This window comes from Aminobacter aminovorans (genome assembly GCF_900445235.1).
Lineage (GTDB): Bacteria > Pseudomonadota > Alphaproteobacteria > Rhizobiales > Rhizobiaceae > Aminobacter > Aminobacter aminovorans.
The window spans coordinates 4,387,329-4,502,671 of sequence record NZ_UFSM01000001.1 but is presented as its reverse complement, the minus strand read 5'-3'; the positions used below and the strand labels follow the sequence as shown (position 1 = coordinate 4,502,671).

At 64.1% G+C, this 115,343-nt stretch carries 93 protein-coding genes, 2 tRNA genes and 2 pseudogenes (2 of these 97 cut by a window edge); 53 read left to right on the top strand and 44 right to left on the bottom strand.

Features of this window, described 5'->3' with window-relative positions; translation table 11 throughout:
• On the top strand, nucleotides 1-308 hold the 3' portion of the coding sequence (locus DY201_RS22170; RefSeq protein ID WP_115733092.1) for a YqgE/AlgH family protein. 301 nt of this gene lie to the left of the window's left edge; only the last 308 of its 609 coding nucleotides appear in the window; its start codon lies beyond the left edge, outside the window; it ends in the stop codon at nucleotides 306-308.
• Here DY201_RS22170 and DY201_RS22165 read toward each other — a convergent pair.
• Genes DY201_RS22165 through thrC form a run of 4 tightly spaced genes read right to left on the bottom strand, consistent with a single transcriptional unit; the run spans nucleotide 299 to nucleotide 6,509 of the window.
• Entirely contained in the window at nucleotides 299-3,190 is a 2,892-nt protein-coding gene (locus DY201_RS22165; RefSeq protein ID WP_115733091.1) for an EAL domain-containing protein, read from the bottom strand. The genes DY201_RS22170 and DY201_RS22165 overlap by 10 nt on opposite strands.
• Nucleotides 3,191-3,192: 2 nt before the next feature.
• Nucleotides 3,193-3,789, bottom strand: a complete 597-nt coding sequence (locus tag DY201_RS22160; protein WP_115733090.1) for a GNAT family N-acetyltransferase — start codon at nucleotides 3,787-3,789, stop codon at nucleotides 3,193-3,195.
• Between the two features lie 15 nt (nucleotides 3,790-3,804).
• Nucleotides 3,805-5,097, bottom strand: coding sequence for a M16 family metallopeptidase (locus tag DY201_RS22155; protein ID WP_115733089.1), 1,293 nt, complete (start codon nucleotides 5,095-5,097; stop codon nucleotides 3,805-3,807).
• Between the two features lie 14 nt (nucleotides 5,098-5,111).
• Entirely contained in the window at nucleotides 5,112-6,509 is a 1,398-nt protein-coding gene (gene thrC, locus DY201_RS22150) for a threonine synthase (RefSeq protein ID WP_115733088.1), read from the bottom strand.
• Between the two features lie 127 nt (nucleotides 6,510-6,636).
• Between thrC and DY201_RS22145 the strand changes: the two genes are divergently transcribed.
• Entirely contained in the window at nucleotides 6,637-7,233 is a 597-nt protein-coding gene (locus tag DY201_RS22145; protein WP_165915791.1) for a hypothetical protein, read from the top strand.
• A gap of 104 nt (nucleotides 7,234-7,337) precedes the next feature.
• Here the strand turns inward: DY201_RS22145 and DY201_RS22140 are convergent, their stop codons facing one another.
• Entirely contained in the window at nucleotides 7,338-8,033 is a 696-nt protein-coding gene (locus DY201_RS22140) for an FMN-dependent NADH-azoreductase (RefSeq protein ID WP_115733087.1), read from the bottom strand.
• Between the two features lie 140 nt (nucleotides 8,034-8,173).
• Here DY201_RS22140 and DY201_RS22135 point away from each other — a divergent pair, with 140 nt between their 5' ends.
• Nucleotides 8,174-9,055 (top strand): LysR substrate-binding domain-containing protein, encoded by an 882-nt coding sequence (locus DY201_RS22135; RefSeq protein ID WP_115733086.1) that lies wholly within the window; start codon nucleotides 8,174-8,176, stop codon nucleotides 9,053-9,055.
• 15 nt (nucleotides 9,056-9,070) lie between these two features.
• On the opposite strand, the gene DY201_RS22130 is transcribed toward DY201_RS22135, so the two are convergent.
• The gene (locus DY201_RS22130) at nucleotides 9,071-9,652 is read right to left on the bottom strand and encodes a CGNR zinc finger domain-containing protein (RefSeq protein ID WP_115733085.1); all 582 of its coding nucleotides are present in this window, start codon (nucleotides 9,650-9,652) and stop codon (nucleotides 9,071-9,073) included.
• A gap of 83 nt (nucleotides 9,653-9,735) precedes the next feature.
• Between DY201_RS22130 and DY201_RS22125 the strand changes: the two genes are divergently transcribed.
• Nucleotides 9,736-10,647: an alpha/beta fold hydrolase gene (locus DY201_RS22125; protein ID WP_115733084.1), complete on the top strand. Its 912-nt coding sequence runs from the start codon at nucleotides 9,736-9,738 to the stop codon at nucleotides 10,645-10,647.
• On the opposite strand, the gene DY201_RS22120 is transcribed toward DY201_RS22125, so the two are convergent.
• Both DY201_RS22120 and DY201_RS22115 read right to left on the bottom strand, forming a co-directional pair.
• Nucleotides 10,644-11,978 carry a glycosyltransferase family 4 protein gene (locus DY201_RS22120; RefSeq protein WP_115733083.1) on the bottom strand — a complete coding sequence of 445 codons (1,335 nt, stop codon included), beginning with the start codon at nucleotides 11,976-11,978 and terminating at the stop codon, nucleotides 10,644-10,646. The genes DY201_RS22125 and DY201_RS22120 overlap by 4 nt on opposite strands.
• A 16-nt stretch (nucleotides 11,979-11,994) precedes the next feature.
• Entirely contained in the window at nucleotides 11,995-12,684 is a 690-nt protein-coding gene (locus tag DY201_RS22115) for an HAD family hydrolase (protein ID WP_115733082.1), read from the bottom strand.
• Between the two features lie 173 nt (nucleotides 12,685-12,857).
• On the opposite strand from DY201_RS22115, the gene DY201_RS22110 reads away from it, so the two are divergent.
• Nucleotides 12,858-13,991, top strand: coding sequence for a site-specific DNA-methyltransferase (locus tag DY201_RS22110; RefSeq protein ID WP_115733081.1), 1,134 nt, complete (start codon nucleotides 12,858-12,860; stop codon nucleotides 13,989-13,991).
• Between the two features lie 152 nt (nucleotides 13,992-14,143).
• On the opposite strand, the gene DY201_RS22105 is transcribed toward DY201_RS22110, so the two are convergent.
• Both DY201_RS22105 and mutY read right to left on the bottom strand, forming a co-directional pair.
• Nucleotides 14,144-14,755: an HAD family hydrolase gene (locus DY201_RS22105; protein WP_115733080.1), complete on the bottom strand. Its 612-nt coding sequence runs from the start codon at nucleotides 14,753-14,755 to the stop codon at nucleotides 14,144-14,146.
• A 7-nt stretch (nucleotides 14,756-14,762) separates the two neighbouring features.
• Nucleotides 14,763-15,875, bottom strand: a complete 1,113-nt coding sequence (gene mutY / locus DY201_RS22100) for an A/G-specific adenine glycosylase (RefSeq protein WP_115733079.1) — start codon at nucleotides 15,873-15,875, stop codon at nucleotides 14,763-14,765.
• 58 nt (nucleotides 15,876-15,933) lie between these two features.
• Here mutY and DY201_RS22095 point away from each other — a divergent pair, with 58 nt between their 5' ends.
• The 3 genes from DY201_RS22095 to smc all read left to right on the top strand — a co-directional run bounded on the left by DY201_RS22095 (nucleotide 15,934) and on the right by smc (nucleotide 20,837).
• On the top strand, nucleotides 15,934-16,431 hold the full coding sequence (locus tag DY201_RS22095) for a DUF721 domain-containing protein (RefSeq protein ID WP_115733078.1): 498 nt from the start codon (nucleotides 15,934-15,936) through the stop codon (nucleotides 16,429-16,431).
• Nucleotides 16,432-16,574: 143 nt separating this feature from the next.
• Complete coding sequence (locus DY201_RS22090; protein WP_115733077.1) at nucleotides 16,575-17,318, top strand: DsbA family protein; 744 nt, start codon at nucleotides 16,575-16,577, stop codon at nucleotides 17,316-17,318.
• Between the two features lie 60 nt (nucleotides 17,319-17,378).
• Nucleotides 17,379-20,837: a chromosome segregation protein SMC gene (gene smc / locus DY201_RS22085; RefSeq protein WP_115733076.1), complete on the top strand. Its 3,459-nt coding sequence runs from the start codon at nucleotides 17,379-17,381 to the stop codon at nucleotides 20,835-20,837.
• A gap of 72 nt (nucleotides 20,838-20,909) precedes the next feature.
• Here the strand turns inward: smc and DY201_RS22080 are convergent, their stop codons facing one another.
• The gene (locus DY201_RS22080) at nucleotides 20,910-21,671 is read right to left on the bottom strand and encodes a glycosyltransferase family 25 protein (protein ID WP_131922214.1); all 762 of its coding nucleotides are present in this window, start codon (nucleotides 21,669-21,671) and stop codon (nucleotides 20,910-20,912) included.
• A 175-nt stretch (nucleotides 21,672-21,846) separates the two neighbouring features.
• Nucleotides 21,847-22,392 (bottom strand): TetR/AcrR family transcriptional regulator, encoded by a 546-nt coding sequence (locus DY201_RS22075; RefSeq protein WP_115733074.1) that lies wholly within the window; start codon nucleotides 22,390-22,392, stop codon nucleotides 21,847-21,849.
• A 150-nt stretch (nucleotides 22,393-22,542) separates the two neighbouring features.
• On the opposite strand from DY201_RS22075, the gene DY201_RS22070 reads away from it, so the two are divergent.
• From DY201_RS22070 to DY201_RS22050, 5 genes and pseudogenes are all read left to right on the top strand, one after another.
• Nucleotides 22,543-23,736: an efflux RND transporter periplasmic adaptor subunit gene (locus DY201_RS22070; protein WP_115733073.1), complete on the top strand. Its 1,194-nt coding sequence runs from the start codon at nucleotides 22,543-22,545 to the stop codon at nucleotides 23,734-23,736.
• Nucleotides 23,733-24,860, top strand: a pseudogene (locus tag DY201_RS22065) (efflux RND transporter permease subunit); the annotation flags it as partial. The gene DY201_RS22070 and the pseudogene DY201_RS22065, both read left to right, overlap by 4 nt.
• A gap of 8 nt (nucleotides 24,861-24,868) precedes the next feature.
• Nucleotides 24,869-26,968 (top strand): annotated as a pseudogene (nirB, locus tag DY201_RS22060) (nitrite reductase large subunit NirB); the annotation flags it as partial.
• 5 nt (nucleotides 26,969-26,973) lie between these two features.
• Nucleotides 26,974-27,303 (top strand): nitrite reductase small subunit NirD, encoded by a 330-nt coding sequence (gene nirD / locus DY201_RS22055; protein WP_115733927.1) that lies wholly within the window; start codon nucleotides 26,974-26,976, stop codon nucleotides 27,301-27,303.
• Nucleotides 27,304-27,305: 2 nt separating this feature from the next.
• On the top strand, nucleotides 27,306-29,978 hold the full coding sequence (locus tag DY201_RS22050) for a nitrate reductase (protein WP_115733072.1): 2,673 nt from the start codon (nucleotides 27,306-27,308) through the stop codon (nucleotides 29,976-29,978).
• A gap of 52 nt (nucleotides 29,979-30,030) precedes the next feature.
• Here DY201_RS22050 and DY201_RS22045 read toward each other — a convergent pair whose 3' ends face one another.
• Nucleotides 30,031-30,882, bottom strand: a complete 852-nt coding sequence (locus DY201_RS22045) for a MurR/RpiR family transcriptional regulator (protein WP_115733071.1) — start codon at nucleotides 30,880-30,882, stop codon at nucleotides 30,031-30,033.
• 137 nt (nucleotides 30,883-31,019) lie between these two features.
• On the opposite strand from DY201_RS22045, the gene murA reads away from it, so the two are divergent.
• The 9 genes from murA to DY201_RS22000 all read left to right on the top strand — a co-directional run bounded on the left by murA (nucleotide 31,020) and on the right by DY201_RS22000 (nucleotide 41,654).
• Nucleotides 31,020-32,276, top strand: a complete 1,257-nt coding sequence (murA, locus tag DY201_RS22040; RefSeq protein ID WP_115733070.1) for a UDP-N-acetylglucosamine 1-carboxyvinyltransferase — start codon at nucleotides 31,020-31,022, stop codon at nucleotides 32,274-32,276.
• The gene (locus tag DY201_RS22035; protein WP_115733069.1) at nucleotides 32,273-33,172 is read left to right on the top strand and encodes a glucosamine kinase nucleotide-binding domain-containing protein; all 900 of its coding nucleotides are present in this window, start codon (nucleotides 32,273-32,275) and stop codon (nucleotides 33,170-33,172) included. Before murA ends, DY201_RS22035 begins: the two co-directional genes overlap by 4 nt.
• Before the next feature lie 114 nt (nucleotides 33,173-33,286).
• Nucleotides 33,287-34,219, top strand: coding sequence for an N-acetylmuramic acid 6-phosphate etherase (murQ, locus tag DY201_RS22030; protein ID WP_115733068.1), 933 nt, complete (start codon nucleotides 33,287-33,289; stop codon nucleotides 34,217-34,219).
• Nucleotides 34,220-34,285: 66 nt separating this feature from the next.
• The gene (locus DY201_RS22025; RefSeq protein WP_115733067.1) at nucleotides 34,286-35,800 is read left to right on the top strand and encodes an ABC transporter substrate-binding protein; all 1,515 of its coding nucleotides are present in this window, start codon (nucleotides 34,286-34,288) and stop codon (nucleotides 35,798-35,800) included.
• A gap of 152 nt (nucleotides 35,801-35,952) precedes the next feature.
• The gene (locus DY201_RS22020; protein WP_115733066.1) at nucleotides 35,953-36,912 is read left to right on the top strand and encodes an ABC transporter permease; all 960 of its coding nucleotides are present in this window, start codon (nucleotides 35,953-35,955) and stop codon (nucleotides 36,910-36,912) included.
• On the top strand, nucleotides 36,912-37,745 hold the full coding sequence (locus DY201_RS22015; RefSeq protein ID WP_115733065.1) for an ABC transporter permease: 834 nt from the start codon (nucleotides 36,912-36,914) through the stop codon (nucleotides 37,743-37,745). The genes DY201_RS22020 and DY201_RS22015 overlap by 1 nt, the downstream gene beginning before the upstream one ends.
• A gap of 14 nt (nucleotides 37,746-37,759) precedes the next feature.
• A complete protein-coding gene (locus tag DY201_RS22010; RefSeq protein ID WP_115733926.1) occupies nucleotides 37,760-39,508 on the top strand; it encodes an ABC transporter ATP-binding protein in 1,749 nt (582 codons plus the stop codon).
• Between the two features lie 11 nt (nucleotides 39,509-39,519).
• The gene (locus DY201_RS22005) at nucleotides 39,520-40,533 is read left to right on the top strand and encodes a serine hydrolase domain-containing protein (RefSeq protein ID WP_115733064.1); all 1,014 of its coding nucleotides are present in this window, start codon (nucleotides 39,520-39,522) and stop codon (nucleotides 40,531-40,533) included.
• A 2-nt stretch (nucleotides 40,534-40,535) separates the two neighbouring features.
• The gene (locus DY201_RS22000; RefSeq protein WP_115733063.1) at nucleotides 40,536-41,654 is read left to right on the top strand and encodes an anhydro-N-acetylmuramic acid kinase; all 1,119 of its coding nucleotides are present in this window, start codon (nucleotides 40,536-40,538) and stop codon (nucleotides 41,652-41,654) included.
• A 68-nt stretch (nucleotides 41,655-41,722) separates the two neighbouring features.
• On the opposite strand, the gene DY201_RS21995 is transcribed toward DY201_RS22000, so the two are convergent.
• The 11 genes from DY201_RS21995 to DY201_RS21945 all read right to left on the bottom strand — a co-directional run bounded on the left by DY201_RS21995 (nucleotide 41,723) and on the right by DY201_RS21945 (nucleotide 53,631).
• On the bottom strand, nucleotides 41,723-42,154 hold the full coding sequence (locus DY201_RS21995; RefSeq protein ID WP_115733062.1) for a GNAT family N-acetyltransferase: 432 nt from the start codon (nucleotides 42,152-42,154) through the stop codon (nucleotides 41,723-41,725).
• Nucleotides 42,155-42,295: 141 nt separating this feature from the next.
• On the bottom strand, nucleotides 42,296-43,417 hold the full coding sequence (locus DY201_RS21990; RefSeq protein ID WP_115733061.1) for a branched-chain amino acid ABC transporter substrate-binding protein: 1,122 nt from the start codon (nucleotides 43,415-43,417) through the stop codon (nucleotides 42,296-42,298).
• Between the two features lie 133 nt (nucleotides 43,418-43,550).
• Nucleotides 43,551-44,771, bottom strand: coding sequence for an acetyl-CoA C-acyltransferase (locus tag DY201_RS21985; protein ID WP_115733925.1), 1,221 nt, complete (start codon nucleotides 44,769-44,771; stop codon nucleotides 43,551-43,553).
• A 22-nt stretch (nucleotides 44,772-44,793) separates the two neighbouring features.
• A complete protein-coding gene (locus tag DY201_RS21980) occupies nucleotides 44,794-45,561 on the bottom strand; it encodes a 3-hydroxyacyl-CoA dehydrogenase (protein WP_115733060.1) in 768 nt (255 codons plus the stop codon).
• Nucleotides 45,562-45,633: 72 nt separating this feature from the next.
• A complete protein-coding gene (locus DY201_RS21975) occupies nucleotides 45,634-46,719 on the bottom strand; it encodes an AraC family transcriptional regulator (protein ID WP_115733059.1) in 1,086 nt (361 codons plus the stop codon).
• A gap of 16 nt (nucleotides 46,720-46,735) precedes the next feature.
• Nucleotides 46,736-48,361, bottom strand: coding sequence for an AMP-binding protein (locus DY201_RS21970; RefSeq protein WP_115733058.1), 1,626 nt, complete (start codon nucleotides 48,359-48,361; stop codon nucleotides 46,736-46,738).
• Between the two features lie 7 nt (nucleotides 48,362-48,368).
• On the bottom strand, nucleotides 48,369-49,118 hold the full coding sequence (locus DY201_RS21965; protein WP_115733057.1) for an enoyl-CoA hydratase/isomerase family protein: 750 nt from the start codon (nucleotides 49,116-49,118) through the stop codon (nucleotides 48,369-48,371).
• Nucleotides 49,119-49,128: 10 nt separating this feature from the next.
• On the bottom strand, nucleotides 49,129-50,820 hold the full coding sequence (locus tag DY201_RS21960; RefSeq protein ID WP_115733056.1) for a methylmalonyl-CoA mutase family protein: 1,692 nt from the start codon (nucleotides 50,818-50,820) through the stop codon (nucleotides 49,129-49,131).
• Nucleotides 50,817-51,815 (bottom strand): methylmalonyl Co-A mutase-associated GTPase MeaB, encoded by a 999-nt coding sequence (gene meaB, locus DY201_RS21955; protein ID WP_115733055.1) that lies wholly within the window; start codon nucleotides 51,813-51,815, stop codon nucleotides 50,817-50,819. Before meaB ends, DY201_RS21960 begins: the two co-directional genes overlap by 4 nt.
• Nucleotides 51,812-52,270, bottom strand: a complete 459-nt coding sequence (locus tag DY201_RS21950) for a cobalamin B12-binding domain-containing protein (RefSeq protein ID WP_115733924.1) — start codon at nucleotides 52,268-52,270, stop codon at nucleotides 51,812-51,814. The genes meaB and DY201_RS21950 overlap by 4 nt, the downstream gene beginning before the upstream one ends.
• A gap of 23 nt (nucleotides 52,271-52,293) precedes the next feature.
• A complete protein-coding gene (locus DY201_RS21945) occupies nucleotides 52,294-53,631 on the bottom strand; it encodes an aspartate aminotransferase family protein (protein WP_115733054.1) in 1,338 nt (445 codons plus the stop codon).
• Nucleotides 53,632-53,727: 96 nt separating this feature from the next.
• On the opposite strand from DY201_RS21945, the gene DY201_RS21940 reads away from it, so the two are divergent.
• Nucleotides 53,728-54,585 (top strand): LysR family transcriptional regulator, encoded by an 858-nt coding sequence (locus DY201_RS21940; protein WP_115733053.1) that lies wholly within the window; start codon nucleotides 53,728-53,730, stop codon nucleotides 54,583-54,585.
• Nucleotides 54,586-54,677: 92 nt separating this feature from the next.
• On the opposite strand, the gene DY201_RS21935 is transcribed toward DY201_RS21940, so the two are convergent.
• Nucleotides 54,678-54,752: transfer RNA gene (locus DY201_RS21935), tRNA-Gln, on the bottom strand.
• Between the two features lie 237 nt (nucleotides 54,753-54,989).
• Entirely contained in the window at nucleotides 54,990-55,325 is a 336-nt protein-coding gene (locus DY201_RS21930) for a VOC family protein (protein ID WP_115733052.1), read from the bottom strand.
• Nucleotides 55,326-55,531: 206 nt separating this feature from the next.
• Here DY201_RS21930 and ppdK point away from each other — a divergent pair, with 206 nt between their 5' ends.
• A complete protein-coding gene (gene ppdK / locus DY201_RS21925; protein WP_115733051.1) occupies nucleotides 55,532-58,198 on the top strand; it encodes a pyruvate, phosphate dikinase in 2,667 nt (888 codons plus the stop codon).
• 276 nt (nucleotides 58,199-58,474) lie between these two features.
• On the top strand, nucleotides 58,475-59,212 hold the full coding sequence (locus DY201_RS21920) for a polysaccharide deacetylase family protein (protein WP_115733050.1): 738 nt from the start codon (nucleotides 58,475-58,477) through the stop codon (nucleotides 59,210-59,212).
• Between the two features lie 18 nt (nucleotides 59,213-59,230).
• Here DY201_RS21920 and DY201_RS29580 read toward each other — a convergent pair whose 3' ends face one another.
• Nucleotides 59,231-59,968, bottom strand: a complete 738-nt coding sequence (locus tag DY201_RS29580; RefSeq protein ID WP_245432065.1) for a hypothetical protein — start codon at nucleotides 59,966-59,968, stop codon at nucleotides 59,231-59,233.
• 167 nt (nucleotides 59,969-60,135) lie between these two features.
• Between DY201_RS29580 and DY201_RS21910 the strand changes: the two genes are divergently transcribed.
• Together DY201_RS21910 and DY201_RS21905 are read left to right on the top strand one after the other, a co-directional pair.
• On the top strand, nucleotides 60,136-61,773 hold the full coding sequence (locus DY201_RS21910) for a fatty-acid--CoA ligase (protein ID WP_115733049.1): 1,638 nt from the start codon (nucleotides 60,136-60,138) through the stop codon (nucleotides 61,771-61,773).
• A 139-nt stretch (nucleotides 61,774-61,912) separates the two neighbouring features.
• Nucleotides 61,913-62,731, top strand: a complete 819-nt coding sequence (locus DY201_RS21905) for a DUF1499 domain-containing protein (protein ID WP_165915790.1) — start codon at nucleotides 61,913-61,915, stop codon at nucleotides 62,729-62,731.
• Nucleotides 62,732-62,765: 34 nt separating this feature from the next.
• Here DY201_RS21905 and DY201_RS21900 read toward each other — a convergent pair whose 3' ends face one another.
• Entirely contained in the window at nucleotides 62,766-63,671 is a 906-nt protein-coding gene (locus tag DY201_RS21900) for an MBL fold metallo-hydrolase (protein ID WP_115733048.1), read from the bottom strand.
• Between the two features lie 219 nt (nucleotides 63,672-63,890).
• Between DY201_RS21900 and DY201_RS21895 the strand changes: the two genes are divergently transcribed.
• The 5 genes from DY201_RS21895 to cysQ all read left to right on the top strand — a co-directional run bounded on the left by DY201_RS21895 (nucleotide 63,891) and on the right by cysQ (nucleotide 69,659).
• Complete coding sequence (locus tag DY201_RS21895) at nucleotides 63,891-64,484, top strand: biotin transporter BioY (RefSeq protein ID WP_115733047.1); 594 nt, start codon at nucleotides 63,891-63,893, stop codon at nucleotides 64,482-64,484.
• 114 nt (nucleotides 64,485-64,598) lie between these two features.
• Complete coding sequence (locus DY201_RS21890) at nucleotides 64,599-65,606, top strand: NAD-dependent epimerase (RefSeq protein WP_115733046.1); 1,008 nt, start codon at nucleotides 64,599-64,601, stop codon at nucleotides 65,604-65,606.
• A 405-nt stretch (nucleotides 65,607-66,011) separates the two neighbouring features.
• Nucleotides 66,012-66,917, top strand: a complete 906-nt coding sequence (cysD, locus tag DY201_RS21885) for a sulfate adenylyltransferase subunit CysD (protein WP_115733045.1) — start codon at nucleotides 66,012-66,014, stop codon at nucleotides 66,915-66,917.
• Between the two features lie 2 nt (nucleotides 66,918-66,919).
• Complete coding sequence (cysN, locus tag DY201_RS21880; RefSeq protein WP_115733044.1) at nucleotides 66,920-68,857, top strand: sulfate adenylyltransferase subunit CysN; 1,938 nt, start codon at nucleotides 66,920-66,922, stop codon at nucleotides 68,855-68,857.
• Entirely contained in the window at nucleotides 68,808-69,659 is an 852-nt protein-coding gene (cysQ, locus tag DY201_RS21875; RefSeq protein WP_115733043.1) for a 3'(2'),5'-bisphosphate nucleotidase CysQ, read from the top strand. Before cysN ends, cysQ begins: the two co-directional genes overlap by 50 nt.
• 83 nt (nucleotides 69,660-69,742) lie before the next feature.
• Here cysQ and DY201_RS21870 read toward each other — a convergent pair whose 3' ends face one another.
• Genes DY201_RS21870 through DY201_RS21855 form a run of 5 tightly spaced genes read right to left on the bottom strand, consistent with a single transcriptional unit; the run spans nucleotide 69,743 to nucleotide 73,722 of the window.
• Entirely contained in the window at nucleotides 69,743-70,885 is a 1,143-nt protein-coding gene (locus DY201_RS21870; protein ID WP_115733042.1) for a DegT/DnrJ/EryC1/StrS family aminotransferase, read from the bottom strand.
• Nucleotides 70,885-71,142 (bottom strand): hypothetical protein, encoded by a 258-nt coding sequence (locus DY201_RS28800; RefSeq protein ID WP_131922212.1) that lies wholly within the window; start codon nucleotides 71,140-71,142, stop codon nucleotides 70,885-70,887. The genes DY201_RS21870 and DY201_RS28800 overlap by 1 nt, the downstream gene beginning before the upstream one ends.
• Nucleotides 71,121-72,044, bottom strand: a complete 924-nt coding sequence (locus DY201_RS21865; protein WP_115733041.1) for a carbohydrate kinase family protein — start codon at nucleotides 72,042-72,044, stop codon at nucleotides 71,121-71,123. Before DY201_RS21865 ends, DY201_RS28800 begins: the two co-directional genes overlap by 22 nt.
• Complete coding sequence (locus tag DY201_RS21860; protein ID WP_115733040.1) at nucleotides 72,041-72,487, bottom strand: RbsD/FucU family protein; 447 nt, start codon at nucleotides 72,485-72,487, stop codon at nucleotides 72,041-72,043. Before DY201_RS21860 ends, DY201_RS21865 begins: the two co-directional genes overlap by 4 nt.
• 2 nt (nucleotides 72,488-72,489) lie before the next feature.
• Nucleotides 72,490-73,722 (bottom strand): ROK family transcriptional regulator, encoded by a 1,233-nt coding sequence (locus DY201_RS21855; RefSeq protein ID WP_115733039.1) that lies wholly within the window; start codon nucleotides 73,720-73,722, stop codon nucleotides 72,490-72,492.
• A gap of 235 nt (nucleotides 73,723-73,957) precedes the next feature.
• Between DY201_RS21855 and DY201_RS21850 the strand changes: the two genes are divergently transcribed.
• From DY201_RS21850 to DY201_RS21785, 14 genes are all read left to right on the top strand, one after another.
• Nucleotides 73,958-74,989 (top strand): sugar ABC transporter substrate-binding protein, encoded by a 1,032-nt coding sequence (locus DY201_RS21850; RefSeq protein WP_165915789.1) that lies wholly within the window; start codon nucleotides 73,958-73,960, stop codon nucleotides 74,987-74,989.
• A gap of 103 nt (nucleotides 74,990-75,092) precedes the next feature.
• Nucleotides 75,093-76,175, top strand: a complete 1,083-nt coding sequence (locus DY201_RS21845) for an ABC transporter permease (RefSeq protein ID WP_115733038.1) — start codon at nucleotides 75,093-75,095, stop codon at nucleotides 76,173-76,175.
• Nucleotides 76,175-76,957 carry an ATP-binding cassette domain-containing protein gene (locus DY201_RS21840; RefSeq protein WP_115733037.1) on the top strand — a complete coding sequence of 261 codons (783 nt, stop codon included), beginning with the start codon at nucleotides 76,175-76,177 and terminating at the stop codon, nucleotides 76,955-76,957. Before DY201_RS21845 ends, DY201_RS21840 begins: the two co-directional genes overlap by 1 nt.
• Nucleotides 76,958-77,164: 207 nt before the next feature.
• Nucleotides 77,165-79,633, top strand: a complete 2,469-nt coding sequence (locus DY201_RS21835) for a glycogen/starch/alpha-glucan phosphorylase (RefSeq protein WP_115733036.1) — start codon at nucleotides 77,165-77,167, stop codon at nucleotides 79,631-79,633.
• 54 nt (nucleotides 79,634-79,687) lie between these two features.
• Nucleotides 79,688-81,904 (top strand): 1,4-alpha-glucan branching protein GlgB, encoded by a 2,217-nt coding sequence (gene glgB, locus DY201_RS21830; protein ID WP_115733035.1) that lies wholly within the window; start codon nucleotides 79,688-79,690, stop codon nucleotides 81,902-81,904.
• Between the two features lie 14 nt (nucleotides 81,905-81,918).
• Entirely contained in the window at nucleotides 81,919-83,181 is a 1,263-nt protein-coding gene (gene glgC, locus DY201_RS21825) for a glucose-1-phosphate adenylyltransferase (protein ID WP_115733034.1), read from the top strand.
• 3 nt (nucleotides 83,182-83,184) lie between these two features.
• Nucleotides 83,185-84,630, top strand: coding sequence for a glycogen synthase GlgA (gene glgA, locus DY201_RS21820; protein ID WP_115733033.1), 1,446 nt, complete (start codon nucleotides 83,185-83,187; stop codon nucleotides 84,628-84,630).
• The gene (locus DY201_RS21815) at nucleotides 84,631-86,259 is read left to right on the top strand and encodes an alpha-D-glucose phosphate-specific phosphoglucomutase (RefSeq protein WP_115733032.1); all 1,629 of its coding nucleotides are present in this window, start codon (nucleotides 84,631-84,633) and stop codon (nucleotides 86,257-86,259) included.
• 40 nt (nucleotides 86,260-86,299) lie between these two features.
• Nucleotides 86,300-88,321 carry a glycogen debranching protein GlgX gene (glgX, locus tag DY201_RS21810; RefSeq protein WP_115733920.1) on the top strand — a complete coding sequence of 674 codons (2,022 nt, stop codon included), beginning with the start codon at nucleotides 86,300-86,302 and terminating at the stop codon, nucleotides 88,319-88,321.
• The gene (gene bglA, locus DY201_RS21805; RefSeq protein ID WP_115733031.1) at nucleotides 88,318-89,955 is read left to right on the top strand and encodes a beta-galactosidase BglA; all 1,638 of its coding nucleotides are present in this window, start codon (nucleotides 88,318-88,320) and stop codon (nucleotides 89,953-89,955) included. The genes glgX and bglA overlap by 4 nt, the downstream gene beginning before the upstream one ends.
• Nucleotides 89,956-90,143: 188 nt before the next feature.
• Nucleotides 90,144-91,736: a peptide ABC transporter substrate-binding protein gene (locus DY201_RS21800; RefSeq protein WP_115733030.1), complete on the top strand. Its 1,593-nt coding sequence runs from the start codon at nucleotides 90,144-90,146 to the stop codon at nucleotides 91,734-91,736.
• A 282-nt stretch (nucleotides 91,737-92,018) separates the two neighbouring features.
• The gene (locus DY201_RS21795; RefSeq protein WP_115733029.1) at nucleotides 92,019-92,942 is read left to right on the top strand and encodes an ABC transporter permease; all 924 of its coding nucleotides are present in this window, start codon (nucleotides 92,019-92,021) and stop codon (nucleotides 92,940-92,942) included.
• Nucleotides 92,935-94,071, top strand: a complete 1,137-nt coding sequence (locus DY201_RS21790; RefSeq protein ID WP_115733028.1) for an ABC transporter permease — start codon at nucleotides 92,935-92,937, stop codon at nucleotides 94,069-94,071. The genes DY201_RS21795 and DY201_RS21790 overlap by 8 nt, the downstream gene beginning before the upstream one ends.
• Before the next feature lies 1 nt (nucleotide 94,072).
• The gene (locus DY201_RS21785) at nucleotides 94,073-95,689 is read left to right on the top strand and encodes an ABC transporter ATP-binding protein (protein ID WP_115733027.1); all 1,617 of its coding nucleotides are present in this window, start codon (nucleotides 94,073-94,075) and stop codon (nucleotides 95,687-95,689) included.
• A gap of 71 nt (nucleotides 95,690-95,760) precedes the next feature.
• Here the strand turns inward: DY201_RS21785 and DY201_RS21780 are convergent, their stop codons facing one another.
• The 3 genes from DY201_RS21780 to DY201_RS21770 all read right to left on the bottom strand — a co-directional run bounded on the left by DY201_RS21780 (nucleotide 95,761) and on the right by DY201_RS21770 (nucleotide 98,608).
• A complete protein-coding gene (locus DY201_RS21780; protein WP_115733026.1) occupies nucleotides 95,761-97,521 on the bottom strand; it encodes a pilus assembly protein TadG-related protein in 1,761 nt (586 codons plus the stop codon).
• The gene (locus DY201_RS21775) at nucleotides 97,522-98,121 is read right to left on the bottom strand and encodes a TadE/TadG family type IV pilus assembly protein (RefSeq protein ID WP_115733025.1); all 600 of its coding nucleotides are present in this window, start codon (nucleotides 98,119-98,121) and stop codon (nucleotides 97,522-97,524) included.
• Nucleotides 98,122-98,531: 410 nt separating this feature from the next.
• Nucleotides 98,532-98,608: transfer RNA gene (locus tag DY201_RS21770), tRNA-Pro, on the bottom strand.
• 201 nt (nucleotides 98,609-98,809) lie between these two features.
• Between DY201_RS21770 and DY201_RS21765 the strand changes: the two genes are divergently transcribed.
• Nucleotides 98,810-100,330, top strand: a complete 1,521-nt coding sequence (locus DY201_RS21765; RefSeq protein WP_115733024.1) for a phosphomannomutase/phosphoglucomutase — start codon at nucleotides 98,810-98,812, stop codon at nucleotides 100,328-100,330.
• Nucleotides 100,331-100,341: 11 nt separating this feature from the next.
• Entirely contained in the window at nucleotides 100,342-102,582 is a 2,241-nt protein-coding gene (locus DY201_RS21760; RefSeq protein ID WP_115733023.1) for a mannose-1-phosphate guanylyltransferase/mannose-6-phosphate isomerase, read from the top strand.
• A gap of 60 nt (nucleotides 102,583-102,642) precedes the next feature.
• Here DY201_RS21760 and betB read toward each other — a convergent pair whose 3' ends face one another.
• From betB to betI, 5 genes are all read right to left on the bottom strand, one after another.
• Complete coding sequence (gene betB, locus DY201_RS21755; protein ID WP_115733022.1) at nucleotides 102,643-104,106, bottom strand: betaine-aldehyde dehydrogenase; 1,464 nt, start codon at nucleotides 104,104-104,106, stop codon at nucleotides 102,643-102,645.
• Between the two features lie 157 nt (nucleotides 104,107-104,263).
• Nucleotides 104,264-105,916: a choline dehydrogenase gene (gene betA, locus DY201_RS21750; RefSeq protein ID WP_115733021.1), complete on the bottom strand. Its 1,653-nt coding sequence runs from the start codon at nucleotides 105,914-105,916 to the stop codon at nucleotides 104,264-104,266.
• Nucleotides 105,909-106,910 carry a threonine/serine dehydratase family protein gene (locus DY201_RS21745; RefSeq protein ID WP_115733020.1) on the bottom strand — a complete coding sequence of 334 codons (1,002 nt, stop codon included), beginning with the start codon at nucleotides 106,908-106,910 and terminating at the stop codon, nucleotides 105,909-105,911. The genes betA and DY201_RS21745 overlap by 8 nt, the downstream gene beginning before the upstream one ends.
• A complete protein-coding gene (betC, locus tag DY201_RS21740; protein ID WP_115733019.1) occupies nucleotides 106,907-108,433 on the bottom strand; it encodes a choline-sulfatase in 1,527 nt (508 codons plus the stop codon). Before betC ends, DY201_RS21745 begins: the two co-directional genes overlap by 4 nt.
• The gene (gene betI, locus DY201_RS21735) at nucleotides 108,430-109,023 is read right to left on the bottom strand and encodes a transcriptional regulator BetI (protein ID WP_115733018.1); all 594 of its coding nucleotides are present in this window, start codon (nucleotides 109,021-109,023) and stop codon (nucleotides 108,430-108,432) included. Before betI ends, betC begins: the two co-directional genes overlap by 4 nt.
• A gap of 192 nt (nucleotides 109,024-109,215) precedes the next feature.
• Between betI and DY201_RS21730 the strand changes: the two genes are divergently transcribed.
• The 4 genes from DY201_RS21730 to DY201_RS21715 all read left to right on the top strand — a co-directional run bounded on the left by DY201_RS21730 (nucleotide 109,216) and on the right by DY201_RS21715 (nucleotide 112,720).
• A complete protein-coding gene (locus DY201_RS21730) occupies nucleotides 109,216-110,379 on the top strand; it encodes an acetyl-CoA acetyltransferase (protein WP_115733017.1) in 1,164 nt (387 codons plus the stop codon).
• Complete coding sequence (locus DY201_RS21725; RefSeq protein WP_115733016.1) at nucleotides 110,376-111,107, top strand: SDR family NAD(P)-dependent oxidoreductase; 732 nt, start codon at nucleotides 110,376-110,378, stop codon at nucleotides 111,105-111,107. Before DY201_RS21730 ends, DY201_RS21725 begins: the two co-directional genes overlap by 4 nt.
• A 72-nt stretch (nucleotides 111,108-111,179) precedes the next feature.
• Entirely contained in the window at nucleotides 111,180-112,184 is a 1,005-nt protein-coding gene (locus DY201_RS21720) for an asparaginase (protein WP_115733015.1), read from the top strand.
• Between the two features lie 65 nt (nucleotides 112,185-112,249).
• The gene (locus DY201_RS21715; protein ID WP_115733014.1) at nucleotides 112,250-112,720 is read left to right on the top strand and encodes a GreA/GreB family elongation factor; all 471 of its coding nucleotides are present in this window, start codon (nucleotides 112,250-112,252) and stop codon (nucleotides 112,718-112,720) included.
• On the opposite strand, the gene DY201_RS21710 is transcribed toward DY201_RS21715, so the two are convergent.
• Together DY201_RS21710 and DY201_RS21705 are read right to left on the bottom strand one after the other, a co-directional pair.
• A complete protein-coding gene (locus tag DY201_RS21710) occupies nucleotides 112,717-113,106 on the bottom strand; it encodes a type II toxin-antitoxin system death-on-curing family toxin (RefSeq protein WP_115733013.1) in 390 nt (129 codons plus the stop codon). The genes DY201_RS21715 and DY201_RS21710 overlap by 4 nt on opposite strands.
• Nucleotides 113,103-113,324, bottom strand: a complete 222-nt coding sequence (locus DY201_RS21705) for an AbrB/MazE/SpoVT family DNA-binding domain-containing protein (protein WP_115733012.1) — start codon at nucleotides 113,322-113,324, stop codon at nucleotides 113,103-113,105. Before DY201_RS21705 ends, DY201_RS21710 begins: the two co-directional genes overlap by 4 nt.
• A gap of 140 nt (nucleotides 113,325-113,464) precedes the next feature.
• Here DY201_RS21705 and DY201_RS21700 point away from each other — a divergent pair, with 140 nt between their 5' ends.
• Nucleotides 113,465-115,018, top strand: a complete 1,554-nt coding sequence (locus DY201_RS21700) for a helicase HerA-like C-terminal domain-containing protein (RefSeq protein ID WP_115733011.1) — start codon at nucleotides 113,465-113,467, stop codon at nucleotides 115,016-115,018.
• A 78-nt stretch (nucleotides 115,019-115,096) separates the two neighbouring features.
• On the opposite strand, the gene DY201_RS21695 is transcribed toward DY201_RS21700, so the two are convergent.
• Nucleotides 115,097-115,343: the 3' end of a L,D-transpeptidase gene (locus DY201_RS21695; RefSeq protein WP_115733010.1), read on the bottom strand. 494 nt of this gene lie beyond the right edge of the window; the window shows 247 of its 741 coding nt (coding positions 495-741); its start codon lies beyond the right edge, outside the window; the stop codon is at nucleotides 115,097-115,099.

Genomic DNA, 115,343 nt, shown 5'->3' with positions numbered 1-115,343 from the left:
TGCACAGCGACGACTACAAGGTCGAATCCTCGCTGCCTGTCTCGGAAGAGATCTGCCTGACGGCAACCGTCGATATCCTGCGCGCGATTTCCGCCGGGCGCGGGCCGCGCCATGCCTTGATGGCGCTGGGCTATTCAGGCTGGGGTGCCGGCCAGCTCGAAAGCGAGATTGCCGAGAATGGCTGGCTGACCTGCCCGGCGACGTCGGAGCTTCTGTTCGACACCGACATCGACCGCAAATACGACCGCATATTGGCCACGCTCGGCATCGACCTTGCGCGGCTCAGCAGCGCTGCCGGTCACGCCTGAGCAAGCGGATACTGCTCCTTCAGCATCTTCAGTGCCTGATCGCCGGGAACCGGCGCGCCGAACATGAAGCTCTGCACATATTCGCAGCCCATCTGTCGCAGTTCGAGCGCGTCGCTTTCATCGGAGATGCCTTCGGCGACCACCGACAGGCCGAGCTCGTGCGCCATGTTGACCATCGACTTGATCAGCACCGCGCGCTTGGGCGAGGTGTCGTCGACGAAGCTCTTGTCGATCTTGATGGTGTCGAACGGGAAGCGGGTCAGATAGGCGAGCGACGAGTAGCCGGTGCCGAAATCATCGAGCGACAGGCCGATGCCGAGCTGCTTGAGCTTGGTCAGCACGTGGTTGGTCTGCTCTGGATTGTCCATGACCAGAGACTCGGTCAGCTCCAGGCGGAAGCAGCGCGGCTTGAGATTGGCCCGGGCGATGACCGAGCGCACGTCGCTGACGAGGTCGCGCCGGATGAGCTGTCGGCTCGACAGGTTGACCGACACCGAAAGCGGCGCATCGCTGATCTGCTTCTGCCATTCGGCCAGATCTTCGGCGGCGCGCTGCATGGCGAACAGACCGAGCTGGACGATCAGGCCGCAACCTTCGGCAACGGGGATGAAATCACCAGGCGGGATCATGCCGCGACGCGGATGATCCCATCGGAGCAAGGCCTCGAAGCCGGCGACGCTGCCGTCCTCAAGCCGCACGATCGGCTGGTAGGCCAGCGTGAATTCCTTGCGCTCGATGGCGCGGCGCAGGTCCGATTCGAGTTGCAGGCGATCGGTGCCGACGGTCCTGAAGGCCGGACGGAACGGCTCGATGCGGTCACCGCCGAAACGCTTGGCCTGATGCATGGCAAGCTCGGCGTCCTTGACCATGTCCTCGGCCGTCGCCTGGGCGGTGGTCCAGGTGATCAGGCCGACGGAGGCGGTCAGCACGATCTCGCGCTTGGCGAAGGTGATCGGCGCCTTGATCGCCTGCTTGATGGCGTCGGCCACGGCAGCGATGCGCGAGGGATCCTGCTCCGACAACAGCATCAGCGCAAACTGGTCGCCGGCAAAGCGCGACAGCGAGTCCTTGGGCTTGAGCAGGCGGTGCAGACGGCGCGCGATGGTCAGAAGGATGGTGTCGCCGGCCGAGATGCCGAGGCCGTCATTGACCTGCTTGAAGCGGTCGATGTCGATGACGAACACCGACGGCCGCACCTTCTCCTCGGTGCGGGCGATCGAGATGATCGCCTCGAGCCGGTTCATGAACAGTTCGCGGTTGGGCAGGCCGGTCAGGTTGTCGTGCACGGCGTCGTGCAGCAGCCGTTCTTCGGACTTCTTCTGCTCGGTGACGTCGACCATGGTGCCGACGCAGCGGATCACTTCGCCGTCGGAGCCGATCACCGGCCGCGCCTTGAGCGAGAACCAGTGATAATGGCCATCGGCGCCGCGCAGGCGGAAGCTCTGCGAGACACGGCCACGGCGGTGCTCGAGCACCACGTCGAGGGTGGTGCGGAAGGTATCGCGGTCGTCGGAATGCAGCACCGGCAGCCAGTTGCGGGCGGCACCACCCAGGCTGTTGGGCGCAAGGCCGAGCTGGATCGAGACGTCGGGGCGGGTGACGACGCGGTCGCGCAGCACGTCCCAGTCCCAGACGATGTCGCCGGAACCGGAGATGGCCAGCGCCTGCCGCTCCATGTCGCTGAACAGGCCCTGATGGGCGCCGCCGCCGGCGAAGGCGTGCTGCATGACGGTGAAGCCGATCAACAGGATGATCAGGATCAGGCCGCCGCCAAGCGCCGGCTGGACGATGTCGTTGTCGAGCACGCCTGTTATCGCCATCCACGAGCCGCTGAGCCATATCAGCACCATCGCCCAACTGGGCACCAGCATGATGGCGCGGTCGTAGCCGCGGATGCTGAGATAGACGATCAGGCCGAGACCGGTGAGGGCGGTGGCGGCAAAGGAGATGCGGGCGATGCCGGCAGCGACCGCCGGATCGATGATGGCGACACCGGCGATGAGCAGCAGCCCGATGACCCAGACGAAGGCGCCGTAGCTGAAATGGCCGTGCCAGCGATTGAGGTTGAGATAGGCAAACAGGAACACGACGAAGGTGCCGGCAAGCGCCACCTCCGTGCCCGCTCGCCATATCTGCTCGTTGCCGGGCGAAACCTCGATGACCTTGTTGAGGAAGCCGAAGTCGACGCAGATATAGGCGAGCACCGCCCAGGCAAGGGCTGCGGTCGCGGGGAACATCGAGGTTCCCTTGACCACGAACAGGATGGTCAGGAACAGCGCCAGCAGGCCGGCGATGCCGATGACGATACCGCGGAACAGGGTGTAGGAATTGACGGTGTCCTTGTAGGCCTCGGGTTCCCACAGATAGACCTGCGGCAGCTTGGGCGAGGCCAGTTCGGCGATGAAGGTCACCACCGAATTCGGGTTGAGCGTGATCAGGAACACGTCGGCATCGGGGCTTGCCTGGCGGTCGAGCGCGAAGCCTTCGCTCGGCGTGATGGCGGCGATGCGGCTCGAACCGAGGTCGGGCCAGAACAGGCCGGAACCGACGAGACGGAAATGCGGGGCGACGATCAGTCGGTCGATGACCTGGTCGGTGGTGTTGGCAAGCGCGAAGACGGCCCAGTCGCCCGTCGAGCGGCGCTTGTCGTTGGCTTCGACCTCGATGCGGCGCACGATGCCGTCGAGGCCGGGAGCTGTCGAAACCTGGAAGTTCTCGCCCTGATTCCGGTAGATCTCGACGGCGCCGGTGAGGTTCAGCGCGACGTCGTCACGGGAAATCTTGATCGGCTCCACGGCCAGGGCCTGCGACACCGCGCAGACGCTCGCGACAATGGAAACGATGAGCGCAAACAACGGCGCCAGCAGGAAATGCTTCGACAAGTTCAGGCCTTCATGGTGACAGCTTGCGGGTCGTCCGCAATCAGTGCGTAGAGGTAGTGGTCATGCCATTCGCCGTTGATCCTGAGGTAGGATCTTAAAAGTCCTTCGCGCCGGAATCCGGCTTTTTCAAGCACGCGTACGGAGCGTGCGTTGTCGGGGATACAGGCAGCCTCGATCCGGTGCAACCGAAGCGTATCGAAGGCATGCCGCACGACCAGCTTGAGGGCATCGACCATCAGGCCCTGGCCGGCGTAGCGCTCGCCGATCCAGTAGCCGATATGCCCGGTCTGGGCGACGCCGTAGCGGATATTGCCGAGCGTGATGCCGCCGACGAGCTTGCCTGTCGAGTTCTGGTAGATGAAGAAGGCGGCCGCCGTGCCCTGGATGAATTCATCCTGGTAGCGGGCCAAACGAATGCGCCAGGCCGAGCGGTCAAGCTCGTCTGGCGCCCAGCGCGGCTCCCAGGGTTCGAGGAATGAGCGGCTCTCGGCGCGCAGGGCAACCCATTCGTGATAGTCGCGCCAGTTGGGCAGGCGCAGATTGACGCGTTCGCCTCTCAGTGCCGGGGTGTCGCGGCGAAAAAGCGAGAGCGAGAACATGCGTGCAAATGCTGCTCAGACGGCGAGCTTGCGGGCGGTTGCCTGTGCACCCGGCAGCGAGTCCAGGATTGATTCGTAAGGCGCGAGCGTGCCCACGGGGCCGACCGCGGTGATTGTCGGGCGGGTCGAGAACAGGCGCGACGACAGGTCGGTCAAACGCTCGACGGTAAGCGCCGACAGCCGCTCCATCAGCTCTTCCTTGGCGATCGGACGGCCGAACAGCAGGAGCTGGCGCGCGATCTGCGAGGCACGGCTGGAACAGCTCTCGGCCGACATGATCAGGCCGGCGCGATATTGTGCACGGGCGCGGTCCAGCTCTTCGAGCAGGATGCTTTCGCCGGTCCGCTGCAGTTCGTTGATGATGACAGGGATCAGTTCGGCGATATCGCTCTGGCCGGTGGCGGCGTGGATGCCGAAGATGCCGGTGTCGGAAAATCCCCAATGGAAGGCATAGACCGAGTAGCAGAGGCCGCGCTTCTCGCGCACCTCCTGGAACAGGCGCGACGACATTCCGCCGCCGAGGATCATCGACAGCACCTGCGAGGCGTAGAAATCGCGCACATGATAGGCGCGGCCTTCGAAGCCGAGCACGATCTGCGCGTCCATCAGGTCGCGGTCCTCGCGGAAGTCGCCGCCGACATACTGGGCGTATTGCGGAATGGCGCTTTCAGCCTTGGGGCGGAAATTGCCGAGACGCTTTTCGACCTGGCGCACGAACTCATCGTGCTTCACGTCGCCGGCGGCCACCACCACCATGCGCTCTGCGCCATACTGGCGGGTCATGAAGTCGTGCAGATGCGCCGAGGTGAAGGACTGCACCGTCTCGGGCGTGCCGAGGATCGAGCGGCCGATGGTCTGGTGACGGAAGGCCGTTTCGGTGAAACGATCGAAGACGATGTCGTCGGGCGTGTCGTGCGCGGCGCCGATTTCCTGCAGGATGACGTGCTGCTCGCGCTCGAGCTCATTCGGATCGAATTCGGAATCCTGGAGAATGTCGGACAGGATGTCGACGGCAAGCGGAATGTCGTCGGACAGCACGCGGGCGTAGAAGGAGGTCGTCTCGACCGATGTCGCGGCGTTGATCTCGCCGCCGACATTTTCGATCTGCGAGGCGATCTGAAACGCGGTCCGGTTCTTGGTGCCCTTGAAAGCCATGTGCTCGAGCAGGTGGGCCATGCCATGTTCGTCTTCGCGCTCGTTGCGCGCGCCTGACTTGACCCATGTGCCGAGAGCGACTGTCTCTACGCTTGGAAGTGTTTCAGTGGCCACTGTCAGGCCGTTCGACAGACGGCTTACCTCAACACCCATGTTACGCGTACTCCCTAATCCGCCACTCGTGTGCGGCGGCTAATGTAATCTTCCACCATTTTTATCTCTGATGGAAGTACCGTGAACTTTTCCTTACGTTCCATCAGCCCCGACAGCCATTTTGGCAAAGCAGGCTCGATGCCGCTCGCCGCAAGCACCGCGGCGGGGAACTTGGCCGGATGCGCGGTGGCAAGCACGACCATTGGCACATCGCTTTTGGGCAGGCTGGATGCGACATGCACGGCGGTCGCGGTGTGGGGATCGAGCAGGTAGCCGCTCTCGTCGAGTGTCGCGCGAATGGTCGCTGCGGTTTCAGTCATGTCGGCGCGGCCGGCACCGAACTCGCCGCGGATCGCGGCCAGCGCCTGTGCTTCGATGGTGAAGGCGCCCGACTGCTTGAGGCTGGCCATGTAGCGGCGCACGACCGCCGGATCGCGGTTGGAGGCCTCGAACAGCAGGCGCTCGAAGTTGGACGAAACCTGGATGTCCATCGATGGCGAGGTGGTGGCCACCACGCCGGTCTGGCGGTACTCGCCGCTCTTCAGCGTGCGGTCGAGAATGTCGTTGTCGTTGGTGGCGATGACCAACTGGTCGATCGGCAGTCCCATCTTCTTGGCGGCGTAGCCGGCGAAGATGTCGCCGAAATTCCCGGTCGGCACGGTGAACGACACAGGCCTGTCAGGTGCGCCGAGCGAGATGGCCGAGGAGAAGTAATAGACGATCTGGGCCATGATGCGGGCCCAGTTGATCGAGTTCACGCCCGAAAGCTGGACACGGTCGCGGAAGCCGTGGTCGTTGAACATGTCCTTCACCAGGCCCTGGCAGTCGTCGAAGTTTCCTTCGATCGACAGCGCATGCACGTTGGCGGCGTCGGACGTCGTCATCTGGCGCTGCTGCACCGGCGAGACGCGGCCATGCGGGAACAGGATGAAGATGTCGGTGCGTTCGCGCCCGGCAAATGCCTCGATGGCAGCGCCGCCCGTGTCGCCCGAGGTGGCGCCGACGATGGTCGCGCGCTGGCCGCGTTCGCCAAGCACGTGGTCCATCAGCCGCGCCAGCAGTTGCATGGCGACGTCCTTGAAGGCGAGAGTCGGGCCATGAAACAGTTCGAGCACGAAGCTGTTGGCGCCGGTCTGGACCAGCGGGCAGACTGCCTCATGGCGGAACGCCCCGTAGGCTTCGCGAACCAGGCGCTCGAAGACTTCAGGCTTGATCTCGCCGCCGAGGAACGGGGTCAGCAATCTGATCGCCAGATCGGGATAGCTGAGGCCACGCATGGCCCGGATTTCGGCGGCGCTGAAAGTCGGCCATTGCGCCGGGAGATAAAGGCCGCCGTCGCGTGCCAGGCCGGCAAGTACGGCGTCAGAAAATCCGAGCGTGGGCGCTTCCCCACGGGTGCTCACATAGTGCATATCTATCCAATCCAAGGCTATGCGACCTGCTGCCTGTCGGCAGGACGGGAAAACTGCGCTCCGTCAGTCGCATTTTTGCCGCGCGGTTGATATAGAACGACTGCTTTGCGAGAGGGAAGTGCAGTTCATGGTGTTTCGTTTGATCGACGGCCGTTTTCTGGCGGCTTTGGCGACCGCCGGCTTTATGCTCGCCGTCACAGGCTGCCAATCAGGCGGCAGCGGCGGCTTTTTCAGCCCTCCCGCCCCGAAGGATCCCAAGGTAATTGCCGCCGAAGAGGGAAAGATTCTGGCCAGCGAGTTGCTTGCCTACTGCCCCAACATCACCTTGCGTGACGGTACGGCATTCTTCAACAGCTATGCCAAGGGCGGCCAGGACGATCCGGCCAAGCTCGTCCACCAGTCGGCCATCACCGACGTCACCCGCAGCTGCACCCGTGCCGACGGTACCATGACCATCAAGGTCGGCGTCGCCGGCAAGGTCGTTGTCGGTCCCGCCGGCGGCGCCGGTTCGATCACCATGCCGATCCGCGTTGCGGTGACCCGTGGCGAAGAGGTGCTCTACTCCGAGCTGCACAAGAACGCGGTGCAGGTGACCGACCCGTCGACGGCGACGCAATGGGTGTTCACCGTGCCGAACATCACCATCCCCAATCCGACGGCGCGCGACATCATGATCTATGTCGGCTACGACGAAGGTCCGGCCAAGAAGTCCGCAAAGCCGTAAGGCGTAAGCCTGACGACCGCGTCGGCGTAAAAAAGCCTGGAGCGTCCGCGTCCAAATAAGGACGCCGGTCGCGTCAGGCATGCGCTGCGTCAACATCTGCTGCTTCAGGCGGCGTTCCGCCCCTGTCGTTCCCTGACGAGTGTCTCGACAAGCGCGTCGACCTCGGCTTCGGCCTTTTCGATCGACGCCTTTAGCCTGGCGTCGGCGAATTCGTCGAACTCGATTGCCACCGACCTGACGTCGGTGATGCCGACATAGTTGAAGGCGGTCGAGATGCTGGCCTCGACGTGGTTGAGCGCCTCGATCCTGCCGCCCTTGCCATAACCATGGTCGCCACGCGACGACAGGATAACGAGTGTCTTCTTGGCGCTTGCGAGCAACGGCCAGTAGGGATCGCCGGCGCGCGACCGGTCGAAGCCGAAGGTGCGGCCGACCCGCACGATGTTGTCGATCCACGCCTTGAATTGTGCCGGTGGCGCGAAATTGTACATCGGCACGCCGGCAACGATGATGTCGGCCGCAAGCAACTCGTCGATCAAGGAATCGCTTTCGGCAAGCGTCTCGGTCATCCACGGCAGGCGCTGCTCCGGCTTGGTGAACGCGGCGTGGATCCAGTTGCCGGTCACCGGCTGTGGCGGCTGCTGGCCGACGTCGCGATAGACGATGTTTTCATCGCCGCCATATGCAGCGCGCCATGCCCGCGCAAAACGCTCACCCAGGCGCCGGCTGTGCGATCCGAACGGATTCTCAGCTGAAGAATGCGGGCGAGCGCTGGCGTCGATATGCAGGATTTTGGTCATTTCATGGGTTCCCATAAGATAGAATGGTTCATCTGATTGCTCGCGGCGCGTTGACGTGCCGCTTGCGTTCCGTATGAAAATAATGGGTGATATGTTGCGTGGCGAAATCGAATTCGTCATGTAATGGATGAGGTAGGATCATGCGTCGCCAACTGCCTCCGCTTGCGACGCTGCGTGCCTTCGAGGCCGCCGCCCGTCATGCGAGCTTCAAGCAGGCTGCCGAGGAGCTGGGGGTTACGCCAACCGCCATCAGCCACCAGATCAGGCTGCTGGAGGAAACGCTGGCCTTGCGGCTGTTCGATCGCCGCACACGGCAAGTGGTGCTGACGCGCGAGGGGAGGGAGCTCTACCCGGTGCTGCGCGACGGGTTCGATTCTTTCGCCGAGGCGCTCGACCGTGTCTCGGAACGCCGCCGCAGCGTGGTCACGCTGTCGGCCACCACCTCATTCACAGCGCGCTGGCTGGTGCCACGGGTGGCGTCGTTTCGCGAGCGCTATCCAACTGTCGACCTCAGCCTGCATGCGTCGGACGATCCCGTCGATTTTCGCAGCGGTATCGCCGACGCGGCCGTGCGCTATGGCCGTGGGCCTTATCCGGATCTTAGCTCGACCTGGCTGATGGCCAACCGCTTTGCGCCGGTATGCAGTGCCCGCCTTGGCCTGAAGGCGCTGGATGACATGCGCCACGTCACGCTGCTTCATTCACGCTGGAGGCACCCGAACGCCGACACGCCGACGTGGCGGCGCTGGTTCGATGCGGCTGGGGTTGCAGGTGTCGAGGCCGATGCCGGCATCAGCTTCAACGATGACGGTCATGCTGTGCAGGCGGCCGTAGCCGGGCAAGGGGTGGCGCTGCTCAGCCTCGTGCTCGTCGCCGATGACCTGGCGTCGGGCGTGCTGGTCCAGCCGTTCGGGCCGACCATCGACGGCTACGATTTCCACCTCGTCCATCCCAGGACGCCGCGGCTGGAGGTGCGCATGTTGAGCGAGTGGCTGCTCGATGCGCTGTCTCAGGAGCGTTGACTGGCTCAATGACGCTCAGCTGTCTTTGTGGCGCTGGTAGTAGCGCGCCACGCGCATGCGGTTGCCGCAGCGCGCCGCAGCACACCAGCGCCGGCGGCTGCTCGCCGGCAGAAACAGCATGGTGCAATCCTCGGCTTCGCATTTGCGGATGGTGCGGACGCCGGGGTCGGTCAGCACAAACGCCACGGCTTCGGCCAGATGCGCGGCCAGATCGGCGATCACCGAGCCGGTGCGCCTGGTCTCGGCCGCCATTGACGATCCAGCCCACCGAAGTTCGAGATGAACCGGCGCCGCCGAAAGCGTTTGGTTGAGTTCGCGCAGGCTGGCGTCTGACGGCGTCTTGCCATGCCTGACATGATCGACAAGCCGGCTCGCGCATGCGCGAAGCGAGTGAATGGCTGCGAGGTCGGCTTGCGACACCTTCGCCAGGGCGTCGCCGCCGAAATCTCCCAGCCGTTCGGCCTGCAGCGCCACCCACGCCCGCAAGCCGTCAGGCGTCGCCAGATGGTCGATGCTGCCCGTGCCGCTGCGCGCGTGTGTGTTGATCAGGTCCAGCCCGAGCAGCTCGCCGGTGAGAGGGGGGATGTCGGCGTTCATGCTAACTCCAAAAATATCTATTGACACATTAGGTAATTCAACGAGAATTTCTAATGCGTAATTCTATATTGAAGGCATGTGAAATGACAATCCCGGCTTTTCCTCGCGTGGCTCACCGTTATCTCGACGTCGATGGCATCAGCATCTTCTACCGCGAGTCGATCCCGGCCGAGGCCGGCCCGGACGCGCCGGTGCTGCTGTTGCTGCACGGCTTTCCATCGGCCTCGCATCAGTTTCGTCGGCTGATCGACGCCATCGGCAACAGCTACCGTGTCATCGCGCCCGACTACCCCGGATTTGGCCACAGCGACGTGCCGTTGCCGGCAAGCGCCGGCGGCACGTTCGGCTACAGCTTCGATCGTCTCGCCGACACGATGGAAGGCTTCGTCAAAGGATTGGGGCTCGACCGCTTCGTCGCCTATCTCTTCGACTTCGGCGCCCCTGTCGGTTTCCGTCTGGCGACAAGGCACCCCGCATGGATTGTCGGCCTGATTGTTCAGAACGGCAATGCCTATGAACAGGGTCTGTCAGACGGCGCGCGCGATTTCATCGCTTTGCGACCAGACCAGCCCGATGCGGAACAGACGATCCGCGACCTGCTGACGCTTTCCGGCACACGCTTCCAGTATGAAACGGGTCTCGCACATCAGGAGCTGTTGGCGCCGGACGGCTGGACGCTCGATCAGCATTTCCTCGACCAGCCCGGCCGCAAGCAGCCGCAGGTCGACCTGGCGTTCGACTACCATAGCAACGTTGCGCGCTATGGCGAATGGCAGGCCTGGCTGCGGCAGCATCGGCCGCCAACACTGATCCTGTGGGGCAAGGACGATCCGTTCTTTCCGGAACCAGGCGCACACGCCTATCGCGGCGACCTGCCGGATGCAGAGCTGCACCTGTTCGAGACCGGGCACTTCGCGCTTGAGGAGAAATTGCCCGAGATCGTGCCGCTGATCGCCGATTTTGTCGATCGGACCTGGAGCAGTTCCGGCAACTAGCTGGCTTGTTGCAAGCCAAGGAGTTTCGCCAGCCGCGCTGTTGCAGCATCCGCTCCATAGCTGGCGATGCAGCGGTCGCGCAGGAAGGTTGCCTGCTGGTGGAAACCGGCAGGGTTCGAGGCGACCTCGTCCAGCCGCCGGGCCAGTGACGCGACGCTGCGTGGATCGAAGAAGATCGCGAGGTCGCCGGCGATTTCGCGGAAGACCGGCAGGTCGGAGCAGACGACCGGCAGGCCGAACAAAGCGCCTTCGACGATGGGAATGCCGAAGCCTTCGCTGAGGCTTGGAAAGACCAGGGCCGAGGCTGAGTGCAAAAGCTCGGTCTTCTGGTCTTCAGTGACCTGACCCACGAATTGGACGTTCGAGCCGGCATCTGGAAAGCTGCGCGCCGGCACGCTGCCGATGATCACCAGCTCGGCACGGTCGCCCATCTTGGCGAAGGCATCGACAAGAGGGGCGATGTTCTTGCGCGGTTCGTTGGACAGGATCGAGACGAATCTCGGCCGCTCTGGCTTGGGTCCAGTGCTTGCGGTTTGTGACGCCGCCTGAAGATCGGGCCGAATGACGGGCGAGAAGACCGACCAAGGCAGCCTTGCGGCATGGTCGGGAAAGCGGCGGCCAAACTCTTCCCTGGTTGCGGCCGAGACGAAGATCAATTCGGTCGCCCGTTCCAGTGCCGTTCTGAATTTCTGATCGAAGGTGAAGCGGTAGCGCCCCGCAAGTTCGTCGAGCGGGATCAGGTCGTGGATCACCAGCATTACCCGCGCGCCCTTGTCGGTGAGGGGGTGCGCGTAGTGGAATGCGTCCATCAGCACGAAGTCGAAGCCGCGCGCATCGACGATCGGCGGCGGCAAGTTGTAGGACGCCTTCAAGGTGCTGTCGCTGTAGAAGCGGGTGACCGGCATGAAGGCGTCGATCCAGGCCAGGTGAGGTGCGACCTTTTCCATCTCTGGCAATGCTGAGGCGTGCGCAGGGACGAAAGCGCGCGACGGCACTGGGGCGGGCGCTGTACGTGTGCCGCGCTCGCGCAGCGCCTGGACGTATTTTACGTAGAGGTGCTTCCAATGCGGCTTGTGGCGGATCGCGCCATCATATGTGCCCTCGACGAGGAAGCGAACGATATCCGTTGCTGACGAAGCTATCGTTTCCGGTGTCTCGGCAAGCAGCGTCGTTTCGACGCCGAGGCGCTTGCAGCAGGCAAGCAGGCCGGCACTGTAGTTGAGAATACCGCGCGCCGGTGTCGGCGTGCCGACGCTTTCGCTGATCAGCAGCAGCCGCCCAGTCTGGACCGGGCCAGTCTTGATCGGGCCAGTCTTGACGGGGTCATTCATGACGCGGCTGCGTGTCTCAGGCGTGCTCCGACCACATGCTGAGGGCCTGGATCACGCCGCCGAGGTCGGCCCAGCGGCGAATCACCGTCTCGGCACCGGCCTCGGTCAGCATGTCGGCATGGCCGGGATAGCTGTGGGCGCCGCCGGTGAAGCCGATGACGCGCATGCCGGCTGAAACGGCGCCCGAAATGCCGTGCACCGAATCCTCGATGACAAAGGTCCTGGCCGGATCCGCACCGTAGGTGTTTGCGGCGTGCAGGAAGACGTCGGGCGCCGGCTTCGGCTTCTTGCTCGGCGTTTCAAGTGCCGAAAAGATGCGGCCCTTGAACAGCGGCAGGATGCGGGTGCGATCGAGCATCATCTCGATGCGTTCGCTTGTCGAGTTGGAGCAGATGCAGCGCGGCGCGGTGACGCCGGCGACGGCCTCATGGACGCCGTCGATGGCGCGCACGTCCGTCTTCAGCTTGCGGTCGACAAGTTCCTCGGCCTGGCTGATCAGCGAGGCCTGGAAGGGGATGGCCGCCTTCTCCTCGATCTTCAGCATGATGTCCTTGAAGGTCAGGCCGGCATAACTCTCGGCAATCTCTTCCGCGCTGATCTCGAAGCCGGCAGCGGTCAGCAGTTCCGCTTCGACGCGGGCGGCGATGATTTCGGAATCGACGAGCACGCCGTCGCAATCGAATATCACTAGGTCTGGCTGGGTCATGGCAGTCCGGGAAGCTTGGGGCGCAGTCGGGGCGCGGACGGAAAAGTTCAAGGCGCGGCAACTACACCATTCTGGCTCGATCCGCAAATTAGAACGCCCGCTTCATCAATTGTTTACGCTGATCGGTAACCATAACGGCGAGTAAATAGTAACGCGTCATCCCGGGTATCAGAATGTCAGCAGTGCGTCCTCTCGACCAGCTTTCCCGCACGCCCAAGCCGTCCGAATGGCTCGACACCATCATCAAGGGCGACTGCGTGGCGGCGCTCGACAAATTGCCGGCCAACTCCGTCGACGTCATCTTCGCCGACCCGCCCTACAACCTGCAGCTCGACGGCGACCTGCACCGTCCGGACCAGTCGAAGGTTGACGCCGTCGACGATCATTGGGACCAGTTCGAGAGCTTCGCCGCCTACGACGCCTTCACCCGCGCCTGGTTGCTGGCCGCCCGCCGGGTGTTGAAGCCCAACGGCACGATCTGGGTCATCGGCTCCTATCACAACATCTTCCGCGTCGGCGCGACGATGCAGGATCTCGGCTTCTGGATCCTCAACGACGTCGTCTGGCGCAAGACCAATCCGATGCCGAACTTTCGCGGCCGTCGCTTCCAGAACGCCCATGAGACGATGATCTGGGCCTCTCGCGACCAGAAGGGCAAGAACTACACCTTCAACTACGATGCGCTGAAGGCCTCCAACGACGACGTCCAGATGCGCTCGGACTGGCTGTTTCCGATCTGCACCGGCGGCGAGCGCCTGAAGGACGAGGACGGCAACAAACTGCATCCGACGCAGAAGCCGGAAGCGCTTCTGGCACGCATCATGATGGCTTCGACCAAGCCGGGCGATGTGGTGCTCGATCCGTTCTTCGGCTCGGGTACGACGGGTGCAGTTGCCAAGCGTCTTGGCCGCCACTTCGTCGGCATCGAGCGTGAACAGGCCTATATCGACGCCGCCAATGAACGCATCGCTTCGGTGCGTCCGCTCGACGGCCCATCGCTGACGGTCCTGACCGGCAAGCGCGCCGAGCCGCGTGTCGCTTTCGGCAGCCTGCTCGACATGGGCCTGCTGGCGCCGGGGGCAACGCTGTATGATGCGAAGAAGCGATGGGCGGCCAAGGTTCGTGCCGACGGCACGCTGTCGATCGGCGACACCGCCGGTTCGATCCACCGTGTCGGCGCCTCGGTGCAGGGGCTCGACGCCTGCAACGGCTGGACCTTCTGGCACTATGAGCGTGCCGGCGGTCTGACCCAGATCGACGAGCTGCGCCGCATCGTGCGTGTCGGCATGGAAAAGGCAGGTGCCTGAAGTTTCACCCGCGCCGGACTGACCGGCTCGAGCGCGCAGGCATTATTGCTAGCCGCTTCTGGACCTTCAGAGACCGCGTCGCGCCTGCCATAGAGATCGAATTCCGGCAGCCAAATCAGCCAGTCCGGGTTCGCTGATCGGCCGGTTTCCAGTCACCGTCCGATCCCGAGACGCTCGAGGTCCGCCTCGAGCGTTTTCGCATTTGAAAACAGCACCGCCTGCCAGCCGGCGTCGATGGCGGCATTCACGTTCTTCTGGCTGTCATCGATGAACAGTGAAGCCTTCGGGTCGAGGTCGAACGACGCAACATGCAGGTCGTAGATGCGCCGGTCGGGCTTGATCAGGCCGACATCGCCCGAAACCGTCACGCCACGCGGCTTTTCGAGAAACGGGAAGCGCGCCCGTGCCTCGCGGAACGTGTCCGAGGCCCAGTTGGTCAGCATGGTCACGTCGTGGCCGGCGGCGACGAGGCTCTCCATCAGCGCGACGCTGTCTTCATAGTGGTGCGGCACCATTTCGTGCCAATGCTGGCGGAAGGCGCGAATGCTGTTTTCATGCTCGGGAAAGTCGGCGATCAGCAGTGCCTCGGCCTCTTCCCAGCTGCGGCCGCGATCCTGCTCGATGTTCCATTCGCTGGTGCAGACATTGTCGAAGAACCAGCGGCGCTCGACCGGGTCGGGGATGATGCGGCTGAAGGGAAGGTCGGGGTCGTAGTGGATCAGCACCTTGCCGATGTCATAGACGATGTGGCGGATTTCGCTCATGGTTTCGCTAACGTCCTCGTTTCGTTGCGCCCGGTATGGCAGCTTCGATGACTTTTTTCATGACGCTTGGCAAGGCTTCGCCGGAGAGGTCGGAAGCGGCCGACCAGAAGTGTCCCTCGGGCGCTTGGTCCTTGGTAGCATCAGCGCGAAACACGTCGAGATCGAGGGCAAAATGGGTGAAAATGTGGGTGATCGTACCGGCGCGCTGCCACTTCGCGGCAAAGGGCGCGCTGCCTGCGCCGGTGTCGCCGTCGACACGTGCCGTCCAGCCTGTCGTAGGCACCTCGGTCATGCCGCCGAGCAGGCCCTTGCCCGGGCGTTTGCGCAGAAGCACCGCGCCATCGCTTCTGACGGCCACAAACGCCGCGCCGCGCCGCTGCGGGCGCTCGGTCTTGGCCGGCTTGACGGGATAGAGTTCGGGATCGCCTGAAGCGACTGCACTGCAATCCGAGCGCAAAGGGCAGAGCATGCAGCGCGGCCGCCGTGGCGTGCAGATGGTGGCGCCTAGATCCATCATCGCCTGGGCGAAATCGCCCGGTCGCGCCGCAGCCAGCATGCGCTCGACATGGTCGCGTATTTCCACCTTGGCCTGGGGCAGGGGCGTGGCGATGGAAAAGAGACGCGTGACGACACGTTCGACATTGCCGTCGACAACCGCCGCTGGCCGGTTGAAGGCGATGGAGGCGATCGCCGCAGCCGTGTAGGGCCCGATGCCGGGCAAGGCGCGCAGTCCGTCTTCGCTGTCGGGGAAGCGGCCGTTGGGCAAGGCGGCTACCGTTTCAGCGCAGACCTTGAGATTGCGGGCACGTGAATAGTAGCCGAGCCCCGCCCAGGCCTTCATGACGTCTTCGGTCTCGGCGGCAGCCAGTGCGGCAACATCCGGCCACTTCTCGAGAAACGCGCGGAAAAAGGGCTTCACTGCCTCGACGGTTGTCTGCTGCAGCATGATTTCAGAGAGCCAGACCCGATACGGGTCGGGGCGGATGCCGCGCTTCAGGTCGCTTGGTGGGGTGCGCCAAGGCAATTCGCGATGGTGAACATCATACCATTCGAGCAGCAGTGTCGCGATCCTGCCGTCGATATCAGTGGCGAGCTTGCGGCTGTCGGTCGGGGATGCCATTGATGAACTGGACTGCCTTCGGCGTTGCGTGTCGACAGGGGTACTTCTGGAGAACGACATGGCAGGGAAAAGGTGGACGGGCAATCCCGTTCCGGTCAGCGATCTGGCAAACGCCATTCTCGATCCCGTCCTGCGCAAGCGCACGGGCATCTCCGTCGGGCTTGTCCAGTCATGGGAAGAAATCGTCGGTCCCCGCCTTGCCCACAACACACGGCCGGAGAAGATCCAGTGGCCGCGGCGTATGCATGAGGACGATCCGTTCGAGCCTGCCGTGCTGATCGTTGCCTGCTCGGGACCGGCGGCACTTCATCTCCAGCACGAGACCGGCGAGATCATCGGCCGGGTCAATTCCTATCTCGGCTTCAACGCCATAGGTCGCATCCGCATCGTGCAGAAGCCGGTGTCGAACACCGCCGCCAAGCCACGGCCGCGGTTGCGCAAGCTGACCGATGCGGAGCAGGGCAAGCTTACCGGTGCAGTAAGGTTCATCGAGGACGAAGGACTGAAAGCATCGCTTGAAAAGCTGGGCGCGAGCATCATCGGCAGCCGAAAGTAGAAAATGCCTGCTTTCTCGCGCTTTCGTGATTGAAAGTGCGGCAAAATGCGATTGGTTTGGGGACAGCCATGCCTTAATTCGCGCCAACTATCGCTTTCACGTAACCGCACATTGCAAAATCCAACCATCGTCAGGTGATTCGTATGCTTCGTTCGATTTCTCGCAGGACCGCACTTACCGGGCTCGCAGCCGTTTCGGCAGCGGCGCTGCTTTCCGCTTGCAGCGACTCCGGCGAGCAGGCCAACGCAGCGACGCCCAAGCCTGCCGAGCCGGCAACGCCTGCCGCAACCCCGGCTGCCCCGGCGACGCCGGTGCAGGCGGTGAAGGTGCCCGAGGCACAGGGCACGGTCGACATGGCGAAGCTGGTTGAAGCCGGCACACTGCCCGACATGATCATCGGCAAGGCCGATGCGCCCGTCACCATCGTCGAATACGCCTCGATGACCTGCCCGCACTGCGCGCATTTCCACGAGACGACGCTGCCGGCGCTGAAGACCAAGTACATCGATACCGGCAAGGCGCGGCTGATCTATCGCGAGTTCCCCTTCGACCCGCTGGCCGAGGCAGGCTTCATGCTTGCGCGCTGTTCGAAGGACAACTACTTCCCGATGGTCGACGTGCTGTTCAAGCAGCAGCAGAGCTGGGCCGGTTCGCAGAACCCCAAGGACGCGCTGCTGCAGATCTCCAAGCTCGCCGGCTTTACACAGGAGTCGTTCGAGGCCTGCTTGACTGATCAGAAGCTTCTGGACGATATCAGGGCGGTGCGCGCCCGCGGCGAGAACGATTTCAAGGTCGACTCGACGCCGACCTTCTTCATCAACGGGAAAGTCTACAAGGGGGCAATGACGATTGACGAAATGTCGGCGGTTATCGACGGCATGCTCTGATAGGCTCATGGCACCGAGGCAACACGGCTTCGGTGCACCCTTCCGTGCGGACTGGCGCGAATGAAGTTTTCGCGCCTCCGCCTTCTCGGTTTCAAGTCCTTTGTCGAGCCCGGCGAGTTCGTCATCGAACGCGGGCTCACCGGCATCGTCGGGCCGAATGGCTGCGGCAAGTCCAATCTCGTCGAAGCGTTGCGCTGGGTGATGGGCGAAAGCTCGTACAAGAACATGCGCGCCTCCGGCATGGACGACGTCATCTTCTCTGGTTCCGGTACGCGCCCGGCGCGCAACACCGCTGAAGTCACGCTGTTCCTCGACAATACCGACCGCACCGCGCCCCCCTCCTTCAACGACGCCGACGAGTTGCAGGTGTCGCGCCGCATCGAGCGCGAAGCCGGCTCCGTCTACCGCATCAACGGCAAGGAAGCCCGCGCCAAGGACGTGCAACTGCTGTTCGCCGATCAGTCTACCGGCGCGCGCTCGCCGTCGATGGTGGGGCAGGGCCGCATCGGCGAACTGATCCAGGCAAAACCGCAGGCGCGCCGCGCGCTGCTGGAAGAGGCGGCCGGCATTTCCGGCCTGCACACGCGCCGCCATGAAGCCGAGCTTCGCCTGCGCGCTGCCGAACAGAACCTCGAGCGGCTCGACGATGTCGTCGGCGAGCTCGAAAGCCAGATTGAAAGCCTGAAGCGCCAGGCCCGACAGGCATCGCGCTTCAAGAACCTGTCAGCCGACATCCGCAAGGCGGAGGCCACGCTGCTGCATCTGCGCTGGACGCTGGCCAAGGCGCAGGAAGGCGAAGCGCAGTCGGCGCTGGCCACGGCGACCTCGCTCGTCGGCGACCGTGCCGCAGCCCAGATGGCGGCGGCCAGGGACCAGGCCGTAGGCGCCCACAAACTGCCCGAGATGCGTGACGGCGCGGCTGCTGCCGCTGCTACCTTCCAGCGCCTGTCCATTGCACGCTCGCAGCTCGAGGAGGAAGCCGGCCGCATCAATTCGCGCCAGAGCGAACTCGACCGCCGCCTGCAGCAGCTCGATGCCGACATTGCCCGCGAGCAGCGCATGATTGGCGACAACGCCGCGATCCTGGCGCGTCTCGATGCCGAGGAGAAGGCGCTCAACGACGAGAATGCCGGCGCGACCGATCGCGAGACGTATACGCGTGCCGCTTTCGAGGAGGCGATGGCGACATTGGCGCTGACCGAGGCCGAGCTTGGCCGGCTGACCGCCGAACGCGCCGAGGCGGCAGCTGGCCGCACCCAGGCCGAGCGCGCCATGCGCGACGCTGCCGAGCGCCGCGACCGTTTTGCTCGCCAGCTTGCCGAACTGGATCGCGAGGCCAGCGAAATCGCGGCGCGCATTTCGACGCTGGCCGACCCGGCGGAAAAGCAGATGCTGGCCGAGGCAGCACAGGAAGCGCTTGAAGAAGCCGAGTTCGCAGCAACCGAGGCCGAGCGCGCCGTCACCGAGGCACGCCAGACCGAGGCCTCGTCGCGCACGCCGCTGCAGGAGGCCAAGGCCGAGCTGGCGCGGATCGAGACCGAGGCGCGCACCCTGGCCAAGATCATCAACGCCGCGTCTGGCGATCTTTTCCCGGCGGTGCTGGAGCAGATCGGCGTCGAGCGCGGCTTCGAGACGGCGCTGGGTGCTGCCCTTGGTGACGATCTCGAAGCCGCGCTCGACCGGGCCGCACCGGTGCACTGGGGTGACGCCAAGGTGGCTGCGGGCGACCCGAAGCTGCCCGAAGGCGTGCGCAGCCTCGCCGAGGTCGTGCGCGCCCCGCAGCAGCTGGCGCGCCGTCTCGCGCAGATCGGTGTCGTCGACGCCACCGATGCGGCTAGGTTGCAGCCGCAACTTGCGCCCGGCCAGAGGCTGGTGAGCAAGCAGGGCGGGCTGTGGCGCTGGGACGGATTGACCGCAAGCGCCGACGCACCCACCGCCGCGGCACAGCGTCTGGCCCAGAAGAACCGGCTTGCCGAGCTCGATGCCGAAGCTGTCCAGGCGACGCTTTTGGTGCGCGCGGCCGAAGAGGCCTTGGCGCGGGCTGAAAATGCCGTTCGCGAAACCACCGAAGCCGAGCGACAGGCGCGGCAGGCATGGCGCGACGCCCAGCACCGTGTCGGTGCGGCGCGCGACGCCCTGGCTCAGGCGGAAAAGGCCGCCGGCGAGCTGACAAGCCGCCGTGCTGCCCTGGACGAAGCACGCGCGCGTGTCGCCGATGCGCATGAAGAAGCGCAGGCCGGCTATGTCGAAGCCGAGGACATGCTGGGCTCGGCACCCGATCTCGCCGACCTTCAGGCGCGGCTCGAACAGCTTTCCGGCGCCGTCGCGCGCGATCGCTCTGCCGTCGCCGACGCCCGTGCCGTGCATGACGGCCTCAACCGCGAAGCCGAGGCGAGAGCGCGCCGGTTGACGGCGATCGCCGCCGAGCGCCAGAGCTGGGTGCTACGTGCCGAAAGTGCCGCCGAGCAGGTTGAAGCGCTGGCCGAGCGGCGCGAGGAAGCCGCTGCCGAACGCGAATTGCTGGCCGAGGCGCCCGACGAGCTCGACGCGCGTCGCCGGGCGCTGATGTCGCAGCTGACGCAGGCGGAAGCCCTGCGCAAGGAAGCGTCCGACCGTCTCCAGGATGCCGAGAACAAGCAGTCGGTTCTCGACAAGGCCGCAACCGCCGCGATCCAGGGATTGGCCGAAGCGCGTGAAGCGCGGGCGCGCGCCGAGGAGCGCCTGACGGCAGCCGACGAACGCCGTCGCGAGGTCGAGGGGCGCATCCAGGAGGTGCTTGCGACGCCGCCGCACCTGGTGATCCGCCATACCGGCCTGGAGGCGGACGATCCGATGCCCGATCCCGCCGAAGTCGAAAGGTCGCTGGAGCGCCTCAAGATCGAGCGCGAGCGGCTTGGTGCCGTCAACCTGCGTGCCGAAGAAGAGCAGAAGGAGCTATCCGACCGGCTCGAGGCGATCGTCTCAGAGCGCGAGGACATCATCGAGGCGATCCGCAAGCTGCGCCAGGGCATTCAGGGCCTGAACCGCGAAGGTCGTGAACGCCTGCTGGCCGCCTTTGACCTGGTCAACGGCCATTTCAAGCGCCTGTTCACCCATCTGTTCGGTGGCGGCACCGCCGAGCTTCAGCTGATCGAGTCGGAGGACCCGCTCGAAGCCGGTCTCGAAATCCTCGCCCGACCGCCCGGCAAGAAGCCGCAGACGATGACGCTGCTGTCGGGCGGCGAGCAGGCGCTGACGGCGATGGCGCTGATCTTTGCGGTGTTCCTGACCAATCCGGCGCCGATCTGCGTGCTCGACGAGGTCGACGCGCCGCTCGACGACCACAATGTCGAGCGCTTCTGCAACCTGATGGACGAGATGTCGGCATCGACCGAGACGCGCTTCGTCGTCATCACCCACAATCCCATCACCATGGCACGCATGGACCGGCTGTTCGGCGTCACCATGGCGGAGCAGGGGGTAAGTCAGCTGGTTTCGGTCGACCTGCAGGCCGCTGAATCCCTGCGCGAGGCGAGCTGAGCGAAAGACAGCTGTCCGGCAACGTCGCCGAACGTCTGGTGAGGTGCCTGGGACCAGCTGTGCGAGGCGGAGCTACTTGAGCTTGAGGCTGTAGTGCTTGCGGTGGCGCCGATAGTTGATCTGACGCAGCGCAGTCTGCCCGAGCGCCTTGACCGATACGGTCCAATGCCGCTTCAGCTTGACCTCGTTGCGGTCGGCCTCGATCAGGCTGCCGCCGAGCTCGGCACTGACGTCGGTCACGAGGTTGGGCTTGACCGATAGCACCCTGAGCTTGAGCTCCCAGAAGAACTTAATGTCTTCGTCGATCTGGCGGTAGACGGTGGCCCGGCTGAGGAAACTCTCCGCGCCACGCCGGGTGATGAGGTAACCGACCATGCCGGCGGTCGGGCTGCCATGTGAAACGATGGCGATGTCGGCCACCCCAACCGACTCTACGACCGGTCGATCCTGGAAGTCGAACAGCTTGAGAATGTCCCATTCCACAGGCGCCTGCTGCAGTGCCGCTATGCGGGCGGCAAAGGCTGCCGGCTCCAGCAGGCGGAAATCGTCCTCGAGGATGAGAGCCATAGGCGCGTCGGTGTCGAGGAAGGCGCGCATTGCCTTGCGGTGGCTGGCATAGGCGGCCACTTCGGCCGGCGCCAGCGGGCGCTTGGAATGCTTGCGGTTCTGTCTGGCGTCGTAAAGCTGAACGGTTTCAGCGCATTGAGGGGTAAGGCCTTCGACGAACGCGAAGGGCCACGAGAGCGCTGAAAGCTGTGCATGCGCCGACTTGCGCCGGGGCCCAGCTTCGGCATCCACTGTCACGACGAAGGTGACCGGCAACGACGAAGTCATATAGTGGCTCACTTATATGTGTGTACCGCTAAACTACGCTTAACCATTGGGCAACATGGCCAAGCGTCCGAATGCAACGATATTTTGTGCGGTGGTTGAATCTCATAAACTCGGCGCAACGTACAGTAGGAAAATGGCGGGCAGCGCAAAAGCCGTGCGCCGCCAGGTCATCGACCTACGAGCCGGCGGCTTCGGCGAGAAGATACGAAAGCGCCATGTTGCGCTCGTCGTCGTGCAATATGTCCATGTCGAACAGCTTCATGCTGCGTAGCCCTTCAATGACCAGGAACGCCACGACCAGCTTGGCGGCATCCGGCGTTTCCGATTTCAGCCTGTCGAGCAACTGGCGCTTGAAGTCCCTGACAGGATTGAGAAAATCCGGATCTTCGGCAAGTGCCGCGAGCACCCCGGCCGCTGACGGCTGCTTCTGCTCGCACTCTCGCGCCGACAGTTCAATGTAGGCGGTCAGACTATTTTTGGTAGTATCGCCGCGCTTGGCTGCTTCCGCCTCGAGCGCATCCTCGAAGGTTTTGAGATAGTCCTGGACCAGCGCCTGCATGAGCTTGGCCTTGGTCGGGAAATTGTACAGCAGCCCACCCTTCGATACGCCGGCACGCTGGGCCACTGCGTCGAGCGACAGGTTGCCCGGACCGACGATGTCGGCCAATTCGCTGGCTGCGGCGAGGATTTTTTCGCGAGAGCTTGGTCTGTGGCCCGACATTGTGGTGTCTCCTTGGGATCACACTATCGTGGATTGACAATACCGTCCAGACGGTACAGTAAGCCCGGCACTCTTGGGTTTTCCAAGAAACCGGTCCAATGTGCATCACGGCCTCCCGGATGCCGATTCCTTACCGATTGGGGATCTCCTTTGATAAAGCGTCTCATCATCGCTCTCGTACTGCTTGTTGTCATTTGCGGCGGCATCGTCGGATTCAACATCTTCCGCGACAATGCGATCCAGCAGTTCTTCGCCAATATGCCGGTTGCGTCGGTGACGGTGGCGACCGCCAAGGTCGAACCCGCCCCCTGGACGCCAGGCATTGAAACGATCGGCACGGTCAATGCCTCGCAGGGCGTCGACCTGACGGTCGAGCAGGCCGGCATCATCAAGGACATCAATTTCGCCGCCAACCAGCGCGTCAAGCAGGGCGACGTGCTGATCCAGCTCGACGACACCGTCCAGCAGGCGGACCTCGCCGCGTCCAAGACGCAGGCAGCACTCGACCAGCAGTCGCTCGACCGCGCCATCGAGCTGCAGCGCCGCGGCGTCGGCTCGGAAGTGGCGCTCGATGCGGCCCGCGCAACGGCATCGACGTCGGCATCGCAGGTGCAGAAGCTGCAGGCGGTGCTCGACCAGAAGCAGCTGCGCGCCCCGTTTTCCGGCACGATCGGCATTCCCAAGGTCGATGACGGACAGTATCTCGCCCCGGGCACCATCGTTGCCACCCTGCAGGATCTCGACACCATGCGGGCAGACTTTTCCGTTCCGGAGCAGCAGCTTGGCTCGCTGAAGATGGGCCAGCCGGTAGCCTTTGGCGTCACCGCCGACGACATGGCTTTCAAGGGCAGCGTTGTCGGTATCGATCCCAAGGTCGACCCGCAGAGCCGCCTCGTTTCGGTCCGCGCCGAGATCACCAATCCGGAAGGCAAGCTGAGCCCCGGCCAGTTCGTGCGCGTGCGCGTTGAGCTGCCCCGGGAAGACGGCGTGCTGGCCGTGCCGCAGACGGCACTGACCACCAGCCTTTATGGCGACTATGTCTATGTCGTGCGTCCCGCCGAGGCCAAGCCTGACGCTGCCGCAGCCGCTCCGGCAGTTGCCGCACCTGCAGATGCTTCGGCCGCACCTGCCGAAGCGAAGGCTGAACCGGCGCTCACGGTCAGCCAGGTCTTCGTCAAGGTCGGCCGCCGTTCGGAAGGCCGCGTCGAGATCATCGAGGGCGTCAAGGCCGGTGATGAGCTGGTCATCGCAGGCCAGAACAGGCTGACCAACGGCACCCATGTCAAGGTCGACAACACGGTTTCGCCGGTAACCTCTGCTGACGCCAAGGCGGCCGCAAAATGAGTTTCTCTGACATCTTCATCCGCCGCCCCGTCCTTTCGACGGTGGTTGCCCTCATGATCCTGCTCCTGGGCTTCCAGGGGCTGTTCAACCTGTCGGTGCGTCAGTATCCCAAGGTGGAGGAGACGGTGATCACGATCACCACCGTCTATCCCGGCGCCAGCGCTGACCTGATCCAGGGCTTCATCACGGCACCTATCGCCGCCGCCGTGGCGACGACCGAAAACATCGACTATGTGACCTCGCAAAGCCGGCCGTCGTCGAGCACGGTGACGGTGCAGATGGAGCTCGGCTCCAATCCCGACACGGCTTTGACCGAGGTGATGTCCAAGGTCCAGCAGGTGCGCGGCCAGTTGCCGTCCGACGCCAAGGACCCGACCATCGTCAAGGGCACGGGGCAGCAGTTCGCCATCATGTATCTGGCGATGCAGAACCCGAACATGAGCTCGGAGGAGCTTACCGAATATATTCAGCGCGTCATCCGTCCACGCATGTCGACGATCGAGGGCGTTGCCGAGGTTCAGGTTCTGGGTGCCGCCAACTATTCGATGCGTGTCTGGGTCGACCCGGTGAAGCTCGCCGCGCGTGGCCTGACCGCAGCCGAAGTGCTGCAGGCCATCAACAAGTCCAACTTCCTTTCGGCGCCGGGCAAGACCAAGAACGAATACGTCGCTTATTCGATCACCATGAAGTCGACGCTGCAGACGCCGGAAGCATTTGGCGAACTGCCGCTCAAGTCTGACAACGGCAACGTCGTCAGGCTGCGCGATGTCGCACATGTCGAGCTCGCCGCCGAAAGCACCGACACCGTCGTCAACTTCAACGGTGAACCGGGCACCTTCATCGGCATCTTCCCGACGCCGTCGGCCAATCCGCTCAACACGGCAGCCGCGGTCATCAACGAACTGCCGGCGATCAGTGCCAGCCTGCCGCAGGGCATGACCATCACCATGGTCTACGACTCGACCGAGACGATCAGCGCCTCGATCGAAGAGGTGTTCAAAACCATCGCCGAAGCGGTGGCCATCGTTATCGTCGTCATCCTGCTGTTCCTCGGTTCGTTCCGCTCTGTGCTGATGCCCGTGGTGACGATCCCGCTGTCGCTGATCGGGGTCTGTTTCATCCTGTTGATGAACCGGGCAAAGATTTGCCCGGCGTGCTGACCTACCGCGACCTCGACGACGTCAATGCCATGCTGCTCGCGGCCCAGTCACGCGCCAGGGCGGTGGTGATCGGCGGCGGACTGCTCGGCCTCGAGGCCGCGGCGGGGCTCAAGGAGCAGAGCATGGATGTGACGGTGCTGCACGTCATGCCGACGCTGATGGAACGCCAGCTCGATCCTGCCGCCGGCTACCTCCTGCAGAAGGCGGTCGAGGCGCGCGGCATCAAGGTGATGACCAAGGCCAACACCAAGGCCATCGTCGGCAATGGCAAGGTCGAGGGCGTGGAACTCGCCGACGGCACCATCATCCCGGCGACGCTGGTGGTGATGGCGGTCGGCATCCGGCCCAATGCTTCGATCGCCAGGGATGCCGGCATCGAAACCAATCGCGGCATAACAGTCGACCACGGCATGCGCACCTCCGATCCCGACATCCTGGCGCTTGGCGAATGCGCCGAGGTCGGCGGCCAGATCTACGGGCTCGTCGCGCCGCTCTACGAGATGGCGCGCGTCGCAGCCAGCCATCTTGCCGGCGACAACACTGCCCGCTTCGTCCACTCGGACACGCCGACCAAGCTCAAGGTCACCGGCATCGACCTCTATTCGCTCGGCGACTTTGCCGATGGCGACGACCGCGAGGAGATCGTGCTGCGCGATGCCGCAGCCGGCATCTACAAGCGCCTGGTGCTCAAGGACAATCGTGTCATCGGCACGGTGCTCTATGGCGAAACGGGTGACGGCGCCTGGTTCAACGACCTCAAGAAGAAGCAGACCGACATCTCGGAGATGCGCGACACGCTGATCTTCGGCCAGACCTATCAGGGAGGATCGCCGCTGGACCCTATGGCGGCCGTTGCGGCACTGGCGGATGATGCGGAAATCTGTGGCTGCAACGGCGTCTGCAAGGGCAAGATAACAGGTACCATCGCCGCGAAGGGGCTGACCTCGCTCGACGATGTGCGGGCCCACACCAAGGCGTCCGCTTCCTGCGGCTCCTGCACCGGGCTTGTCGAGCAACTGATGTCGCTGACTTTGGGCGATAGCTACAATCCCACAGCCGTGCAACCCATGTGCAAGTGCACCGAGCTCGGCCATGACGACGTGCGCCGCCTGATCAAGGCCAAGGGGCTGAAGACGATCCCCGAGGTCATGCAGGAGCTGCATTGGAAGACCTCTTGCGGCTGCGCCAAGTGCCGGCCGGCGCTCAACTACTACCTCGTCTGCGACTGGCCGGACGAATATGCCGACGACTACCAGTCGCGTTTTATCAACGAGCGTGTCCACGCCAACATCCAGAAGGACGGCACCTATTCGGTGGTGCCGCGCATGTGGGGCGGGGTGACCAATGCGAATGAGCTGCGCGCCATCGCCGATGTCGTCGACAAGTTCGAGATCCCGCTGGTCAAGGTCACGGGCGGCCAGCGCATCGACATGCTGGGCATCCGCAAGGAGGACCTGCCTGCAGTCTGGTCCGATCTCGGCAAGGCCGGTTTCGTCTCTGGCCACGCCTATGCCAAGGGCCTGCGCACGGTGAAGACCTGCGTCGGCTCCGACTGGTGCCGTTTCGGCACCCAGGACTCGACTGGACTCGGTATCCGCATCGAGAAGTTCATGTGGGGCTCGTGGACGCCGGCCAAGCTCAAGATGGGGGTGTCCGGCTGCCCGCGCAACTGCGCCGAGGCGACCTGCAAGGACATCGGCATCATCTGCGTCGACAGCGGTTTCGAGATCCATTTCGCCGGTGCCGCCGGCCTCGACATCAAGGGCACCGAGGTGCTCGGCCTGGTGAAATCGGAGGACGAGGCGCTCGAGGTGATCGTCGCGCTGACGCAGATGTATCGCGAGCAGGGCCGCTATCTCGAGCGCATCTACAAATGGGCAAAGCGCGTTGGGGTTGCAGAGATCAAGCGCCAGATCCTCGACGATGCCGAGAGGCGCGCGGCCTATTACGAGCGCTTCGTCTTCAGCCAGAAATTCGCTCAGGTCGACCCATGGTCGGAGCGCGTCTCCGGCAAGGACAAGCACGAGTTCCGCCCGATGGCCTCGGTCGGCTTTGCGGAGGCAGCGGAATGAGCGAGATGGACTGGATCGCAATCGGGACAATCGCCGACATACCGTTGCGCGGCGCGCGCTGCGTCGACACACCCCAGGGCAAGATCGGCGTGTTCCGCACCGCCGAAGACCAGGTCTTCGCCATCGAGGACCATTGCCCGCACAAGGGCGGGCCGCTGAGCCAGGGCATCGTCCATGACGCCTCGGTGACCTGCCCGCTGCACAACTGGGTGTTTTCGCTGGAAACCGGTAAGGCGCAAGGCGCCGACGAAGGCTCGGTCAGGACCATTCCGCTCAAGGTCGAGCACGGGCGGCTGTTCATCGCGCTCGAGCTTCGCGCATCGAAGGCTGCCTGACCATGATGGATGCACGCGAGGTGAGGACCACCTGTCCCTATTGCGGGGTGGGTTGCGGCGTGCAGGCGCGGGTCGCTGCGGACGGCACGACGTCCGTGCGCGGCGACCCCGGCCATCCCGCCAATGCCGGCAAGCTTTGTTCCAAGGGGTCGGCGCTCGGCGAGACGCTCGGCCTCGACGGGCGGGTGCTCTATCCCGAGATCGGCGGCCGCAGCACCTCCTGGGACGCGGCGCTCGATCTGGTGGCAAGTCGCTTCTCCGACACCATCGCCCGGCATGGACCGGATGCGGTCGCCTTCTATGTCTCGGGGCAATTGCTGACCGAGGACTATTACGTCGCCAACAAGCTGATGAAGGGATTCATCGGCTCGGCCAACATCGACACCAATTCGCGGCTGTGCATGGCTTCCAGCGTCGCCGGCCACAAGCGCGCCTTCGGCGAAGACATCGTGCCCGGCGTCTACGCGGATTTAGAACAGGCCGACCTTGTCGTGCTGGTCGGTTCCAACACCGCCTGGTGCCATCCGATCCTCTACCAGCGCCTGCTCGCTGCGCGGACCGAGCGTGAAATCAGGATCGTCGTCATCGATCCGCGCCGCACGGCCACCGCTGCCGAATGCGACCTGCACCTACAGCTCAGGCCAGGCACCGACGTGGCGCTGTTCAATGGCCTGCTGGCGCATCTCGCCGGCAGCGACGCCATTGACCGGGCCTATGTCGGCGCCCATACGTCCGGCTTCGATGCGGCGGTCAGCCTCGCTTGCGCCGACGCGCCGACGCCCCGGCGTGTCGCCGAAAGCTGCGATCTCGACACGGCCGATGTTGCCGCCTTCTACGACTGGTTCGCGGCGACGGAGCGCACCGTCACCGTCTACAGCCAGGGCGTCAATCAGTCGGCCCATGGCACCGACAAGGTCAATGCCATCCTCAACGGCCACCTCGCGACGGGGCGCATCGGCAGGCCGGGCATGGGGCCGTTTTCGGTCACCGGCCAGCCCAACGCCATGGGCGGCCGGGAGGTCGGCGGCCTTGCCAACCAGCTTGCCGCGCACATGGGTTTCGACGATCCCCAGGCTCCGGACCGGGTTGGCCGCTTCTGGCGCACGCCTGATATCGCCCGCAAGCCGGGCCTCAAGGCCGTCGACATGTTCGAGGCGGCAAGCGACGGGCGCATCAAGGCGCTCTGGGTGATGGGCACCAACCCGGCCGTCAGCATGCCGGATGCCGGCAAGGTGCGCGCTGCCCTGAAGGCCTGTGAATTCGTCGTCGTCTCGGACGTCACCCGCACCGACACCAGCCAGTTCGCCGACGTGCTGCTGCCTGCCGCGGCCTGGGGCGAGAAGGACGGCACGGTGACCAATTCCGAGCGCCTGATATCGCGCCAGAAATCGTTCCTGCCGATGCCGGGCGACGTCCGCCCGGACTGGTGGATCGTGTCGCAGGCCGCCCGGCGCATGGGCTTTGCCGAAGCCTTCGACTACGCCAGCCCGGCGGCGATCTTTCGCGAGCATGCGGCACTTTCTGCCTTCGAGAATGACGGCGCCCGCCTGTTCGACATTGGCGGCCTCGCCGGCATCGAGGACAGCGACTATGACACGCTCGCGCCGCTGCATTGGCCATTTCGCGCCGGTGCTTCAGCCGGGGTCCAGCGGTTGCTGGGTGATGGATGCTTTCCCACCGCCGATGGGCGCGGACGTTTCGTCGCCGTCCGCCAGGAAGGCGCGGCACTGCCGGTCGACGCCGCTTTTCCGCTTGTCCTCAACACTGGCCGGCTGCGCGACCAGTGGCACACAATGACCCGGACGGGCAGGGTGCCGCGCCTGATGGCCAATGCGCCGGAGCCGGTGATCGAGCTGAACGCGGCCGACGCCGCTAGGCTCGGGATCGCCGACGGCGATCTTGTCCGCATCGAAAGCCGCTTTGGCGGTGGCCGGGCCAAGGCAGTCGCCAGCGGCAGCCAGCGGCGGGGCGAGGCCTTCCTGCCGATGCACTGGAGCGGGCGCTTTGCCGCCAACGCCGCCGCCGGATCGCTGTCGGCGCCGGTCACCGACCCATTTTCCGGCCAGCCGGAACTCAAGCATGTCCCGGTACGGATCGCCCGCGAGCCGGTCGCCTGGGCCGGCGTGCTGATGACCCGCCGCGACATCAGGCCGACGGGCTTTGTCCATTGGAGCCGCGCGGCGGTGGCAGGCGGCTGGGTCTATGAACTTTCCGGCACCGAACCGCCCGAACAGGGCATCCTGCTCGCCCGCCGGCTGGTCGACGTCGTGCCGGCCGACCAGTTGCTCGAATACACCGACCGACGGAGCTCGACCTTTCGCGCTGCTGCGACCGACGGCGAGGGTAGGCTCGCCGAGGCGCTGCTGGTCGCGCCGCACGGTCACCTGCCCCAACGCGACTGGCTGTTGTCGCTGCTCGCCTCGGTCGAGCCGCTGACGGCACTCGATCGCCGCGCGCTGCTGTCGGGGCGCGCGCCGGTGCCGGTGCCGTCAGTCGGTCGCATCGTCTGCTCCTGCTTCAATGTCGGGGTGAACCAGCTCACCGCCGCGATATCAGGCGGCAGCGCCAGCCTCGACGACATCGGCAAGGTGCTGAAGGCCGGCACCAATTGCGGCTCCTGCCGGTCGGAGATCAGGACGATGCTCGAGGCATCACGGCTGATGGCGGCGGAGTGAACCCTCAGGGCTGGGCGGAGAGGCGGACGTCGTGGAGCGCGCCGATGTCGGTCTATCGGACCTTGAGCGCCGCCACGGCGGCCTCGCTGCGATGGATGTGGTCGTTCGCATCGGCCTGGCGCTGGACAAGCAGGATGAACAGCAGGTCGGTCAGGGCCAACTGCGCGTCGCGGGCGGTGATCGACGACGAGCGGACATTATCCTCGTCGCTGACCGAGTGAAGCACGACATCTGCAATCGCGCTCAGCGGATTGTCCCTGAGCGAGGAGATGACGACGACGGCAGCACCGCGCTGCTTGGCGAGTTCGGCGATGCGGACCGTCTCGATGCTGGTGCCCGAATGCGAGAATGCCAGCAGCACGTCACGCGATCCCAGCGACGCTGCGCTGGCGAGCTGCACATGGCTGTCGCTGTCGTGCAGCACGTTGCGCCCGAGCTTCATCAGCTTGATGGCGAAGTCGCGCGCGACGAGCGATGAGGCGCTGACGCCGGCGAGGTGGATGCGATCGGCCCGGTCGAGCAGGTCGAGAACCCGCCCGACGGTCTGTTCGCTGTTGACCGACATCGTCTGCTGCATCGCCGCAAGCTTGCCGGCCACCAGCTTCTGCTGCACGGCGACATAACCGTCGGCGCGGTCGATGCTGCCATGGACCATGCCGGGCGGTGCCTGCCATTGCTGGGCCTTGGCCTCGCTGACCGCGAGCTTCAGCTGCTGGTAGCTGGCATAGCCGAGCTTCTGCGCGAATTTCACCACGCTGGACTGGCTGCGCCCCGTCTGTTCGCCCAGCGCCACCGACGACAGGCGCAGCATTTCGTCTGGATTGTCGACGATGAACTGGCCGATCTGCCGGTCGGCCGGCGCCATGGTGTCGAGCGTCGCAATGATTTTCGTGAGAACCGACATGAAGCTCCTCGGGGCTCTCTCATCCAGCTGATGTTAAGGAATAGAATATTCCAGGCAAGGTTGACAGAGAAGAATATTGCGATCAACTCTCTTGTCAGTTCGGCCGGTGCGATCGGCTGCTGAACGGATTCTTTGATATGGACAAGTTGCGCATCGTCGGCGGGCAAAGGCTGCAGGGCGCGGTCGCCATTTCAGGCGCCAAGAATGCGGCCTTGCCGCAGATCGCGGCCTCGCTGCTTAGCCCGGAACCGCTCCACCTGACGAACCTGCCTGCGGTGAGCGACGTCGAGAACATGCTCGGCGTCATCACCCAGCATGGCGCCGAAATCAGCCGCCAGGGCCGCTCCGTCCATGTCGACGCGAGCAAGGCCTCGTCGCGGGAAACCAGCTACGACACGGTGCGCAAGATGCGCGCCACTGTGCTGGTGCTGGGGCCGCTGCTTGCCCGTTTCGGCAGGGCCGAGGTGTCGCTGCCCGGCGGCTGCGCCATCGGCGCACGGCCCGTCGACATGCACATCAAGGCGCTCGGCCAGTTGGGCGCCGACATCGGCATTCGCGGCGGCTCGATCGTTGCCGCCGCGCCGCAGGGGCTGACTGGCGCACGCATCGTGCTCGGCTCGCCTTCGGTGGGCGCGACGGAGACGGCGATGATGGCGGCAACTGCGGCACGGGGCGAGACCGAGATCGTCAACGCCGCCCGTGAGCCCGAAGTGATGGACCTCGCCGCCTGCCTCGGCGCCATGGGCGCAAACATCGAAGGGGCAGGCACGCACCGCATTCTCGTCCAGGGCGGCACGTCCTGGCGCGCGGCCAGCCATCACACCATCCCCGACCGTATCGAGGCGGGAACCTATGCGATTGCCGCAGCGATTACAGGCGGCCAGCTCGAGCTGACCAATGCGCGGCTCGAGCATATGGCATCGGTCGTGCAGGTGCTGGAGGCGGCGGGTGTCAGCGTCTGGCCGGGCGACCGCGGGCTGATCGTGTCGCGCGAAGGTCCGTTGACGGCGGTCGATGTCACCACGGAGCCATATCCGGGCTTTCCGACCGATCTCCAGGCCCAGTTCATGGCGTTGATGTGCTGCGCGCCGGGCGCGTCGCTGTTGCGCGAGACGGTGTTCGAGAACCGCTTCATGCATGTGCCCGAACTGGCTCGCCTCGGCGCCAACATCACCTTGCAGGGCACGACGGCGCTGGTACGCGGTGGCACCCCGCTGCGCGGGGCGCAGGTCATGGCCACCGATCTCCGGGCGTCGGTGTCGCTGGTGCTCGCAGCCCTGGTCGCCGAGGGCGAGAGCATCGTCAATCGCGTCTACCACCTCGACCGGGGCTATGAGAGCCTCGATCGCAAGCTCCAGATGTGCGGAGCGACAATCGAGCGGCTACCCGGATGAGCTCGGTCGCGACCCCCCGTTTCTATCTCGGCGTCGATGGCGGCGGCACCGGTTGCCGCGCCCGCATCGTCGACGAGGCCGGCGACGTGCTTGGCCAGGGCCTCTCCGGTCCGGCGACGACGCGGCTCGGCATCGATATCGCCTGGGCGTCGATCGCCCGCGCCTATGGCGCGGCGGTCGAGGAGGCCGGCTTCGGCGCTGCGGAACTGGCGCGCACCTTTGCCGGCATCGGCCTTGCCGGCATTGGCCGCAAGGGGGCGCTGGAGGCGCTGCTGGCGCTGGAACACCCCTTCGCCACCATCGGCTTCACCAGCGACGGCATGGGTGCCTGCCTTGGCGCCCATTCGGGCAAGGACGGCGCCATCGTCATTGCCGGCACCGGTTCGATCGGGCTGGGTTTCGTCGAGGGACGGGACCTCAGGGTCGGCGGCTACGGCTTTCCGATCTCGGATGAGGGCAGTGGCGCCGATCTCGGCCTGAAGGTGGTGCAACTCGCACTCCGCGCCAATGACGGCCGGCATGATCGCTCGGCCCTTCTCAGCGAGGTCATGCAGCGCTTCCACAACGATCCGATGGAAGCTGTGGCCTGGATGGACCGGGCAACCGCCACCGACTACGCAGCACTTGCGCCCACCGTCATGCGCCATGCCGACCAGGGGGACGCCGCCGGACGCCGCATCGTGCAGGCGGCGGCAGAGCAGATCGACACCATCGTGCGCACCCTGTTCGACAAGGGCGCGCCGCGCGTCACCCTGCTCGGCGGTCTGGCCAGCCCGCTGGAACCCTGGCTTGCGCCCGATGTTCGCCGTCGCCTCAAACCGGCGGATGGCGACGCCGTATCGGGGGCGATCATCCTGGCCCGACAGCTCGACCGGACCTTCATTGCCAAGGAATAATCCATTCCAAAATTTGTTGACAATAGGAATATGTCATTCTAGAAAGTTAATGAAAGCCTAGGAGAACCGGCTCCGGAGGCTCTTGCATTTTGAGAACCGGGCAGGTGGCGACAAGTGTCAGAACAAGCCTTGATTTCGGAACTGGGGCGATTGGTTTCCGAGGAGCGCAACCCGCGCACCATGGACATCGACCTCTTGCCGACCATCGACGTCCTCAGGAAAATCAACGACGAAGACAAGCTTGTCGCCCATGCGGTCGAGAATGTGATTTCAGAGATCGCCGCTGCCGTTGACCGCACCATCGCAGCCTTCCGGCAGGGCGGGCGCCTGATCTATATGGGCGCCGGCACCAGCGGCCGCATCGGCGTGCTCGATGCCTCCGAGTGTCCGCCGACTTTCAGCGTGCCTGCGACCATGGTGGTCGGCCTCATTGCCGGCGGCTACAGCGCGCTGCTGAAGGCAACCGAAGGGGCCGAGGACAGCCAGACCAAGGGCGCCGAGGCGCTGGCCGACATCGAACTGACATCCAAGGACGTCGTCGTCGGGATCGCGGCGAGCGGCCGCACGCCCTATGTCATTGGCGGCCTGAATTATGCAAAGAAAGTCGGCGCCACCGCGGTGGCTTTGTCCTGCAACCCGCAGTCGGCGATCGCTGAAATCGCCGACATCGCCATTTCGCCCGTTGTCGGCCCCGAGGCGCTGACCGGTTCGACGCGGATGAAATCGGGAACGGCCGAAAAGCTGGTGCTCAACATGCTGACCACCGCCAGCATGATCGGCATCGGCAAGACCTATGAAAACCTGATGGTCGACCTGAAGGCCTCGAACAAGAAGCTCGTGGCGCGTGCCGCCCGCATCGTCATGCAGGCAGCCGAATGCACGCTGGAAGAGGCGCAAACTGCGCTCGCCCAGACCGACAACGACGTGAAGCTGGCAATCCTCATCGTCATGACGGGGATGGAGCCTGCCGCGGCGCGATCAGCGCTGGACGATTCCAAAGGCTTCTTGCGGCAAGCAATCCAGGATGCGAAGCAGGCATCCATGTGATCCGGGCAACTGAGTGATCCGGGCGGCCATTCCAGCCGCCGGCGAAAGAGTAACAGGGAGGATGAAATGACTAGCAAGTTCAGATATTTCCTTGGCGCGACGACGGCCGTGATGATCGGTCTTTCGGCCGTCGCCGGCCATGCCGATGCAGCGAACCTGCGCATGGCCTGGGCGCAGGACGCCACCGGCCTCGACCCGCACAAGCAGACCGCGTTTTCGTCGCTGCGCCTGCTCGAGTTGATCTATGAGCCGCTCGTGCGCCTCGACGCCGATCTCAAGATCATCCCCGGCATCGCGACGTCCTGGGAATTCGCGGACGACGGCAAGCAACTGACCTTCAAGCTCGACCCCAAGGCCAAGTTCCAGAACGGTGCAGCCGTGACCTCGGCCGACGTCAAGGCATCGTTCGAGCGTATCCTCGACGAGAAGACCGGTGCCGCCAACCGCGCCAACTATCTCTCCATCGAGAGCATCGAGGCGACCGATGCAGGCACCGTCGTGTTCAAGCTGAAGCAGCCCGACGCGCCGATCCTGACCGCCATGACCGACACCAATTCGTCGATCGTCCCGGCAAGCGAGATCGCGGCCGGCAGCATAGGCACGAAGGCTGTCGGCTCGGGTCCGTTCAAGCTTGAGAAGTGGGATCCCAACTCCAAGGCCGCACTTGTTTCCAACAAGGACTGGGCCGGCGGTGCGACCGGCGTCGACGGCATCGAGATCAGCGTATTGCCCGACGAAACCGCGATCCTCGCTGCCATGCGCACCGGCCAGATCGACTTCGCACTGCTCAACGATCCGCTGATTGCGACGCTGGTGCCCAACGAGCCGAAGCTCCAGCTCAACCGTGCGCCTCTGCTCGCCTACCACGTGCTGCAGCTCAACCCGGCGCGCAAGCCGATGAACGAGCTTGCCGTGCGCCAGGCGATCTCCTGCGCCGTCGACCGCAAGGCGGTGCTCGACACGGCATCCCTCGGCGAAGGCCAGGTGACCGGGCCGATTACCGCACCATTCTTCGCTTCCGATCCGAATTCGCTGTTCTGCTACAAGCAGGACGTCGAGAAGGCGAAGAAGCTGATGGCAGATGCCGGTTTTGCCGATGGCTTCAGCGCCACCGTGATCGCTGCCACCGGCGAGCCGCCGACGGCTGCCGCCGAGGCCCAGGTGCTGCAGTCGCAGCTGGCCGAGATCGGCGTCAAGCTCGACATCAAGATGATGGAGCTCAACGTCTATGTCGACACCTGGCTGAAGGGCGACTTCGACATGGCGGTGGCGCTGAATGGCGGCCGTCCCGACCCCTACACCATGTACAACCGCTACTGGACCAAGAACGGCAACCTGCAGAAGGTTTCCAACTTCGCCGACGACACGCTCGACAAGCTGCTGCAGGACGGCCGCGCCGAGACCGATCCGGAAAAGCGCAAGGCAATCTTCGCCGAGTTCGACAAGCAGCTTGCCGAAAAGGCGCCGTGGATCTGGCTCTACACCGGCTATGGCTACACCGCCCAGCAGAAGAACGTGCAAGGCTTCGTGCCGATGCCGACCGGCTCGCTGGTCAGCCTCGGCAAGGTCACCATCCAGTAGCAGCAGGCGTTTTGGGCGGCGGGCATCTCCCTGTCGCCGCCCAAAGGCGGTCGCCGTTGAGCCGATGGCGACCGCCCTTGAATCCCGATCGGCCTTTGCCGGTTTAGCCCGGGAACCGCAACGGCTCCCCAACTCCAGATGGTCCTTACGCCATGAGTTACGTGATACGTCGCCTGCGGGCCTTCCCCCTGGTGCTGATCGGCGTCTCGATCATCGTCTTCATCGCCATCCGGCTGGTGCCGGGCGATTCCATCACCGCCATGCTGGGCACCGAGGCCGGACTTCTGACGCCGCAGCAGCGGGATTCGCTGGCCATCTATTTCGGCATCGACCAACCTTGGCCGGTCCAGTACTGGCGCTGGTTCACCGGCCTGTTCAGCGGCGATCTCGGCATATCGGTGACCTATGGCAAGCCGGTGCTATCGGTCATCCTCGAACGCTTTCCGCTGACGCTTGAACTGGCGCTTCTGGCCATGCTGATCGCGCTGTCGATCGGCGTGCCGGCCGGCGTCTTCGCTGCCACCCGCAACGAACGTCCCGCCGATCTCGGCGTCCGCATCGCCGCCATGATCGGCCAGTCGACGCCGAGCTTCGTCGTCGGCCTCGTCATCATCTACATCCTGTCGGCCGGCTTCGGCGTGCTGCCGACAATGGGGGCGTTCACTCCGTTCTGGCAGGACCCGTTGCAGAATCTCGGCCAGATGATCCTGCCGGCGATCACGCTCGGCTGTGCCTTTGCGTCTTCGGTCACCCGCGTCACCCGCTCGGCGATGCTCGACGTGTTGAGCGACGACTATGTCCGCACCGCGCGCAGCAAGGGCGCTTCCGAGCGCAGCGTCATCTGGCGCCATGCCTTGCCCAACGCGCTGGTGCCGGTCGTCACGCTGAGCGGCATCGAGTTCGGCTATCTGCTCGGCGGCGCCGTCATCGTCGAACAGATCTATGCGCTGCCCGGCCTCGGCCGCATGGTGCTCGAAGCCATCCTGCAGCGCGACTATGCGCTGGTGCAGGGGGCCGTGCTGTTCATTGCCCTCAACTTCATGATCGTCAATCTGCTCGTCGACCTGGCTTATGCCGCGCTCGACCCCCGTATTCGCCTGGAGGGCCGTTGATGCGTGTCGTGAAGGCCATATTTTCGCATCCCAGCGGCCGTATCGGCGGCGCCATCGTGCTGGTCTACCTGGTCGTCGCCTTGGCTGGCGCTGCGGGCCTGACTCCGCACTACCCGCTGATGCAGTACCGCATCGACCGCCTGCATGCGCCGACGTCGTCCTACTGGATGGGCACAGACCTGTTCGGCCGCGACGTGATGAGCCGCCTGATGAAGGGCATCGGCCAGTCCTTCACCGTGGCGTTCTTCTCCGTCGCACTTGCGACGCTCGCCGGCACCGTGCTGGGCCTCACCGCCGCCTGGTCCGGCGGCCGCTGGGACACGCTGCTGATGCGCTTCATGGACGTGCTGCTGGCCTTCCCGGCGATCCTTCTGGCGCTGCTGATCGTCACCATCATCGGCCCCGGCACCTGGACCAGCGTCGCTGCCATCAGCATCGTCTACACGCCGATCTTCACCCGTGTCGTGCGCGGCCCGGCGCTGTCGCTCAAGGCCCGCGATTTCGTCGATGCCGCCCGCACCTTCGGCTCGAGCCGCACCTATATCCTGACCCGGCACCTGCTGCTCAACCTGGTGGCGCCGCTCACCGTGCAGGTCACGCTGGCGCTGGCCTGGGCGCTGCTGACCGAGGCCGGCCTGAGCTTCCTCGGCCTCGGCACCCAGCCGCCGGCCTCGTCGCTCGGCCTGATGCTGAGCGATGCACGCAACCTGATGGAGCAGGCGCCGTGGCTGCTGGCCTTCCCGGCCGTTGCCATCATGCTATCGATCCTTGGCTTCAACCTTCTGGGCGATGCGCTGCGCGACATCCTCGACCCCAAGACGAGGAGGGCGTGACGATGGCATCGGAAATGAAGCCGATCCTTTCGGTCCGCGATCTGCATGTCAGCTTCGGCCCGGCGGACAGCGCCAAGGAAGTCGTGCATGGCGTGAGCTTCGACCTCGGCGTCGGCGAGGTGCTGGCGATCGTCGGCGAGAGCGGCTCGGGCAAGTCGGTCACCGCACTGTCGAGCAACCGCCTGATCGACTATGCCGGCGGCCGCATCACCAGCGGCAAGATCGAACTGCTGCGTGCCGACGGCAGCGTGCTTGACGTCACCAGCGCCGGCAAGCAGCAGCTGACCGGCATTCGCGGCGCCGAGATCGGCGTGATCTTCCAGGAGCCGATGACCTCGCTCAATCCGGTGCTGACCATCGGTGCCCAGATTGAGGAATCGTTCCGCCTGCATCGTGGCCTGACCGGCGCGCAGGCACGCACGGCTGCGCGCGACGCACTCGAGCGGGTGCGTATTCCCGATGCCGAACGGCGGCTCAAGGCGACGCCGAACGAACTGTCGGGCGGCATGCTTCAGCGTGTGATGATCGCCATGGCGCTCGCCTGCAATCCACGCCTTTTGATCGCCGACGAGCCGACGACCGCTCTCGACGTCACAGTCCAGGCGCAGATCATGGCACTGCTGGCCGAGCTCAAGCGCGAAACCGGCATGTCGATGATCTTCATCAGCCACGACATCGGCCTCGTCGCCGGCATCGCCGACCGTGTGGTGGTGATGCAGGACGGCAGGGTCGTCGAGCAGGGCGAGCTGAGCCAGATCCTCGACGAGCCGCAGCACCCCTACACCCAGCATCTGCTGCATGCGGTGCCGCACTTCTCCAGTGGCGTGGCTGTGAGAACCGACGGAGCGCGCGCGGCAGCGCCGCTGCCCAGGCCGAAGCTCGAGGTCGACGATCTCGTCGTGCGCTATCCGCTGAAGGGCGGCTGGTTCAGCAAGTCGGTAGGCGCGGTGCATGCCGTCGACGGCGTCGCCTTCGACCTGATGCCGGGCGAAACGCTGGCGATCGTCGGCGAAAGCGGCTCGGGCAAGTCGACCACGGCACGCGCCGTACTCGGCCTCGTCTCTCCGACGCGCGGGGCGTTTTCGGTGGAAGCCCAGGCGGCGCGACCTGGTCAGAGCCGGCTGCCGGTGCAGATGGTGTTCCAGAACCCCTATGCCTCGCTCAATCCGCGTCTCAATGTCGAGCAACTCCTGGCCGAGCCGGTAATCGCCACCGGCGCGCCCATCGACGTCAAGGTTCGCGACAGGATGGCAGCGCTGCTCAAACGCGTCGGCCTGCCCGAGGACAGCCTTGCCCGTTATCCGCACCAGTTCTCCGGCGGCCAGCGCCAGCGCCTGTGCATTGCGCGCGCGCTGATGCTCAATCCGTCGGTCGTGGTGCTCGACGAGGCGGTATCGGCGCTCGACGTCTCGGTCCAGGCCCGCGTGCTCGAGCTGTTGGTCGACCTACAGCACGAATACGGTCTCGCTTATCTGTTCATCTCGCACGACATGGCAGTGGTCGAGCGCATCGCGCATCGTGTCGCGGTGATGTATGCCGGGCAGATCGTCGAGATCGGCGATGCGAAATCGGTGCTGTCCGACCCTCAGCACCCCTACACCAGGAAGCTGATCGCTGCCGTGCCCACCATCGACCGCCGCAAGCAGCATTTCGAGATCGACACCCGCCAGGTGCCGTCGCTGGTGCGCCCGGTCGGCTACGAGCCGCCTGCCGCGACATGGATGCAATACGGCGCAGATCACAAGGTCCGCGCCGAGGCCTGAGGAAAGCGAACATGGCCAGCCACGACATCGCCAAGCGTTTCGAGCGTGCATTTGTCCCGCTCGAACGGGCCGTCGCCGCTGGTCGGATTCCCGGCGGCGTATTTGCCATCGTCGACAAGGACGGCCAGCGGTTCTCCCGCGCCATCGGCCATGCGCAGCGCGTGCCGTCCGAGCGCCCGATGCAGCAGGAGACCTGGTTCGACCTGGCGTCGTTGACCAAGGTCATCTTTACCACGCCGCGCATCCTGGCGCTGGCCGAGGCGGGCACCATCGAGCTCGACGCGCCGTTGACGACGGTCCTGCCTGATCTGCGCCAGTACGAAGCCGACGCCTGGGAGCGGCAGGTCACCTTCCGGCAGTGTCTCGGCCACCAGACGCCGTTCCCGGCAGTCGAGCCGATCTACAGCTATGGCCGCGATCCGGATCTGCTGCGGACCTTCATCCTGCAGCGCCAATGGCGAAAGCTCGATGCGCCTGTCTACTCCGACATCAACTTCATCCTGCTCGGCTTTGCCATGGAGCGCCTGTCGGGCACATGGATCCGCGGCATGGACGCCGGCAAGGGCTTTGCCTTTTCGGCCGATCCGGAACAGGCGGCAGCGACCGAGGACTGCACCTGGCGTCACCGGGTGCTGTCAGGCGAGGTCCATGACGACAATTGCGCAGCACTGCAGGGCGCCGGGCATGCCGGACTGTTCGGCACGGCCGCCTCGGTTCTGGCTTTCGCGCACGGCCTGCTCGACGGCAGCGGCGCTTCTGCCGACACGATCGCGCTGATGCGCACGCCGCTTTCGGACAAGCGCACGCATGGTTGGGAGCATGCCTATGCCGGCTGGTCCGGCGGCGACCGCTGCAGCCCAGGCACGATCGGCCATACCGGATTTACCGGCACGGGCCTTTGGATCGATTTCGACGCCGGCCGCGCCTGGACGCTGCTCACCAACCGTATCCACCCGACGCGTCATTTCGACAGCGGCATAACAGAGCTGCGCCGCCAGGTCGGCGACATCATGACAGGAGCTTGAACATGCAACCCATCTGGTCGGTCGGGCTGATGACCGGAACCGTGCTCGACGGCAACATCGACGTCGCACTGCTCAAGACCGACGGCGAGCGCATCGAGGCCTTCGGTCCCTACGCGCTCGTGCCTTACGAGGCCTCCGTCCGGCCGATGCTGGAGCAGGCGCAGGCCGAAGCCCGGGTCTGGAACTTCGAGGGGCCGGAGCCTGCGATCTTCGCCAGCGCCGAAGAAGCCCTGACCCGCGCCCAGTCGGCTGCCGTGCGCCAGGTCGTCGAGGGCGCCGGCATGGCGATGAGCGACATCGGCGTCATCGGCTTCCATGGCCAGACCGTGCTGCATCGCGGCCCGCAGAAGGGCGGCCTGCCGGGCGAGACGCGCCAGCTCGGCGATGGCGCGCTGATGCAGTCGCTCCTCGGCACCAAGGTGGTCTATGATTTCCGCACTGCCGACATCCGTGCCGGCGGGCAGGGCGCGCCGCTGGCCGCCGCCTACCACGCCGCACTTCTTGGCACGGCAGGTGCAAGCGGCGACAGCGCCATCCTCAATCTCGGCGGCGTCGGCAACGTCACCTGGTGGGACGGCAAGTCCGACCTCGTCGCCTTCGACACCGGCCCGGCCAACGCGCCGATCAACGACTTCGTCAAGGCGCGGGGGCTGGGCGAGATGGACCGGGGCGGGGCGCTCGCCGCCGCCGGCAGCGTCGACGAGGCGAGGCTCGCGCGCCTGCTCGAACACCCCTATCTCACTGCTGCCTATCCCAAGTCGCTCGACCGCTTCGATTTCACCGCAGGGATGGCCGACGGGCTGAGCAACGCGGACGGTGCCGCCACCCTGACCGCCTTCAGCGCGTCCTGCGTCGGCAAGGCGCTCGACCTCCTGCCGCAGCGGCCGAACAAGCTGTTTGTCTCGGGCGGCGGCCGCCACAACCCGACCTTCATGGCGATGCTGCGCGAGCACGCCGGCGTCGATGCCGTCTCTGCCGACACGATCGGCTGGCGCGGCGATGCGGTGGAAGCCGAGTGCTTTGCCTTCCTCGCCGTACGTGTCCTGCGCGGCATGCCGATCAGTTTTCCGAGCACGACAGGTGTGCCTCAGCCGATGACCGGCGGCCGCATCGCCGGCTGACCGGTTGCAGGCTGCGACCTGCAAGGCAGCCAGTCCATCGACGGGGCGGCAAGCAAGTTGCCGCCGGTTCAGGCCGCCGGCTGGAGCGGCTTGGACAGGAAGGTCCGCGTGCGCCCCTTGGGGAAATCTGCCAGCTCGCCGAAGGGCTTGTAGCCCTGGCGCTGATAGACCTTCAGCGCCGTCGGGTTGAAGGTGTCGATATAGGCCCCGTGGCAGCCGCGCCGGGTGGCCTCGTCCTCGGCCGCCTCGAGCATGCGTGACGCCATGTTCTGGCCGCGCAGGCTGTCGTCGACCCAAAGCCACTGTATGTAGAGCCAGCCCCAGGCGGTGTAGCCCGAGATTCCGCCAAGGAGTTTTTCGGTTTCGTCGCGGACGGCAACGATCAGCGCTTGCTTTTCTGCCGGGCCGACATCCCCTGAATTGAAGGTGGCGAGGCGTTCGCCGCTGATGTCGAGCTCGTCGGAAGACGGCTTATCGAGGACGGTGATCGTGTGGTTCATTTCGGGGACCCGGTGGCGGATCCTTCTAGCAGGAAAATTCGGCCGCGCCGCATCGATTGGCCCCTGACAGGCACATAATCCTGTGCGCCAGTGCCGGCGGGATGCCCGACCCCGTGGGGCCGGGCATCCCTCCCTCAGACGCTACTGCTTCTGGGCATAGGTCGGCTTGCCGTCGTCGCCTCGCTTCCATTCATAGATGACGTAGTCGGGACGGGTGATGTCGCCCTTGGCGTCGTAGCCGATGTCGCCGATCGCCGTCGTCCAGGGACCGTTCGCTCTCATCGTCTCGGCGACCTTCTGGGCGTCGTCGGCCGCGCCCGTCTTGGTTATGGCGGCGGCGATGATCTGGACCGCGGCATAGGAGTACAGCGTATAGGCCTCAGGCTCGAAACCCTTGGCGCGGAAATTCTCGACGAGATCCTTTGCCGCCGGATTCTTGCGCGGATCGGGCGAGAAGGTGTTGAGCGTGCCGACCACGGCGTCGCCGGCGATCGAAGCGAGCTCGTTCGACACCATGCCGTCGCCCGAGAACAGGATGGCCTTCAGGCCCTGGTCGGCCGACTGGCGCATGATCAGGCCGGCCTCGGTGTGCAGGCCGCCGAAATAGATCAGGCTGACGCCGGCCTGCTTCAGCTTGCCGATGAGGGCCGAGAAATCCTTGTCGCCGATATTGATGCCTTCATACAGCACCTCGTTGATGCCGTTGCCGTTGAGCACCGCCTTGGCGACGTCGACAAGCCCCTGGCCATAAGGGCTCTTGTCGTGGATCATCGCGATCTTGGCGTCCTTGAAATTGGCGGCGATGTAGTCGCCGGCGACCTTGCCTTGCTGATCGTCGCGGCCGCAGGTGCGGAAGGTGTTCCACAGGCCGCGCTCGGTATATTGCGGGTTGGTCGAAGCCGGCGAGATCTCGAGCACGCCATTTTCGGCATAGACCTCGGAGGCCGGGATCGACACGCCCGAATTGAAGTGGCCGACGACATATTTGACGCCGTCGGCGACGAATTTGTTGGCCACCGAAATGCCCTGCTTGGGGTCGGAGACGTCGTCGCCGACCTGGATCCTGATCTGCTCGCCGAGCACGCCGCCGGCGGCGTTGATGTCGGCGGCCGCCTGTTCGGCACCCTTCTGGAACTGCGCGCCGAAGGCGGCGTTGGGTCCGGTGATCGGGCCGGCGACGCCGATGACGATGTCGGCCCAGGCCGTGCCGCCAAAGGCGACCAGCGCGGTCAAGGCAACTGCTGACAACAGCGATTTTTTCATGTGGAGACTCCCATTGGCATTGTGGGCGTTGCGTGATGCCTTGCCGCGATGCCCACGTTTCGCGCAAGGCTGACCGTTCCGGACCCGCCGCCGATGTTCCCTTGTTGAACGGCGGCCTTCGCCTTGCGGTCGTCTAGGACATCAGCTCCACAGCCATCGCGGTCGCCTCGCCGCCGCCGATGCAGACCGAAGCGATGCCGCGCCGCAGCCCGTGCTGGCGCAGCGCCGCTACAAGCGTGACGAGGATGCGCGCCCCCGAGGCGCCGATCGGATGGCCGAGCGCGCAGGCGCCGCCATGGACGTTGACCTTGTCGCGCGGCAGGTCGAGCTCGACCATCGCGACCATCGCGACCATCGCGACCATCGCGACCATCGCGACCATCGGCACCACGGCGAAGGCCTCGTTGATCTCGAAAAGATCGACGTCCTCGAGACGCCAGCCGATCTTCTCGCCAAGCTTGCGCATGGCGCCGACCGGCGCCGAGGTGAAGAGATGCGGCGCTTGGGCATGGGTGACGTGCCCGCGAATTGTTGCGAGAGGGGCGAGGCCGGCTCTGTCCGCCGCCGAGCGGCGCATCAGCGCGAGAGCCGCGGCACCATCCGAGATCGACGAGGAATTGGCCGCCGTCACCGTGCCGCCGTCGCGGAAGGCCGGCTTCAGCAGGGCGATCCTGTCGGGGCGGGCCTTTTCGGGCGGCTCGTCGTCGCCGACCAGCCGTTCTGCCTTGCCGTCCGGTGTCGTGACCGGGACGATCTCGTCACGAAAACGCCCATCGGCCGCGGCCTGGCGTGCCCTGTCGAGCGACTGCAGGGCGAAGCTGTCCTGCGCATCGCGCGTGAAGCCGTAGGCCTCGGCACAGTCCTCGGCGAACGTGCCCATCAGGCGCCCCTTGTCATAGGCGTCCTCGAGCCCGTCGAGATACATGTGGTCGACGAGGCGATGATGGCCGATGCGGTAGCCGGAGCGGGCGCGGTCGAGCAGGTAAGGCGCGTTCGACATGCTTTCCATGCCGCCGGCGACGATCGTCCTGGCCGATCCAGCGGCGATGAGGTCATGCGCCAGCATTGCCGACATCATGCCGGAGCCGCACATCTTGTTGACCGTGGTGGCGCCGACATCGAGCGGCAGCCCGGCCGCAAGCGCTGCCTGGCGTGCCGGCGCCTGGCCCTGGCCGGCGGCCAGGACGCAGCCCATCAGCACCTTGTCGACGCGGCCGAACCCCGACCGTTCGAGGGTGGCGCGGATGGTCGCGGCGCCGAGCTGTGCGGCGGGGACCTCCTTCAGGCTTCCCTGGAAGGCGCCAAGAGGCGTCCTCGCTGCCCCTGCTATGACCACCGGATCATGACTGTTCACCCAGCCTTCCTCCTCAAAGTGCTTAGCGCGGCGCCATGCGCAGCGCGCCGTCGAGGCGGATGACCTCGCCATTCAGCATGGTGTTCTGGCAGATGTGCCGGACCAGCCCGGCATATTCGGCGGGGCGGCCGAGGCGCGGCGGGAACGGTACGCTGGCGCCGAGCGCGTCCCGCACCTCCTGCGGCATCGCTGCCATCATCGGCGTCTCGAATATGCCCGGCGCGATGGTGACGACGCGCACGCCGTGGCGGGCCAGTTCGCGGGCGACGGGCAAGGTCAGCGCGACGACGCCGCCCTTCGACGCGGCATAGGCGGCCTGGCCGATCTGGCCGTCGAAAGCGGCGATCGAGGCGGTGTTGACGATGATGCCGCGCTCGCCATCGGCGTTGGCGTCGCCCTTCACCATCACGCCGGCTGCCAGCCGCAACATGTTGAAGGTGCCCAAGAGATTGACGGCGACGGTCCGGGCGAAGCTGTCGAGGCCATGCGGCGCGTCGCGGCCGATGACCCGTTCGCCCGGTGCGATGCCGGCGCAGTTGACCAGCCCGTGGATGCCGCCGAACATCTCCTCGGCATGTCTCACCGCGGCGAGGCCGTCGGCTTCGCTGGTGACGTCGGCGCGATGAAATCGCGCCTTGCTGCCCAGGCCCGCGACGGTCTTCTCTCCGGCGGCCGTGTTCATGTCGATGGCGAGCACGCTGGCACCTTCGTCGGCAAGCATTCGCGCAACCGCCGCGCCCAGCCCCGAGCCTGCTCCGGTCACCAGAAAAACCTTGTCCTTGATCTGCATTGCTCGGCCCGGATGCGTTGTTCTCCCGGGCATGTTGCTACGAAGCAAGAGGACCGGCGATGACCGCCGCGCTCAGATTTGGTGATCGATTTTGCAATGTTTGCCGGTCGCCGCACCCTGCGCGTAGGGCGCGTGCGGGCTCGAGGCTGGACCGTCCTCTGTGTCGGCGATGACGATGGCCTCCCGGCGAAACGATGCCGGGCTCTTGCCTGTCCATTTGTGGAAGGCGCGATGGAAGGCACTCGGTTCGGAAAAGCCGATGTCGGCGGCCACGTCGGCGACCGTCCGTCCGCCGCTCAACAGCGCTTCCATGGCCAAGGCGCGACGCATCTCGTCCTTGATCGAACGATAGGTCTGGCCTTCCTGCTGCAGCCGGCGGCGCAAGGTCGGCTCCTGTATGCGCATGCCGGTGGCGAGGTTGCCGAGGCTCGGCCAGGCCGAAGGAACCAGGCCATGCAGGCGTCCGCGTATGCCAGCGGAAAGCCCATCGTCATGGCGATAGCGCACCAATATGTTGGCCGGTGCCTGGCGCAGGAATTCGCGCAGGGCGCTGCTGTCGCGGATGACGGGCAGCTTGAGGAAATCGGCGTCGAAGACCAGCCGCGTCTCGGGCTGGTCGAAGCGCACCGGGGCGCCGAAGAACAGGCGATAGTCGGTTCCGGTCGGCGGCGCGCTGCATTTGAAATCGACCCAGCGGATCGGCAGGCGCCGGCCGACGAGCCAGCAGTTCAGGCCGTGCACGATGATCCAGAAGGTACGGTAGGCAAAGGCCGAGCGCAGCGGGCCGGCATCGCGCAGGGTGACCTCCGCCAGTCCGTCCCGGATGATCAGTTCGCCATGCGGATCGTCGAGCACGACACGCAGGAAGCGCAGGCTGCGCCGCAGCGCATGCTCGAGCGTCGTTGTCGTCAGCACCGCATGGCACAAAAGGGCAAAGCTGCCCGAGCGCATCGGCCGCGCGCCTTCGCCGAAGAACTCGTCGTCCATGGCCTCGGCCACCGCCCGCCAGAGCGCGCCATACTGTCGCGCCGAGATCGGTTCCGAGATGATGGGCGGCAGCCCCAGCTGCGCCAGCAGAGGCGCTATGGGAACGTCGTGGCGGCGCAGGCATTCGAGCGTATCGTCGACGAAACAGGGGGCGACCATCCGACGTTCCACCGCATCTGCTCCCGCGCTAACGCTCACCCCGGTCGAAAGTGGCAGGCCCCACGCCGCGCTGGCGCAAGGTGTTCCGCGCCACCTTCTCCGTCGGCGTTCGCGGCAACGGCGTGTCGGTGATCTCGATGTAGCGCGGCACCATGTGACGGGGCGCGAGCTCCCTGAAATGGTCGAGCAGGTCGGCCGCCTCCACGGTCGAGCCGGCCCGCCGCAGGGCCACGACCATGATGTCCTCTTCGGTGAATTCGGAGGGAATCCCGAAAGCAGCACTTTCCAGAATGTCGGGATGCTTCTCGGCGACCGTCTCGACCTCATAGGCGGAGATGTTTTCGCCGCGGCGGCGGATCGCCTCGTTCAGCCGATGCTTGAAATAGAGCCAGCCGTCCTTGTCCATATAGCCGGCGTCGCCCGAGTGGTACCAGAGGTTCCGGAGCGTCTGCACCGTCTTGGCCTCGGCGCGGTAATAGCCCGAGAACATGCTCCAGCTCTTAGTCGGGCGCGAGACGATCTCGCCTATGCTGCCGGGCGGCAGCGGCCTGTCGGCCTCGTCGACGATCGCCACCTGCCAGTCCGGATGCGGCCGGCCGCAGGACCCGGGACGGGTCTCGTCCACCGTATCCAGGGTGACGAAGCTGGTTTCGGTCTGGCCGTAGCCGGTGACGAGCCGCATGTCGAAGCGGCGTTCGAAGGCCTCCCGGTCCGGCACCATCGGAATGCACTGGCACACCCGGACCGGATTGTTGCGGTCGTTGTCCGATGGCGCGGCACGCATCAGGATGACGGCCATCGCACCGAGCAGATTGGTCGCGGTTGCGCCGCTGGAGCGAAGCTGGTCCCAGAACCTCGAGGCCCTGAAGCTTTCGACCAGCGTCGTTTTCGTGCCGTATATCAAAGGCAGCAGCACGCCGAACATCTGGGCATCGGTGTGAAACAAAGGCAGGGCCGAGAAGTAGCTGTCGCCGCTGGTGTAGCCGAGGTTGGCCGCCATAGCCGCCGCCCAGGCATAACAATGATGGTGCGACATCAATGCCCCCTTGGCCGGGCCTGTCGTGCCGGAGGTGTAGAGGATCGCCATCGGGTCGGCGTAGTGGACGTCGACGAGGTCGAAACCCAGCTGCTGTACCATGCAGTCGTCGAAGGCGACGATGCGGTCGATCCTGATGCCCGCCGCCCGCGCCTCAGTGGGGTCGGTGCCGACGAGGATCAGCGTCCGCAGGCTGGGCAGGCTGTCCTGCACCTTGGCGAGCTCCGCCAGCGCGCCGGCATCGGTCACCAGCACCTCGGCGCCTGAATTGTTCAGGTTGTGGCAGAGCAGGTCGCCTTTCAGGCCGGGATTGGTCGGCACCTCGATCGCCCCCAGGCTCGATGTCGCGAACCACAACGCGACGAGCTCGAAGCAGTTGGGCAGCAGCATCGCCACGCGGTCCGACCTCTTGACGCCCAGTTGGCGCAGGCCGCGCGCCAGCCGGCTCGACACCAGCAGCATCTCCTCGAAGCTTGCGCTGCGCCCGCAGACGTCGATGAACGGCTTGCTGCCGAAGCGCTCGGCTTGGCGCAGCAGGATCCGCGGCAGCACCCGGTTCTCCAACTCGTCGTCGCTTTTGCCGGGGATGTAGGCGGGAGATGAGACGCTTGGTGTCATGGCGCATTCAGAACCTTTTTGCCCGGGCCTGCGCTTCGGCGGAGAGAAAGCCGCTGACCGTGGCCTTGGTCTCGAGCGCCATGGCGGCGGCGAGCGAGGAGTGGAAACCTTCGTTGATGGCGTGCTTGATGTCGGCGACCGCCTCTTCGGGCCGGGCGGCGATCGCCAGCGCCAGCGTTCTTGCCGCCTCGAGCAGCTCGGTCTCGGCAACCAGCTTCCAAGCGATGCCGACCTCGACCGCCTTGGCGGCATCGTGACGTTCGCCGAGGATCATCAATTCCTTGGCGATCTGCGGCCCGACCTGCTTGGTCAGAAGTGCCGTCACCCCGCCTGTCACGAACAGGCCGTAGCCGACTTCGGGGAAGAACCAGCGCGTGGTGTCGGCAAACAGCCGGAAGTCGCAATTGACCACCCATTCCAGCGCGCCGCCGACGCACCAGCCATGCACCGCGGCAATGACGATCTTGCGCGACTGCATGATCTGCAGCGTGATCTCCTGGATGGACTCGACCCAGGCCTGCGTCGCCGCCTCGGAAGTGGTCTGCGCGTCGAGATCTTTCAGGTCGTCGCCGGAGCAGAAGGCGCGGCCTTCGCCGTGCAGGATGACGACGCGGGTGGCAGCCCTCGTCTCGGCCGCTGCCAGCGCTGCCGAGAGCTCATTGACGAGATCGCCATTCATGGCGTTGAGCCGTTCCGGCCGGTTCAGCCTGATCCAGCTGATGGCGCCGTCGTCCGTCGAAATGACTGTTCTGGTCATGATGGGGTCCTCATACGATCATCGGCTCGGCGTAGGAGCCCCAGACGTCCCTCAGCGCGCTGCAGATCTCGCCGAGTGTTGCACGCGCCTTCACCAGCTCTATCGTCTTGGGCAGCAGGTTGATGTCGTCTGACAGGGCCTGTTCGGCGAGTTCGCCGAGCAACTGCTTGACCCGCCCGTTGTCCCTGTCGGTCCGCACCGCGTTGAGGCGGTCGATCTGCAGCTGGGTGCACTGGTCGTCATAAGGATGGATGTGGACCTCGGCGGAACCGCTGGTTTCGTCGACATGCCGGTTGACGCCGACCGAGACCTTTTCGCCGCTGTCGATCTTCTTGAAGGTTGCGTAGGCGGAGTCGGCCAGCTTCTGCTGGAACCAGCCTTCCTCGACCAGCCTGATGGCGCCGCCCCGCTCCTTGACCTCGTCCAGCACCTTCCAGATTTCGTTCTCCATGTCGCGCGTCAGGCGCTCGACGAAATAGGAGCCGCCGAGCGGATCGATCACCGACGTCACGTTGATCTCGTCGCGGATGATCTGCTGGGTCCGGATCGCCAGCTTCATCGCCTCCTCGGTCGGGATGGCGAAGGCCTCGTCGAGGCCGTTGGTGTGCATGCTCTGGCAGCCGCCGAGCACCGCGCCCAGGGCCTGGATCGCCGTGCGCATCAGGTTGTTGTGGTGCTCGACCTTGGTCAGGCTCATCGCCGCCGTCTGCACATGCACCCTGAGGCGCATCGATTCCGGCTTCTGGGCGTGGAACTGCTCGGACATGATCTTGGCGTAGACCCGCCGGGCCGCCCTGAACTTGCAGATCTGTTCGAAGAAATCCTGGTGGCTGATGAAGAAGAACGACAGCCTGGGCGCGAAGTCGTCGATGTCCATGCCGGCGGCGATGACCTCCTCGCAATAGGCGATGGTGAAGGCCATGATGAAGGCGATCTCCTGCAGCGCGTTGCCGCCGACATCGGAGAGATGGTAGCCGCTGAGGCTGATCGGATTGAGCTTCGGCGTCGTCGTGGCGCTGTGCATGATCAGGTCGCGCAGCAGCCTGACGGCGGGCTGCACCGGGTAAATCCATTCCTTCTGGGCGACATATTCCTTCAGCGGATCGGCCTGCAGCGTGCCGGTCAGCTTGGTTAGGTCGTAGCCGCGCTTTTCCGCCACCGCGACGAACATGGCGTAGATCACCCAGGCCGAGGGATTGATGGTCAGCGACACCGAGATCTTTTCGAGGTCGATGCCGTCGAAGAGGCGGTCGACGTCGTCGACCGTGTCGATCGCCACGCCGACGCGCCCGACCTCGCCGAAGGCCATCGGATCGTCCGAATCGAGACCGAGCAGCGTCGGCAGGTCGAAGTCGGTCGACAGCCCGGTCTGGCCGGTCTGGATCATGTATTTGTAGCGCTGGTTGGTCGCCTCGGGATTGCCGAAGCCGGCGACCTGCCGGATGGTCCAGGGGCGGCCGCGATACATCGTCGGATAGGCGCCGCGGGTGAAGGGATAGGCGCCCGGAAATCCGAGATCGCTGGCCGGGATGCCGGCGACGTCGGCGGCGGTGTAGATCCGCTTCAGCGGAATGCCGCATTCCGTCTCATAGGCCGCCTTTTCCTCGGGCCTGCCCTTCAGCGCCGCCGCGAGTTCGTTGGCTTCCCACGCGGCCTGCTTTTCCCTGATGTCCTCGATCGCCTCGGCTGAGAACAGATTCATGCCAGCACCTCATTGTCCCAACCCAGCAAAAGGCAGGCGGCGGCGGCCGGATCCATGGTCCGGCTCACCACCGCCTGAACGTGGGCCTCGAGTTCGCCTGTGTCGCGTTTGAACCTGTCCTGGAAAAGCTGCCTGGCGGTACCCAGTATCCGCATCCTGCCGATGCTGCGCTCGCGCTCGTGCAACTCGCCGCTGTCCCTGAGATGGTCCCAATGCCTTGATATGGCGTCCTTAAGCTCCTCGACCCGTTCGCCCGACAGCGAACTGACCGGCAGCACAGGCGTCTGCCAGCCCGATCCGGGTCTTGCAGGTCCGAGGCTCATCATGCCGCGCAGTGCCGCGACCGTTGCCGATGCGTCGGGCCTGTCGCTCTTGCTGACGGCGTGGATGTCGGCAATTTCGAGGATGCCGGCCTTGATCGCCTGGATGTCGTCGCCAAGCCCCGGTGCCGACAGCACCACGATGGTATGCGCGGCAGTGACCACTTCGACCTCGTCCTGTCCGACGCCGACGGTTTCGATGATGATCGGCGAATAGCCGGCGGCATCGAGCACATCGACGGCCTGAAGCGTCGCGCGGGCCAGGCCGCCGAGATGTCCGCGCGTCGCCATGCTGCGGACGAAGGCCTGGCAGGATTGCGCCGCCTCGCTCATCCGCACCCGGTCGCCGAGGATGGCGCCGCCGGAAAACGGGCTGCTCGGATCGACGGCAACCACGCCGACCTTGTGCCCGTCTGCGGCAAAGGCCTTGATCAGGGCGGCGACCAGCGTCGACTTGCCGGCGCCGGGAACGCCGGTGATGCCCAGCACATGGGCCTTGCCGGTGTGCCTGTAGATCTCGGCCAGGGCGTCGGCTGCTTCGGCATATCCTGCTTCAGCCCGGGAGATCATCCGGGCGACGGCCAGGACGCTGCCCTTGAGCACCTCGGGCACGAGTGCTGCCGAAGGCACATAGGCCGTTCGCCGGGCGGGCCGGGATGAGGCAAGCGCCGTCATTTCAGGCCACGTTCGGCGATCAGCTTCCTGATCGTCGTGACGATCAGGTCGCCCCTGGCTTCCTGCGGCACGATGGCGTCGACGCCGCTTTCCGACAGAGCGGCGTAGTCATGCTCTGGAATGACGCCGCCGGCGACGACGAAAATATGCTCGGCCTGCTTTTCCCGGAGGCAACGGCCGAGTTCCTGGAACAAAGGCAGGTGCGAGCCCGACAGCAGGCTGACGCCGATGACGTCGACGTCTTCCTGGATGGCGGCATTGACCACGTCCTTGGGCGATTTGTAGAGGCCGGTGTAGACGACCTCCATGCCGGCGTCGCGCAGGATCCGGGCGACCACCTTGGCACCCCGGTCATGGCCGTCCAGGCCGAGCTTGGCGACAAGCACCCGGATGGCGCCGGGCGCGTTGACGTCGATCTCCGCCCGGGCGGCGTCGCCCTGGCTGATGCTGTTCATGTCGGTCATGTCTGGAGTGCCTTTCACTCTGCGGCGATGCTGGAGCCGCTTGCACCAGCGGCCAGCCCGGCTTCGATCGAGTCGGAAATGATGCCGAGGCCGAGGTCGAGTTCGGCCTCCGAGATCGTCAGGGGAGGGGCGATGCGGAACACGCCGCCCATGCCGGGCAGCTTGACGATGTTCATGCTGAGCCCGCGGCTGAACGCCTCGGCCGCGATCCGCGCGCCGAGCTCGTGGTCGGGCTCCCTGTCCGCGCCGTTCCTGACGATCTCGACGCCGAGCATCAGGCCGCGGCCGCGCACGTCGCCGACACATTCATGGCGCTGCTTGAGCTGTGACAGGCCGTCCAAGAGTTTTGCGCCGAGATAGCGGGCCCGTTCGACGAGCTTCTCTTCCTCGACCACGTCGAGCACGGTGAGGCCGACGGTCGCCGGCAACGGGTCGGAGACATGGGTGGTGTAGAACAGGAAGCCCTTGGCATAGGCTGCCTCCTCGATCTCCGCCGTCGTCATCACAGCCGAAAGCGGCAGGCCGGCGCCGATGGTCTTGGACAGGGTCAAAATGTCGGGGGTGACGCCGTCGCGCTGGAAGGCAAACATCGTCCCGGTGCGGCCGATGCCGGTCTGCGCCTCGTCGAGGATCAGCAGCATGCCGCGCTCGTGGCATTTCTGCTTGAGCGCGGCGAGATAACCCTCGGGCAGTTCCAGCATGCCGCCGCTCGACAGGATCGGCTCGGCGACGAAGGCCGCCAGGCTCCCCGTCGACTGGCTGTCCACCAGGGTGAAGGCGTCATCGAGTTCGCTGCGCCAGTCGAGGCTGCCGTCGGCATGCCGGAAGCGCGGGCGAAAACTGTTCGGCGCCGGTATGGCGATCGACCCGACGGCCGCAGGCCCATATCCCTTGCGGCCGGCGCTGTAGGTCGCCGAGGCGGCGACGCCGGTCATGCCGTGCCAGCTCTTGGAGAAGGCGACGATCTCGTGCTTGCCGGTGACCAGCTTGGCCATGCGGATGGCGGCTTCGTTCGATTCGGCGCCTGTCGACAGCAGAAGCGCCCTGTCGAGGCCGGGCGCCAACCCGGCCAGGCGCTCGGCGAGCTCGACGACCGGGCGCGAGAGCATGCCGCTGAACAGATGCGCGACCTTTTCGACCTGCCGGCTGACCGTCGACACGATCCTGGGATGGGCATGGCCGAGCAGGGCGCTCATCTGGCCGGAGGTGAAGTCGAGGATCGGCCGGTCGTCGGCGTCATAGACGAACGAGCCGGCGGCACGCTCGATGATCGCCGGCTCGAAGCTGCCGCCATAACGGATGAGGTGCTTCCTCGCCGAAGCCCAAAACGCCTGATCCCGGTTGTTCGACATGTCTCACCCCTTTGATGATGCTCGGTCGAACGATAGGGATTGGCCCTTGTGCAGTAAAATTGATAATATTAGGATTCAGATATAAGGAGATTTGATATGCAAGCGCCGCTCGACCTCAGGTTGGTGACGACCTTCGTCCGTGCCGCGCAGCTGGGCACGCTGAGCGCCACCGCCGTGCAGGTCGGGCGAACCCAGTCGGCGGTGACGATGCAGATCCAGCGGCTGGAAGAGGTGCTCGGCCAGAGCCTGTTTCACCGCCGGGGCAGCGGCGTCAGCCTGACGGCCAGCGGCGCCCGTTTCCTTAGCTATGCCGAACGCATCCTCAAGCTGCAGGACGATGCGGTGTCGGCCCTTTCGGACAAGGGCCTGCACGGCTCGATCATCTTCGGCAGCCCGGAGGACTATCTCATCGCCTTCTTCCCGGCGATCCTGAAGACCTTCGGCAGCCTCTATCCCGATGTCGAGATCAAGGTCGTCTCGGCGCCGACGGTCGAATTGCGCGGGCTGCTGCACCAGCGCCAGCTCGACCTGGCGCTGGTCTCGACGCCGAATGCAAGCGATTCCCCCGATGTCGTTCGCCCCGAGCCGCTGGTCTGGGTCGGCAGCCGGCCGACGCTGGAGCAGCATGAATTCGGCGACGTCATCCCGATGGCGCTGCCGGCCTCCAACGCCATGGACCACCGCGCCGCCTGCGATGCCATGGCCCATGCCGGGCTGCGCTACAAGATCTCCTATGCCAGCAACAGCCTGGCCGGCCTGATCGCGGTTGCCCGCTCGGGCCTGGCGATCAGCGTCATGACCAAGGAAGCGGTGCCGTCCGACCTGCACATCCTCAACGCGCCTTTGCCGCCGCTTTCAAGCCTCGGCATGCTGATCGCCTATGGCGACACCGAACGTTCGCCGGCGGTCGAGGCGTTCGCCAACCACATCAGGCAGGTTCTGCCGACGCTGTGAGGTGCAGCTTTGTTGAGGATGCGACTGCCGCGCGCACGAGGCCGGTCGGCAACCTTGCGAATTGAGGTGATTTCGAGCGATTTGCGAAATTGTGGCTGGGGCGCCAGGATTCGAACCTGGGAATGTCGGTACCAAAAACCGATGCCTTACCGCTTGGCGACGCCCCAACACGCTTCGGCAGCAAAAGCAAGCCGCAGCGAGTCAATCGACAGCCGCCTTATATGCAGCGCGCGGCAAAAGCACAATCGCGCCTTTGCCGCTTTTCCGCATCATCTTGCGGCAGGTCGCATGGCATTTGAGCCGGTCGCATGGGGCTCGATCCAACCCAATCGTACGCGCCGATGCGCGTCGAATGATGGTGAGCCTATGCAATCAGGCTCCGATCGAGAGGCTTTCTCAGCCTGTCATTCACCCCAGACGGCGAGCTCGTTTCCGGCCGGATCGACGAAATGGAATCGCCGGCCGCCGGGGAAGGAGAAGATCGGCTTGACGATGGTGCCGCCGGCCTCTTCGACCGCAGCCAGGCTGTCTTCCAGGGCTTCGGAATAGAGTACAGGCAGTGGTTTTGCCGGGACTTCGGCCTGGAAACCGCCGTCGAGGCCTTCCGCGAAGGCTGAATAATCGGGGCCGTAGTCGGTGAAGGTCCAGCCGAAAGCCGAGCTGTAGAAGGATTTCACATGGTCGAGCGTGCCGCCAACCGCCGCCATTTCGATGTAGTCGAGCTTGCCGGTCTTGCGCATGGTCGTCTCCGATATCTGTTCTTGATATGTTCTATATGAGGCAAGGGGTGGCCGCAAGGCTGCCGTGGTGGTGGTCCATTAATCGATTGTAGGACATTCCGTGGCGGAACAGTGCCTTGCCTTTCGCAGAGCAGCATCCTATCGCTCCCCGCAGAAGCAGGCGGCGGCCACCGTCCAGCTCCACACTCAGTCGGCGAGGAGAAGGCATGACCAAGTGGGTTTACAGTTTTGGCGACGGTGCAGCGGAGGGACGGTCCAGCGACCGCGACCTGCTCGGCGGCAAGGGGGCGAATCTCGCCGAGATGTGCAGTCTCGGCCTGCCGGTACCGCCCGGTTTCACCATCACCACGGCAGCCTGCAACTGGTTTTATGCCAATGGCCGCGCCTATCCGGCGACGCTCGAAGCCGACGTCCGTGCCGCCCTCGACCATGTCGGCGCGATCACCGGCCGCCGTTTCGGCGACCCTGAAAAGCTGCTGCTCGTCTCGGTGCGTTCAGGCGCTCGCGCCTCGATGCCGGGCATGATGGACACCGTGCTCAATCTCGGCCTCAACGATGTCACCGTCGAGGCGCTGGCTATCGACGCCGGCGACGCACGTTTTGCCTATGACAGCTACCGCCGCTTCATCACCATGTATTCCGACGTGGTGCTGGGCCTCGATCATGAAGTCTTCGAGGAACTGCTCGAAGACGAAAAGGGCCGTCTCGGCTATGAACTCGACACCGAGTTCACCGCGCCGCAGTGGCAGGACGTCATCAAGCTCTACAAGGCCAAGGTCGAGGAAGAGCTTGGCCGCGCCTTCCCGCAGGATCCGCATGAGCAGCTTTGGGGCGCCATCGGCGCCGTGTTCCAGAGCTGGATGAACCACCGCGCCATCACCTATCGCCGCCTGCACGACATTCCGGAGAGCTGGGGCACGGCGGTCAACGTCCAGGCCATGGTGTTCGGCAACATGGGCGAGACATCGGCGACCGGTGTCGCCTTCACGCGCAACCCCTCGACCGGTGAGAAGATGCTTTATGGCGAGTTCCTGGTGAATGCGCAGGGCGAGGACGTCGTTGCCGGCATCCGCACGCCGCAGAACATCACCGAAGCCGCGCGCATTGCAGCCGGCTCCGACAAGCCCTCGCTGCAGAAGCTGATGCCGGAGGCGTTCAACACCTTCGTTGCGATTTCCAATCGCCTCGAACAGCATTACCGCGACATGCAGGACCTCGAATTCACCATCGAGCGCGGCAAGCTGTGGATGCTGCAGACCCGCTCGGGCAAGCGTACCGCCAAGGCGGCGCTCAAGATCGCGGCCGAGATGGCCGGCGAAGGGCTGATATCAAGGGACGAAGCGATCTGCCGCATCGATCCGTCGGCGCTCGATCAACTGCTTCACCCGACCATCGACCCCAAGGCGCAGCGCGAAGTCATCGCCGTCGGCCTGCCGGCATCGCCGGGTGCCGCCACCGGCGAGATCGTGTTCTCGTCCGACGAGGCCGAAGAGCTGAAGTCGGCAGGGCGCAAGGTCATCCTGGTGCGCATCGAAACCAGCCCCGAGGACATCCACGGCATGCATGCCTCGGAAGGCATCCTGACGACGCGCGGCGGCATGACCAGCCACGCGGCGGTGGTTGCCCGCGGCATGGGAAAGCCCTGTGTTTCTGGTGCCGGCTCGCTGCGCGTCGACTATCGCGCCGGCACCCTGATCGCCATGGGCCACACCTTCCGCAAAGGCGACATCATCACCATCGACGGCTCCAACGGCCAGGTGCTGAAGGGCTCGGTGCCGATGCTGCAGCCGGAACTGTCGGGCGATTTCGCGGCCATCATGGAGTGGGCCGATGCGGCGCGCCGCATGAAGGTGCGCACCAATGCCGAAACGCCGGCCGATGCGCGCATGGCGCGCTCCTTCGGCGCGGAGGGCATCGGCCTTTGCCGCACCGAACACATGTTCTTCGACGGCGACCGCATCGTTGCCATGCGCGAGATGATCCTCGCCGACACCGAGAAGGACAGGCGCACGGCACTTGCCAAGCTTTTGCCGATGCAGCGTTCGGATTTCATCGAGCTGTTCGAGATCATGGCCGGCCTGCCGGTGACGATCCGCCTGCTCGACCCGCCGCTGCACGAGTTCCTCCCCAAGACCGAGGAAGAGATCGCCGAGGTCGCGGCTGCGATGAACGTCTCGGCCGACAAGCTGCGCCAGCGCACCGAAGCGCTGCACGAGTTCAACCCGATGCTCGGCCATCGGGGCTGCCGTCTCGCCGTCTCCTATCCGGAGATTGCCGAGATGCAGGCGCGCGCCATCTTCGAGGCGGCTATCGAGGCCGGCAAGAAGACCGGCAGCCCGGTCGTGCCCGAGATCATGGTGCCGCTGGTCGGCCTGATGAAGGAGCTCGATTACGTCAAGGCGCGGATCGACCAGGTCGCGCAGAGCGTGATGCAGGAAACCGGCGTGAATATCGATTATCTCGTCGGCACGATGATCGAGCTGCCGCGCGCGGCAATTCGCGCCCATGTCATTGCCGAGGCGGCGGAGTTCTTCTCCTTCGGCACCAACGACCTGACGCAGACGACCTTCGGCATCTCGCGTGACGATGCCGCGTCCTTCCTCGAGACCTATCGCCAGAAGGGCATCATCGAGCAGGACCCGTTCGTCTCGCTCGACGTCGACGGCGTTGGCGAACTGGTGAAGATCGCTGCCGAAAAGGGCAGGGCGACGCGACCGGAGATCAAGCTCGGCATCTGCGGCGAGCATGGCGGCGACCCGGCCTCGATCCACTTCTGCGAAAGCGTCGGGCTGGACTATGTCTCCTGCTCGCCGTTCCGCGTGCCGATCGCCAGGCTTGCCGCCGCGCAGTCGGCGGTCAAGGCGCAGCGCTAAGTCGCTCCAAGGTAACTCAATCGGTCATACCCATTGCAAACTGGGTATGACCGATCGCATCAGCTGACCTCGGTTGGCAGGCGCCGATTTCGAATCGCCACTTTCGTGATGGCTGATAGCTTTTCGCTACTTGGTTCCGTTGCTCGGCAGCAACGCCTGCAGGGCATCGTCTCCGCCGCGTCCGGCACCTCAGCCAAATGGCCTTCACGGTCATCATCGCGCCAAGATTCAAGTGCCAGTGGCCGCGGTTCCAGACTGCAATTCCCGGAAATTCGCATGCGCATGCTCGGCAGGTTTTTGATTGGCGTCGGTTTCGCGGCGCTGATGGGGTCTTCAGCTTCGGCCGCACTTCTCGAACCGCGGTTGCACCTCAGGCCTTCCGCCGAAGCTACGCCCCGCGTGGCGCTGACGCTGGATGCCTGCGGCGGCAAGACCGACGCCCGCATCCTCTCGGCACTCGTCGACAACAAGATACCGGCGACGATCTTCGTCACCGGCAAGTGGTTGAAGCGCAACGCCGAGGCGCTCGCCGTCATGCGGGCGCATCCCGAGTTGTTCGAGCTGGAGAATCACGGCGCCGAGCACGTTCCGGCGGTCGACACGCCGCGCAGCATCTATGGACTGAAAAGCGCCGGCAGCACCGAGGCCGTGCAGGCCGAGGTCGTGGCCGGCGCGCTGGCCCTGACCGAGCGCGGCGGGCCGGCGCCGAAATGGTTCCGCGGCGCCACCGCGCAATACAGCAAGTCATCGATCGCACTGATCCGCAGTCTTGGCTTCAGGATTGCCGGCTATTCGATCAATGGCGACGGCGGCTCGCTGCTTGGCGCACGCGAGACCGAGCGCCGCGTTTCCTCAGCCAAGGATGGCGACGTCATCATCGCCCACATCAACCAGCCGACCCACGCTGCGGGCGGCGGGCTGGTCAAGGGTTTGCTGGCCCTTAAGGCGAGGGGTTACGCCTTTGTGCGACTGGACGATGTCGAGGATGACGGCACCGACGACACCACGAACTGATCCCGCCGTGTCGCGGCTTCAGGCCGCGGCGCGGAAGGCCTCGACCACGCCGACATAGGCTTCGGCAAGTTTTGCCAAAGGGCTGTTGCTGCGGCTGGCCGACTCGACCTTGAGCTTGCCGCCGGTGACAGGCAGCGAGAGCAGCAGGAACTGGCGCCTGGCACCGTCGCCGATCGATGCCGCGGCGACATGCCTGTCCTCGCCGGCCTCGTCGAGACGCATCTTGAACAGCAGGATGCCGCCGACGGCCTCGAGCGCATCGTCGACCATGTGGGCGAATTCCGATTCCGACACGCTGCCTGGAGCGATCGAGGGGGCGGCGATGGTCGCCGGTCCGGCGTCCTCAGGCGCTTGCGCGGTCAGCTCCTCGAGGCCAAGTACGACGGGCGCAGCTTCCTCGGCGGCCGGCGCTTCCGCCTCAACTTCGGCTTCGGCTGATGTTTCCGCCACACGCACAGGCGCTTCCGCAGCCTCGGGAACAACGGCAGCTTCGGTGGACAGCTCCTCCGCCGAAAGCTCGACATCGGCCGCAGCTTCCGCGACCGATTCAGATGCGGCCTCGACGATTTCTGTCTCGGCAACGGAAACCTGGGCGGCGGAAACGTTGGCAGCCTCGTCGCCGGCCGAGATCTTCTCGGCTGCGATCACGTCCTGCTCGACCGTTTCGGCAACATTGTCCAGTTGAGCTTCCGGTTCCTGTGATGGCGCTTCATGCTGCGGCAGGCTTTCGTCCTCCGCGCGGGGATGCGTATCCATGTGATCCCTCACAATATCTTACCAATCCCGCCAGCCGGTAACAAAGGTTAACCGGGACCGTGGCCGCAATATGGCCGCTGGCTTTGCCGGCTTGGCTTTCCCATGGTCAGGCTGGACAATCCGGCTATTGCGCCCAGAATGGCCAGACAAGATCTGGGAGGATCCACATGCTCGGACTGATGCAGGAGTGGCCGCTGCTGTGCCACAAGATCATTGACCACGCCGCACGGCAGCATCCGGACCGGGAGATCGTGTCGCGATCGATCGAGGGGCCGATTGTCCGCACCAATTTTGCCGAACTGCGCACGCGCTCGCTCAAGGTGGCGCAACGGCTGGAGCGCGACGGCTACAAGCTCGGCGACCGTATCGCCACCCTGGCATGGAACTCGGCGCGGCATATGGAGGCCTGGTACGGCACCATGGGCATGGGTGCCGTCTATCACACGCTCAATCCGCGGCTTTTCCCCGAGCAGCTCGTCTGGATCATGAACCACGCCCAGGACCAGGCGCTGTTCGTTGACCTGACCTTCATGCCGCTGGTCGAAAAGATCGCGCCGATGGTGCCGTCGCTCAAGCGCATCGTCGTCCTGACCGATGCCGCCCATCTGCCGCCGACGGCGCTGCCTGATGTCGTCGCCTATGAAGAGTGGCTGGCCGAAGCCGATGGCGACTTTGTCTGGAAGGCGCTCGACGAACATGCGGCGGCCGGCATGTGCTACACCTCGGGCACGACGGGCGATCCCAAGGGCGTCGTCTACAGCCACCGCTCCAACGTGCTGCATGCGATGATCGCTGTGATGCCTGACGCCATGGGCATTTCGGTGCGCGACGTCGTCCTGCCGGTGGTGCCGATGTTCCATGCCAATGCCTGGGGGCTGGCCCAGAGCGTGCCGATGGTCGGCGCCAAGCTGGTCATGCCCGGCGGCAAAATGGATGGCGCGTCGATCTACGAGTTGCTCGACAGCGAACGCGTCACCTTCACCGCGGCCGTGCCGACCGTCTGGCTGATGCTGCTTCAGCACCTGGAGGAAACCGGCAAGAAGCTGCCGCATCTCAACAAGGTGGTGATCGGCGGGTCGGCCTGCCCACGCATGGTGACGCAGAAGTTCGAACGCAACTACGGCGTCGAGGTCATTCACGCCTGGGGCATGACGGAAATGTCGCCGCTCGGCACGCTGTGCACCATCAAGCCCGAATATGACGAGCTCGAGGGCGACGACAGGCTGAACATCCAGCAGAAGCAGGGCTACACGCCCTTCGGCGTCGAGATGAAGATCACCGACGACGACAACAACGAGCTGCCCTGGGATGGCAAGACCTTCGGCCGGCTGAAGGTGCGCGGCCCAGCGGTATCCGGCGCCTATTTCGGTGGCGCCAGTGCCGAGCAGTTCGATGCCGACGCCTGGTTCGACACCGGCGACGTCGCCCATATCGATGAACATGGCTACATGCAGATTACCGACCGCTCCAAGGACGTGATCAAGTCGGGTGGCGAGTGGATTTCCTCGATCGAGCTCGAAAACCTGGCGGTGGGACATCCTGACGTTCAGGAGGCGGCGGTGATCGGGGTCAGGCACTCGCGCTGGGAAGAGCGTCCGCTGATGGTGATCGTGCGCAAGCAGGGCAAGGAGCCGGAAAAAACCGACATACTGGCGTTCCTTGACGGCAAGGTCGCCAAGTGGTGGATGCCCGACGACGTCGCTTTCGTCGACGAGATCCCCCATACGGCGACCGGCAAGATCCTGAAGACGGCGCTGCGCGAGACGTTCAGGGACTACCGCCTGCCGACGGACACAGCAGTGTAGGCAAGTTCATGTGCGGGAAGGGGGCACGAGCCGCCTTTCCGCTTCAACCGGAGCCGGAAACCCTCTAGTTTGCCCTGGCAGCGACCGCTGCCGTGGGGACGGCAATGCTGCCATATATGCTGGTGGGTAACGGGGTTCCATGGCTGAGTTCCAGACGAGATATCATGAGGTGCGCACCACGCGTTCGGCAGGGCTTTCGCGGGGCATGTCGTCGTTTGCGGCGGTGCTGCTGATAACAGTGGTTCTTGGCCATCGCCGCGGCCTGGTCGACACCACTGCTTTCTTCTGGGTGCTCGGCATCGTCGCCCTGCTCGCCGCTTTCGCGTTGCTGTTGTCCGGCTTTGCCTTTTCGCGGCTGTGGAAATTCGGCGACCGCGGCGGGCACGACCTGACCTTCGGTGCCCTGCTGGGGTTGGCGGTGCTCGCCCCGTTCGGCTTCGTCGCCTATCAGATCGCCACCTTGCCGATGCTGCGCGACATCTCGACCGATGTCGAAGATCCGCCGGCGCTGACGGCGGCGGCCTCGCTCAGAACGTCAGCCATGAACAGGCTCGAGATCCCGACCGCAGGCGAGCGCACCCTGCAGGCCCAGTCCTATCCTCTGGTCGCCGGGCGTCGCTACGACCTGTCGCTGGACCAGGTGCTGCAGAGTGTTTCGGCCGTGCTCGCCCGCCAGGGCTGGGAAATCGTCGTGCCGCCGCCGGCCGCCGACAAGGCCGCCGGCGAAGTCGACATCGAAGCGGTGGCGCGGACCTTCATCCTCGCCTTGCCCTCCGACGTTGCCATCCGGCTGGTGGATGACGGCGATTCGACATTCGTCGACATGCGTTCGGCCTCCCGCTACGGGCGGCACGACCTCGGCGAAAACGCCGGGCGGATTACCGGTTTCCTGGCCGAACTCGATCAGGAAATCGCCAGCCAGGCCGGAACCGCGACCACAGCGACGCCCGAGCAATAGTCTGGCCCGATCGTTTCATCTGACCAGATGTTGTTCAGGCTGGGGAATAGACGCTGTCGATCGCCGGGGCTTCGTTGCTGATCGCCTGGCCGCGGCCGACAAGATCCTCGAGATGGGCGAGCACGGAAAGCCCGGCCGCGCCGTAGAGGCTGGGGTCGGTGTTGCGATAGATCGCGCGCACGATATCGGGGATTGAGCTGTCGCCTGCAGCGAGGCGTTCAAGGATTGCCGCCTCGCGCATCTGGCGGTGGGTTTTCAGGCCGCGTACGAATGCCTGTGGCGAAACGACCGGGCCGCCATGGCCGGGCAGATAGGTGCTGTCGTTGCGTTCGATGAGTTTGTCGAGCGATGCCATGTAATCCGACATGGCTCCGTCTGGCGGCGCCACGATCGAGGTCGACCAGGCCATGACGTGGTCGGCCGAAAACAGGATGCCGCTGCCTTCAAGGGCGAACGCGGCGTGATTCGCCGCATGTCCCGGGGTCAGCACCGTCCGCATGCGCCAGCCGTCGCCGTCGACCACCGCGCCGTCGGCGACGACAAGGTCGGGGACGAAGTCGGTATCGCTGCTGGCATCGAGCGGTGCGACTTCGCCGATGCGCAGTGGCCGTGCCGAGCGATGCGGCCCTTCGGCGACGGTTACGGCACCGGTCAGCGTCTTCAGCCGTGCCGCCAGCGGCGAGTGGTCCCGATGTGTGTGGCTGACGAAAATATGGCTGACGGGACGGCCGGCAATGGCGCGAAGCAGCGCTTCGAGATGCGCGTCGTCGTTTGGCCCGGGATCGAGCACCGCCAGGGTGTCGGTGCCGATGATGTAGCTGTTGGTGCCATGGAAGGTGAAGGCGCTTGGATTGTTGGCGGTGAGCCGCATGACGCCGTCGGCGACAGCGACTGTCTGGCCGTAGGCAGGGTCGAAGCGTGTGTCGAAATCGAGAGACATGGCCAGCCGATATCTGTGAGTTCGCGATGCCCTGGGCAAATTCGTTTGCCGCTTAGCATGGAAGACAATATAGGGAAAACCATGACTACAGCCCCGGGCGTCCAGGCGCAAAGGGCGCTGTAGAGTTTTAGATCGGTGCATGATCCCTAGCGAAAATCGATTTCGATTTTCGGGGGCATGCAAAGCGGGCCTCGGCGCGCATACCACAAGGGGATTTACATGGCCGCTGCATCCAGTTCCACCGCGCTCATCTCGGCGGCATTGCCCGAAAAGGGTGCGACTCGCCTGGCGACCCAGCTGTTGCTGGCCGTTGCAGGCTCGCTGCTGCTTATCGCTTCGGCCAAGACCAAGGTCGTGCTCGGACCGGTCGACATGTCGCTGCAGACGCTGGCCGTGCTCGGCATCGGCGCGGCCTATGGCCTGCGCCTCGGCGTGGCGACGCTGCTGCTCTACATGGCGCAGGGCGCGATGGGCTATCCGGTGTTCCAGAGCACGCCCGAAAAGGGCATCGGCCTTGCTTATATGCTGGGATCGACCGGCGGCTACCTGCTCGGCTTCGTTGCCATGGCGGCAATCGTCGGCTGGGCTGTCGACCGCGGCTGGGGCCGCAGCATCGTCAAGATGCTCGGCGCGATGCTCGTCGCCGAGGTCGTCATGATGGCGCTTGGTTTCTCCTGGCTCTCGCTGCTGATCGGCGCGGAAAAATCCTGGCAGTTTGGCGTCGCGCCGTTCATCGTGCCCGACCTGATCAAGGTGGCGCTGGCTGCCGCAGCCGTTCCGGCGATCTGGGCGCTGCTGCCCAAGAAGGCCTGATCGCCTCAATCCGGCAATGGATTTGCCGAGCGGAAGATTTGCTTGGCAATGGATTAATGGGCGCCCCGGCCTTAGAAAGGCCGGGGCGTTTTGCATTTGAAGAGCAGTGATTTCATGACCGTTCTCGTCACCGGCACCGCCGGCTTCATCGGCTTCCACGTCGCCCGGCGCCTTCTGGCCGATGGCCACGAGGTCGTCGGCTTCGACAGCGTCACCGATTACTACGACACGTCGCTGAAGGCGGCGCGTCTGAAACTGCTCGCCGAACATGACGATTTCCGCTTCATCCGGGCCGATCTGGCCGACGCGACGGCGGTGAAGTCCGCTTTCGAGTGCCGACCCGAGATCGTCATCAATCTCGCGGCACAGGCCGGTGTGCGTTACTCGCTCGACAATCCGCAAGCCTATGTCGATGCCAATGTCACCGGCTTTCTGAACATCCTGGAAAACTGCCGGGCAACGAAGCCGAAACACCTGATCTACGCTTCGTCGAGTTCGGTCTATGGCGGCAACAGGAAGCAGCCCTATTCGCCGCGCGACGGCGTCGACCACCCGGTCAGCCTCTACGCCGCCACCAAGAAGGCCAATGAACTGATGGCGCATGCCTACAGCCATCTGTTCGGCGTGCCGGCAACGGGCCTGCGCTTCTTCACCGTCTATGGGCCATGGGGCCGGCCCGACATGGCCTATTACAAGTTCACCCGCGCCATCTTCGCCGGCGACACCATCGACATCTACAACAATGGCGATATGTACCGCGACTTCACCTATATCGACGACATCGTCGAGGGCGTCGTGCGACTGATCGACCTGCCGCCCAGGGCAGACCCGGACTATGACATCGCCGCCGGCGGCGCATCGGGAAGCTGGGCGCCGCATCGGGTCATGAATATCGGCAACCGCCGCAAGGAACATCTGATGGAGATGATCCGCATTCTCGAACGCGCGACGGGCCGCGAAGCGGTGAAGAACTTCATGCCGCTGCAGCCGGGCGACGTGCTCAGCACCTGGGCCGATGTCAGCGACCTCGAAGCGCTGATCGGCGAACTCCCGCACACGCCGATCGAGGAAGGGCTTGTCCGCTTCGTCGACTGGTACGGCAGATATTACCGCGTCCAGTAAAGGGCGACTCACCCATAAGATGTATTTCCGAAGGCGCCGGAGCGGCTGCCGCCGCCAGGCACGTAGCCCGCTCCAGCACCGGTCGTCGGCATTGTCCAGGCTAGAGCCCCGTGGAAGAGCTCGGAAAAGCTGACTCCACCCACGCATCAAGCCGACCGGAGAGGCTGCTTTCAGTCGGGTGATCGGCGTGCCTGTCCGAGGACAAATTTCGCGCCAAAATCAGCTGCTCGACTGCGCCAGGGAATTGCATTCCAGAAGATGTGGAACGCGGGCAAAATCTGACCGTCGTGGCCGTGGTTTTTGGTCGTGGGCTGCTTGCGACACAGCTAATTTGTGCGAAACTGCAGTCAATCGGTCGTTTCGGCACCAAACCGCGGCCATGGAACGATTTCCGAAGGCTTTTTTATGCTTGCCAGACTGACTCACCTGGACCGTCTCGAGGCGGAGGCGATCCACATTTTCCGTGAGGTCGCTGCCACTTTCACCAAGCCCGTGATGCTCTATTCCGTGGGCAAGGACTCGTCGGTCCTGCTGCATCTGGCGATGAAGGCCTTCTACCCCGCCAAGCCGCCATTCCCGTTCCTCCATGTCGACACGACATGGAAATTCCGCGAGATGATCGAGTTTCGCGACAGCATGGCGCGCGAGCTCGGCTTCGACCTGCTGGTTCATGTCAATCCGGACGGCGTCCGCGACAACATCAATCCGTTCGATCACGGCTCGAATACCCATACTCATGTGATGAAGACGGTGGGCCTGCGCCAGGCACTCGACAAATACGGCTTCGACGCAGCCTTCGGCGGGGCCCGTCGCGACGAGGAGAAGTCGCGCGCCAAGGAGCGCATCTTCTCCTTCCGCAATGCCCAGCATGCCTGGGACCCGAAGAACCAGCGCCCGGAAATGTGGAAGATCTTCAACACCCGTGTGGCCCAGGGTGAATCGATCCGCGTCTTCCCGCTCTCCAATTGGACCGAGCTCGATATCTGGCAGTACATCCTTCAGGAAAACATCCCGATCGTGCCGCTCTATTTCGCCAAGCATCGGCCGGTGGTCGAGCGCGACGGCATGCTGATCCTGCGCGATGACGACCGCATGAAGCTGCGCCCGGGCGAGGTGGTGGAAAACAAGCTCGTGCGCTTCCGCACGCTGGGCTGCTACCCGCTGACCGGTGCCATCGAATCCGACGCCGACAGCCTCGAGGGTATCGTCAGCGAGATGCTGACCGCCCGCACCTCCGAGCGACAGGGACGCCTCATCGACCGCGACGAAGCCGGCTCGATGGAAAAGAAGAAGCGCGAAGGGTATTTCTGAGAATGCGCCACGCCATGGCCACCAAGATCGAGGCCGCCGAGAGCGTCCGCGAATATCTCGCCGGCCAGGAGCAGAAGTCGCTCCTGCGATTCCTGACCTGCGGCTCGGTCGATGACGGCAAGTCGACGCTGATCGGCCGACTTCTGTCCGACACCAAGCAGATCTTCGAGGACCAGCTCGCAGCGCTTGAGCGCGATTCGCGCAAGCACGGCACGACAGGCGAGGACGTCGATTTCGCGCTGCTTGTCGACGGGCTGGAAGCCGAGCGCGAGCAAGGCATCACCATCGACGTCGCCTACCGTTTCTTCGCCACGCCGAAGCGCAAGTTCATCGTCGCCGACACGCCCGGCCATGAGCAGTATACCCGCAACATGGCGACCGGCGCCTCGACTGCCGACCTCGCCATCGTTCTCGTCGACGCGCGCCAGGGTGTGTTGCGCCAGACGCGCCGGCATTCCATCATCGCCTCGCTGCTCGGCATCAGGAACATCGTCGTTGCGATCAACAAGATCGACCTCGTCGGCTTCGACCAGAGCGTTTTCGACCGCATATCCGCTGAATATGCGAGTTTTGCCGAAAGCCTCGGCTTCAAATCGATCGTGGCGATCCCGATGTCGGCGCGCTTCGGCGACAACGTCACGCGGCGTTCCGACAAGATGGGCTGGTACGCCGGCCCGACCCTGATCGAGCATCTGGAAACGGTCGTCGTCGAGGAAGAGGCGACCGACCGTCCGTTCCGCTTTCCCGTGCAATATGTGAACCGGCCCAATCTCGATTTCCGTGGCTTTGCCGGGACGATTGCCTCCGGATCGATCTCGCAGGGCGACGAGATCGTCGTTGCCAAGTCTGGCAAGCCGTCGACAGTCAAGCGTATCGTCGCTCATGGCGGTGACCTGCGCAGCGCTGTTGCCGGCCAGGCCATCACCATCGTGCTCGAAGACGAGGTCGAGGTGTCGCGCGGCAACCTGCTGGTTTCGCCCGATGCTCAACCTGATGTCGCCGACCAGTTCGCCGCCAATGTCGTCTGGTTCGACGAGCAGGCGCTACTGCCCGGGCGTTCCTACATCCTGCGCACTGAGACCGATCAGGCGAGTGCTACAGTCACCGAGCTGAAGTACCGCATCAACGTCAACGACTTCGCCCATGAAGCGGCGAAGTCGCTCGAGATGAACGAAGTCGGCGTCTGCAACATCTCGACCCAGTCGCCGGTCGCCTTCGACAGTTTCTCTGAAAACCGCACCACCGGTGCCTTCATCCTGATCGACCGGATCAGCAACGCAACCGTCGGTGCCGGGATGATCCTGCACCCGCTGCGGCGGTCGGAAAACATTCACTGGCAGTCGCTCGACGTGACCCGACATGCCCGCGCCGACCTCAAGAACCAGCGCCCGGCGGTGCTGTGGTTCACCGGCCTGTCCGGGTCGGGCAAGTCGACGGTTGCCAACATGCTGGAAAAGAAGCTGCACGCGGCCGGCCGTCACACCTACGTCCTCGACGGCGACAATGTTCGTCACGGTCTCAACCGCGACCTCGGCTTCACCGACGAGGATCGTGTCGAAAACATTCGCCGCGTTGCCGAAGTCGCCAAGCTGATGGCCGATGCGGGCCTGATCGTCATCGTCTCGTTCATCTCGCCGTTCCGCGCCGAGCGCCGTATGGCGCGCGAATTGATGGGGCAGGGCGAGTTCGTCGAGGTCTTTGTCGATACGCCGTTCGAGGAATGTGCCAAGCGTGACCCGAAGGGGCTTTATGCCCGTGCGCTTGCCGGCGCGATAAAGAATTTCACCGGTGTCGATTCGCCCTATGAAACGCCGGAGAATCCTGAGATTCATCTCCAGACACTCGGCAAGACCCCTGAAGAGATGGTCGAGACCGTCGAGAACTGGCTGAATGAGCGAGACCTTGCAGAGCATCAATACGACGACGGTGGCGGCATCTGACGAAGCCATACTGACGCTGTTCGAACGCCTGGCCGTCGAGGCCGGGCAGGCGATCATGGAAGTCTACAATTCCGAGATCACGGTGACGGACAAGGCGGACGCCTCGCCCGTCACGCAAGCCGACAGGGCCGCCGAAAAGATCATCCTCGAAGGCTTGCGTGCGGCCTTTCCCGACGTGCCTTGCGTTGCCGAGGAAGAGACTTCGGAGGGTGTCGTTGCGCCGGATCTCGGTCGCGCATTCTTCGTTGTCGACCCGCTCGATGGCACCAAGGAGTTCGTCAAGCGGCGCACAGACTTCACCGTCAACATTGCGCTTGTCCGCGACGGCGCTCCTGAGATCGGTGTTGTCTATGCGCCATGCACCGGGCGGTTTTTTGCCGGGCGCCCCGGCAAGGCCGAGGCGTTCGAAATCGTCGACGGCTTAGCCGCCGGCCGCCGCCAGATTCATGTGCGCGAAGGCCGCGAGCCACTGACCATCGTCGCCAGCCGTTCGCACCTGACCCCAGAAACGGAAACCTTCATCAAGCGCGTGCATGCCGCCGAGATCGTCTCGGTCGGCTCGTCGCTGAAGTTCTGCCTGTTGGCATCCGGCGAGGCCGACCTCTATCCGCGCTTCGGCAGGACGATGGAGTGGGATACGGCGGCGGGCGATGCGGTGTTGCGCGCCGCAGGCGGCACCACGCATACGCTGGACGGTGCGCCGCTGGCCTATGGCAAGCGCAACCAGACCAATGATGCCGATTTCGCCAATCCGCATTTCGTCTCGAGCGGCCGGATCATCGACCCGGCCTTCATGTTCTGACTTGCCCGGCCTTCATGTTCTGACTTGCCCGGCCTTCATGTTCTGACTTGCCCGGCCTTCATGTTCTGACTTGAAAGTGCTGCCTACTTGGCCGCGATCTTGGCCGAGTTGGAGCCGACATAATTGCGGATCGTCGAGATGATCCGGTCCTGATCGGCTTCGCTGAGGTAAGGATGCATCGGCAGGCACAGGATGGTGCCGGGCACGGCATCGGATACCGGCAGGCCGCCCGGCGTGCGCGGGTAGTGGCTGTAGGCCACCTGCACATGCAGCGGCTTCACATAATAGATGACAGACGGAATGCCTTGTTCCTGCAGGTGCTTCTTCAGCCCGTCGCGGTCGGCGGTTTCGATGGCATATTGTGCCCATGCCGAGCGGCCGCCGGAGGGCGCACGCGAGGCCTTCACCACATCGCCGAGGCCGTCTGCATAACGCCTGGCGACGCGCGCACGCGCCTCCATCTCGTCTTCCAGGATCGCCAGCTTCTCGATCAGGATGGCCGCCTGCAGCGTGTCGAGGCGCGAGTTCAAGCCGACATGGATGTTGTCGTACTGGGTTTCGCCCTTGCCGTGGAAGGCGAAGGAACGGAGCTTGGCGGCAAACTCGTCGTCATTGGTAAACATCGCACCGCCGTCGCCATAGCAGCCGAGCGGCTTGGCCGGGTAGAAGCTGGTGGCGCCAACATGGCCATAGGCGCCGCACATCTTGCCGTCCTGCGAGCCGCCGATCGACTGGGCGGCGTCTTCGATGACGAGCAGGTTCTCACGCTTGGCGATGGCGTCGATGGCCGCATAGTCGGCGGCGATGCCGAACAGGTCGACCGGGATGATCGCCTTTGGCTTCAGGCGGCCTTCGGCCTTGATCATGGCGATCGCAGCTTCGAGGCTCTCGATGGAGATGTTGTAGGTGTCCGGCTCGATGTCGACGAACACCGGCTCGGCCTTGGCAAGGGCCACAACTTCAGCCGTGGCAGCAAAGGTGAAGCTCGGAACGAACACCGCATCGCCAGGGCCGATGCCGGAGGCCAGCAGCGGCAGCAGCAGCGCGTCGGTGCCGTTGGCGCAGGCAACCACATGCTTGACGCCGACATATTTGGCGAGCTGGTTTTCGAATTCGGTGACTTCCGGACCGAGGATGTAGCGTCCTTCGTCGACAACCTTGTCGATGGCCGCCTTCAGACGGTCGCGGATTCGTTCGCGCTGCGCGCCGAGATCGATGAACTGCATTATTGCCCCAAAAACCCAATCGTTTCGTCGCGCCGCTGATAGCAGAGTTGGGGGGGCCGAAAAAGCCGAGCACCCTGCGGCATGCAAGGCGCGGCTGCACTTCCTGTTACTTTCGGTTGCAGCAATTCCGCGCCGAAAATGGCGGAAAACAGCGGTTTTCCGGGCTGGTGCGTCGAAGCCGGCTTGGCGATGCGAAACATAAAGTGATCGGTGAAGTCGCCGGAAAACGCCCAATTCAGGCCAGTTCGCGCCGCCATGGCGGGTTTGCGCCGGCGCGCGACACGGTCACGGCGGCGGCCCGCGCACCAAGCGACAGGGCTGATTCAATGGCCGAGGCCGAGAGTTCGGAGATGGCAGCCTTGGTCAACACGTTCTGTTCGTGCAGCGAGGCAAGCACGCCCGCATTGAAGGTGTCGCCGGCGCCGACCGTGTCGACCACTGTCACTTTTTCTGGCGTCACGGAGATAGTGTGCCGGGCGCTGTAGGCGGTGGCGCCCTTGCTGCCCTTGGTGATGATCACCAGTTTCGGGCCCTTGCCCAGCCAGTCAGCCGCAATCTCGTCATGGCTGCCTGTTTCGCCGAACCAGGCCAGGTCCTCGTCCGAAAGCTTGACGATGTCGGCCATGGCGAGCATGCGGCGCATACGTCCAAGGTGAGCCTGCTTGTCTTGGATGAAACCCGGCCGGATGTTGGGGTCGAACATCATCACCCGGCGCTGGTGCTCTCGCTTCATCAGTGCCTCGTAGGCCGAACCGCATGGCTCGGGAATGAGGCTGATCGCGCCGAACAGCATGGCATCGATGTCGTCGCCAAGGCTGGGCAAATCGGCCTCGGTCAGCATGCGGCCGGCGGTGTTCTCGTCATAGAAGGTGTAGGTGGCGTGGCCGTTGTCGAGCCGGACGAAGGCCAGCGTCGTTGGCCTGCCCGACAGATTGGCATGTCGTGAGCCGACATTGCTCGCCGCCAGCACGTCGCGGACCTGCTGGCCGAACAGGTCGGACGAAACGCCTGAGAAGAACTCGGTTGGCACACCGAGGCGCCCGAGCGCGATCGCCGAATTGAAGATCGCGCCGCCGGCATAGGGCGCAAAGGCAGGTTCGCCGTCAGGACTTTGCCGTGGCAGCATGTCGATGAGCGCTTCGCCGCAGCACAGGATCATGGCTTGCCGATTCCCTCTGGATAGATGACGCCCTTGCGGACGATGACATTGGCGTAGAGCCTGGGCTCACTGGTGGCAATGATGGTGTGGGCGGCCTTGACGCGACTGTAGAAGGCATCGCCGGCCAGCGGCACAACGGCGAAGCCCGGCGCGCGATGGGCGCAGACCTGGTCGATTTCGCCATGTACGGGGTCGGACAGCGCCGGGTCGCCCTTGACCGAGGAGCGGAAGATCGCCTGCGGCACGAAATCGTCGACCGGCAGCACCTGCAGCACGGCGTCGAGCACCGGGATCAGGTCGAGCCCGTCGGCGCGGATAACGCGGCGGCCATGCTCGAGCGCGGGATAATTGCCGTCGACCATGGCGATCTCGTCGCCATGGCCCATCGCCCGCAAGGTGAACAGCAGGTCCGGCCCGAGCAGAGAAGGGATGTTGATGAGCACGGTCAGACCCCTCGCGACGGTGCGGTCGAGCCGATCAGGAAGCGCTCGGACAGCGGCAGGCTGGCGCCGCCCATGGCGCGCGCATGGATGCCGACGGTGCCCTCGCGGACGGATGGGATGCGCAGGCCCTCGACGTCGATCTTGCCGATCGCCGATTGCACTGCCTGCACCAGGCGGGCGCGGATCGACGGCGGCATCCAGCCGTCGATGACCGCACTTTCGAAATCGATGACGGATGCCGACGCCACGATGGCGTAGGCGAGCGCGTCAGACGCGGTCGAAATCCAGTTGTCGAGGTCAGGCTGGTTGTCGAGGTCGTGCCATTCCTCGGGCGAGGTCCAGAGGTAGGAAGCTTCGATGCCCTTGGCGTTCAGCGACTTTTCGAGCACGGCGATGGAGGCGACGTCGATGAGCTGGGTAGGTCTGCCGCCCGGTCCCGGCACCGGCATCGAGCCGAGCGCGCCGGCATTTCCGGTAGGTCCGCTGTAGAGCCTGCCGTTGAGCACCACGCCGCCGCCGGCAAAGGCGCCGATGTAGAAATAGACGAAGTCGCGAAGCGAGCCGATGTCGCCGAACACCAGTTCGGCGCCGCAGGCCGAGGTGGCGTCGTTCTGCAGATAGACGGGAAAGGAAAACAGCGCCTGGAGGTCGCTGCGGATGTCGCGATTGCGCCACGCGTCCATGATCTCGGGCGGGGCGCCTGCCGTGTCGACCCAGTTCCAGAGTTCGAACGGCATAGCCACGCCGAGGCCGGCAATGCGCTTGTCCTGCCCGCGCGTCAGGCCGGCGCGCATCTGGGCGATGCCCGATCTTACGAATTCGATGGTGTCGCGCGGCGTCGGGTAGCCATAGGAGTTCTGCAGCATCGCCCGCGTCTTGCCGAGAAAATCGATGAGCACGAGTTCGGCGCTGCGCCGGCCGACCTTGAGGCCAATGAAGAAGGCGCCCTCCGGGTTCAGGGCCATGGGAATGGAGGGCTGGCCGATCTTGCCGCGGATCGGCTCCTGACGCAGCAAAAGCCCCTCGACCTCAAGTTCACGCATGATCACCGAGACAGTCTGCGCCGACAGGCCAGTCATCCGTGCGATGTCGGATTTGGCCAGGGCGCCGCTCTGCCGCACCAGCGACAGCACCAGCCGCTCGTTGTGATCGCGCATGCCGCTCTGGTTGGTGCCGCGCAGTTGCTGGCTTTCCCCAGCCTCTGGCGAGCCGTGCCTTGAACTTCCGGCCTCCACCGGCTTCCTCCCGTCATTTCAGCGGTTTTCTCTGAAGATCCGCAATTTTCTTTTGGGACAGAATGCGGGTCGACTGCAATCCTGTCAATAATAAATAAGAGTGATTTAATTATTGACAGTCGGCGCCGATTGGTGTTTCGTCAGGGCCGGATACTCGACTGGGAAGAGTGCATGAGTATCTGGAACGACACCCGCTGACCGGGGTCGCATGGTTTGGTTTTGGGAGGAGTACCCGATGAAATTTTCAGTTCTGAAGACGACTGTCTTTGGTGCGGCGGTTGCCGCGCTTGCAAGCATTGCAGCACCTGCATCGGCCGCCGATGTAGGCGCATGCCTGATCACGAAGACCGACACCAATCCCTTCTTCGTCAAGATGAAGGAAGGCGCGACGGCGAAGGCGACTGAGCTCGGCGTCACGCTGAAGAGCTATGCCGGCAAGATCGACGGCGACAGCGAAAGCCAGGTCGCGGCGATCGAGACCTGCATCGCCGACGGCGCCAAGGGCATCCTGATCACGGCTTCCGACACCAAGGGCATCGTGCCGGCGGTCAAGAAGGCGCGCGACGCCGGCATCCTGGTCATAGCCCTCGACACCCCGCTCGAGCCGGCCGATTCGGCCGACGCCACCTTCGCCACCGACAATTTGCTTGCCGGCAAGTTGATCGGCCAGTGGGCTGCGGCGACCCTCGGCGACAAGGCCAAGGACGCCAAGATTGCCTTCCTCGACCTGACCCCGTCGCAGCCGACGGTCGACGTGCTGCGCGACCAGGGCTTCATGATGGGCTTTGGCATCGACGTGAAGGACGCCAACAAGATCGGCGACGAAGACGATGCCCGCATCGTCGGCCATGACGTCACCAATGGCAACGAAGAAGGCGGCCGCAAGGCGATGGAGAACCTGCTCCAGAAGGATCCGGGCATCACCGTCGTCCACACCATCAACGAGCCTGCCGCCGCCGGTGCCTATGAGGCACTCAAGGCAGTCGGCATGGAAAAGAACGTGCTGATCGTTTCCGTCGACGGCGGCTGCCCGGGCGTCAAGAATGTCCAGGACGGCGTCATCGGCGCAACTTCGCAGCAATACCCGCTGATGATGGCGGCACTCGGCATCGAGGCGATCAAGAAGTTCGCCGATAGCGGCGAGAAGCCCAAGCCGACGGAAGGCAAGGACTTCTTCGACACGGGCGTTTCGCTGGTGACCGACAAGCCGGCCACGGGTGTGGAATCGATCGACGTCAAGACCGGCCTGGAAAAGTGCTGGGGTTGATCTGACCGCCTGAAGGCGTGACACTTCCTTGCAGACGAAGGGCGACCCCTTGGTCGCCCTTCCTACAAGGGGGATGTGAAATCCCTGATGGGAGGAATTCGACATGACTGACGCTTCGGCAGATGCCAGGCGGCCGCAGGAGTTCGAGAAGGTTCTCTCGGGCAGCGACACCTCGGTGGCCAGCTTCGACACGCATACCCGGTCGCCAATCGAAAAGGTCCAGCATTTCCTGCATTCCAACCCGGCCGCAGTCCCGCTGATCGTGCTTATTGCCTCGGTCGCGCTCTTCGGCGTGATCATTGGCGGCAAGTTCTTCTCGGCCTTCTCGATGACGCTGATCCTGCAGCAGGTGGCTATCACCGGTATCATCGGCGCTGCCCAGACCCTGGTCATCCTGACCGCCGGCATCGATCTTTCCGTCGGCGCCATCATGGTGCTGTCGTCGGTGGTGATGGGGCAGTTCACTTTCCGCTACGGCTTGCCGCCTTCGCTGGCGATCCTGTGCGGCTTCGCCGTCGGCGCTCTCTGCGGCTGGCTGAATGGTGTGCTTGTCTCCTACATGAAGCTGCCGCCGTTCATCGTCACGCTCGGCACCTGGCAGATCGTGCTGGCGACGAATTTCCTCTATTCGGCCAACGAGACGATCCGTTCCCAGGATATCGAGGCGCAGGCGCCGATTCTGAAGTTCTTCGGTGAGAACTTCCGCCTCGGCAATGCGGTGTTCACCTATGGCGTCGTCGCCATGGTGCTGCTGGTGGCGGTCCTGTGGTACATTTTGAACCACACCGCCTGGGGCCGGCATGTCTACGCCATCGGTGACGATCCCGAGGCGGCCCAGCTTTCGGGCGTGCGCGTCAGCAGGGTTCTTATCTCTGTCTACGTCATCTCGGGCCTGATCTGCGCTCTCGGCGGCTGGATGCTCATCGGCCGTATCGGCTCGGTGTCGCCGACGGCAGGCCAGTTCGCCAACATCGAATCCATCACCGCGGTGGTGATTGGCGGCATCTCGCTGTTCGGCGGCCGTGGCTCGATCCTCGGCATGCTGTTCGGCGCGCTGATCGTCGGCGTGTTCCAGCTTGGCCTCCGCCTCATCGGCACCGATCCGCAGTGGACCTATCTGCTGATCGGCACCCTCATCATCATCGCGGTCGCAATCGACCAGTGGATCAGAAAGGTTGCAGGCTGATGGCTACCGAACCTCTTCTCACCGCGCGCGGTCTGGTCAAGCGATATGGCCGCGTCACCGCCCTCGATCAGGCCGATTTCGACCTCTATCCCGGCGAAATCCTTGCCGTGATCGGCGACAACGGCGCCGGCAAGTCGTCGCTCATCAAGGCGATTTCGGGAGCCATCACCCCTGACGAAGGCGAAATCCGCCTCGAAGGCAAGGTGGTGAACTTCAAGGCGCCGATGGAGGCGCGCGACGCCGGCATCGAGACTGTCTACCAGAACCTCGCTCTGTCGCCGGCGCTGTCGATCGCCGACAACATGTTCCTCGGCCGCGAAATCCGGAAGCCCGGCATCATGGGCAACTGGTTCCGCATGCTCGACCGGGGCGCAATGGAGAGGCGGGCGCGCGATAAGCTGACCGAACTTGGCCTGATGACCATCCAGAACATCGGCCAGGCTGTCGAAACGCTGTCCGGCGGCCAGCGCCAGGGTGTGGCGGTGGCGCGTGCCGCGGCCTTCGGCTCCAAGGTCGTGATCATGGACGAGCCGACGGCGGCACTCGGCGTCAAGGAAAGCAGGCGCGTGCTCGAACTGATACTCGACGTGAAGCGGCGTGGCCTGCCCATCGTGCTGATCTCGCACAACATGCCGCATGTCTTTGAGGTCGCCGACCGGATCCATATCCATCGCCTCGGTCGCAGGCTGACGGTCATCGATCCGAAGGAATACACGATGTCGGATGCCGTGGCGTTCATGACCGGAGCCAAGGCGCCGCCGGAGGCTGCAATCGCTGCCTGACCGACCGGCCACAACCCGGGGTCTCTGCGTCGCAAGATCCCGGGGTCTCTGCGTCGCAAGATCCCCGGGGTCTCCGCTTCGCGAGATATTGACGCGGAGATTTAAATCGATTGAGATCGCATTTGGATTGGCTAACATGAGTATGGGAGGACTGGTGTCGGCAAGGGAGGTAAGTGAACGGTGGCCGAACAACATGCGAGAGGCGAGATGACCCGCGCAGTGACCCCGAAAATCCCCAAGCCACCCCTTGGCGACACGAGCCCCGAGGCACTGGCTGCCGAAATCCTGAGTGCGCTGAAGTACCGGCTCGGCAAGGACGCCACGGTAGCCACTGACTATGATTGGCTGACCGCATCGATCAAGGTGGTGCGCGACCGCATCGTCGACGAGTGGATCTCCTCGACCAAGGAGGCCTACGACCAGAGCGCGAAGCGGGTTTATTACCTCTCGCTGGAGTTCCTGATCGGCCGCCTGATGCGCGATGCCTTCTCCAATCTCGGCCTGATGGACGCGATGCGCGAAGCGCTTGCCTCGCTCGGCGTCGAGTTCGATATCATCGCCAAGCTGGAGCCTGATGCAGCACTCGGCAATGGCGGTCTCGGCCGGCTCGCCGCCTGCTTCATGGAAAGCATGGCGACCGTCGACATTCCGGCCCATGGCTACGGCATCCGCTATGCCAACGGCATGTTCCGCCAGGAAATCCATGACGGCTGGCAGGTCGAACTACCCGAAACCTGGCTCGAACACGGCAATCCCTGGGAATTCGAGCGCCGCGAGCGCGCTTTCGAGGTCGGCTTCGGCGGTTCCGTCGAATCCGTCACTGCGCCGGATGGCCGGCTTGAACGGCATGTCTGGAAGCCCACCGACCGCGTCCTGGCCGTTGCCTACGACACCCCGGTGGTCGGCTGGCGCGGCGCGCGCGTCAACACGCTGCGGCTGTGGTCGGGCATGCCGCTCGACCCGATCCTGCTCGACAAGTTCAATGCCGGCGACCACATCGGTGCGCTTGCCGAAAGCAACAAGGCCGACGCGCTGTCACGCGTGCTTTATCCCGCGGACTCGCACAAGGCCGGCCAGGAACTGCGGCTGCGGCAGGAATACTTCTTCTCGACCGCCTCGCTGCAGGACATCCTGCAGCGCCACATCAGCAAATATGGCGACCTGATGTCGTTGCCCGACAAGGCGGCGATCCATCTCAACGACACCCATCCCGCTGTCGCCGTACCTGAACTGATGCGCCTGCTGATGGACGTCCATGGCATGGACTTCGACACGTCCTGGGACATCACCAAGCGCACCTTTGCCTACACCAACCACACGCTTCTGCCGGAGGCGCTCGAAAGCTGGCCGGTGCCACTGTTCGAGCGGCTGCTGCCGCGCCACATGCAGATCGTCTATGCGATCAATGCCGAGGTTCTTCTTGAAGCGCGGGCGACTGGCCGCTTCAGCGGCGAGCAGATCAGCCGCATTTCGCTGATCCAGGAGAACGGCGAGCGCCGCGTTCGCATGGGCAATCTTGCCTTTGCCGGTTCGCACAGCGTCAACGGCGTCTCGGCGCTGCATACCGAGCTGATGAAGGAAACGGTATTTTCCGACCTGCACAGCCTCTATCCCGACCGCATCAACAACAAGACCAACGGCATCACGCCGCGGCGCTGGCTGATCCAGTGCAATCCTGGTTTGACCGGCCTGGCGCGCGAAGCCATCGGCGACCACTTCCTCGACGACATCGAGGCGATCCGCGAGCTCGACGGTTTTGCCGGCGATGCCGCGTTCCGCGACAAATTCGCTGCGGTCAAGCGCGCCAACAAGGTGCGGCTGTCGAACCTCGTGGCCGAGCGGATGGGCATCAAGGTCGATCCGTCGGCGCTATTCGACATCCAGATCAAGCGCATCCACGAATACAAGCGCCAGCTTCTGAACATCATCGAGGCGGTGGCGCTCTACGACCAGATCCGCTCGCACCCGGAACGCGAATGGATGCCGCGGGTGAAGTTCTTTGGCGGCAAGGCGGCACCGAGCTACCACAACGCCAAGCTGATCATCAAACTGGCCAATGACGTCGCCAGGGTGATCAACAGCGATCCCTCCGTGCGCGGGCTGCTCAAGGTCGTCTTCATTCCGAACTACAATGTCAGCGCGGCCGAGATCCTGATGCCGGCGGCCGACCTTTCGGAGCAGATCTCGACGGCGGGCATGGAGGCGTCCGGTACGGGCAACATGAAGTTCGCGCTCAACGGCGCGTTGACCATCGGTACGCTCGATGGCGCCAATGTCGAGATCAAGGAGCATGTCGGCGACGATAACATCTTCATCTTCGGCCTGACCACCGAGGAGGTCGCCGAGCGCCGCAACAGCGGCTACCAGCCGGCTGCGGTGATCGACGGTTCGCCCGAGCTCAAGCAGGCGGTCGCTGCGATTTCATCCGGCGTGTTCTCGCCCGACGACCCCGCGCGTTACCGCGAGCTGATGGACGGGCTCTACCAGCACGACTGGTTCATGGTCGCTGCCGACTTCGATTCTTATGCCGCTGCCCAGCGCCAGGTCGACAATATCTGGCGCGACAGCCCGGACTGGTACGCGCGCGCCATTCGCAACGTTGCGCGTGTCGGCTGGTTCTCGTCCGACCGCACCATCCGCCAATATGCCAAAGAAATCTGGAACGTACCGGCCTGATGTGATTGCATGAACTGACCTCGCCGAAAAAACCCTGGGAGGGGACACCAAAACATGCTGAAGCCCGGCGCGGCCGCCGAAACGAAACCGGAGCTCGACAGAGCCACGGAAGGCGATATCGAGGCGATCGTCAACGGCACCCATGGCGACCCGTTCGCGGTGCTGGGGCTCCAGCAGTCGAGCAAGGGGCTTCTCGCCCGTTGCTTCGTGCCGCATGCCGAAACCGTCACCGCCCACACGCTGGAGGGCAAGGCGTGCGGCGAGCTTCCCCGCCGCAACGATGCCGGCTTCTTCGAAGGCAAGCTGTCGATCCGCAAGCGCCAGCCGCTGCGCTATCTCGCGAAAAATGCCGGCGGCGAATGGTGGGTGACGGATGCCTACAGCTTCGGCCCGGTGCTCGGGCCGATGGACGACTACTTCATTGGGGAAGGCTCGCATCTCCGGCTGTTCGACAAGCTGGGCGCACATCTGATTTCGCATGAGGGCGCCGACGGCGTTCATTTCGCGGTCTGGGCACCGAACGCGCATCGGGTTTCGGTGGTCGGCGACTTCAACGACTGGGACGGCCGCCGTCATCCGATGCGGCTGCGCCAGGACACCGGAATCTGGGAGATCTTCGTTCCCGACATCGGTCCGGGCCGGCCCTACAAGTTCGAACTGATCGGGGCCCGCGGTGTCAGGTTGCCGCTTAAGGCCGACCCCTACGCCATCCGTTCCGAGCTGCGGCCTGCCACTGCGTCGGTGACCGACATACCGCCCGCGCATGAATGGGGCGACGACAAGCACCGCGCGCATTGGCGTGCGTCCGACCATCGGCGCGAGCCGATCAGCATCTATGAGGTGCATGCCGGCTCGTGGCAGCGCCGCGACGACGGCAGCTTCCTGTCGTGGGACGAGATGGCCGATCGGCTGATCCCGTATGCCGTCGAGACAGGCTTTACCCATATCGAGTTTATGCCGATCTCAGAGCATCCCTATGACCCGTCCTGGGGCTACCAGACGACGGGGCTCTATGCGCCGTCCGCCCGTTTCGGCGAACCCGAGGGCTTTGCCCGCTTCGTCGACGGCGCCCATCGTGCCGGCATCGGCGTCATCCTCGACTGGGTGCCGGCGCATTTCCCCGTCGATGAGCATGGGCTGGCGCATTTCGACGGCACAGCGCTCTACGAACATGCCGATCCGCGCCAGGGTTTCCATCCCGACTGGAACACGGCGATCTACAATTTCGGCCGGCGCGAGGTGGTGTCGTTCCTCGTCAACAACGCCCTGTTCTGGGCGGAGAAATACCATGTCGACGGCCTGCGCGTGGATGCGGTCGCCTCAATGCTCTATCTCGACTATTCGCGCAATCAAGGCGAGTGGATCCCCAACGAGTTCGGTGGCCGCGAGAACCTGGAGTCGGTGCGTTTCCTGCAGAAGATGAATGCTGCCGTCTACGGCGCGCATCCCGGTGTGATGACGATCGCCGAGGAATCGACATCCTGGCCCAAGGTGTCGCAGCCGGTGCATGAAGGCGGGCTCGGCTTCGGCTTCAAATGGAACATGGGCTTCATGCACGACACGCTGGAGTACCTCGCCAAGGAGCCGGTGCACCGCAAGCATCACCACAACGAAATCACCTTCGGGCTGCTCTACGCCTTCAGCGAGAATTTCGTCCTGCCGTTGTCCCATGACGAGGTCGTGCATGGCAAAGGCACCCTGCTCAACAAGATGGCGGGTGACGACTGGCAGAAGTTCGCGACGCTGCGCGCCTACTACGCCTTCATGTGGGGTTATCCCGGCAAGAAGCTGCTGTTCATGGGCCAGGAGTTCGCCCAGCGCGCGGAGTGGAGCGAGGCAAGGGCGCTCGACTGGAACCTGCTCGACTCCGCCCCGCATCGCGGTGTCTGGCAGCTGGTGCGCGATCTCAACTACCTCTACCGCTCGCGCCCGGCGCTGCACGCCCGCGACTGCGAGCCCGAAGGCTTCGAATGGCTGATTGTCGACGACGCGGCGAACTCGGTCTTTGCCTGGCTGCGCAAGGCACCTGATGGCGCGCCGATCGCCGTCATCTCCAGCTTCACCCCGGTTCTGCGCGACGGATATCGCGTGCCGCTGCCAAAGGCAGGCAAGTGGCGGGAAATCTTCAACTCCGACGCGCTGGACTATGGCGGGTCGGGCAAGGGCAACAACGGCATGGTCACCGCGCAACCGACGGATGGAGGAGGGGCAGCGGCTGTGCTGCTTCTGCCGCCGCTGGCGACGATCATGCTTGAGTTTGTGGCGGACTGAGCAGGGAGGATGGCATGGAACTGAAGAGAAACCAGCCGCTGGCGCGCGATGCCATGGCCTATGTGCTTGCCGGCGGGCGCGGCAGCCGGCTCAAGGAACTGACCGACCGGCGCGCCAAGCCCGCAGTCTATTTCGGCGGCAAGACCCGCATCATCGATTTTGCGCTGTCGAATGCCCTGAACTCGGGCATTCGCCGCCTCGGCGTCGCCACTCAGTACAAGGCGCATTCGCTGATCCGCCACCTGCAACGCGGCTGGAACTTCCTCAGGCCCGAGCGCAACGAGAGCTTCGACATCCTGCCGGCGAGCCAGCGCGTCTCCGAGACGCAGTGGTATGAAGGCACTGCCGACGCGGTCTACCAGAACATCGACATCATCGAGGCTTACGGCCCGGAATACATGGTCATCCTGGCCGGCGATCACATCTACAAGATGGACTATGAGCTGATGCTGCGCCAGCACGTCGACGCCGGCGCGGATGTCACCGTCGGCTGCCTCGAGGTGCCACGCATGGAGGCGACGGGCTTCGGCGTGATGCATGTCGACAAGAAGGACAGCATCATTTCCTTCATCGAAAAGCCGGCCGATCCGCCTGGCATTCCCGACAAGCCGGACTATGCGCTGGCCTCGATGGGCATCTATGTCTTCAAGACCAAGTTCCTGATGGAGCAGTTGCGCCGCGACGCCAACGAGCCGGAATCGAGCCGCGACTTTGGCAAGGACATCATTCCCTACATCGTCCAGCACGGCAAAGCCGTGGCGCATCGTTTCGCCAAGTCCTGCGTGCGCTCGAGCATGGAAGGCGAGGCCTACTGGCGCGATGTCGGTACCGTCGACGCCTATTGGGAAGCCAATATCGACCTGACCGACATCACGCCCGAACTCGACCTCTACGACCGCGACTGGCCGATCTGGACCTATTCGGAACTGACCCCGCCGGCCAAATTCGTCCATGACGAGGACGGCCGGCGCGGATCCGCCATTTCCTCACTGGTCTCGGGCGACTGCATCGTCTCGGGCGCCTCGCTCAAGCGCAGCCTGATCTTCACCGGCGCGCGCATCAATTCCTATTCGACCCTCGAGGACGTGGTGATGCTGCCGGCATGCTATGTCGGCCGCAACGCGCGGCTCAAACGAGTTGTCATAGATCATGGTGTACGGATACCCGAGGGACTGGTTGTCGGTGAGGATCCGGTGCTGGACGCCAAGCGTTTCCGCGTCTCGGAGAAAGGCATCTGCCTGATCACCCAGGACATGATCAACAGGCTGGAGTTGTAACTGGTGCAGGTGCTTTCGGTCACGCCCGAGATTTTCCCGCTGATCAAGACCGGAGGGCTGGCCGACGTCACCGGCGCGCTGCCGGGGGCGCTCGCAGGACTTGGCGTTGCCACCCGCAGCCTGGTGCCTGGCTATCCCGTGGTGATGAACGCGCTGAAGAAGAAAAAGGCGGTGCATCAGTACGCCGGATTGCAAGGCGGCAAGGCAGCGCTCCATGCCGCCGAGATCGCTGGCCTCGATATGCTGGTGCTCGACGCGCCGCACCTGTTCGACCGGCCCGGTGGTCCCTATGGCGACGCCGCCGGAGCGGACTGGCAGGACAACTGGCGGCGCTTTGCAGCACTCGGCCGTGTCGGCGCCGATATCGCTGCCGGTGTGGTCAAGGGCTACAGGCCTGACGTCGTGCACGCCCATGACTGGCAGTCGGCGATGACGCTGGCCTACATGCGTTATGGCGAGGCGGCGAAAGTGCCGTCGGTGATGACCGTGCACAACCTGGCCTTCCAGGGGCAGTTCGGCGTCGGCATCTTTGCCGGTCTTGGCCTGCCGCAACAGGCGATGGCGCTCGACGGCGTCGAGTATTATGGCGGCGTCGGCTTCCTCAAGGCTGGCCTGCAGGCGGCATGGGCGATCACCACCGTCAGCCCGACCTACGCCCAGGAAATCCGGACCCCGGCCTTCGGCATGGGACTCGACGGGCTCATCAACCTGCGTTCGCCCGATCTCCACGGCATCGTCAACGGCATCGACGACGACATCTGGAACCCGGAGAACGACAAGCATCTTGCGGCTGTTTACACGGCGAAGAACCTGAAAGGGCGCAAGGCCAACAAGCGGGCGATCGAAGAGCGCATGACGCTCGATCGCGATGACGGTCCGATCTATTGCGTCGTCAGCCGCCTGACTTGGCAGAAGGGCATCGACATTCTGGCGTCGATCATCGATCCGGTGATCGCCTCCGGTGCGCGACTGGCTATCCTGGGTTCGGGCGATGCCGGGCTTGAAGGCGCGCTTCTGGCTGCCGCCGCACGCCATCGCGGCCGCGTTGGCGTCGTCATCGGTTACGACGAGGGGCTGTCGCACCTGTTGCAGGGCGGCGCCGATGGCATCCTGATCCCGTCGCGCTTCGAGCCGTGCGGCCTCACCCAGCTTTACGGCCTGCGCTACGGCTGCGTGCCGATCGTCGCGCGCACCGGCGGACTGGCGGATACCGTCATCGATGCCAACGAGGCGGCTGTTGCGGCCGGCGTTGCCACCGGCTTCCAGTTCACGCCCGAAGACGCAGGCGCCTTCCACCACGCCATCCTGAGGGCCAATGCACTGCATGCCGAGGCAGCAACATGGGCGGCAATCCAGAAGCAGGGCATGAAGTCGGATGTCTCATGGGGCCGGAGCGCCCAGAAATATGCCGCACTTTACCGCATGCTTCTCTCGAAAAGGGATGCCTGAATGATTCGTACTGTCGCCACCACGCCCTACAACGACCAGAAACCCGGCACTTCGGGCCTGCGCAAGAAGGTGCCGGTCTTCCAGCAGCCGAACTATGCCGAGAACTTCATCCAGTCGGTGTTCGATTCGCTCGAAGGCTTCGCCGGCAAGACGCTGGTGGTCGGCGGCGACGGCCGCTTCTACAATCGCGAGGTGATCCAGAAGGTCATCGCCATGGCGGTCGCCAATGGCTTCGGCCGCGTGGTGGTGGGGCAGGGCGGCATCCTGTCGACGCCGGCGGCCTCCAACCTGATCCGCAAGCGCAAGGCCTTTGGCGGGCTGATCCTGTCGGCCAGTCACAACCCCGGCGGCCCGCACGAGGATTTCGGCATCAAGTACAATGCCGAAAACGGCGGTCCAGCACCGGAAAAGATGACCGACGCGATCTATGCCCGCAGCAAGGTCATCCCGGCCTACAGAACCGCCGACATCGGTGCGGTCGATCTCGACAAGCTTGGCACATTCGAAGTCGGCGGCATGAAGGTCGAGGTCGTCGATCCGGTCGCCGATTATGCCGAGCTGATGGAAACGCTGTTCGATTTCGACGCGTTGCGCGCGCTGTTCAAGTCCGGCTTCCGCATGCGCTTCGATGCCATGCACGCTGTAACAGGACCTTATGCCAAGGAAATACTTGAGCGTCGCCTTGGTGCCGCGGATGGCACGGCGCGCAACTTCGTGCCGCTGGAGGATTTCGGCGGTCACCACCCCGACCCGAACCTCGTTCACGCCAAGCATCTCTATGACGAGATGATGGGACCGAACGCCCCTGATTTTGGTGCCGCCTCCGACGGCGACGGCGACCGCAACCTGATCATCGGTCGCGGCATCTTCATCACGCCTTCCGATTCGCTGGCGATGTTGGCCGCCAATGCGCATCTCGCGCCCGGCTACAAAGCCGGCCTCAAGGGCATCGCGCGCTCGATGCCGACCAGCGGTGCCGCCGACCGTGTTGCCGAGAAGCTCGGCGTCAGCATCTACGAGACGCCGACCGGCTGGAAGTTCTTTGGCAATCTGCTCGACGCCGGCATGGCGACGATCTGCGGCGAGGAGAGTGCCGGCACCGGTTCCGACCACGTTCGTGAGAAGGACGGTCTGTGGGCGGTGCTGCTGTGGCTCAACATTCTTGCCGTGCGCGGCGAGAGCGCCAAGGACATCGTTGCCAAGCATTGGGCGACCTATGGCCAGAACTATTATTCACGCCACGACTATGAAGAGGTCGAGACCGACAAGGCCAATGCACTGGTCGACGAACTGCGCCGCAAGCTGGCGTCGCTGCCGGGAACCAGCGTTCAGGGCATGAAGATCGCCAGTGCCGACGACTTTGCCTACAACGATCCGGTCGATGGCTCGGTGAGCAAGAACCAGGGCATCCGCGTGCTGTTCGAGGGCGGCTCGCGTGTCGTCTTCCGTCTGTCGGGCACGGGCACATCGGGCGCCACCCTGCGCGTCTATATCGAGCGCTACGAACCCGATCCGGCGCGGCACGGGCAGGACACGCAGGCAGCGCTTGCCGACCTGATCAAGGCCGCCGACGACATTGCCGGCATCAGGAGCCATACCGGCCGCGACAAGCCGAGCGTGATTACGTGAGATGGTTGAAGGCGGCTACTGGCCGCACTGTCGCCGCTCGATGACCCAGGATCGCAGCACACCACCTCTTGGCGCGACTGTAACCGATGACGGCATCCGTTTTGCCGTCTGGTCCGGTGCTGCCGAACGTATCTGGGTGTCGGTTTTCGATGCCGACGGCAAGGCGGAGACCGCACGGCTGGAAATGCCGCGCCGTAAAGACGGCGTCTTTGCGTTGGAAGTCACCGGACTGTCCGAAGGAACGCGCTACGGCTTTCGTGCCGATGGGTCATATGCGCCCGACGATGGCTTGTGGTTCGATCCCGACAAGCTGCTGGTCGATCCATACGCGCGAAGGCTTGACCGGCCCTACCGCTATGATGGCCGGCTTGCGTCGCCAAGGGGGCAGGGCGGCGACAGCGCCGGGCTGATGCCCAAGGCGGTGGCCGAGACGCTGCCAATCGTGCCGCACGCAGCACCGGCGTTCAGGCCGGGCGGCCTGATCTACGAAGTGCCGGTGCGCGCCTTCACCATGCGGCATCCCGATGTACCCAAGCGCCTGCGCGGCACGATCCGGGCACTCGCCGAGCCCGCAATCATCGCACATCTGCTGAAGATGGGCGTGTCGGCGGTCGAGTTGATGCCGGTAACGGCGACGATGGACGAGCGCCACTTGCCGCGCCTCGGCCTCACCAATGCCTGGGGCTACAATCCCGTGACCTTCATGGCGCTCGACCCGCGCCTGGCGCCTGGCGGCATGGCCGACCTCAGCGAGACGACGGCGGCGCTGCATGCCGCCGGCATCGGCGTCATCCTCGATCTGGTCTTCAACCACACCGCCGAAAGCGATGAATTCGGACCGACACTTTCGCTGCGCGGTCTCGACAATGGCGCCTATTATCGCCCGGCGGTCGACGATCCCGGCCGCTATGCAAATGACACGGGAACCGGCAATACGCTTGCCTGCGATCACCCGGTTGCGCGGGAACTGGTCCTCGACAGCTTGCGGCATTTCATCGTCCATGCCGGCATCGACGGGTTCCGCTTCGATCTCGCGCCGGTGCTTGGGCGGGTCGATGGCGAATTCCGTACTGACGCGCCCTTGTTGCGGGCGATGCGGCAGGACCCTGTCATCGGCGACCGTGTCTTGATCGCCGAACCCTGGGATATCGGCCACAACGGCTATCGGCTCGGTGGCTTTCCCCAGGAGTTTCTCGAATGGAACGACCGTTACCGCGACGATGTCAGGCGTTTCTGGCGCGGCGATCGCGGTATAGTGGGCGCGCTGGCGACACGGCTAGCGGGATCGTCCGACAGCTTTGGCGGCGGCGCGCAAACGCGGACCGTGAACTTCATCGCTGCCCATGACGGCATGACGGTCGCCGATCTCGTGCGCTACGAGCGCAAGCACAACGAGGCCAATGGCGAACACAATCACGACGGCCACAACGAAAACTTCTCGTGGAACAACGGCGTCGAGGGCGAGAGCGGCGATCCTGAGATCGTTGCCGAGCGCAATCGCGACATCCGCGCCTTGCTGGCGACGCTGTTTGCCTCGCGCGGCGCCATCATGCTGACGGCGGGCGACGAGTTTGGGCGGAGCCAGCGCGGCAACAACAACGCCTACGCCCAGGACAACGAGCTGACCTGGCTCGACTGGGCCGAGCGTGACGTTGCCTTGGAAGACTTTGTTGCTGAACTTGGCAGGTTGAGGCGACAGGTGCCTGCGCTGGCGCAAGTGGATTTTCTGAGAGGTTCGGCTTTTGATGGCGCGCAGGTTGCAGACGTCGAATGGCTGACCGAGGCCGGCCGAGCCATGGGCGATGCCAACTGGCATGAACCCGACCGCCACCGCCTGACCCTGGTGCTGGGCAATGGCGCCGCAGAGGGTGGGCGGCTTGCCGTGATGATCAATGGCGCGCGGCGCGATCTGAATTTTGCCCTGCCGGCGCGCCCGGCTTTCGAATGGCGACAGGCGATGAACGGCTCGCATCGGGCGGCTGGCCGCTTTGCCGTGCCGGCGCGCAGCGTTTCATTTGCGATTGAACGGCCCGCGGCCGACAGCCAAGGAGATCAGCCATGACGCAGCAAGCTGGACCTGGTGCCGACTGGTGGCGCGGGTGCGTCATCTATCAGGTCTATCCGCGCTCGTTCCAGGACAGCACCGGCGACGGCAGCGGCGATCTTGCCGGCATTGTCAGGCGGCTGCCGCATATTGCGTCGCTGGGTGTGGACGCGGTGTGGCTGTCGCCCTTCTTCAAGTCGCCGATGGCCGACATGGGCTACGACGTGTCGGACTACTGCGCCGTCGATCCGATGTTCGGCACCCTTGCCGACTTCGACGCGATGATATCGGAGGCACACCGGCTCGGACTGAAGATCATCATCGACCAGGTGCTGTCGCACTCTTCCGACAAGCATCCCTGGTTTGTCGAAAGCCGGGCCAGCCGCGACAATCCCAAGGCCGACTGGTATGTCTGGGCGCAGCCCAAGCCTGACGGCACCGCGCCGAACAACTGGCTGTCGATCTTCGGCGGTCCGGGCTGGGAGTGGGATTCGACGCGCAGGCAATATTACCAGCACAATTTCCTCGCCTCGCAGCCGGATCTCAACTTCCACAATCCGGCGGTGCAGGACGCGCTCCTGGAAACTGTGCGCTTCTGGCTCGATCGCGGCGTCGATGGCTTCCGCCTCGACACGGTGAACTTCTACGTTCACGACAAGTGGCTGCGCGACAACCCGGCCTTGCCGAAGAGCATTGCCGGCGAGAACGAGGAAGCCAATCCTTACGAGTACCAGGATCATCTGTTCGACAAGACGCGGCCGGAAAACATCGCCTTTCTCGAGCGGTTTCGTGCGCTGCTCGACGAATATGGCAATCGCAGTTCGGTGGGCGAGGTCGGCGATGGCGAGCGCTCGCTGCAGACGGTGGCGGCCTACACGTCGGGCGGCGACAAGCTGCATATGTGCTACACGTTCGACCTGCTTGGCCCGAAATTCTCCGCCGCTCACGTCCACAAATGCATCGCCGATTTCGAGGCGGCAGTGACGGACGGGTGGGTCTGCTGGGCATTCTCCAACCACGACGTGATCCGCCATGTGACACGCTGGACGAGGCCCGGCGGCGACCCGGAAGCGGTGGCCAAGTTCTCCATTGCCTTGCTTGCCTGTCTGCGCGGTTCGATCTGCATCTACCAGGGCGAGGAGCTTGGCCTGGAGGAGGCCGAAATCGCCTTCGAAGACCTCCGCGACCCCTACGGCATCCGCTTCTGGCCGGGCTACAAGGGCCGCGACGGCTGCCGCACGCCGATGGTGTGGGAGGCCCAGGCCGAGCAGGGTGGTTTCTCCGACGGCAAGCCCTGGCTGCCGATTTCAGCCGCCCATCGCGCGCTCGCGGTCGACCGCCAGCAGCGCGACGCGGAATCAGTTCTGTGTCGTTACAGGGCGGTTCTTGAGGCCCGCAGGATGCTTCCGGCACTTATCCACGGCTCGATCATGCTGCTCGAAACCGAGGGCGATGTGCTTGCTTTCGTGCGTGAGGAGGGGGCCGAACGGCTGCTCTGCGTCTTCAACTTTTCCGAGAAAGCCGCCTCATTGCCAGTTCCGGCAAGGTTTGGTGGCTTGAGCCCGCTGCCGTTTCCGGGAGCTTTGGGCGAACTCGAAAAAGACCGTATCACCTTGTCTCCGCTCGATTACTTTATCGGGCGCTTTGTTTGAACTCGCTCAAGTTGACTTTAGGTGAGCACGAGTCGTGTTGAAAATAAAAATTGTCGTGTCTAGTGTCAGCCACCGCTGGCGGTAGGGAGCTGCCGGCTCGCTCAACGAAACCGGAAACATCCGGCATTCGGGCGCTAACCAGGCGAGGCCGTGTTTACGGGGAACACGCCTATTTGGGAGAAGTACACATGCTGAAGAACATGCTGAAAGCGACAGTGTTCGCTACGACGCTTGCGCTGTCTGCTGGAGCGTTGTCCGTTCCGGCCTTTGCGGAGGTCGTCTACAACCGTGGTGCGGCCGCTGATCCGGAATCGCTTGATCCGCACAAGACCTCAACCACCTATGAAGCGAACCTGATGCGTGACCTGTTCCAGGGTCTTGTCATGCAGGATGCCAAGGCGGAGCTCATCCCCGGTGCGGCCGAAAGCTGGACCGTGTCCGACGACGGCAAGACCTACACCTTCAAGATGCGTGCTGGCGCCACCTGGTCGGACGGCAGCCCCGTAACCGCCGAAGATTTCGTCTACTCCTGGCATCGTCTGCAGGATCCGGCCACAGCCGCCGAATATGCCTCCATGCTTTATCCGGTTGTCGGCGCCGAGGAATTCAACACCGGTAAAGGCAAAGCCGAAGGCATGGGCATCAAAGCGGTCGATGCCAACACACTTGAAGTCACGCTGAAGAACCCGACGCCTTATTTCCTCGAGATGCTGTCGCACCAGGCGACCTATCCCGTCAACAAAGCCAACGTCGAAAAGTTTGGCGCTGACTGGCTGAAACCCGGCAACATGGTATCCAACGGCGCCTACACACTTTCCGAGTTCGTGCCGAACGATCACATCACCCTGGTCAAGAACCCGAAGTTCTATGACGCTGCCAATGTGAAGATCGACAAGGTCAACTACATTCCGAACGAAGACCGTTCGGCGGCGATGAAGCGTTATGAAGCCGGCGAACTCGATAGCTACGAGGATATCCCGACCGAACAGCTAGCCGATCTGAAGGCCAAGTTCGGCAATGAGATCCATGTCGCGCCTTATCTCGGCACCTATTATTACGCGGTCAAGACCGACAAGGCGCCGTGGGACAACGTGAAGCTGCGTAACGCGATCTCCGAAGCGATCGACCGCGACTTCCTGGCGGAGAAGGTCTGGGGCAACTCTATGTCCCCGGGTTATTCGATGGTGCCGCCCGGCATCGAAGGCTACAAATCGTCGATGGCTGCCTTTGCCGAAAAGTCTCAGATCGACCGCGAGGACGAGGCCCGGAAGGTTCTTGAAGAACTCGGCTACACCCCGGAAAAGCCGCTGAAGATGGAAATCCGGTACAACACTTCGGAGAACCACAAGAACACCGCCGTCGTGATCCAAGAGCAGCTCAAGCCGCTCGGCGTCGAGGTGACGCTGGTCAATACCGACACCAAAACGCACTACGGGCACCTTGAGCAGAAGGGCGACTATGACGTGGCCCGTGCCGGGTGGATTGCCGATTACAAAGATCCCGAGACTTTCCTCGGCATCAGCCGCAAGGCGTCCGGCAACAACCACTCGCTCTTCAACAATGCGGACTACGAGAAGTTGATGGACGAGGCTGCGGCAGCAGGTGGCGATCCTGCCAAGCGCATGGAACTGCTCTCGCAGGCCGAAAAGGTGCTGGTCGACAACGTCGGCAACATCCCGCTGCTCTACTACAACTTCAAATACGTCGTGTCGCCGAAGTTGGCCGGCTACGAAGACAACGTTATGGACGTTCATCCGACGCGCTTCATCAGCAAGCAGTAAGCCAATGCCACCGTCGCCCCGCGAAATGCGGGGCGACCCTGGCGGCGGCTTGGAGCCTGGAAGCACAATGCGTGGACCGGCGGTACTTCAGCCATATGCGGAGACAGGTAGCAATCGTTTGCCCTTGTCCGCTCTGATGAGCCCGCCACAAGTTCCCTTCGACAATGCGTTCGCCTTAACTGCCCGGTCTCGTGATTTGAGACCGGGCAGTTCGGGCGGCTGCGTCATCGACAGTGTTTCCTGCCTCGCCACCGCTGCTTTCGCAAAGGCGGAAAACGGACCATGTTCATATATGTCATTCGACGGCTGCTGACGGCGATACCGACGCTCTTTGTCATCGTAACGATGGCCTTCTTCCTGATCCGCATCGCACCGGGAGGGCCATTCAACCAGGAGCGCGGGCTCAGTCCGGAAATCCGCGCCAATCTGGAGCGGCAGTTTGGCCTCGGCGATCCGCTATGGCTCCAATACTGGAACTACCTCAAGAACCTTTTGCACGGTGATTTCGGGCCAAGCTATGTAATGCCCAATTTCACAGTGGCCGAACGCTTTGCCGCTGGCCTCCCGATTTCGATCCAGCTCGGCTTTTCCGCCCTGCTTCTCGCCATTCTGGTCGGGGGAACGCTTGGCATCATCGCCGCGCTCAACCAGAACAAGGGAGCTGACTATGCGGTCATCGCCACGGCGACCGCCGGCAGCACCATCCCAACGTTCGTTATCGCGCCGCTGATCCAGCTCGTCTTCGGCCTGGCCTGGAAGCTGCTGCCGATCGGCGGCTGGGGTGACGGTGCATTGATCAACAAGATCGGCCCGGTTCTAACGCTCGCTTTGCCACAGATGGCCATCGTGGCGCGCCTGATGCGCGGCTCGATGATCGAATCGCTGCGCTCGCACCATATCCGCACGGCCCGCGCCATGGGCCTGTCCAACTGGTCGGTGGTGGTTAAACATGCGCTGCGCGGCGCCATTTTGCCGATCGTCTCCTATGCCGGACCGGCCGCCGCCGCCCTGATGACCGGCTCGATCATCGTCGAGACCATTTTCGCCATACCCGGCGTAGGCCGCGAGTTCGTCCAGGCGGCGCTCAACCGGGACTACACGGTGGTCATGGGCACGGTGGTGCTGATCGCGGTGTTTACTATCCTGTTCAACCTGATCGTCGACGTGCTCTACGCCTTTGTCGACCCGAGGGTGCGTTATGACTGATGTTACCGCAAGTTCCCCTCCAGCAGCATCCAACGCCGTTGTCGGACGTTCACTGTTTGGCGACGCCTGGTTGCGGCTCAAGGCCAACAGGGCCGCGATGTTCAGCCTGTTCTACCTCGGAGCCATGGCCCTGGTGTGTATCGTCGGGCCGTTCTTCTCGCCGCATGTCTATTCGACGATCTATCCCGATTACGTGCGTATGCCTCCGAGCCTCTCGCCCTATCCGGACGCCGGTTCGATCGAGAAATCTCTCGACGATGTCCTGAAGCGTATGCGGGTGGACAAGAAAGAATGGAAGGAGGAGGGCGGCCGGGTCTTTGTCACGGTTACCTCTCCAAAGGAGATTGATGAGCGCAACACGCGCTACATCGACCGCTCCGACACGTTCGACGACGCCAAGGTTGAGAGCAAGACCGCGGACGGCAAGGAGGCGGTGTTTTCCGCCGCCGTAAAGCAGCAATACTTCCTGTTCGGCACCGACAATGTTGGCCGCGATCTGTTTACTCGTACATTGGTGGCAGGGCGCATATCGCTCGCTATCGGCCTGCTTGCTGGTTTTGTGGCGGTCGTCATTGGTGTCGTCTACGGCGCCACCGCCGGCTTCATGGGCGGCAAGACCGACGAGGTAATGATGCGCATCGTCGATGTGCTCTATTCACTTCCCTTCATCTTCTTCGTCATCATGCTGGTCGTCTTCTTCGGACGAAACTTCGTGTTGATGTTCCTGGCGGTGGGGGCGGTGCTGTGGCTCGACATGGCGCGCATCGTGCGTGGACAGGCCTTGTCGATCCGCCGGCAGGAATATGTCCAGGCGGCGGAAGCGCTCGGTGTCAGGTCGGCTGGCATCGTGCAGCGCCACGTCATCCCCAACCTGCTGGGGCCGGTGGTCATCTACATGACCCTGCTGGTGCCGCAGGTGATCCTGCTCGAAAGCTTCCTGTCGTTTCTAGGCCTCGGCGTGCAGGAGCCGATGACCAGTTGGGGTGTGCTGATTTCCACCGGAGCGGCCAACATCGGTACTGCCAACTGGCTGCTGTTGTTCCCGGCCTTCTTCCTGGTCTCGACGCTGTTTGCGCTGAATTTCATCGGCGACGGCCTGCGTGACGCTCTCGATCCGAAGGACAGGTGAGATGGCTGGAGAAACGATCCTTTCGGTCAAGGACCTGCGCGTGCGCTTCCGCACGCTCGACGGCATGGTGGAAGCGGTGAAGGGCATCAACCTTCACGTCGATGCCGGCGAGACTGTTGCCGTGGTCGGTGAATCCGGCTCCGGCAAGAGCCAGACGATGATGGCGGCGATGAGCCTGCTGGCATCCAACGGCGAGGCTACCGGCGTCGTCGATTACCGTGGCACGAACCTGCTGACACTCGGCAAATCGGAACTCAACAAGGTCCGCGGCCGCAAGATCAGCATGATCTTCCAGGAGCCGATGACCTCGCTCGATCCGCTCTACACCATCGGCAACCAGCTGATGGAGCCGATCCGCAAACATCGCGGGTTGAGTGGTGCGGAGGCGCGCGCCGAAGCGCTCAGGCTGCTCGAACTGGTCAAGATTCCCGATCCCGAGCGGCGCCTGAAGTCCTACCCGCACGAAATGTCGGGCGGCCAGCGCCAGCGTGTGATGATCGCCATGGCGCTGGCCAACGATCCCGACATCCTGATCGCCGACGAGCCGACCACAGCACTCGACGTGACGATCCAGGCGCAGATCCTGATGCTGCTTGCGGAACTTCAGCGCAAGCTCGGCATGGCGATCGTCTTCATCACCCATGACCTCGGCATCGTCCGGCGCTTTGCCGACCGTGTCTATGTCATGCGCTACGGCGAAGTGGTGGAGGAGGGCAAGGCCGACGAACTGTTCGCCAACCCGCAGCACGACTACACCAAGATGCTGCTGGCGGCGGAGCCGACCGGTCGCAAGTCGCCACCTGCCGACAACGCGCCGATCCTGCTGGAAGGGCGCAATGTCGAGGTTGAGTTCAAGATCGGTGGTGGTTTCCTTGCAGGCCCGCCGATGCTGCTGCGCGCGGTCGACCGCATTTCGGTGATGCTCAAGCAACGTCAGACGATCGGCATCGTCGGCGAATCCGGTTCAGGCAAGTCGACGCTTGGCCGTGCCTTGCTCCGGCTCCTGCCCAGCCAGGGCATGATCCGCTTTGGCGACAAGGATCTGTCAAAGGCCGATCGCGCCGAGATGCGTCCGCTGCGCCGGGAGCTTCAGCTGGTGTTCCAGGATCCTTTCGGCTCCTTGTCGCCGCGCATGACGGTCGGCCAGATCATCACTGAAGGCCTGCTCGTGCACGAACCGTCGCTCTCGACCAAGGAACGAGACAAGCGGGCGGTCGAAGCGCTGCTGGAGGTCGGCCTCTCGCCCGAAACGCGCAACCGTTATCCGCACGAGTTCTCCGGCGGCCAGCGCCAGCGTATCGCAATAGCGCGGGCAATGATCCTCAAGCCCAAGGTCGTCGTGCTCGACGAGCCGACCTCGGCGCTCGACCGGTCGGTGCAAAAGCAGATCGTCGAGTTGTTGCGCAAGCTGCAGGCCGACCACGATCTTTCATATCTGTTCATCAGTCACGATCTGGCGGTGGTGCGCGCCATGTCGGACTACATCATCGTGATGAAGCAGGGAAAGATCGTCGAGGAGGGACCAACCGAGGAGATTTTCGGCGCGCCTCGTGAAGCCTATACCAAGACCTTGATGGCAGCGGCGATCGACGAAACCAAGTTCCGCCAATCGGCCTGACGGTCTCGGCTACGGACTGCTGGTAAAATGATGGCGGGCCCGGAGATATCAGTCTCCGGGCCCGTTCGCTTTCAGAGCACGAGAACGGAACGGCCGCAGTTGACGCCGTGAACACGGACATCGGCTTCGCCGACCTTCACGCCCACCAGCGCAAGAACGTTGTAAAGCAGTCCGTCGATGGGCGCCGTCACCCCTGACAGCAGCCCGATGATGGCGGATTTGACCGCGGCGTCGGTCGGCACGAACAGCCCGAGGCCAAGACCCAGCACCTTGAGATCGATGTCGAGCGTCAGTCCGCTCAACAGCGAGGCGGTCAGCGACTGCGTCAGGTTGCGTGTCGAGACCGACTTGATGGTGCGGGCGTCGATGTCGCTCTTGTTGAAGGTGAGGTTCGACGGTGTCATGTTGCCGATCCGCACATTGGCGGCGCCCTTGACATCGACAGTCAGCACGTTGAGGCCAACCGGGTTGAGTTTTACCAGTTGCGCCGGCTGTACAACCGGTCTTTTGGTGAAGACCTTGAGTTCCGCCGGGTTGATGTCTCCAAGCCAGATCTCCGCCACTCCTGGCTGGGCAGCAACGGTGACGATTGCGCTTGCCGGCTTGCCGGTGGGGCAGGAGACGCTTTTGAGCTCGGCCTCGGCATATGCCAGTTCGACATAGAGCGGCACGCGCACCGATCCGCCCAGCACGCTGTCGACCAGTCCACCGGAGCCGCCGACGGTGACGACGAGTTGCAGCCTGGTCTGTGCCGTGCGTACGATCTTGCCCGGTTCGCCCACCGCAAACCAGCTGTATCCTTGCGGTGGTTCGCCTATGGCAACGTTCAGCTTGACGCCAAGCAGGCCCGGCACGCCGGCACCGAGATCGACGGCGACCTGGTTGTTGCCGTTGGCGATCGCGGCTGCAGCGCTTATCAGCTCCATGATGCCGACATCGGCATCCAGCCCAGCGGCGCCACGGCCCGTCGCCAGTTTGCCGATCGCGCCGAGGTCGATGTAGTTCTTGAGCGGCACCTTGAGCGAGCCCGGGATGCGAGAACCCAGGAGTTTGTTCAGGGCAATGTCGGCGTCCCTGTCCTTGTTGACCGTTGCCAGGGCCGACAGGATCTGCCCGACTGTCGCTTCGGCCTCGATAACCTCGTTATACGTGCCCGCCGTCAGGTTCAGCCCGGTCTTCAGGGCGTCGATGAACTGCAGCGCGTTGACGTCGACGCCCAGCAGCGCATTGTAGTCCATGACATTGAGCGACAGGGTCGTGCCCAGCAGGCCGCCGAGGACACTGTTGAGCAGGCCGCCATTGAGGCTGGCAAGCCTGGAGCCTACGGAGAAGGCGGCCTCGGCCGGCGCCGTGGCGACTGCGCTGGTGACAATCTTGCGCTCGCCCATCAGCGCATTGGCGAAGTAGGTCGTGCCGTCCTTCGTGTAGGTCACGCGCACGGCATTCGGTGGGGTGGCGCCGACGACGAAGCGCGTGGCGGCTGAGACATTGGGGTCAGCGGCATAGCGGCCTTTTTCGACACGTACGCGCTGATAGCCGACTGCGAGCGTTTGAGGCGTGGAGCCGTCAACCAGGACGACATTGTTCTGCTTGTTGTTGTTGAAGACCTTCAGTACCGCTGCGTCGGCCTTGGCGATGTTGGCCGCCGCATAGATCGCCGCCAGGTCGGTGACCGACTGAGCCTCGCGACGCTCGACATAAAGCGAGCCTTCGTCGACGGCCAGGGCCGCCGCAGCCAGGCCGATCGGCAACGACAGGGCAAACATCGTTGCCATGTTGCCTTTTTTCGAGCTGCGGAACTCAACCAGTCTGCTGAGAATTGCTTTGAACATTCAGATGCCCCCCACCCGAATTGTCGAACTGCGTTTGATGGTCTGCTCCGGCATCGGCAGCATAGGAAGCAGGTTCCAGATCGGAAGCTGACGAGCGTCGTAGCTCACAGAGACAACGAATTGTTCGCTGTCATTGACGTTGTCTTTGGCGTCGACCGTCAGTTTTGATTTGTCGATGAGGACGTAGCCGTCGCCGTTGAGATCGATGTATCTCTGCGCGAGCGTCTTGCGCTCGGCTTCGTTGAGCCCGCCGATGGCAGTGCGGGCTGCATCGGCTGCCATCTGCTGGACGGAATGCAGGGCGCCGAAGTAGATCCCGTAGGCAATCATCCCGAAAACAAGAAGGATGAAGATCGGTGCGACAATTGCAAACTCTATTGCCGAAGTACCGGATTTCGACTGAAGGAATTTGCTGTCAGGCGGTCGTCCGCGAAGCAGGTTCCTTTGCCATCTGTCCAGCCCAACCCGTTCGGTATGCGGCCTCGAACCGTCTGCTCCGAGCTTGCAGTGCTGTCGGCACGAGCGCCATGCCTCAGACGTCCTGCGTGCCGTTAGCTCCCTGAAATATTGTTTGTACACAAAGTAATTATGCCCAGTCATATGCCACCTGTTTGGCTTTTGCCAAGATCTTCGGCCTCGATGATCAGAGATAAGCAAGATCAAGGACAGAGTGAGCGCAGAAGATTATCGATTTGCTAATATGGCGCTTCGCGGTGACGAATGATCAAGAATGGTTCAATGCCGATACCAAAATCTGCTTAAAACAATCAACAATTCGTATGAGGTGCGGCATGAATTGTCAGACATCACGCGTAGATGACGCGTGTCCATCTTCTTGCAGCAGGTAGTGTGCAACTCTTGATTGCCGTCTTGTGAATAGTACGCGCTGGTCTTGGAAATCTTGCCAGCGTCAGTCGAGAATTCTGGCGCAGTGCTGCCAGGAGTTGCAAGCACGCGAAAAGCCGGTCTCTGGCGCTTCGGTCTAAGGAATTGTGATTTCGGGATTTTTCTGGTCGGAGTGGCAGGATTCGAACCTGCGACCCCATCGTCCCGAACGATGTGCGCTACCAGGCTGCGCTACACTCCGTGACCAGTGGGCGGGCTTATAGCCGCCGGTTCGGGTTCCTGCAAGCGCCAAAGGTTCGACTGGCGCAATTTTTCGCAAGTGAGTAATCTTGTTGTGCTTTTAAGCCTTTTTGCTGCCGTGGCGGGAGGGGACAGTGCCCCGATCTTGCGGTATTCGATCGCGAACAGAATCTATGCGCAGCCATGGCGCCGGAGTGCAGACGTGAATTTCAAGCCAGTCGCCCAAGCATCTCCCAACACGTTCGAATTCGAGACGCTCCCACTGGTCAAGCCGACCGGTTTTCGTGAGTACGACGCGCGCTGGTGGTTTGGCCATCCGAGCTCGGCAAAGGAGCCGGAACTCAACCTTATCGGCGTCCAGGCTTTGGGCATGGGCATCGGCACGTTGATCCGGCGTCTCGGCGCGGGACCTGACATCGTCGTCGGCCACGATTTCCGCTCCTACTCGATGTCGATCAAGCTGGCGCTGGTGGCGGGGCTTCTGGCGGCGGGCGCCCGCGTCAAGGACATCGGCCTTGCGCTTTCGCCGATGGCCTACTTGGCCCAGTTCGCACTCGACACGCCGTCTGTGGCCATGGTCACCGCTTCGCATAACGAGAACGGCTGGACCGGCGTGAAAATGGGAGCGCAGCGGCCACTGACCTTCGGGCCGGACGAAATGTCGGCGCTGAAGGAGGTCGTGCTCAATGGCGATTTCGACCTGATCGGTGGCGGCACATACGAGTTCGTGCCCCATTTCCGCAAGACCTATATCGACGACCTCGTTGCCGGCAAACACGTCACGCGCAAGCTGCGCGTCGTCGCCGCCTGCGGCAACGGCACGGCAGGGGCCTTTGCGCCGGAAGCGCTGGAGCGCATCGGCTGCGAGGTCATCCCGCTCGACATCGAGCTCGACCATTCGTTCCCGCGCTACAACCCCAACCCCGAGGACATGCAGATGCTGCATGCGATCAGGGACAAGGTGCTGGAAACAGGCGCCGATGTCGGACTCGGCTTCGATGGCGATGGTGACCGTTGCGGCGTGGTCGACAATGAGGGCAACGAGATCTTCGCCGACAAGGTCGGTGTCATGCTCGCGCGCGACATTTCAGGCCTGTACCCGAATTCCACCTTTGTCGTCGACGTGAAGTCGACGGGCCTATTCAACACCGACAAGGTGCTGGCCGCCAATGGCGCCAAGACCGACTACTGGAAAACAGGCCACTCCTATCTCAAGCGCCGCGTCGCCGAATTGGGCGCGATCGCCGGCTTCGAAAAGTCGGGCCACTTCTTCTTCAACCCGCCGATCGGCCGCGGCTACGACGATGGCATCGTCACGGCGATCGCCGTTTGCCAGATGCTCGACCGCAGCCCCGGTAAGTCGATGGCCGATCTCTACCGCGACCTGCCGCTGACTTACGGCACGCCGACCATGTCGCCGCATTGCGACGACGAGTTGAAATATGGCGTCGTCGACAAGGTCGTCGCAGATTTCGAGGCGATGAAGCGCAATGGCGAAACCTTCGCCGGGCAGAGGATCGTCGACTTGGTGACCGTCAACGGCGTGCGTGTCGTTGCCGAGGACGGGACCTGGGGGCTCGTTCGTGCCTCCTCCAACAAGCCGGAACTGGTCGTGGTGGTGGAAAGCCCGGTGTCGTCCGAGCGTCGGCGTGAGATGTTCGAGGCGGTTGACGCTGTGTTGAGGCGCAATCCGTCCGTCGGCGCCTACAACCAGACCTTCTGAGGGGAGTGGGCATGGCCGAGAGGATCGTCAGTTTTGTCATGAGCGGAGGCGTCGGCTCCCGGCTCTGGCCGCTGTCCCGCGAGGACAACCCCAAGCAGTTCCACGATCTGTCGGGCGATGGCTCGATGCTGGTCAAGACGCTGAAGCGGCTTGCCGCGCGCGACGACGGCGAAACCCCGATCTATTTGATCGCATCGGAGCGCCATGCCGAACGGGTGCGGGCCGATCTCGCAGCGATCGATCTTGCCGGCGGCGGCGCAATCTTCGAGCCGACGGGCCGCAACACGGCGGCAGCCGTTGCAATCGCGGCGTTGCAGACGATCAAGGCCTATGGCGACGGCATCGTGCTGGTGGTGCCTTCGGACCACGAAATCTCGACCCAGCGCCAGTTCTGGGACACGGTCGAGCGGGGTGTCCCTGCGGCCAATGCCGGGCGCCTTGTCGTCTTCGGCATAAAGCCGGCGACGCCGGAGACCGGCTACGGCTACATCGAGGTTGGTGGCGAAGCTGGCGACGTCGCAGACGTAACCCGCTTTGTCGAAAAGCCGGATCTGGCGACCGCCGAAGCCTATCTCGCTGCCGGCAACTTCTTCTGGAACGCCGGCATCTTCCTGTTCAAGGCGAGCGCCATGCGCGACGCCTTCCTCAAGCACCAGCCCGAGATCTGGCAGAAGGCCGAAGCAGCCTTTCAGGCACAGACCAGCGATCTATCCGGCGTCTACATGCCGCTGGATCTCTATCAGGACATTCCCTCCAACTCGATCGACTATGCCATCATGGAGCGCACCAGCGGCATCGCCATGGTGCCGGCGAGTTTCCGTTGGAACGACCTGGGGTCTTGGCAGTCGCTGCTCGATGTCAGTCCCTCCGACAAGAACGGCAATGTCATTGTCGGCGATGTCGTCGCCATCGATTGCGAGAACTCCTACCTGCGCGGCGAAGGGCGCCTGCTTTCGGCAATCGGCCTCAAGGACGTCGCCATCGTCTCGACGTCCGACGCGACCTTCGTTGCGCCTGTCAGTCACAGCCAGAACGTCAAGAAGATCGTCGAGCAGCTCGAGAAGAGCGGTCGGCTGGAGACGAAGTTCACGCCGGCGCATGGCCGTGTGCTCGCCAATGGCGCCTGGCGAAGGCGGGTGCAGCACTGGCTGATGGAAGAGACGCTGCCGCTGTGGTCGACTTCAGGCGTCGACGAGCAGTTCGGCGGTTTTCACGAGGCGCTCGGCTTCGATGCGCGGCCTTTGGCCAAGCCAAAGCGCATGCGCACCATGGCGCGGCAGGTTTACGCCTTCTCCGTCGCCAAGCAGCGTGGCTGGGACGGCAGGGCCGATCAGCTCATCGATCACGGCATACGCTTCATGGCCGACAAGGGTCGTACCGAACGCGGCGGCTGGGTGCGGACGCTGAACCCTGACGGCAGCGTCCAGGACCCGGTTGAAGACGCCTACGACCACGCCTGCGTTCTGCTGGCGCTGGCCCATGCCCATCGTTCGGGCAACGCCGAGGCGCTGGGGCTGGCCACCGAAACATTCGCCTTCCTCGACAAGCACCTCGAGGACGAGCGCATGACCGGTTTCATGGAAAGCCCTGACGGCGAGGGCGTGCGTCGGTCCAACCCGCATATGCATCTGCTGGAGGCGTTTCTCGCCTGGCACGCGGTGACGGGCGACCGCGCCTATCTCAGGCGGGCAGCGCGCATCATCGATCTGTTCCGCAGCCATTTCTTCGACGTCGACAGCTGGACGCTGGGTGAGTTCTTCGACCGCGACTGGCATCCTGCATCGGGCGAAAAGGGCCAGTGGACCGAGCCCGGCCATCATTTCGAATGGGCATCGCTGCTGGTCGATTTCGCCGACAAGAGCGGCCAGAAGGATCTGGTTGCCTTCGGCCGCAAGCTCTATGCCTCGGCGGTTGCCAACGGCCTCAACCGCGCGACGGGGCTCGCTTATGGAGCAGTGTCACGGCAGGGCCTGCCGCTCGACAACATCTCGCGCAGCTGGCCGCAGACCGAAGCGATCAAGGCGGCCGTCGCGCTCGACGGTACCGGCGGCCCCGACCTCAAGCCGGAGATCGAAGCGCGTGTCGGACGCCTGTTTCGCTGGCATATCGACCCCGCGCCGCAGGGACTGTGGATCGACCAGATCGACGAGCGCGGCCGCTCGCTGGCCAAGGAAGTGCCGGCCAGCATCTTCTACCATCTGGTGACCGCACTGACGCAATATCTCGACAAGACCGAGGATGTCGCGCACTGACTCCGAACCAACAAAAAAGCCGGCCAATTGGCCGGCTTTTGCTTCTCAGGAGATGCCCGTTCAGTACGGGCTCGCGACGTCGCCTGTCTCGACATAGACAGTCTTCAGCTGCGAATAGTGCGACAGGGCGGCGAGCGAGTTCTCGCGGCCGATGCCCGATTGCTTGGCGCCGCCGAAGGGGATTTCGACCGGCGTCAGATTGTAGGCGTTGATCCAGCAGGTGCCGGCCTTGAGCTCGCCGATGACGCGATGGCCGCGCATGATATCCTTGGTGAACACGCCGGCGGCGAGGCCGAACTCGGTGTCGTTGGCCCGGGTGATCACCTCTTCTTCGCTGTCGAAGGACAGCACGCTCATGACAGGGCCGAAGATCTCCTCGCGGGCGATGCGCATGGTGTCGGTGACGCCAGTGAACACGGTCGGCTCGACGAAGTTGCCACCCTCGAAACCTTGCAGCGACGGCACCCCGCCACCGCAGCGGAGCTCGGCGCCCTCGCGCTGGCCGACGGCGATGTAATCAAGAACCTTGTCGTGCTGGGCCTTGCTGACCAGTGGGCCCATCTGTGTTTCAGGGTCGAGCGGGTCGCCGATGCGGATCGACTTGGTACGTTCGACCAGACGCTCGACGAAGCGGTCGTGCAGGCCCTTCTGGACAAACACGCGGGTGCCGTTGGAGCAGACCTGACCGGTCGAGTAGAAATTGCCGAGCATGGCACCGCCAACGGCGTTTTCGAGATCGGCGTCGTCGAAGACGATGATCGGCGACTTGCCGCCGAGTTCCATCGTCGCGTGCTTCATGTGCGAGCCGGCGAGCGACAGCACCTTCTTGCCCGTCGGCACCGAACCGGTGAGCGAGATCTTGTCGACGATGGGATGGGCGGCAAGTGCTGCGCCAACATCGCCATAACCCTGGACGACGTTGAACAAGCCATCGGGGAGGCCGGCCTCGGTGTAGATCTCGGCCAGCGCCAGCGCCGACAGCGGGGTGTTCTCGGACGGCTTGAACACCATGGCGTTGCCCATGGCGAGCGCCGGGGCCGACTTCCAGCCGGCGATCTGGATCGGATAGTTCCAGGCGCCGATGCCGACGCAGACGCCGAGCGCCTCGCGCTTGGTGTAGGCGAAGGGGCCGCCGAGATCGACATAGTCGCCGTTGAAGGCAGCGACCGCACCGGCGAAGTACTCAAGACAATCGGCGGCTGAGGCTGCGTCGGCCACCAGCGTCTCCTGTATCGCCTTGCCGGTGTCGAGCGTCTCGATGCGCGACAGTTCCTCGTTGCGGGCACGCAGTATGTCGGCGGCACGGCGCAGGATCCGGCCACGCTCGACCGGCTTCAGCCGCGCCCAGGCCGGCTGCGCCTCGCGCGCCGCTTCGACCGCCAGCTCGACGATGTTGGGCGTCGCCGACCGCAACTCGGCGATGGTCTCGCCGGTTGCCGGATAGATGACCGGGATCGCTGCCCCGCGCTCGTCGTCGATGTAGCGGCCGTTGACATAGTGCGAAGCTTTGGGCTGGGCGCGCATGCGTTTGCTCCAGTTGTAGTTTCGATGGTCCGGACGAGTTGGCCGGATGATGCTCTAGCGCATCGGCCTGAAAATCGGAATCGATTTTCGGAAAACACGATGCGCAGGTTCATTGAGTTAGAGCGTCCCTCGTGCGTCCATTCCGACGCACGACGCTCTATCTGTCGGAGACCTGCCAGCGCGGATTGATCCACGGCTCCTGGTTCGACGGCGCGAGCGGTGTCCGCCCCAATATGTGGTCGGACGCCTTTTCACCGGTCATGATCGACGGGCCGTTGAGGTTGCCGTTGGTGACGCGCGGGAAGATCGAGGAGTCGGCGACGCGCAGGCCGTCGACGCCGATCACCCGGCACTCCGGATCGACAACGCTGGTCGGATCGTCGGCACGGCCCATGCGGCAGGTGCCGCAGGGATGGTAGGCGCTTTCGGAATGCTCGCGGATGAAGGCGTCGAGCTGTTCGTCGGATTGCACATGGCTGCCGGGCGAAATCTCGCTGCCGCGGAACGGATCGAAGGCGGACTGGCTGAAGATCTCGCGGGTCAAGCGGATGCAGTGGCGGAAGTCTTCCCAATCGTCGGGATGCGACATGTAGTTGAAACGGATCTCCGGCTTGTCCCACGGGTCGCCGGAGCGAAGGGTGATCGCGCCGCGCGACTTCGACCGCATCGGACCGACATGGGCCTGGAAGCCGTGCGACTTCGCCGCCGCCTTGCCGTCGTAGCGAACGGCTGCCGGCAGGAAGTGGAACTGGATGTCGGGATAGTCGACGCCTGATTTCGAGCGCACGAAGGCTGCGGCCTCGAAATGGTTGGTCGCGCCGAGGCCGGTCTTGAACAGCAGCCACTCCGCGCCGATCAGCGCCTTGGAGAACGGGTTGAAGACCGAGTGCAGGGTGATCGGCTGGGTCGATTCCTGCTGGATGTAGAGCTCCATGTGGTCCTGGAGATTCTGGCCGACGCCGCGCCTGTCGGCGACGACTGATATGCCGTGCTTCTTCAGGTGCTCGGCCGGGCCGATGCCCGACAGCATCAACAGCTTCGGCGAATTGATCGACGAGGCTGAGACGATCACCTCACGTCGTGCCTTAACGACCTGGATCTTCCCGCGAGCTTCGATCTCGACACCGGTCGCACGTTGATTCTCGATCACTACGCGGCGCGCGAAGCCATTGACGATGCGAACATTTCCGCGTTTCAGCGCCGGCCTGAGATAGGCGTTGGCGACCGACCAGCGGCGCCCGCCATGGATCGTCTGCTCCATGGCGCCAAAGCCTTCCTGCTTAGACCCGTTATAGTCTTCGGTCAGCTCGAAACCGGCCTGCCTGCCGGCGTCGACGAATGCCTGGTAGAGCGGGTTCTTGCGCGGGCCGCGCTGCACGTTGAGCGGACCCGATGTGCCGCGCCAGCCTTCCTCGCCGCCGTTCGAATGCTCCATGCGCTTGAAGTAGGGCAGCACGTCGGCATAACCCCAGCCGGTGGCGCCCTGCTCGGCCCAATGGTCGAAATCATGCGCATGGCCGCGGACATAGACCATGCCGTTGATCGAGGACGAGCCGCCGAGTACTTTGCCGCGCGGGGTGGCGAGAACACGGCCGCCGAGATGCGGTTCGGGCTCGCTGGAAAAGCCCCAGTCGTAGCGGCTCATGTTGAGCGGGATCGACAGCGCCGACGGCATCTGGATCAGCGGCCCGAAATCGGTGCCGCCATATTCGATGACGATGACGGAGTGCTTGCCGTCCCCCGACAGGCGGTAGGCCATGGCCGAGCCGGCGGAGCCGGAGCCGACGATTACGAAATCTGCTTCAAGCATTGTTCACATGAACCAAAAAGTCGGCGAGCGAGACGTTGCCGCCGGTTGCGACGACGAGCACGGTCTTGCCGGCCACGTCGACCTTTCCTCCCAGAAGTGCCGCCAGCGACGAGGCGCCCGATGGCTCGAGCACGAGCTTCAGCCGCTCGAAGGCCGTGGTCATCGCGCGGCGGACGGATGCGTCGTCGACGGTCAGCGCGCGAACATTGGTGGTCGTGATGGCGGCAAAGGGCGCTTCGCCCGGCCGGCGCGCCATCAGCCCGTCGCAGATCGATTTCTCCGCCAGCGGCACGGCAGATAGCGTGCCATTGGCAAGCGACGCGCCCAGGCCGTTGAAGCCTTCGGGCTCCACGGCAAACACTTCGGTCGACGGCGAAAGGTGATGGAAGGCCAAAGCCACGCCGCCGATCAGCCCGCCGCCGCCGACGGGGCAGAGCACGATGTCGGCCGTAACACCCTTTGACGCCAGTTGGTCGAGCGCTTCGAGGCCGGCGCCGGCCTGGCCGGCGACGATCTCGGGATCGTCGAACGGGTGGAGCAGGACCAGCCCTTCGGTCTCGGAGATCTCGCGCGCCTTGGCGGCAGCGACCTCTTCGCGGGCGCGGTCGCCATGGTCGGTGAGGACGACGCGCGCGCCATAGCCCTTGGTCGCCTCGCGCTTGGCGGCGGGCGCGTCGATGGGCATGACGATGGTGACGGGAATGCCGAGCGACTGGCCGGCCGCGGCGAGACCCTGGGCGAAGTTGCCTGATGAGAAGGCGACCACGCCGCGTTTGGCTTCATGCGATGAAAGCTGTTTCAGCCGCCAATAGGCGCCGCGTGCCTTGAACGAGCCGGACCATTGCAGCGACTCTGCCTTGACGAACACACGCGCTGCACCGGTCTCACGGGCGAGCACGGCGGATTCGAGCAGCGGCGTGAGTTGCGTCGCCTGCGACGTCTCGGCATAGGCCTCGCGCAGCCGGTCGAGGCCTGGAACAAGAGTGGTCATCATTCGCCTCTCGGGAAACGCTTGCGCTCTTCGAGCACGTTGAGATCCATGTGGTTGCGCATGTAGCGCTCGGACGCTTTTTGCAGCGGCTGGAAATCCCACGGGTAGTAGGCGCCGTTGCGCAGGGCGGGATAGATGACCCAGCGGCGGGCCTGGCTTTCGCGCACGGCAGCGTCGAAGCCGGCCATGTCCCAGCGGGCGCGGACCCTGGCCATGAAGCTGACGACCAGGTCGGCGTGAGCAGGGTCCGTGGCGAGGTTGCGGAGCTCGCGGGGATCCGATTCCAGATCAAACAGTTGTGGCGGATCGATCTCGCAGTGGACGAACTTGAAGCGGCCGTCGCGGATGGCGACAAGCGGCGCATAGGAGCCTTCGGCGGCGTATTCCATGAGCACCGGGGCAGAGCGTTGTTCACCACGCGCCAGCGGCAGCAGCGACTGGCCGTCGGTCCAGGGCGCGATATCAGAGAGGTCGATACCGGCGAGGTCGCACAGCGTCGGCAGCACATCGAGATTGGAGGTCGGCGCCTCGATCAGGCCCGCCGACAGGGCCTTGCCCGCGACCATCAGGGGGACGCGCGCCGAGCCCTCGTAGAAGCACATCTTGAACCACAGGCCACGCTCGCCGAGCATATCGCCATGGTCGGAACAGAACAGGATGACCGTGTCGTCGAGCATGCGCGTGCGTTCGAGCACCGACAGCAGCTCGCCGAGCTTGTCGTCGATGTAGGAGATGTTGGCGAAGTAGCCGCGACGCGATCGGCGCACCTGCTCGGGCGTGATGTCGAAACTGGCATAGTCGCTGGCGAGATACAGGCGCTGCGAATGCGGGTCCTGCCGTTCGGCCGAAATGAAGCCGACTTCGGGGTCGAGTGCAGGGCAGTCGTCGTAGAGGTCCCAATACTGGCGGCGCGCCACATAGGGGTCGTGCGGGTGGGTGAATGAGACGGTCAGGCACCAGGACCGGCGGTCGGCCTGATCGGAGACACGGGCGAAGTCGTAGAGCTTCTGGCCTGCCAGGAAGGCGACCTCGTCGTCATACTCCATCTGGTTGCTGATCTCGGCCGTCCCTGCGCCGGTGACAGAGCCGAGGTTGTGGTACCACCAGTCGATGCGTTCGCCGGGCTTGCGGTAGTCGGGCGTCCAGCCGAAATCGGCCGGATAGATGTCGGTCGTAAGCCGCTCCTCGAAACCATGCATCTGGTCCGGCCCGACGAAGTGCATCTTGCCCGACAATACGGTGTGGTAGCCGGCGGCGCGCAGGTGATGCGCGAAGGTCGGAACCGACGAGGTGAACTCGGCGGCGTTGTCATAGACGCCGGTACGCGATGGCAACTGCCCGGACATGAAGGCGGCCCGCCCCGGCGCGCAGAGCGGCGACGCCGTGTAGTTGTTCTTGAACCGGGCCGAGCGTGCGGCCAGCGCCTTGAGATGCGGGGCGTGCAGGAAGTCGGCCGGGCCGTCGGGGAAAAACGTGCCGGCCAATTGGTCGACCATGACGATGAGGATGTTGGGCTTCCCGGTCATCGTGCAGGTCCCGTCTGCGAGAGTTTGGACTCGAGATAATCCTCGACCAGCGCGATGGCCGAGGCAGCATTGGGGATGCCGTCGCGCAACGCCCGGCGAATGTAGAGCCCGTCGATCAGCGCGGCTGTCGCTTCGGCGACGCGCCCGGCCTCAGGATGCGGCAGCAACTGCGTCAGGCCGCTCATCAGGTTCGAATGCAGGCGATGGGCGTAGACGCGCAGCAGGCGACGCAGCGCCGGTGACTTCTGCGCCTCGACATAAAAGGCGAGCCAGGCAGCGATCGTTTCCGATCGGAACTGCTTGTCGGAGAAGTTGACCGAGATGACGGCCGAGACCCGGGCGCGGGCTGTCTCTGACTGACGCAGTGCCGTGGTCGTGTCGATCAGCAGCTCGGACAGAAGGTGCCGCATGGTGGCGGCGAGCAGTTCGTCCTTGGCACCGAAATAATGATGGGCCAGCGCGGATGAGACGCCGGCGCGGCCGGCGATCTCCGACATCGTCACGTCGAGCGTGCCGTGCTCGCCGATCGCAGAGATCGTCGCGTCGATCAGCGCCTTGCGGCGCAGCGGCTCCATTCCGACCTTGGGCATTCAACCAACCTCCGAGGCTCAGATTATTTTTAATTGACTCATCAATCAATAAAAACTCCGCCGCCTGATACCCCATTTCCGACGTCGAAACGACATTGAAACCCGCCGAGATTTGTTCAATATTGAACTTAATGGGGGCGTTGGATTCACCCCTGAAATGGCGCAACATGCGCCCTGCGATTGGAGGCATTGATGACCGCATGCATCGTGGGCTGGGCGCATTCGCGCTTCGGCAAGCTTGAAGGCGAAACGCTGGAAAGCCTGATCACCAAGGTTGCGCGCGACGCGCTCGAGCATGCCGGCATAGGGCCGGACGACGTCGATGAGATCGTGCTCGGCCATTTCAATGCCGGCTTCTCCGCCCAGGATTTCACCGCAAGCCTCGTCCTGCAGGCCGACGACCGTCTGCGCTTCAAGCCGGCGACACGGGTCGAAAACGCCTGCGCCACGGGATCGGCAGCGGTGCGGCAAGGCATCCGCGCCGTAAACGGCGGGTCGCGGATCGTGCTCGTGGTCGGCGCCGAGCAGATGACGACGACGCCCGGGCCCGAAATCGGCAAGAACCTGCTCAAGGCATCCTATCTGCCCGAGGACGGGGACACCCCGGCAGGCTTCGCCGGCGTGTTCGGCAAGATCGCCCAGGCCTATTTCCAGCGCTATGGCGACCAGTCGGACGCATTGGCGATGATTGCTGCCAAGAACCACAAGAATGGCGTCGACAATCCCTATGCCCAGATGCGCAAGGATTTCGGCTTCGACTTCTGCCGCCAGGAGAGCGAGAAGAACCCGTTTGTCGCTGGACCGCTCAAGCGCACCGACTGCTCGCTGGTTTCGGATGGGGCTGCGGCACTCGTCCTGACCGACAGCACCACCGCATTGCGCATGCGCCGCGCCGTTGCCTTCCGTGCCAACGAGCATGTGCAGGACTTCCTGCCGATGTCGAAGCGCGACATCCTGCAGTTCGAAGGCTGCGAGGTGGCCTGGAACAAGGCGCTGAAGCAGGCCGGCGTTTCGCTCGACGACCTGTCCTTCGTCGAGACCCATGACTGCTTCACCATCGCCGAGCTGATCGAATATGAGGCCATGGGCCTTGCGCCGCGCGGCGAGGGTGCCCGTATCGCCATGGAAGGCATCACCGCCAAGGACGGGCGCCTGCCGGTCAATCCCTCCGGCGGCCTCAAGTCGAAAGGGCACCCCATCGGTGCGACCGGCGTGTCGATGCACGTTCTGACCGCCATGCAGCTCGCCGGCGAGGCCGGCGGCATCCAGGTCAAGGATGCCAAGCTCGGCGGCATCTTCAACATGGGTGGTGCCGCGGTCGCCAACTACGTGTCGATCCTGGATCGCATCAGATGAGGCATTCGGCCGTTGTCATCGGCGGTGCGTCGGGCATCGGCCTTGCGGTGGCCGAGCGCCTGGTTGCCGATGGCTGGCCGGTGGCAATGATCGATGGCGATGCGGCGGCCCTTGCCGCTGCAGCAGACGCCATCGACAATGACGATGTCGTCTTCATCGAGGCCGATCCGACCGACGAGGACAATGTCGCCGAAGCGTTCGACCAGGTGGTCGACAGCCTCGGCCTCGTCGGCGGACTGGTCGCGGTGGCCAGCTTCGACCGTTGTGCAAGTGCCGAGGATACCAGCGCTGAAATGTTGCGCGAAGCGCTCGACATCAATCTGGTCGGGCCGTTCATCGCGGCCCATGCCGCGCTCGAACGGATGGGGGCTTCCTTGTCCATCGTCAATGTCGGCTCGGTCGCCGGCCTGCGCGCGCATCGCGGCAGGCTCGCCATCGCCGCCTCGCAGGCCGGGCTGAAATTGATGTCGGAAGTGCTGGCGCTGGAGGTCGGCAATCGCGGCGTTCGGGTCAATGCCGTCGCTGCCGGGCCTACCGAGATCGAGGCGGATGGCAATGGCGGCGGGCTTGCGCCACGCCTGATGCCGCAGGGGCGTTATGCCGAGCCCGAGGAGATCGCCGCCGCTGTCGCCTTCCTGCTTTCCCCGGAAGCGAGTTATGTCAACGGTCATACTCTTGCGGTGGATGGCGGATTCCTCGCCGCCGCGCTATCGGGTGACAGGGCATGATGCTGCACGGCTTGTTGGCAAGCAGCATGCCCCTGCAAAAATCATCCGCAAGCGCATGAAGGCTCGTTGAAAATGGCAAATCCGGTTCTTGTCGAGGTGCTGCGCGGCGACCTCGTTGAAAGCGTGCATCGCGGCGCGGTCGCTGTCGTCGACGGCGATGGCAAGCAGGTCTGGGCCACAGGCGACACGCAGCAACAGGTGTTCCCACGCTCGGCGGTCAAGGCGATCCAGGCGCTGCCTTTCGTCGAAAGCGGCACGGCCGATGCGTATGGCTTCGGCGACCGTGAACTCGCGCTGGCCTGCTCCTCGCATTCAGGCGAGGTCGCTCATGCAGAGCTTGCCAACGCCATGCTCGCCAGGGCAGGCCTCGAGGCCGACGCGCTCGAATGTGGCGCGCATTGGCCTTCCAACCACGGCGCCACGATTGCGCTGGCGCGCAGTGGCGGATCGCCAAGCGCGCTGCACAACAATTGCTCGGGCAAGCATTCGGCCTTCGTCTGCACCTGCCGCCATCTCGGCATTGCGCATCAGGGCTATGTCAGGCCCGAGCATCGTTTTCAGGAAATGGTCCGGGAGACGATGGAAGCGGTGACAGGGGCCCGGCACGACGAGGCCAATCGCGGCATCGATGGCTGTTCGATCCCGACTTTTGCCGTACCGCTGCAAAACCTTGCTTTGGGGTTCGCGCGCATGGTCACCGGCAATGGCCTCGGCACCGAAAGGGCACAGGCGGCGCGCCGATTGATGTCGGCCTGCATGACTGAACCTTTTCTGGTGGCTGGAACCGACAGGGCCGATACGGAGTTGATGCAGACTGCACCCGGACGCATCTTCGTCAAGGTTGGCGCCGAAGGCGTGTTTTGCGCGGCCGTTCCCGAGCTTGGGCTCGGCATCGCGTTGAAATGCGACGATGGCGCGGGCAGGGCGGCCGAGGTCATGATCGCGGCGGTCCTTGCCAGGCTTTTGGCACGTGACGAAGCTCTGTCGGGTCGCATGATCAAGGCTGCCAATCCTGTGCTCAAAAACTGGAACGGCATCGAAGTTGCGTCGCTTCGGCCCACTGCTGCATTCGGCTGAGGGCGCAATGAGCGGGTCAGCCTGGCTGGCTTGTTATCCATGCAGCGAACACCTAGGTTCGGTTGATGAGCAGAGCTTTTACCCGCGAAGACGATAGCGAAAACGTAATCGCCGACATTGGCGAGCGGCCGGTCAGCGCGTCGCGAAACCTGGTCACCGAGCAGGGTTTCGCCCATATCGAAACCCTGCTCGCCAGCCTGCGCGAAGATCTGGCAAAGGCCGAGGCCGATGCCGACCGCGAGCGCATTGCGACGGTGTCGCGCGACCTGCGCTATTGGCAGTCGCGCCGCGAGACAGCAGAGGTTTCCGTTCCCGAACCTGACAGCACGGTCGTTCGCTTCGGCATGAAGGTTGTCATCGAGGATGACAAGGGCAAGCGCAACGTCTGGCAGATCGTCGGCGAAGACGAGGCTGACGCCGCCAAGGGTCGCATCTCGCATGCCTCGCCGATGGCGGTTGCATTGTTCGGCAAGTCCGTTGGCGACCTCGCCTCGGTCAACGGCCATGAATGGGAAATCGTCGAACTGGGCAGCTAGGTTTCGACCGGAACAGTGTGGTCGCGGAAGAAGGCAGCCGCACCGGCTTCATCGATTTCGCCAGCCGCGACACCCATCACGAACAGATAGAGCGCGCCATCGTCGGTGGTGAGGTCGTAGCCGTTCACTGCCAGAAACGTACCTGCCGCCACGATCGCCGTCCGCTTGTTGCCATCGACGAAGGGATGGTTGCGTGCGAGTCCGAACAGGTAAGCGGCGGCCAGGTCCGTGATCGTAGGATCGCCATAGGCAGCCTTGTTTTCAGCACGGCCAACCGCCGACTCCAACGCATTTTCATCGCGAAGCCCTTGCGCGCCGCCATGCCGCCGGAGCTGTTCTGCATGCATCGCCTCGACGACGCGCCGGTTCAGAAATTGCGGGCTCATTCGGCGAGTTTCTGAAGCGCCACCTTGTATCTGTCCATGAACTTGCCGGCCGCTTCCATCTGCCGCTCGAATACGTCGTCTGTGGGTTTGAGGGCGAGGCCATCCTTGGATTCGACAATCTCAAGCGTGTCTCCGGCCTTGAGATTGTGCCGTTCAAGCAATTCCTTGGGCAGGATGATGCCTTCCGAGTTTCCGATCTTGCGCACCGTCACGTTCATGGCAATGTCTCCATGTTATAACTTGCGTATAACATGCTGATACGCGGGAACCAAGCCATTGTGGCTCGCGAGGACGGCCACTATACCTTGCAGGTGGCCGCAGCTGCGGTCGGAAAATAGCATTGCCGGAGACAACGCCCATGGCGCAGGACGACAGCATTTTCATTGGTGCCAGCCGCAAGCCGGACGATAGCTATCAACGACCCGAAGAGTTGCTGTTGAAATACGGCAATCGCCACGGCCTGGTTACCGGCGCGACCGGCACCGGCAAGACAGTGACGCTGCAAATCCTTGCCGAAGGCTTCTCGAATGCCGGCGTTCCGGTGTTCTGCGCCGACATCAAGGGCGACCTGTCGGGCATCTCGATGATCGGCGAGGCCAAGGATTTTCTCACTGCACGCGCTGAGGCGATCAAGCTCGACCCATATGAGTTCCAGGAATTCCCAGTCATCTTCTGGGACCTGTTCGGCGAACAGGGGCACCCCATCCGCGCTACCATTTCCGAAATGGGCCCGCTGCTGCTGTCGCGGCTGATGAACCTGACGGAGGCGCAGGAAGGCGTGCTCAACATCGCTTTCCGCATTGCCGACGAGGAAGGCCTGCTGCTGCTCGACATGAAGGACCTGCAGTCGCTGCTGGCCAACATCGCCGATCGCGCCGACGAAATCGGTACCCGCTACGGCAATATCACCAAGCCTTCGGTCGGCGCGATCCAGCGTTCGCTGCTGGTGCTCGAGCAGCAGGGCGGCAACCACTTCTTCGGTGAGCCGGCGCTGAAGATCGCCGACATCATGCGTACGACGCGTGATGGCCGCGGCGCGATTAACGTGCTTGCCGCCGACAAGCTGATGATGAACCCGCGGCTCTACGCGACCTTCCTGCTCTGGCTGCTGTCGGAACTGTTCGAGGTGCTGCCCGAGGTCGGCGATCCAGACAAGCCGAAGCTGGTGTTCTTCTTCGACGAAGCGCACCTGTTGTTCGACGAGGCGCCGAAGATCGTCGTCGACCGCGTCGAGCAGGTCGTTCGCCTGATCCGTTCGAAGGGCGTCGGTGTCTATTTCGTCACCCAGAACCCGCTCGACGTCCCCGAAGCCGTGCTGGCCCAGCTCGGCAACCGTGTCCAGCATGCGCTGCGCGCCTACACGCCGCGCGAGCAGAAGGCGGTGAAGACGGCTGCCGATACCTTCCGTCCGAACCCTGACTTCAATTGCGCCACCGCGATCACCCAGCTCGGCACCGGCGAGGCACTGGTGTCGACGCTCGAGGCCAAGGGTGTGCCATCGATGGTTCAGCGGACGTTGATCCGGCCGCCGGCATCGCGGCTCGGGCCGATCACGCCGCAGGAGCGACAGAAGCTGATCAATGAGAGCCCGGTCGCCGGTCAGTACGACGAGACTGTCGACCGCGAATCGGCTTTTGAAATGCTGCAGAAGAAGGCGCTCGAGGCGCAAAAGGCCCAGGAGGAAGCGCAGCAGGCGAATACCGGCGGTGGCAGCGGCTGGACCATTCCGGGCTTCGGCAACGACGCACCCGCGCCCAGTGGCCGCAACACCGGCAATGCACCGCGGCCGCGGACCTCGAACCGCCAGACGGTGACGGAAGCGGCGCTGAAGTCGGTGGTGCGCTCTGTCGGCTCGTCGGTTGGCCGGGCGCTGGTGCGCGGCATTCTCGGCAGCCTCAAGAAGGGCTTCTAAGCCAGCCAGTCTCCCAACGGACCAAAGCAAAACGGCGCGTCGGGGACGCGCCGTTTTCGTTGGTGAGCCAGCCTGAGGTCAGGCCATGCCGAGGCCGTTGGTGACCAGGATCGGCGTCTTGGAAGGCACGCGATCGTAGAGATCCATGATGTCCTGGTTCATCAGGCGAACGCAGCCCGACGACACCGACTTGCCGATCGTCCACCACTCAGGCGAACCATGGACGCGGTAGAGCGTGTCCTCGTTGTTCTGGAAGATGTAGAGCGCCCGGGCGCCGAGCGGATTGTTCAGGCCAGGCGCCATGCCGCCGTTGCGGACGCTGTAC

Bases quoted from the DNA above. Each gene is read 5' to 3' on its own strand.
- DY201_RS22160 (WP_115733090.1), bottom strand. From the start codon at position 3,789: ATGTTCTCGCTCTCGCTTTTTCGCCGCGACACCCCGGCACTGAGAGGC.
- DY201_RS22155 (WP_115733089.1), bottom strand. From the start codon at position 5,097: ATGGGTGTTGAGGTAAGCCGTCTGTCGAACGGCCTGACAGTGGCCACT.
- thrC (WP_115733088.1), bottom strand. From the start codon at position 6,509: ATGCACTATGTGAGCACCCGTGGGGAAGCGCCCACGCTCGGATTTTCT.
- DY201_RS22145 (WP_165915791.1), top strand. From the start codon at position 6,637: ATGGTGTTTCGTTTGATCGACGGCCGTTTTCTGGCGGCTTTGGCGACC.
- DY201_RS22140 (WP_115733087.1), bottom strand. From the start codon at position 8,033: ATGACCAAAATCCTGCATATCGACGCCAGCGCTCGCCCGCATTCTTCA.
- DY201_RS22135 (WP_115733086.1), top strand. From the start codon at position 8,174: ATGCGTCGCCAACTGCCTCCGCTTGCGACGCTGCGTGCCTTCGAGGCC.
- DY201_RS22130 (WP_115733085.1), bottom strand. From the start codon at position 9,652: ATGAACGCCGACATCCCCCCTCTCACCGGCGAGCTGCTCGGGCTGGAC.
- DY201_RS22125 (WP_115733084.1), top strand. From the start codon at position 9,736: ATGACAATCCCGGCTTTTCCTCGCGTGGCTCACCGTTATCTCGACGTC.
- DY201_RS22120 (WP_115733083.1), bottom strand. From the start codon at position 11,978: ATGAATGACCCCGTCAAGACTGGCCCGATCAAGACTGGCCCGGTCCAG.
- DY201_RS22115 (WP_115733082.1), bottom strand. From the start codon at position 12,684: ATGACCCAGCCAGACCTAGTGATATTCGATTGCGACGGCGTGCTCGTC.
- DY201_RS22110 (WP_115733081.1), top strand. From the start codon at position 12,858: ATGTCAGCAGTGCGTCCTCTCGACCAGCTTTCCCGCACGCCCAAGCCG.
- DY201_RS22105 (WP_115733080.1), bottom strand. From the start codon at position 14,755: ATGAGCGAAATCCGCCACATCGTCTATGACATCGGCAAGGTGCTGATC.
- mutY (WP_115733079.1), bottom strand. From the start codon at position 15,875: ATGGCATCCCCGACCGACAGCCGCAAGCTCGCCACTGATATCGACGGC.
- DY201_RS22095 (WP_115733078.1), top strand. From the start codon at position 15,934: ATGGCAGGGAAAAGGTGGACGGGCAATCCCGTTCCGGTCAGCGATCTG.
- DY201_RS22090 (WP_115733077.1), top strand. From the start codon at position 16,575: ATGCTTCGTTCGATTTCTCGCAGGACCGCACTTACCGGGCTCGCAGCC.
- smc (WP_115733076.1), top strand. From the start codon at position 17,379: ATGAAGTTTTCGCGCCTCCGCCTTCTCGGTTTCAAGTCCTTTGTCGAG.
- DY201_RS22080 (WP_131922214.1), bottom strand. From the start codon at position 21,671: ATGACTTCGTCGTTGCCGGTCACCTTCGTCGTGACAGTGGATGCCGAA.
- DY201_RS22075 (WP_115733074.1), bottom strand. From the start codon at position 22,392: ATGTCGGGCCACAGACCAAGCTCTCGCGAAAAAATCCTCGCCGCAGCC.
- nirD (WP_115733927.1), top strand. From the start codon at position 26,974: ATGGACTGGATCGCAATCGGGACAATCGCCGACATACCGTTGCGCGGC.
- DY201_RS22050 (WP_115733072.1), top strand. From the start codon at position 27,306: ATGATGGATGCACGCGAGGTGAGGACCACCTGTCCCTATTGCGGGGTG.
- DY201_RS22045 (WP_115733071.1), bottom strand. From the start codon at position 30,882: ATGTCGGTTCTCACGAAAATCATTGCGACGCTCGACACCATGGCGCCG.
- murA (WP_115733070.1), top strand. From the start codon at position 31,020: ATGGACAAGTTGCGCATCGTCGGCGGGCAAAGGCTGCAGGGCGCGGTC.
- DY201_RS22035 (WP_115733069.1), top strand. From the start codon at position 32,273: ATGAGCTCGGTCGCGACCCCCCGTTTCTATCTCGGCGTCGATGGCGGC.
- DY201_RS22025 (WP_115733067.1), top strand. From the start codon at position 34,286: ATGACTAGCAAGTTCAGATATTTCCTTGGCGCGACGACGGCCGTGATG.
- DY201_RS22020 (WP_115733066.1), top strand. From the start codon at position 35,953: ATGAGTTACGTGATACGTCGCCTGCGGGCCTTCCCCCTGGTGCTGATC.
- DY201_RS22015 (WP_115733065.1), top strand. From the start codon at position 36,912: ATGCGTGTCGTGAAGGCCATATTTTCGCATCCCAGCGGCCGTATCGGC.
- DY201_RS22010 (WP_115733926.1), top strand. From the start codon at position 37,760: ATGAAGCCGATCCTTTCGGTCCGCGATCTGCATGTCAGCTTCGGCCCG.
- DY201_RS22005 (WP_115733064.1), top strand. From the start codon at position 39,520: ATGGCCAGCCACGACATCGCCAAGCGTTTCGAGCGTGCATTTGTCCCG.
- DY201_RS22000 (WP_115733063.1), top strand. From the start codon at position 40,536: ATGCAACCCATCTGGTCGGTCGGGCTGATGACCGGAACCGTGCTCGAC.
- DY201_RS21995 (WP_115733062.1), bottom strand. From the start codon at position 42,154: ATGAACCACACGATCACCGTCCTCGATAAGCCGTCTTCCGACGAGCTC.
- DY201_RS21990 (WP_115733061.1), bottom strand. From the start codon at position 43,417: ATGAAAAAATCGCTGTTGTCAGCAGTTGCCTTGACCGCGCTGGTCGCC.
- DY201_RS21980 (WP_115733060.1), bottom strand. From the start codon at position 45,561: ATGCAGATCAAGGACAAGGTTTTTCTGGTGACCGGAGCAGGCTCGGGG.
- DY201_RS21970 (WP_115733058.1), bottom strand. From the start codon at position 48,361: ATGACACCAAGCGTCTCATCTCCCGCCTACATCCCCGGCAAAAGCGAC.
- DY201_RS21965 (WP_115733057.1), bottom strand. From the start codon at position 49,118: ATGACCAGAACAGTCATTTCGACGGACGACGGCGCCATCAGCTGGATC.
- DY201_RS21960 (WP_115733056.1), bottom strand. From the start codon at position 50,820: ATGAATCTGTTCTCAGCCGAGGCGATCGAGGACATCAGGGAAAAGCAG.
- meaB (WP_115733055.1), bottom strand. From the start codon at position 51,815: ATGACGGCGCTTGCCTCATCCCGGCCCGCCCGGCGAACGGCCTATGTG.
- DY201_RS21950 (WP_115733924.1), bottom strand. From the start codon at position 52,270: ATGAACAGCATCAGCCAGGGCGACGCCGCCCGGGCGGAGATCGACGTC.
- DY201_RS21945 (WP_115733054.1), bottom strand. From the start codon at position 53,631: ATGTCGAACAACCGGGATCAGGCGTTTTGGGCTTCGGCGAGGAAGCAC.
- DY201_RS21940 (WP_115733053.1), top strand. From the start codon at position 53,728: ATGCAAGCGCCGCTCGACCTCAGGTTGGTGACGACCTTCGTCCGTGCC.
- DY201_RS21930 (WP_115733052.1), bottom strand. From the start codon at position 55,325: ATGCGCAAGACCGGCAAGCTCGACTACATCGAAATGGCGGCGGTTGGC.
- ppdK (WP_115733051.1), top strand. From the start codon at position 55,532: ATGACCAAGTGGGTTTACAGTTTTGGCGACGGTGCAGCGGAGGGACGG.
- DY201_RS21920 (WP_115733050.1), top strand. From the start codon at position 58,475: ATGCGCATGCTCGGCAGGTTTTTGATTGGCGTCGGTTTCGCGGCGCTG.
- DY201_RS29580 (WP_245432065.1), bottom strand. From the start codon at position 59,968: ATGGATACGCATCCCCGCGCGGAGGACGAAAGCCTGCCGCAGCATGAA.
- DY201_RS21910 (WP_115733049.1), top strand. From the start codon at position 60,136: ATGCTCGGACTGATGCAGGAGTGGCCGCTGCTGTGCCACAAGATCATT.
- DY201_RS21905 (WP_165915790.1), top strand. From the start codon at position 61,913: ATGGCTGAGTTCCAGACGAGATATCATGAGGTGCGCACCACGCGTTCG.
- DY201_RS21900 (WP_115733048.1), bottom strand. From the start codon at position 63,671: ATGTCTCTCGATTTCGACACACGCTTCGACCCTGCCTACGGCCAGACA.
- DY201_RS21895 (WP_115733047.1), top strand. From the start codon at position 63,891: ATGGCCGCTGCATCCAGTTCCACCGCGCTCATCTCGGCGGCATTGCCC.
- DY201_RS21890 (WP_115733046.1), top strand. From the start codon at position 64,599: ATGACCGTTCTCGTCACCGGCACCGCCGGCTTCATCGGCTTCCACGTC.
- cysD (WP_115733045.1), top strand. From the start codon at position 66,012: ATGCTTGCCAGACTGACTCACCTGGACCGTCTCGAGGCGGAGGCGATC.
- cysN (WP_115733044.1), top strand. From the start codon at position 66,920: ATGCGCCACGCCATGGCCACCAAGATCGAGGCCGCCGAGAGCGTCCGC.
- cysQ (WP_115733043.1), top strand. From the start codon at position 68,808: ATGAGCGAGACCTTGCAGAGCATCAATACGACGACGGTGGCGGCATCT.
- DY201_RS21870 (WP_115733042.1), bottom strand. From the start codon at position 70,885: ATGCAGTTCATCGATCTCGGCGCGCAGCGCGAACGAATCCGCGACCGT.
- DY201_RS28800 (WP_131922212.1), bottom strand. From the start codon at position 71,142: ATGGCGGCGCGAACTGGCCTGAATTGGGCGTTTTCCGGCGACTTCACC.
- DY201_RS21865 (WP_115733041.1), bottom strand. From the start codon at position 72,044: ATGATCCTGTGCTGCGGCGAAGCGCTCATCGACATGCTGCCACGGCAA.
- DY201_RS21850 (WP_165915789.1), top strand. From the start codon at position 73,958: ATGAAATTTTCAGTTCTGAAGACGACTGTCTTTGGTGCGGCGGTTGCC.
- DY201_RS21845 (WP_115733038.1), top strand. From the start codon at position 75,093: ATGACTGACGCTTCGGCAGATGCCAGGCGGCCGCAGGAGTTCGAGAAG.
- DY201_RS21840 (WP_115733037.1), top strand. From the start codon at position 76,175: ATGGCTACCGAACCTCTTCTCACCGCGCGCGGTCTGGTCAAGCGATAT.
- DY201_RS21835 (WP_115733036.1), top strand. From the start codon at position 77,165: ATGACCCGCGCAGTGACCCCGAAAATCCCCAAGCCACCCCTTGGCGAC.
- glgB (WP_115733035.1), top strand. From the start codon at position 79,688: ATGCTGAAGCCCGGCGCGGCCGCCGAAACGAAACCGGAGCTCGACAGA.
- glgC (WP_115733034.1), top strand. From the start codon at position 81,919: ATGGAACTGAAGAGAAACCAGCCGCTGGCGCGCGATGCCATGGCCTAT.
- DY201_RS21815 (WP_115733032.1), top strand. From the start codon at position 84,631: ATGATTCGTACTGTCGCCACCACGCCCTACAACGACCAGAAACCCGGC.
- glgX (WP_115733920.1), top strand. From the start codon at position 86,300: ATGACCCAGGATCGCAGCACACCACCTCTTGGCGCGACTGTAACCGAT.
- bglA (WP_115733031.1), top strand. From the start codon at position 88,318: ATGACGCAGCAAGCTGGACCTGGTGCCGACTGGTGGCGCGGGTGCGTC.
- DY201_RS21800 (WP_115733030.1), top strand. From the start codon at position 90,144: ATGCTGAAGAACATGCTGAAAGCGACAGTGTTCGCTACGACGCTTGCG.
- DY201_RS21795 (WP_115733029.1), top strand. From the start codon at position 92,019: ATGTTCATATATGTCATTCGACGGCTGCTGACGGCGATACCGACGCTC.
- DY201_RS21790 (WP_115733028.1), top strand. From the start codon at position 92,935: ATGACTGATGTTACCGCAAGTTCCCCTCCAGCAGCATCCAACGCCGTT.
- DY201_RS21785 (WP_115733027.1), top strand. From the start codon at position 94,073: ATGGCTGGAGAAACGATCCTTTCGGTCAAGGACCTGCGCGTGCGCTTC.
- DY201_RS21780 (WP_115733026.1), bottom strand. From the start codon at position 97,521: ATGTTCAAAGCAATTCTCAGCAGACTGGTTGAGTTCCGCAGCTCGAAA.
- DY201_RS21775 (WP_115733025.1), bottom strand. From the start codon at position 98,121: ATGACTGGGCATAATTACTTTGTGTACAAACAATATTTCAGGGAGCTA.
- DY201_RS21760 (WP_115733023.1), top strand. From the start codon at position 100,342: ATGGCCGAGAGGATCGTCAGTTTTGTCATGAGCGGAGGCGTCGGCTCC.
- betB (WP_115733022.1), bottom strand. From the start codon at position 104,106: ATGCGCGCCCAGCCCAAAGCTTCGCACTATGTCAACGGCCGCTACATC.
- betA (WP_115733021.1), bottom strand. From the start codon at position 105,916: ATGCTTGAAGCAGATTTCGTAATCGTCGGCTCCGGCTCCGCCGGCTCG.
- DY201_RS21745 (WP_115733020.1), bottom strand. From the start codon at position 106,910: ATGATGACCACTCTTGTTCCAGGCCTCGACCGGCTGCGCGAGGCCTAT.
- betC (WP_115733019.1), bottom strand. From the start codon at position 108,433: ATGACCGGGAAGCCCAACATCCTCATCGTCATGGTCGACCAATTGGCC.
- betI (WP_115733018.1), bottom strand. From the start codon at position 109,023: ATGCCCAAGGTCGGAATGGAGCCGCTGCGCCGCAAGGCGCTGATCGAC.
- DY201_RS21730 (WP_115733017.1), top strand. From the start codon at position 109,216: ATGACCGCATGCATCGTGGGCTGGGCGCATTCGCGCTTCGGCAAGCTT.
- DY201_RS21725 (WP_115733016.1), top strand. From the start codon at position 110,376: ATGAGGCATTCGGCCGTTGTCATCGGCGGTGCGTCGGGCATCGGCCTT.
- DY201_RS21720 (WP_115733015.1), top strand. From the start codon at position 111,180: ATGGCAAATCCGGTTCTTGTCGAGGTGCTGCGCGGCGACCTCGTTGAA.
- DY201_RS21715 (WP_115733014.1), top strand. From the start codon at position 112,250: ATGAGCAGAGCTTTTACCCGCGAAGACGATAGCGAAAACGTAATCGCC.
- DY201_RS21710 (WP_115733013.1), bottom strand. From the start codon at position 113,106: ATGAGCCCGCAATTTCTGAACCGGCGCGTCGTCGAGGCGATGCATGCA.
- DY201_RS21705 (WP_115733012.1), bottom strand. From the start codon at position 113,324: ATGAACGTGACGGTGCGCAAGATCGGAAACTCGGAAGGCATCATCCTG.
- DY201_RS21700 (WP_115733011.1), top strand. From the start codon at position 113,465: ATGGCGCAGGACGACAGCATTTTCATTGGTGCCAGCCGCAAGCCGGAC.